Origin of the sequence: Pseudomonas sediminis, from assembly GCF_002741105.1 — a bacterium.
Lineage (GTDB): Bacteria > Pseudomonadota > Gammaproteobacteria > Pseudomonadales > Pseudomonadaceae > Aquipseudomonas > Aquipseudomonas sediminis.
Map to the genome: position 1 here is coordinate 57,672 of NZ_NIQU01000008.1, position 114,257 is coordinate 171,928.

104 protein-coding genes, 3 pseudogenes and 1 riboswitch (2 of these 108 cut by a window edge) are annotated in these 114,257 nt (G+C 61.8%); of the genes and pseudogenes, 51 read left to right on the plus strand and 56 right to left on the minus strand.

All coding sequences use genetic code 11. The features are described 5' to 3' along the window. The 4 genes from glmM to rlmE all read right to left on the minus strand — a co-directional run. Positions 1-1,159: the 5' portion of a phosphoglucosamine mutase gene (gene glmM, locus CDO35_RS18350; RefSeq protein ID WP_099526101.1), read on the minus strand. It extends 179 nt beyond the left edge of the window; only the first 1,159 of its 1,338 coding nucleotides appear in the window; the start codon lies at positions 1,157-1,159; the stop codon falls past the left edge of the window. Between the two features lie 13 nt (positions 1,160-1,172). After that, positions 1,173-2,024 carry a dihydropteroate synthase gene (gene folP / locus CDO35_RS18355; protein WP_099526102.1) on the minus strand — a complete coding sequence of 284 codons (852 nt, stop codon included), beginning with the start codon at positions 2,022-2,024 and terminating at the stop codon, positions 1,173-1,175. A gap of 8 nt (positions 2,025-2,032) precedes the next feature. Further along, complete coding sequence (ftsH, locus tag CDO35_RS18360) at positions 2,033-3,946, minus strand: ATP-dependent zinc metalloprotease FtsH (protein ID WP_099526103.1); 1,914 nt, start codon at positions 3,944-3,946, stop codon at positions 2,033-2,035. A gap of 171 nt (positions 3,947-4,117) precedes the next feature. After that, positions 4,118-4,741 (minus strand): 23S rRNA (uridine(2552)-2'-O)-methyltransferase RlmE, encoded by a 624-nt coding sequence (rlmE, locus tag CDO35_RS18365; protein WP_099526104.1) that lies wholly within the window; start codon positions 4,739-4,741, stop codon positions 4,118-4,120. A 90-nt stretch (positions 4,742-4,831) separates the two neighbouring features. Here rlmE and yhbY point away from each other — a divergent pair, with 90 nt between their 5' ends. Next, the gene (gene yhbY / locus CDO35_RS18370) at positions 4,832-5,143 is read left to right on the plus strand and encodes a ribosome assembly RNA-binding protein YhbY (protein WP_017675336.1); all 312 of its coding nucleotides are present in this window, start codon (positions 4,832-4,834) and stop codon (positions 5,141-5,143) included. A gap of 72 nt (positions 5,144-5,215) precedes the next feature. On the opposite strand, the gene CDO35_RS18375 is transcribed toward yhbY, so the two are convergent. The 8 genes from CDO35_RS18375 to grpE all read right to left on the minus strand — a co-directional run bounded on the left by CDO35_RS18375 (position 5,216) and on the right by grpE (position 15,396). After that, positions 5,216-5,656, minus strand: a complete 441-nt coding sequence (locus CDO35_RS18375; RefSeq protein WP_099526105.1) for a DUF4149 domain-containing protein — start codon at positions 5,654-5,656, stop codon at positions 5,216-5,218. Continuing rightward, positions 5,634-6,110, minus strand: coding sequence for a transcription elongation factor GreA (gene greA, locus CDO35_RS18380; protein WP_099526106.1), 477 nt, complete (start codon positions 6,108-6,110; stop codon positions 5,634-5,636). Before greA ends, CDO35_RS18375 begins: the two co-directional genes overlap by 23 nt. After that, entirely contained in the window at positions 6,107-9,328 is a 3,222-nt protein-coding gene (gene carB / locus CDO35_RS18385) for a carbamoyl-phosphate synthase large subunit (RefSeq protein WP_099526107.1), read from the minus strand. The genes greA and carB overlap by 4 nt, the downstream gene beginning before the upstream one ends. A 29-nt stretch (positions 9,329-9,357) precedes the next feature. Further along, the gene (gene carA / locus CDO35_RS18390; RefSeq protein ID WP_099526108.1) at positions 9,358-10,506 is read right to left on the minus strand and encodes a glutamine-hydrolyzing carbamoyl-phosphate synthase small subunit; all 1,149 of its coding nucleotides are present in this window, start codon (positions 10,504-10,506) and stop codon (positions 9,358-9,360) included. A 190-nt stretch (positions 10,507-10,696) separates the two neighbouring features. Next, on the minus strand, positions 10,697-11,500 hold the full coding sequence (gene dapB, locus CDO35_RS18395) for a 4-hydroxy-tetrahydrodipicolinate reductase (RefSeq protein WP_099526109.1): 804 nt from the start codon (positions 11,498-11,500) through the stop codon (positions 10,697-10,699). A gap of 47 nt (positions 11,501-11,547) precedes the next feature. Next, positions 11,548-12,675, minus strand: coding sequence for a molecular chaperone DnaJ (dnaJ, locus tag CDO35_RS18400; protein WP_092377437.1), 1,128 nt, complete (start codon positions 12,673-12,675; stop codon positions 11,548-11,550). 135 nt (positions 12,676-12,810) lie between these two features. After that, complete coding sequence (gene dnaK / locus CDO35_RS18405; protein ID WP_099526110.1) at positions 12,811-14,727, minus strand: molecular chaperone DnaK; 1,917 nt, start codon at positions 14,725-14,727, stop codon at positions 12,811-12,813. A gap of 99 nt (positions 14,728-14,826) precedes the next feature. After that, complete coding sequence (gene grpE / locus CDO35_RS18410) at positions 14,827-15,396, minus strand: nucleotide exchange factor GrpE (RefSeq protein WP_099526111.1); 570 nt, start codon at positions 15,394-15,396, stop codon at positions 14,827-14,829. A 158-nt stretch (positions 15,397-15,554) separates the two neighbouring features. On the opposite strand from grpE, the gene recN reads away from it, so the two are divergent. Continuing rightward, on the plus strand, positions 15,555-17,231 hold the full coding sequence (gene recN / locus CDO35_RS18415) for a DNA repair protein RecN (RefSeq protein ID WP_099526112.1): 1,677 nt from the start codon (positions 15,555-15,557) through the stop codon (positions 17,229-17,231). Between the two features lie 105 nt (positions 17,232-17,336). On the opposite strand, the gene fur is transcribed toward recN, so the two are convergent. Beyond that, positions 17,337-17,741: a ferric iron uptake transcriptional regulator gene (gene fur, locus CDO35_RS18420; RefSeq protein ID WP_003240531.1), complete on the minus strand. Its 405-nt coding sequence runs from the start codon at positions 17,739-17,741 to the stop codon at positions 17,337-17,339. A 94-nt stretch (positions 17,742-17,835) separates the two neighbouring features. Between fur and CDO35_RS18425 the strand changes: the two genes are divergently transcribed. Continuing rightward, complete coding sequence (locus tag CDO35_RS18425) at positions 17,836-18,354, plus strand: outer membrane protein assembly factor BamE (RefSeq protein WP_099526113.1); 519 nt, start codon at positions 17,836-17,838, stop codon at positions 18,352-18,354. Positions 18,355-18,433: 79 nt separating this feature from the next. Here CDO35_RS18425 and CDO35_RS18430 read toward each other — a convergent pair whose 3' ends face one another. The 3 genes from CDO35_RS18430 to CDO35_RS18440 are packed head-to-tail and all read right to left on the minus strand — an operon-like array spanning position 18,434 to position 20,585. Continuing rightward, a complete protein-coding gene (locus CDO35_RS18430) occupies positions 18,434-18,754 on the minus strand; it encodes an RnfH family protein (RefSeq protein WP_099526114.1) in 321 nt (106 codons plus the stop codon). After that, positions 18,747-19,181, minus strand: coding sequence for a type II toxin-antitoxin system RatA family toxin (locus CDO35_RS18435; protein WP_055987035.1), 435 nt, complete (start codon positions 19,179-19,181; stop codon positions 18,747-18,749). The genes CDO35_RS18430 and CDO35_RS18435 overlap by 8 nt, the downstream gene beginning before the upstream one ends. Beyond that, a complete protein-coding gene (locus CDO35_RS18440) occupies positions 19,182-20,585 on the minus strand; it encodes a sodium-dependent transporter (protein ID WP_099526115.1) in 1,404 nt (467 codons plus the stop codon). It lies immediately after the preceding gene. Positions 20,586-20,712: 127 nt separating this feature from the next. Here CDO35_RS18440 and smpB point away from each other — a divergent pair, with 127 nt between their 5' ends. Continuing rightward, positions 20,713-21,195: an SsrA-binding protein SmpB gene (gene smpB / locus CDO35_RS18445; RefSeq protein WP_099526116.1), complete on the plus strand. Its 483-nt coding sequence runs from the start codon at positions 20,713-20,715 to the stop codon at positions 21,193-21,195. A gap of 56 nt (positions 21,196-21,251) precedes the next feature. Here the strand turns inward: smpB and CDO35_RS18450 are convergent, their stop codons facing one another. Next, complete coding sequence (locus tag CDO35_RS18450) at positions 21,252-22,019, minus strand: FCD domain-containing protein (RefSeq protein ID WP_099526117.1); 768 nt, start codon at positions 22,017-22,019, stop codon at positions 21,252-21,254. 295 nt (positions 22,020-22,314) lie between these two features. Here CDO35_RS18450 and CDO35_RS18455 point away from each other — a divergent pair, with 295 nt between their 5' ends. From CDO35_RS18455 to dld, 3 genes are all read left to right on the plus strand, one after another. Then, positions 22,315-24,009, plus strand: a complete 1,695-nt coding sequence (locus tag CDO35_RS18455) for an L-lactate permease (RefSeq protein ID WP_099526118.1) — start codon at positions 22,315-22,317, stop codon at positions 24,007-24,009. Between the two features lie 82 nt (positions 24,010-24,091). Continuing rightward, positions 24,092-25,231: an FMN-dependent L-lactate dehydrogenase LldD gene (gene lldD, locus CDO35_RS18460; protein ID WP_099526119.1), complete on the plus strand. Its 1,140-nt coding sequence runs from the start codon at positions 24,092-24,094 to the stop codon at positions 25,229-25,231. A 4-nt stretch (positions 25,232-25,235) separates the two neighbouring features. Continuing rightward, positions 25,236-26,954, plus strand: coding sequence for a D-lactate dehydrogenase (gene dld, locus CDO35_RS18465; RefSeq protein ID WP_099526120.1), 1,719 nt, complete (start codon positions 25,236-25,238; stop codon positions 26,952-26,954). A gap of 199 nt (positions 26,955-27,153) precedes the next feature. Here dld and clpB read toward each other — a convergent pair whose 3' ends face one another. The 4 genes from clpB to CDO35_RS18485 form a co-directional block, all read right to left on the minus strand. Further along, positions 27,154-29,718, minus strand: a complete 2,565-nt coding sequence (clpB, locus tag CDO35_RS18470; protein ID WP_099526121.1) for an ATP-dependent chaperone ClpB — start codon at positions 29,716-29,718, stop codon at positions 27,154-27,156. A gap of 118 nt (positions 29,719-29,836) precedes the next feature. Next, a complete protein-coding gene (locus CDO35_RS18475; protein WP_099526122.1) occupies positions 29,837-30,574 on the minus strand; it encodes a nitroreductase family protein in 738 nt (245 codons plus the stop codon). A gap of 134 nt (positions 30,575-30,708) precedes the next feature. Beyond that, positions 30,709-31,194 carry a glutathione peroxidase gene (locus CDO35_RS18480; RefSeq protein ID WP_099526123.1) on the minus strand — a complete coding sequence of 162 codons (486 nt, stop codon included), beginning with the start codon at positions 31,192-31,194 and terminating at the stop codon, positions 30,709-30,711. A gap of 178 nt (positions 31,195-31,372) precedes the next feature. Continuing rightward, complete coding sequence (locus CDO35_RS18485; RefSeq protein ID WP_099526124.1) at positions 31,373-31,858, minus strand: FKBP-type peptidyl-prolyl cis-trans isomerase; 486 nt, start codon at positions 31,856-31,858, stop codon at positions 31,373-31,375. Between the two features lie 11 nt (positions 31,859-31,869). Here CDO35_RS18485 and CDO35_RS18490 point away from each other — a divergent pair, with 11 nt between their 5' ends. The 4 genes from CDO35_RS18490 (at position 31,870) to CDO35_RS18505 (ending at position 36,574) form a co-directional block, all read left to right on the plus strand. Further along, complete coding sequence (locus CDO35_RS18490) at positions 31,870-32,154, plus strand: DUF3565 domain-containing protein (RefSeq protein ID WP_099526125.1); 285 nt, start codon at positions 31,870-31,872, stop codon at positions 32,152-32,154. After that, entirely contained in the window at positions 32,155-33,339 is a 1,185-nt protein-coding gene (locus tag CDO35_RS18495) for an acetate kinase (RefSeq protein WP_099526126.1), read from the plus strand. It abuts the gene before it with no gap. Positions 33,340-33,348: 9 nt separating this feature from the next. Further along, positions 33,349-35,442, plus strand: coding sequence for a phosphate acetyltransferase (pta, locus tag CDO35_RS18500; protein ID WP_099526127.1), 2,094 nt, complete (start codon positions 33,349-33,351; stop codon positions 35,440-35,442). Positions 35,443-35,677: 235 nt separating this feature from the next. After that, positions 35,678-36,574 carry an acyltransferase gene (locus CDO35_RS18505; RefSeq protein WP_099526128.1) on the plus strand — a complete coding sequence of 299 codons (897 nt, stop codon included), beginning with the start codon at positions 35,678-35,680 and terminating at the stop codon, positions 36,572-36,574. A gap of 60 nt (positions 36,575-36,634) precedes the next feature. On the opposite strand, the gene CDO35_RS18510 is transcribed toward CDO35_RS18505, so the two are convergent. The 6 genes from CDO35_RS18510 to CDO35_RS18535 all read right to left on the minus strand — a co-directional run bounded on the left by CDO35_RS18510 (position 36,635) and on the right by CDO35_RS18535 (position 45,997). Next, a complete protein-coding gene (locus CDO35_RS18510; RefSeq protein ID WP_099526129.1) occupies positions 36,635-38,785 on the minus strand; it encodes a putative bifunctional diguanylate cyclase/phosphodiesterase in 2,151 nt (716 codons plus the stop codon). Between the two features lie 45 nt (positions 38,786-38,830). Then, positions 38,831-42,547, minus strand: coding sequence for a response regulator (locus tag CDO35_RS18515; RefSeq protein WP_099526130.1), 3,717 nt, complete (start codon positions 42,545-42,547; stop codon positions 38,831-38,833). Between the two features lie 246 nt (positions 42,548-42,793). Beyond that, positions 42,794-43,450, minus strand: coding sequence for a YiaD family glycine zipper/OmpA-like lipoprotein (locus tag CDO35_RS18520; RefSeq protein ID WP_099526131.1), 657 nt, complete (start codon positions 43,448-43,450; stop codon positions 42,794-42,796). 144 nt (positions 43,451-43,594) lie between these two features. Beyond that, positions 43,595-44,263 (minus strand): YiaD family glycine zipper/OmpA-like lipoprotein, encoded by a 669-nt coding sequence (locus tag CDO35_RS18525; RefSeq protein WP_099526132.1) that lies wholly within the window; start codon positions 44,261-44,263, stop codon positions 43,595-43,597. Between the two features lie 64 nt (positions 44,264-44,327). Continuing rightward, positions 44,328-44,975, minus strand: a complete 648-nt coding sequence (locus CDO35_RS18530) for an MBL fold metallo-hydrolase (protein WP_099526133.1) — start codon at positions 44,973-44,975, stop codon at positions 44,328-44,330. Then, positions 44,975-45,997, minus strand: a complete 1,023-nt coding sequence (locus CDO35_RS18535; protein WP_099526134.1) for an AraC family transcriptional regulator — start codon at positions 45,995-45,997, stop codon at positions 44,975-44,977. Before CDO35_RS18535 ends, CDO35_RS18530 begins: the two co-directional genes overlap by 1 nt. 213 nt (positions 45,998-46,210) lie before the next feature. Here CDO35_RS18535 and CDO35_RS18540 point away from each other — a divergent pair, with 213 nt between their 5' ends. Continuing rightward, positions 46,211-47,056 (plus strand): metal-dependent hydrolase, encoded by an 846-nt coding sequence (locus CDO35_RS18540; protein WP_099526135.1) that lies wholly within the window; start codon positions 46,211-46,213, stop codon positions 47,054-47,056. A 96-nt stretch (positions 47,057-47,152) separates the two neighbouring features. Here the strand turns inward: CDO35_RS18540 and CDO35_RS18545 are convergent. The 5 genes and pseudogenes from CDO35_RS18545 to CDO35_RS18565 all read right to left on the minus strand — a co-directional run. Beyond that, positions 47,153-47,332: pseudogene (locus CDO35_RS18545) on the minus strand (alpha/beta fold hydrolase); the annotation flags it as partial. A gap of 134 nt (positions 47,333-47,466) precedes the next feature. Next, a complete protein-coding gene (locus CDO35_RS18550) occupies positions 47,467-50,208 on the minus strand; it encodes a winged helix-turn-helix domain-containing protein (protein ID WP_099526136.1) in 2,742 nt (913 codons plus the stop codon). Positions 50,209-50,358: 150 nt separating this feature from the next. After that, positions 50,359-51,726, minus strand: coding sequence for a DUF1329 domain-containing protein (locus CDO35_RS18555; protein WP_099526251.1), 1,368 nt, complete (start codon positions 51,724-51,726; stop codon positions 50,359-50,361). Positions 51,727-51,758: 32 nt separating this feature from the next. Then, positions 51,759-53,696, minus strand: coding sequence for a DUF1302 domain-containing protein (locus CDO35_RS18560; RefSeq protein ID WP_099526137.1), 1,938 nt, complete (start codon positions 53,694-53,696; stop codon positions 51,759-51,761). A gap of 217 nt (positions 53,697-53,913) precedes the next feature. Beyond that, on the minus strand, positions 53,914-55,596 hold the full coding sequence (locus tag CDO35_RS18565; protein ID WP_099526138.1) for a fatty acid--CoA ligase: 1,683 nt from the start codon (positions 55,594-55,596) through the stop codon (positions 53,914-53,916). Between the two features lie 190 nt (positions 55,597-55,786). On the opposite strand from CDO35_RS18565, the gene CDO35_RS18570 reads away from it, so the two are divergent. After that, positions 55,787-56,962, plus strand: a complete 1,176-nt coding sequence (locus tag CDO35_RS18570) for a thiolase family protein (RefSeq protein WP_099526139.1) — start codon at positions 55,787-55,789, stop codon at positions 56,960-56,962. A gap of 45 nt (positions 56,963-57,007) precedes the next feature. Here the strand turns inward: CDO35_RS18570 and CDO35_RS18575 are convergent, their stop codons facing one another. After that, on the minus strand, positions 57,008-57,637 hold the full coding sequence (locus tag CDO35_RS18575; protein WP_099526140.1) for a LysE family translocator: 630 nt from the start codon (positions 57,635-57,637) through the stop codon (positions 57,008-57,010). 79 nt (positions 57,638-57,716) lie between these two features. Between CDO35_RS18575 and CDO35_RS18580 the strand changes: the two genes are divergently transcribed. From CDO35_RS18580 to CDO35_RS18595, 4 genes are all read left to right on the plus strand, one after another. Then, the gene (locus CDO35_RS18580; protein WP_099526141.1) at positions 57,717-58,682 is read left to right on the plus strand and encodes a 2-hydroxyacid dehydrogenase; all 966 of its coding nucleotides are present in this window, start codon (positions 57,717-57,719) and stop codon (positions 58,680-58,682) included. A gap of 174 nt (positions 58,683-58,856) precedes the next feature. Next, a complete protein-coding gene (locus CDO35_RS18585; RefSeq protein ID WP_099526142.1) occupies positions 58,857-59,852 on the plus strand; it encodes a class I SAM-dependent methyltransferase in 996 nt (331 codons plus the stop codon). Between the two features lie 36 nt (positions 59,853-59,888). Then, positions 59,889-60,009, plus strand: a riboswitch (yybP-ykoY riboswitch). A 93-nt stretch (positions 60,010-60,102) separates the two neighbouring features. Continuing rightward, positions 60,103-60,684 carry a TMEM165/GDT1 family protein gene (locus CDO35_RS18590; protein WP_166432426.1) on the plus strand — a complete coding sequence of 194 codons (582 nt, stop codon included), beginning with the start codon at positions 60,103-60,105 and terminating at the stop codon, positions 60,682-60,684. Positions 60,685-60,794: 110 nt separating this feature from the next. Further along, positions 60,795-61,238 carry a ketosteroid isomerase-related protein gene (locus tag CDO35_RS18595; protein WP_092377492.1) on the plus strand — a complete coding sequence of 148 codons (444 nt, stop codon included), beginning with the start codon at positions 60,795-60,797 and terminating at the stop codon, positions 61,236-61,238. Positions 61,239-61,293: 55 nt separating this feature from the next. Here CDO35_RS18595 and CDO35_RS18600 read toward each other — a convergent pair whose 3' ends face one another. Then, positions 61,294-62,115 carry a M48 family metallopeptidase gene (locus CDO35_RS18600; protein ID WP_099526144.1) on the minus strand — a complete coding sequence of 274 codons (822 nt, stop codon included), beginning with the start codon at positions 62,113-62,115 and terminating at the stop codon, positions 61,294-61,296. A gap of 1,287 nt (positions 62,116-63,402) precedes the next feature. Between CDO35_RS18600 and CDO35_RS23320 the strand changes: the two are divergent. Both CDO35_RS23320 and CDO35_RS23325 read left to right on the plus strand, forming a co-directional pair. Beyond that, positions 63,403-63,603 (plus strand): annotated as a pseudogene (locus tag CDO35_RS23320) (HAMP domain-containing protein); the annotation flags it as partial. Positions 63,604-63,618: 15 nt separating this feature from the next. Beyond that, a complete protein-coding gene (locus tag CDO35_RS23325; RefSeq protein ID WP_425048546.1) occupies positions 63,619-64,461 on the plus strand; it encodes a methyl-accepting chemotaxis protein in 843 nt (280 codons plus the stop codon). 83 nt (positions 64,462-64,544) lie between these two features. Here CDO35_RS23325 and CDO35_RS18610 read toward each other — a convergent pair whose 3' ends face one another. From CDO35_RS18610 to CDO35_RS18620, 3 genes are read right to left on the minus strand one after another with little or no spacing between them, the layout of a single operon-like run. Continuing rightward, positions 64,545-65,162 (minus strand): SOS response-associated peptidase, encoded by a 618-nt coding sequence (locus tag CDO35_RS18610; protein ID WP_099526146.1) that lies wholly within the window; start codon positions 65,160-65,162, stop codon positions 64,545-64,547. Between the two features lie 27 nt (positions 65,163-65,189). Continuing rightward, positions 65,190-65,450: a putative signal transducing protein gene (locus CDO35_RS18615; RefSeq protein WP_092377504.1), complete on the minus strand. Its 261-nt coding sequence runs from the start codon at positions 65,448-65,450 to the stop codon at positions 65,190-65,192. After that, positions 65,450-65,632 (minus strand): CPXCG motif-containing cysteine-rich protein, encoded by a 183-nt coding sequence (locus CDO35_RS18620; RefSeq protein ID WP_092377507.1) that lies wholly within the window; start codon positions 65,630-65,632, stop codon positions 65,450-65,452. Before CDO35_RS18620 ends, CDO35_RS18615 begins: the two co-directional genes overlap by 1 nt. A gap of 98 nt (positions 65,633-65,730) precedes the next feature. Between CDO35_RS18620 and CDO35_RS18625 the strand changes: the two genes are divergently transcribed. Further along, positions 65,731-66,894: a 1-acyl-sn-glycerol-3-phosphate acyltransferase gene (locus CDO35_RS18625; RefSeq protein ID WP_099526147.1), complete on the plus strand. Its 1,164-nt coding sequence runs from the start codon at positions 65,731-65,733 to the stop codon at positions 66,892-66,894. 65 nt (positions 66,895-66,959) lie between these two features. Here the strand turns inward: CDO35_RS18625 and CDO35_RS18630 are convergent, their stop codons facing one another. Continuing rightward, positions 66,960-67,235 (minus strand): hypothetical protein, encoded by a 276-nt coding sequence (locus tag CDO35_RS18630; protein WP_099526148.1) that lies wholly within the window; start codon positions 67,233-67,235, stop codon positions 66,960-66,962. A gap of 274 nt (positions 67,236-67,509) precedes the next feature. Between CDO35_RS18630 and CDO35_RS18635 the strand changes: the two genes are divergently transcribed. Next, positions 67,510-67,716: a hypothetical protein gene (locus CDO35_RS18635; protein ID WP_099526149.1), complete on the plus strand. Its 207-nt coding sequence runs from the start codon at positions 67,510-67,512 to the stop codon at positions 67,714-67,716. A 62-nt stretch (positions 67,717-67,778) separates the two neighbouring features. Here CDO35_RS18635 and CDO35_RS18640 read toward each other — a convergent pair whose 3' ends face one another. Further along, positions 67,779-68,363: a YajG family lipoprotein gene (locus tag CDO35_RS18640; RefSeq protein WP_099526150.1), complete on the minus strand. Its 585-nt coding sequence runs from the start codon at positions 68,361-68,363 to the stop codon at positions 67,779-67,781. A 165-nt stretch (positions 68,364-68,528) separates the two neighbouring features. Here CDO35_RS18640 and CDO35_RS18645 point away from each other — a divergent pair, with 165 nt between their 5' ends. After that, a complete protein-coding gene (locus CDO35_RS18645; RefSeq protein ID WP_099526151.1) occupies positions 68,529-68,759 on the plus strand; it encodes a hypothetical protein in 231 nt (76 codons plus the stop codon). Between the two features lie 463 nt (positions 68,760-69,222). Then, on the plus strand, positions 69,223-70,722 hold the full coding sequence (mqo, locus tag CDO35_RS18650; RefSeq protein WP_099526152.1) for a malate dehydrogenase (quinone): 1,500 nt from the start codon (positions 69,223-69,225) through the stop codon (positions 70,720-70,722). A 60-nt stretch (positions 70,723-70,782) separates the two neighbouring features. On the opposite strand, the gene CDO35_RS18655 is transcribed toward mqo, so the two are convergent. The 5 genes from CDO35_RS18655 to rplU form a co-directional block, all read right to left on the minus strand. Further along, entirely contained in the window at positions 70,783-71,244 is a 462-nt protein-coding gene (locus tag CDO35_RS18655) for a CreA family protein (protein WP_099526153.1), read from the minus strand. An 18-nt stretch (positions 71,245-71,262) separates the two neighbouring features. Beyond that, positions 71,263-72,381, minus strand: a complete 1,119-nt coding sequence (proB, locus tag CDO35_RS18660; RefSeq protein WP_099526154.1) for a glutamate 5-kinase — start codon at positions 72,379-72,381, stop codon at positions 71,263-71,265. Between the two features lie 81 nt (positions 72,382-72,462). Then, complete coding sequence (gene cgtA, locus CDO35_RS18665) at positions 72,463-73,683, minus strand: Obg family GTPase CgtA (protein WP_099526155.1); 1,221 nt, start codon at positions 73,681-73,683, stop codon at positions 72,463-72,465. 166 nt (positions 73,684-73,849) lie between these two features. Beyond that, complete coding sequence (gene rpmA, locus CDO35_RS18670; protein ID WP_004424545.1) at positions 73,850-74,107, minus strand: 50S ribosomal protein L27; 258 nt, start codon at positions 74,105-74,107, stop codon at positions 73,850-73,852. A 36-nt stretch (positions 74,108-74,143) separates the two neighbouring features. Next, positions 74,144-74,455 carry a 50S ribosomal protein L21 gene (gene rplU, locus CDO35_RS18675; RefSeq protein ID WP_004424548.1) on the minus strand — a complete coding sequence of 104 codons (312 nt, stop codon included), beginning with the start codon at positions 74,453-74,455 and terminating at the stop codon, positions 74,144-74,146. A 247-nt stretch (positions 74,456-74,702) separates the two neighbouring features. On the opposite strand from rplU, the gene CDO35_RS18680 reads away from it, so the two are divergent. Then, positions 74,703-75,671 (plus strand): polyprenyl synthetase family protein, encoded by a 969-nt coding sequence (locus tag CDO35_RS18680; protein ID WP_099526156.1) that lies wholly within the window; start codon positions 74,703-74,705, stop codon positions 75,669-75,671. A 308-nt stretch (positions 75,672-75,979) separates the two neighbouring features. Here CDO35_RS18680 and CDO35_RS18685 read toward each other — a convergent pair whose 3' ends face one another. Further along, complete coding sequence (locus CDO35_RS18685; protein ID WP_099526157.1) at positions 75,980-76,738, minus strand: SDR family oxidoreductase; 759 nt, start codon at positions 76,736-76,738, stop codon at positions 75,980-75,982. A gap of 253 nt (positions 76,739-76,991) precedes the next feature. Between CDO35_RS18685 and CDO35_RS18690 the strand changes: the two genes are divergently transcribed. The 6 genes from CDO35_RS18690 to CDO35_RS18715 all read left to right on the plus strand — a co-directional run bounded on the left by CDO35_RS18690 (position 76,992) and on the right by CDO35_RS18715 (position 82,030). Beyond that, entirely contained in the window at positions 76,992-77,726 is a 735-nt protein-coding gene (locus tag CDO35_RS18690) for a HugZ family pyridoxamine 5'-phosphate oxidase (RefSeq protein ID WP_099526158.1), read from the plus strand. Between the two features lie 64 nt (positions 77,727-77,790). Next, on the plus strand, positions 77,791-78,240 hold the full coding sequence (locus tag CDO35_RS18695) for an FxsA family protein (RefSeq protein WP_036999047.1): 450 nt from the start codon (positions 77,791-77,793) through the stop codon (positions 78,238-78,240). 293 nt (positions 78,241-78,533) lie between these two features. Continuing rightward, entirely contained in the window at positions 78,534-78,827 is a 294-nt protein-coding gene (locus CDO35_RS18700; protein WP_017675400.1) for a co-chaperone GroES, read from the plus strand. Between the two features lie 48 nt (positions 78,828-78,875). Then, positions 78,876-80,522, plus strand: a complete 1,647-nt coding sequence (groL, locus tag CDO35_RS18705) for a chaperonin GroEL (protein WP_099526159.1) — start codon at positions 78,876-78,878, stop codon at positions 80,520-80,522. Between the two features lie 208 nt (positions 80,523-80,730). Further along, positions 80,731-81,435 (plus strand): lipopolysaccharide kinase InaA family protein, encoded by a 705-nt coding sequence (locus CDO35_RS18710; RefSeq protein WP_099526160.1) that lies wholly within the window; start codon positions 80,731-80,733, stop codon positions 81,433-81,435. A 358-nt stretch (positions 81,436-81,793) separates the two neighbouring features. Then, positions 81,794-82,030 (plus strand): hypothetical protein, encoded by a 237-nt coding sequence (locus CDO35_RS18715; RefSeq protein WP_099526161.1) that lies wholly within the window; start codon positions 81,794-81,796, stop codon positions 82,028-82,030. Here the strand turns inward: CDO35_RS18715 and CDO35_RS18720 are convergent, their stop codons facing one another. Beyond that, on the minus strand, positions 82,031-82,759 hold the full coding sequence (locus tag CDO35_RS18720) for a lysozyme inhibitor LprI family protein (RefSeq protein ID WP_099526162.1): 729 nt from the start codon (positions 82,757-82,759) through the stop codon (positions 82,031-82,033). A gap of 256 nt (positions 82,760-83,015) precedes the next feature. Here CDO35_RS18720 and CDO35_RS18725 point away from each other — a divergent pair, with 256 nt between their 5' ends. The 4 genes and pseudogenes from CDO35_RS18725 to CDO35_RS18740 all read left to right on the plus strand — a co-directional run bounded on the left by CDO35_RS18725 (position 83,016) and on the right by CDO35_RS18740 (position 86,719). Beyond that, positions 83,016-83,747: a carbonic anhydrase gene (locus tag CDO35_RS18725; protein WP_279432789.1), complete on the plus strand. Its 732-nt coding sequence runs from the start codon at positions 83,016-83,018 to the stop codon at positions 83,745-83,747. Positions 83,748-83,831: 84 nt separating this feature from the next. After that, the gene (locus CDO35_RS18730; protein ID WP_099526163.1) at positions 83,832-85,343 is read left to right on the plus strand and encodes a SulP family inorganic anion transporter; all 1,512 of its coding nucleotides are present in this window, start codon (positions 83,832-83,834) and stop codon (positions 85,341-85,343) included. A 121-nt stretch (positions 85,344-85,464) separates the two neighbouring features. After that, positions 85,465-85,590 (plus strand): annotated as a pseudogene (locus CDO35_RS23115) (NYN domain-containing protein); the annotation flags it as partial. 70 nt (positions 85,591-85,660) lie between these two features. Next, on the plus strand, positions 85,661-86,719 hold the full coding sequence (locus CDO35_RS18740) for a hypothetical protein (protein WP_099526164.1): 1,059 nt from the start codon (positions 85,661-85,663) through the stop codon (positions 86,717-86,719). An 829-nt stretch (positions 86,720-87,548) separates the two neighbouring features. On the opposite strand, the gene CDO35_RS18745 is transcribed toward CDO35_RS18740, so the two are convergent. Next, positions 87,549-88,376, minus strand: a complete 828-nt coding sequence (locus CDO35_RS18745; RefSeq protein WP_099526165.1) for an arylamine N-acetyltransferase family protein — start codon at positions 88,374-88,376, stop codon at positions 87,549-87,551. Between the two features lie 174 nt (positions 88,377-88,550). On the opposite strand from CDO35_RS18745, the gene CDO35_RS18750 reads away from it, so the two are divergent. Then, complete coding sequence (locus CDO35_RS18750) at positions 88,551-88,757, plus strand: hypothetical protein (protein ID WP_243699107.1); 207 nt, start codon at positions 88,551-88,553, stop codon at positions 88,755-88,757. A gap of 120 nt (positions 88,758-88,877) precedes the next feature. Here CDO35_RS18750 and CDO35_RS18755 read toward each other — a convergent pair whose 3' ends face one another. Both CDO35_RS18755 and aptA read right to left on the minus strand, forming a co-directional pair. Then, positions 88,878-90,374: a CoA-acylating methylmalonate-semialdehyde dehydrogenase gene (locus CDO35_RS18755; protein ID WP_099526167.1), complete on the minus strand. Its 1,497-nt coding sequence runs from the start codon at positions 90,372-90,374 to the stop codon at positions 88,878-88,880. A gap of 82 nt (positions 90,375-90,456) precedes the next feature. Further along, on the minus strand, positions 90,457-91,794 hold the full coding sequence (gene aptA / locus CDO35_RS18760) for an omega-aminotransferase AptA (RefSeq protein ID WP_099526168.1): 1,338 nt from the start codon (positions 91,792-91,794) through the stop codon (positions 90,457-90,459). A 182-nt stretch (positions 91,795-91,976) separates the two neighbouring features. Here aptA and CDO35_RS18765 point away from each other — a divergent pair, with 182 nt between their 5' ends. From CDO35_RS18765 to CDO35_RS18840, 16 genes are all read left to right on the plus strand, one after another. Continuing rightward, complete coding sequence (locus CDO35_RS18765) at positions 91,977-92,894, plus strand: LysR family transcriptional regulator (protein WP_099526169.1); 918 nt, start codon at positions 91,977-91,979, stop codon at positions 92,892-92,894. 235 nt (positions 92,895-93,129) lie between these two features. Beyond that, entirely contained in the window at positions 93,130-95,127 is a 1,998-nt protein-coding gene (locus CDO35_RS18770) for a methyl-accepting chemotaxis protein (RefSeq protein ID WP_099526170.1), read from the plus strand. Between the two features lie 152 nt (positions 95,128-95,279). Beyond that, complete coding sequence (locus tag CDO35_RS18775) at positions 95,280-95,942, plus strand: TetR/AcrR family transcriptional regulator (protein ID WP_099526171.1); 663 nt, start codon at positions 95,280-95,282, stop codon at positions 95,940-95,942. Further along, entirely contained in the window at positions 95,942-96,526 is a 585-nt protein-coding gene (locus CDO35_RS18780) for an IMPACT family protein (RefSeq protein WP_099526172.1), read from the plus strand. Before CDO35_RS18775 ends, CDO35_RS18780 begins: the two co-directional genes overlap by 1 nt. Further along, positions 96,523-97,089 carry a DUF922 domain-containing protein gene (locus CDO35_RS18785; RefSeq protein WP_099526173.1) on the plus strand — a complete coding sequence of 189 codons (567 nt, stop codon included), beginning with the start codon at positions 96,523-96,525 and terminating at the stop codon, positions 97,087-97,089. Before CDO35_RS18780 ends, CDO35_RS18785 begins: the two co-directional genes overlap by 4 nt. Before the next feature lie 45 nt (positions 97,090-97,134). Next, entirely contained in the window at positions 97,135-97,821 is a 687-nt protein-coding gene (locus CDO35_RS18790) for an SDR family oxidoreductase (RefSeq protein ID WP_099526174.1), read from the plus strand. 65 nt (positions 97,822-97,886) lie between these two features. After that, complete coding sequence (locus CDO35_RS18795; RefSeq protein ID WP_099526175.1) at positions 97,887-98,321, plus strand: GNAT family N-acetyltransferase; 435 nt, start codon at positions 97,887-97,889, stop codon at positions 98,319-98,321. 177 nt (positions 98,322-98,498) lie between these two features. Beyond that, positions 98,499-99,059, plus strand: a complete 561-nt coding sequence (locus CDO35_RS18800; protein WP_099526176.1) for a DUF4234 domain-containing protein — start codon at positions 98,499-98,501, stop codon at positions 99,057-99,059. 374 nt (positions 99,060-99,433) lie between these two features. Next, positions 99,434-100,981, plus strand: a complete 1,548-nt coding sequence (locus CDO35_RS18805) for an ABC transporter ATP-binding protein (protein WP_099526177.1) — start codon at positions 99,434-99,436, stop codon at positions 100,979-100,981. 11 nt (positions 100,982-100,992) lie between these two features. Further along, positions 100,993-102,090, plus strand: a complete 1,098-nt coding sequence (locus CDO35_RS18810) for an ABC transporter permease (protein WP_099526178.1) — start codon at positions 100,993-100,995, stop codon at positions 102,088-102,090. Positions 102,091-102,170: 80 nt separating this feature from the next. Next, a complete protein-coding gene (locus CDO35_RS18815; protein WP_099526179.1) occupies positions 102,171-103,097 on the plus strand; it encodes an ABC transporter permease in 927 nt (308 codons plus the stop codon). Positions 103,098-103,241: 144 nt separating this feature from the next. Then, the gene (locus CDO35_RS18820) at positions 103,242-103,691 is read left to right on the plus strand and encodes an REP-associated tyrosine transposase (protein WP_099526180.1); all 450 of its coding nucleotides are present in this window, start codon (positions 103,242-103,244) and stop codon (positions 103,689-103,691) included. Positions 103,692-103,905: 214 nt separating this feature from the next. Next, the gene (locus tag CDO35_RS18825) at positions 103,906-105,261 is read left to right on the plus strand and encodes an 8-oxoguanine deaminase (RefSeq protein WP_099526181.1); all 1,356 of its coding nucleotides are present in this window, start codon (positions 103,906-103,908) and stop codon (positions 105,259-105,261) included. A 287-nt stretch (positions 105,262-105,548) separates the two neighbouring features. Further along, positions 105,549-106,631 (plus strand): BMP family ABC transporter substrate-binding protein, encoded by a 1,083-nt coding sequence (locus CDO35_RS18830; protein WP_075749625.1) that lies wholly within the window; start codon positions 105,549-105,551, stop codon positions 106,629-106,631. Between the two features lie 200 nt (positions 106,632-106,831). Beyond that, positions 106,832-107,791 (plus strand): 2-oxoglutarate and iron-dependent oxygenase domain-containing protein, encoded by a 960-nt coding sequence (locus tag CDO35_RS18835; RefSeq protein ID WP_099526182.1) that lies wholly within the window; start codon positions 106,832-106,834, stop codon positions 107,789-107,791. 325 nt (positions 107,792-108,116) lie between these two features. Further along, positions 108,117-109,064 (plus strand): adenosine deaminase, encoded by a 948-nt coding sequence (locus CDO35_RS18840; RefSeq protein WP_099526183.1) that lies wholly within the window; start codon positions 108,117-108,119, stop codon positions 109,062-109,064. 75 nt (positions 109,065-109,139) lie between these two features. On the opposite strand, the gene CDO35_RS18845 is transcribed toward CDO35_RS18840, so the two are convergent. From CDO35_RS18845 to CDO35_RS18875, 7 genes are all read right to left on the minus strand, one after another. Next, on the minus strand, positions 109,140-109,676 hold the full coding sequence (locus tag CDO35_RS18845) for a cytochrome b/b6 domain-containing protein (RefSeq protein ID WP_099526184.1): 537 nt from the start codon (positions 109,674-109,676) through the stop codon (positions 109,140-109,142). Then, complete coding sequence (locus tag CDO35_RS18850) at positions 109,676-109,942, minus strand: PepSY domain-containing protein (RefSeq protein WP_099526185.1); 267 nt, start codon at positions 109,940-109,942, stop codon at positions 109,676-109,678. The genes CDO35_RS18845 and CDO35_RS18850 overlap by 1 nt, the downstream gene beginning before the upstream one ends. A 243-nt stretch (positions 109,943-110,185) precedes the next feature. Then, positions 110,186-112,300, minus strand: coding sequence for a TonB-dependent copper receptor (locus tag CDO35_RS18855; protein ID WP_099526186.1), 2,115 nt, complete (start codon positions 112,298-112,300; stop codon positions 110,186-110,188). Positions 112,301-112,371: 71 nt separating this feature from the next. After that, positions 112,372-112,755 carry a DUF2946 domain-containing protein gene (locus tag CDO35_RS18860; RefSeq protein ID WP_099526187.1) on the minus strand — a complete coding sequence of 128 codons (384 nt, stop codon included), beginning with the start codon at positions 112,753-112,755 and terminating at the stop codon, positions 112,372-112,374. A gap of 76 nt (positions 112,756-112,831) precedes the next feature. Further along, positions 112,832-113,122, minus strand: a complete 291-nt coding sequence (locus CDO35_RS18865) for a c-type cytochrome (protein WP_099526188.1) — start codon at positions 113,120-113,122, stop codon at positions 112,832-112,834. 288 nt (positions 113,123-113,410) lie between these two features. Then, a complete protein-coding gene (locus CDO35_RS18870; RefSeq protein ID WP_243699108.1) occupies positions 113,411-113,959 on the minus strand; it encodes a putative natural product biosynthesis protein in 549 nt (182 codons plus the stop codon). Positions 113,960-114,034: 75 nt separating this feature from the next. Then, on the minus strand, positions 114,035-114,257 hold the 3' portion of the coding sequence (locus CDO35_RS18875; RefSeq protein WP_158233728.1) for a DUF2946 domain-containing protein. Its footprint extends 143 nt past the window's final position; 223 of the gene's 366 nt are visible here — the last part of the coding sequence; its start codon lies beyond the right edge, outside the window; its stop codon occupies positions 114,035-114,037.

Genomic DNA, 114,257 nt, shown 5'->3' on the forward strand with positions numbered 1-114,257 from the left:
GATGCTCGAGCGGGTCGAGCGCACCGGAAAACCGCACATTGACCAATATCTGCGGGCATTTTTTCAGATCGCTGCGCGCCTCGACCAGACTCTGGCCACGACGCTTGAGCGCCATCAGCACCTGCAGAGCGGCAATGATCGCATCGCCGGTGGTGGTGTGCTGGAAGCACACCAGGTGCCCAGAGTTCTCGCCCCCAAGTTGCCAGTTGCGCGCCAGCAATTCAGCGATCACATAGCGATCGCCCACATTGGCGCGAACGAATGGGATGTTCAGATCTGCCAGAGCCAGCTCCAGCCCCAGATTGCTCATCAACGTGCCGACCACACCGCCACGCAGACGATCACGTTCCTGCAGGTCTCGCGCAATGATGAACAACAGCTCGTCACCGTCGACCACCGCGCCATACTGATCGACCATCAGCACGCGATCAGCATCGCCATCGAAGGCAATACCCAGGTCCGCCTGCTGCGCGACCACTTCAGCCTGCAACGCAGCGATGTGCGTGGAGCCACAAGCATCATTGATATTGAGCCCATCAGGCTGAGCCGAAATGACCCGAACCTCTGCACCCAGCTCGCGGAATACACTCGGCGCCACCTTGTAGGCAGCACCATGAGCGCAATCGAGGACGATCTTCAGCCCCTTGAAGCTGGTGCCGCTGGGCACGCTGCCCTTGCAGAACTCGATATAGCGCCCCGAAGCGTCGTTGATTCGCGAAGCCTTGCCGATCCCGGCAGACTCGACCACGGTCATCGGCTGGTCGAGTAACTCTTCGATCATCAGCTCGACATCATCCGGAAGCTTGGTGCCTTCGCTGGAAAAGAATTTGATGCCGTTATCGTCATGCGGATTGTGCGAAGCACTAATGACGATACCGGCATCAGCCTGGAAAGTACGTGTCAGGTAGGCGATGGCCGGCGTCGGCATCGGCCCGAGCAGTTGCACGTCAGCCCCTGCAGCAGCGAGCCCCGCTTCAAGGGCAGACTCGAACATGTAGCCAGAAATACGCGTGTCCTTGCCGATCAGAATGCGGCACTTACCCTGCTTGCGAAACGCCATGCCAGCGGCCCAGCCGAGCTTGAGCATGAAATCCGGAGTAATGGGAAACTGGCCAACGCGGCCACGAATACCGTCGGTGCCGAAGTATTTTCTAGTCATAACGCTTTCCTTGTTATTGCGCCGCTTCAACCGCAGCGATCATGCGCACCACATCCACCGTTTCGGCGACATCGTGCACACGCAAAATATATGCGCCCTTGGTCAATGCCAGGGCCGCCAATGCCAAACTACCGTACAGACGATCGCCAACCTCGTGACCGAGCACCTTACCGATCATGCTCTTGCGCGAAACACCAACCAGCAAGGGCCGCCCCAATGCAGAGAGTTCGCCCATGCGCTTGAACAGGGCGAGATTGTGCTCCAGGGTCTTGGCAAAACCAAAGCCCGGATCGAGCAGGATCCGCTCGGCGGGAATACCGGCCGTCGCGCAGGCGGCCATGCGCTCGACGAGAAAGTCATGCACCTCCGAGACGATGTCCGAATACTGCGGATCATCCTGCATGTTGCCGGGCTCGCCGCGCATATGCATCAGACAAACCGGAAGACCGGTATCTGCCGCCGCATCAAGAGCACCATCACGCTGCAGCGAGCGCACATCATTGATCAGCCCCGCGCCCAGCCTTGCCGTCTCCCGCATGACTGCAGGCGTCGAGGTATCCACGGAAATGATAACGTCGAGCTCACGGGCGATGGCTTCGACAACTGGCGCAACCCGCTCCAGCTCCTCGGTAGGCGAAACGCTTCGCGCCCCAGGACGGGTGGACTCACCACCGATATCGATCAGCGTCGCACCTGCGGCGACCATCTGCTGGGCATGACGCAGTGCGGCGTCGCGCGCCGTAAAACGCCCACCGTCGGAAAAAGAATCAGGAGTGACATTGAGGATGCCCATCACCTGCGGACGGGACAAATCAAGAAGCCGGCTACCACAGGGTAGCCGGCTCGGGTGTTGCGCTTGAGACATATGAAACCTTAGTGCTCGGCCGCCGGCCCACCAATGGGCTTTTCAGAGCGGTCTGGCTCGTCGACTTTGGTCTGCGGAGCACCAGAGTCGTCACCACCACCCCAGCCGCGCGGCTCACGGGGCTCGCGACCATTCATGATGTCATCGATCTGCTCAGCGTCGATGGTTTCATATTTCATCAACGCTTCGGCCATGGCATCGAGCTTGTCACGGTTCTCTACCAGCAGCTTCTTGGCCGTGTCGTAGCATTCATCGATGATACGGCGCACTTCCTCGTCGATCTGCTTGGCAGTCTCACCGGAAACATTGCTGGCCTGGCTGCCCATGCTACGCCCCAGGAAGACTTCACCTTCCTCCTCCGCATACATCAGCGGGCCCAGCTTCTCGGACAGGCCCCACTTGGTGACCATATTCTTGGCCAGTTGGGTGGCGCGCATGATGTCGTTCGAAGCGCCCGTGGTGACACCATCGAAGCCCAAGGTCATCTCTTCGGCGATACGGCCACCGAACAGCGAGCAGATCTGGCTGATCAAGGCGCGCTTGCTGAGGCTGTAACGATCTTCTTCCGGCAGGAACATGGTCACACCCAAGGCACGACCGCGCGGAATGATGGAAACCTTGTAGACAGGATCATGCTCGGGAACCAGACGACCGACGATGGCGTGCCCCGCCTCGTGGAACGCAGTATTGAGCTTCTCCTTGTCGGACATGACCATGGTCTTGCGCTCTGCGCCCATCATGATCTTGTCCTTGGCCAGCTCGAACTCCTTCATTTCTACCAGGCGCTTACCGGCACGAGCAGCGAACAGAGAAGCTTCGTTGACCAGGTTGGCCAGATCAGCACCGGAGAAGCCCGGAGTACCGCGCGCAATGACCGCCGGATTGACGTCATCGCCCATTGGCACTTTGCGCATGTGCACTTTCAGAATCTGCTCGCGACCACGGATATCAGGCAGGCCAACGACCACCTGACGGTCAAAGCGCCCAGGACGCAGCAGCGCAGGGTCGAGAACGTCCGGACGGTTGGTAGCGGCGATAACGATAATGCCGTCGTTCATTTCGAAGCCGTCCATCTCCACCAGCAGTTGGTTGAGAGTCTGCTCGCGCTCGTCGTGACCGCCGCCCATGCCGGCGCCACGGTGGCGACCAACAGCGTCGATCTCGTCGATGAAGATGATGCAAGGGGCGTGTTTCTTGGCCTGATCGAACATGTCGCGAACGCGGGAGGCACCCACACCCACGAACATCTCGACGAAGTCGGAACCGGAAATGGTGAAGAACGGCACTTTCGCTTCGCCGGCCACGGCCTTGGCCAGCAAGGTTTTACCGGTACCCGGCGAGCCGACCATCAGCACGCCGCGCGGGATACGACCGCCCAGACGCTGGAACTTGCCCGGATCGCGGAGGAATTCCACCAACTCGCTGACTTCTTCCTTGGCCTCGTCGCAACCAGCAACGTCAGCAAAGGTGGTCTTGACCTGATCCTCGGAGAGCAGGCGCGCCTTGGACTTCCCAAAGCTCATCGGCCCGCCTTTGCCGCCGGCCCCGCCTTGCATCTGACGCATGAAGAACATGAATACGGCGATGATCACCAGAATCGGGAAGCTTGCCACCAGCAGTTGAGTCCAGATGCTCTGCTGCTCAGGCTGCTTGCCTTCGATGACCACGTTGTTATCGATCAGGTCGCCAATCAGGCCACCATCCTGGATCGCCGGGCGAATGGTCTTGAAGCCTTCGCCATCGGTACGCTTACCAGTGATCACATAGCCGTCGACGGTGACGCGCTCGACGCGCCCTTCCTTCACCTGCTCGATGAATTGCGAGTAGCTCAGGGTCTGCGGCTCGCTCGGACTGGAGAAGTTGTTCATCACGGTGACCAGCACCGCCGCGATGATCAGCCACAGGATCAGATTCTTTGCCATGTCGTTCAATTAGCTACCCTCTGAAGCAGGCCTCGTGGCGAAGCGGGCTTCCCATGACGACCAATGATATACCGACTAACTTACACCAAACGCCCGCGTCCCGCAGGCGCCGTCTGTAACCCTTTATGAGGTTTCTGCCACTGAGACCGACATGGTCGATACCAGTTTCAATCACACCCCGCGAAAGCCACGCGCCAGCAGATATTGTTCACGGGAGCGATCACGCGAGGACAGCGGCTTGCGCATCTGCACCTTGTCGAACGTCTCACGCACCTGCTTGTGATAAGCGTCGAAACCTTCGCCCTGGAAGATCTTGATCAGAAAATCACCGCCCGGGCGCAATACACGCCCGGCCAGATCCAGCGCCAGCTCGCACAGATACATGGCGCGCGCCTGATCGGCGGTTCTTACCCCACTCATATTGGGGGCCATATCGGAAATAACAAGGTCCACCGGATTTTCACCGATGGCCTCGAGAATCTGCGCGAAGACCGCGTCATCGGTGAAGTCACCCTGAATGAAAGTGACATCGGGAATGCTGTCCATCTCCAGGATGTCGGAAGCGATCAGCCGTCCTTTGTCACCGATCACCCGACTGGTGACCTGCGACCAACCGCCCGGTGCCGCGCCGAGATCGACCACGGTCATGCCTGGGCGCAGGATGCGATCCTTCTCCTGGATTTCCAGCAACTTGTAGCTGGCGCGCGAGCGATAGCCGTCCTTCTGCGCCATCTTCACGTAAGGATCGTCAAAATGTTCTTTCAGCCAACGCTGGCTGGTCTTGGAACGTGCCACTGAAACCTCTGACTCAACGGGTCATGAATAACTGCGCGGGCTCGGGTAAGATAGGCGCCGTTTTCCAGACCGAATTAGGTACTAACGATTATGCCGCTCACTCAAGAGCAGAAGAAACAATTCAAATCTATCGGCCACCACCTGAAACCTGTATTGATCGTGGCTGACAATGGTTTGACCGAGGGCGTACTGGCCGAGCTGGACCGCGCCCTGAACGATCACGAGCTGATCAAGGTACAGCTGCGCCTCACCGAACGCGAGGATCGCCAGGCCGCCATTGTAGCCCTGTGCGAGAGCGGACGCGCTGAACTGGTCCAGTCGATTGGCAAGGTCGCCCTGCTCTATCGCAAGAACCCCAAGCCGAATCGCAACCTGTCCAACGTCATTCGTTACCAGGGTTGAGGCGCTTCCATCGCGATCACGGGCAAGCACGGCGTGCCCTGATCGCGAATGAATTCGCGCCTGAACGCGTCGTTAGCGCCTGACCGGCGCCCCAGGCACGGGCTGCAGCACCAGCAACAGCCCACAAAATGCCATCACCAGATAGCTGAAGCGCAACCAGTACTCGACCTCAGGCCAGTACTGCAACACAGCAAAGTAGCTCAGGGCCATGGCCGCAACGGTCAGCAGCAGTTGCCCACGCATATCCCGCAACAGACTCGACAGACCCTCACTGCGCAGCAAGGCAAAAGCCTGCAGCGCAACGCATACCGCTGTCAGACCGACCAGCAGCGGCACCAGCCGCGTGGCTATCTCCTGCACCAGCAGCGGCGCCAGGCCAACCTGACCGATAGCCGGCAGGATGACAAATTGCAGCAACCACAAACCGCCAACCCAAAGGGTCTGGGCCAGCTGCCAACTGACGGCAGCGGCCCGCGACGGTTGTTGCGGTTTAGATATGACGGACTTCGACAATCTCGTACTCGATCAGGCCGCTGGGGGTCTGCACCGCCACCACATCACCCTCGCTCTTGCCGATCAGGGCACGAGCGATAGGTGAGCCGACGGAGATCTTGCGCTGCTTGATGTCGGCTTCGTCTTCACCAACGATCTGGTAGGTCACGCTTTCGTCGGTCTCGACGTTGGCGATTTCCACCGTGGTACCGAATATCACCTTGCCGGTGTGCTCGATGCTGGTGACGTCGATGATCACTGCGTTCTGCAGACGGCCTTCGATATCACGCACACGCGCCTCGACCATGCCCTGCTGCTCGCGCGCGGCATGGTATTCGGCGTTTTCCTTGAGATCGCCCAGCTCGCGGGCTTCACCGATGTCCTGGCTGAGTTTCGGACGCACCACCTTGGTCAGGTGCGCCAGCTCTTCTTCCAGGGCGCGAGCGCCCTGGACGGTCATGGGGTACTTGTTCATGCCTTGATTCCTGCATGCAGATCCTGCAGCCGGCGCACGGTCTTCTCGGGACCGAACTTGAGCGCCTCACAGACCGCCTGCCCCGCCGCGATGGTGGTGGTGCAGTAGATCTTGTGCTGCAGAGCGTTACGACGGATCGAGTAGGAGTCAGCGATGGACTGACGCCCCTCGGTGGTATTGATGATCAGGGTTACTTCGTCGTTCTTGATCATGTCGACCACGTGCGGACGACCCTCGGTCACCTTGTTAACGCGGCGCACCGGCAGACCGGCAGCCTCGATCACCTTGGCCGTGCCAGCGGTAGCGACCACCTCGAAGCCCAGCGCGACCAGATCACGTGCGACCTGAACAGCTTCCGGCTTGTCGTCCTCGCGCACGCTGATGAAGGCGCAACCGGAGTTCGGCAGGATCTCGCTGGCACCCAACTGCGCCTTGGCGAAGGCCTCACCGAAGCTGTCGCCGACGCCCATCACCTCACCGGTGGACTTCATCTCTGGGCCAAGGATCGGGTCGACACCCGGGAACTTGGCGAAGGGGAACACCGCTTCTTTGACGCTGAAGAACGGCGGGATGATTTCCTTGGTGTAACCCACCTCGGCCAGGGTCTTGCCGGCCATGACGCGCGCGGCCACCTTGGCCAGCGATTCGCCGACGCACTTGGAAACGAACGGCACGGTACGCGAGGCACGCGGGTTCACTTCGATGACGTAGATGTCTTCGCCCTGCACAGCCATCTGCACGTTCATCAGGCCGATCACACCGAGCTCCAGGGCCATTTTCTTGACCTGCTCGCGGATCTCGTCCTGGATATGTGCCGGCAGCGAGTAAGGCGGCAGCGAGCAGGCGGAGTCACCGGAGTGCACACCGGCCTGTTCGATGTGCTGCATGATCGCGCCGATGACCACGGTTTCGCCGTCGCTGACCGCATCCACGTCCACTTCGATGGCGCAGTTGAGGAAGCGATCCAGCAGCACCGGGCTGTCGTTGGACACTTTCACCGCTTCGCGCATGTAGCGCTTGAGTTCTTCTTCCTGGTAGACGATTTCCATCGCCCGGCCGCCCAGTACGTAGGACGGACGCACCACCATCGGGTAACCGATGTTCTTCGACAGGGCCAGGGCCTCGTCTTCGCTGCGCGCAGTAGCGTTGGCCGGCTGACGCAGGTTCAGGCGCTGCACCATCTGCTGGAAACGCTCGCGGTCTTCGGCGCGGTCGATGGCCTCGGGGCTGGTGCCGATGATCGGTACGCCCGCTTCTTCCAGGGCGCGGCAGATCTTCAGCGGAGTCTGACCGCCATACTGGACGATCACGCCTTTCGGCTGTTCGACGCGGACGATTTCCAGTACGTCTTCCAGGGTCACCGGCTCGAAGTACAGGCGATCAGAGGTGTCGTAGTCGGTGGAAACGGTTTCTGGGTTGCAGTTGACCATGATGGTCTCGAAACCGTCTTCACGCATGGCCAGCGCCGCGTGCACGCAGCAGTAGTCGAACTCGATGCCCTGGCCGATACGGTTAGGACCGCCGCCGAGGATCATGATCTTGTCGCGACCACTCGGGTTGGCCTCGCACTCTTCCTCGTAGGTGGAGTACATGTAGGCGGTGTCGGTGGCGAATTCGGCGGCGCAAGTATCGACGCGCTTGTACACCGGCAGCACTTTCAGCTTGTGGCGGTGAGCACGCAGGCTCTTCTCGGAAACGCCCAGCAACTTGGCCAGACGCGCATCGGAGAAGCCCTTGCGCTTGAGTTTGAACATCAGATCGTAGTCGATAGCCGACAGACCGAGAGTCTGCACGGTGGCTTCGTCCTTGATCAGATCTTCGATCTGCACCAGGAACCACTCGTCGATACGGGTCAGCTCGAACACTTCGGCGACGGTCTTGCCGGCACGGAAGGCATCGGCCACGTACCAGATGCGGTCAGCGCTGGGCACGGTCAGCTCGCGACGCAGGGTGCTCTCAGCTTCCGGGTCATTCAGATCGAGCTTCGGATCGAAGCCGGCAACGCCGACTTCCAGGCCGCGCAGGGCTTTCTGCATCGACTCCTGGAAGGTACGGCCGATGGCCATGACCTCACCCACGGACTTCATCTGGGTGGTCAGGCGAGCGTCGGCCTTGGGGAATTTCTCGAAGGCGAAGCGCGGAACCTTGGTCACCACGTAGTCGATGGCCGGTTCGAAGGAGGCCGGGGTACGACCGCCGGTGATGTCGTTGCTCAGCTCGTCGAGGGTGTAACCGACAGCCAGCTTGGCAGCGATCTTGGCGATCGGGAAGCCGGTGGCCTTGGAGGCCAGTGCCGAGCTGCGCGATACACGCGGGTTCATTTCGATCACGACCATGCGACCAGTGTTCGGGCAGATGCCGAACTGCACGTTGGAGCCGCCGGTTTCAACGCCGATCTCACGCAGCACCGCCAGAGAGGCGTTGCGCATGATCTGGTATTCCTTGTCGGTCAGGGTCTGCGCCGGCGCGACGGTGATCGAGTCGCCGGTGTGCACGCCCATCGGGTCGAAGTTCTCGATGGAGCAGACGATGATGCAGTTGTCCTTCTTGTCGCGGACCACCTCCATCTCGTACTCCTTCCAGCCGATCAGCGATTCGTCGATCAGCAGCTCGTTGGTCGGCGACAGATCCAGACCACGGGCGCAGATTTCCTCGAACTCTTCACGGTTGTAGGCGATGCCGCCGCCGGTACCACCCATGGTGAAGCTGGGGCGAATGATGCAGGGGAAACCCACCATCTCCAGCACGCCATAGGCTTCTTCCATGCTGTGGGCGATGCCTGAGCGCGGGCAGGCCAGGCCGATGTCCTTCATCGCCCGGTCGAAGCGCGAGCGGTCTTCGGCCTTGTCGATGGTGTCGGCGTTGGCACCGATCATCTCAACGCCGAACTTCTCCAGCACGCCGTGACGCTCCAGATCCAGCGCGCAGTTCAGCGCGGTCTGGCCGCCCATGGTCGGCAGCAGTGCGTCCGGACGCTCCTTCTCGATGATCTTGGCCACGGTGGCCCACTTGATCGGCTCAATGTAGGTGGCGTCGGCCATCGACGGGTCGGTCATGATGGTGGCCGGGTTGGAGTTCACCAGAATGACGCGGAAACCCTCTTCCTTCAGCGCCTTGCACGCCTGGGCGCCGGAGTAGTCGAACTCACAGGCCTGGCCGATGACGATGGGGCCGGCGCCGAGGATCAGGATGCTTTTGATGTCTGTACGTTTTGGCATGGTCTTCTCGAATTCTCTGCTCGGCGGGCTTAGCGGCGTTTGGCCATCTCATTGATGAAACGGTCGAACAGCGGCGCAACGTCGTGCGGGCCTGGGCTGGCTTCCGGGTGCCCCTGGAAGCTGAAGGCGGCCTTGTCGGTACGTTCGATGCCCTGCAGGGTGCCATCGAACAGCGACTTATGGATCGGCCGCACATTGCTCGGCAGGCTGCTCTCATCCACGGCGAAACCGTGGTTCTGGCTGGTGATCATCACCACGCCGCTATCGAGATCCTGTACCGGGTGGTTGGCACCGTGGTGGCCATGGCCCATTTTCAGGGTCTTGGCGCCGGACGCCAGGGCCAGCAACTGGTGGCCGAGGCAGATGCCGAATACCGGGATATCGGTTTCCAGGACTTCCTTGATCGCCTGGATCGCGTAGTCGCACGGCTCGGGATCGCCAGGGCCGTTGGACAGGAACACGCCATCAGGATTGAGCGCCAGCACGTCGCTGGCCGGAGTTTGCGCCGGCACCACGGTCAGGCGGCAGCCACGCTCGACCAGCATGCGCAGGATGTTCAGCTTCACGCCGTAATCATAGGCGACCACGTGGTAAGGCAGCTCGCTGGCCGGAATTTCCGGATGGCTGTCGTCCTTCAGGTTCCAGGTGCTTTCACGCCACTCGTAGCGCTCGGTGCAGCTAACCACCTTGGCCAGGTCCATGCCTTTGAGGCCCGGGAAGCTGCGCGCCAGCTCCAGTGCTTTCTCTTCGGTGGCATCGTCGCCGACCAGAATGCAGCCGTTTTGCGAACCTTTTTCGCGCAGGATGCGGGTCAGGCGACGCGTATCGATACCGGCGATGGCGACGGTGCCGTTGGCTTTCAGGTATTCGTCCAGCGGTTGCTTGTCGCGCCAGTTGCTGGAGATCAGCGGCAGGTCACGAATAATCAGGCCAGCGGCCCATACGCGATTGGACTCGGCATCTTCCGGCGTGGTGCCGGTGTTGCCGATGTGCGGATAAGTCAGGGTAACGATCTGCTGGGCATAGGATGGATCGGTAAGGATTTCCTGATAGCCGGTCATGGCGGTGTTGAACACCACCTCTCCAATCGTCTGGCCATCGGCCCCGATGGAATCGCCGCGAAAAATGCTGCCGTCAGCAAGAGCCAAAATGGCAGGTTTGGGGGCTGGCTTAGTCAAGAAGACCTCCGTCTCGATCAAGGCTTGAAGCAAACGCAGGTTGTAAAAAAGCGGGATGACGTGTGAAGGTCATCCCGCTTTTTTATTTGAGCCATTCTGCGTAACTTTTAGTGGACACACTAAAACAGGAAGCTTACAGGAAAACCCTTTTTCGGTCCACCCGATAAGATGCCTCAGTCACACATTCGCATCAACGCAGGCCCAACACGTCCTGCATGTCGTACAGCGCCGGCGAACGCTGCTGCAGCCACAGCGCAGAACGCACTGCGCCCTTGGCGAAAGTCATGCGGCTGGAGGCCTTGTGCGTGATCTCCACGCGCTCGCCGTCGGCGGCGAACAACACGGTGTGATCACCCACCACATCACCGGCACGCACGGTGGCGAAACCAATGGTTTCACGCTCACGCGCACCGGTCTGACCTTCACGGCCGTAGACGGCGACCTTCTGCAGATCACGCCCCAATGCATCGGCAACCACTTCGCCCATGCGCAGCGCGGTGCCGGACGGCGCATCGACCTTGTGCCGGTGGTGGGCTTCGATGATCTCGATATCCACGTCATCACCCAACACGCGAGCTGCGGTATCGAGCAGTTTCAGGCACAGATTGACGCCGACACTGAAGTTGGCGGCGAAAACGATAGGGATCTGCTTGGCCGCTTCGCTGAGCTGCTGCTTCTCTTCTGGCGTGAAGCCCGTGGTGCCGATGACCATGGCCTTGCCCGCCTGGCGGCAGACTTCCAGGTTCTTCAGCGTCACCGACGGGTGAGTGAAGTCGATCAGCACATCGAAATCATCGACCACGGCGCTCAGGTCGCCTGCCAGGGTTACCCCGATCTTGCCCAAGCCGACCAGTTCACCAGCATCTGCACCGATCAGGCTGCTGTCGGCACGGTCGATGGCGGCACTGAGCTTGGCACCCTCGGCCTGACTGACGGCCTCGATCAGGGTCTTGCCCATACGCCCGGCGGCGCCCATCACTGCAATACGTTGCATACATCAGCTCCAAGCTGTCGCCCCGGCATCACCGGGGCGCGTTGCGATTAAACGTCGCCGAAGAAGCGCTTCACGCCTTCGAACCAGCCACTGGCCTTGGGCGAGTGGGAATCGTCACCCTGCAGCGACTTGCGGAACTCCTCGAGCAGCTCGCGCTGACGCTTGTTCAGGTTGACCGGCGTTTCCACCGCCACCCGGCACATCAGATCACCAGCCGCACCACCACGAACAGGTGCCACGCCCTTGCCGCGCAAGCGGAACAGCTTGCCAGTCTGGGTACCTTCGGGGATCTTCAGCTTGACCCGACCATCGAGGGTCGGCACTTCCAGCTCGCCACCCAGTGCCGCATCGGCAAAGCTGATCGGTACTTCGCAGTACAGATGCTTGCCATCACGCTGGAAGATCGCATGTTCACGGACGTTGACCACCACATACAGGTCACCGGCCGGGCCGCCATGGGTACCGGCCTCGCCCTCGCCAGACAGGCGAATGCGGTCACCGGTATCGACACCTGGCGGCACTTTGACCGACAGGGTCTTGCTCTCTTCCACGCGCCCCTGGCCATGACAGCTGCCGCAAGGGTCGGTGATCATCTTGCCGCTGCCATGGCAGCGCGGGCAGGTCTGCTGTACGGAGAAGAAACCCTGCTGCATGCGCACCTGACCGATACCACCGCACGTGGTACAGGTCACCGGGCTGGTGCCCTTCTTGGCACCCGAGCCATCGCAGGTCTTGCAACCGACCAGGGTCGGCACGCGGATGGTCACGGTGGTACCGCGTACCGCTTCCTCCAGATCCAGCTCGAGGGTGTAGCGCAGATCCGAGCCGCGCTGAGCACCGCCACGCGAACCGCCGCGAGCACCGCCGAAGAAGTCGCTGAACACATCCCCGAAGATATCGGAGAAGTTGGCGCCGCCGAAACCAGCGCCACCACCGCCACCCATCTGCGGGTCGACCCCGGCGTGGCCGTATTGGTCGTAAGCCGAACGCTTGGCCGCATCAGAAAGTACTTCGTAGGCCTCGTTGGCCTCCTTGAATTTCTCTTCGGCGTCTTTGTCGTCCGGGTTGCGGTCCGGGTGATACTTCATCGCCAGGCGCCGATAGGCCTTCTTCAGCTCGGCTTCGCTAGCGCCGCGCTCGACCCCCAGGATCTCGTAATAGTCACGTTTTGCCATAGTTGTGCTGCACTCTCAGATTCGTGAGCTCCAGATACGCCGACGCGGGAGAAGGCTCCCGCGCGGCGAATCCTGCCCGTCGCGAGCGACGGTGGAGCGTAAAGAAGAGGCGGCCTGCCGAGCAGGCCGCGTCCCTTACTTGTTCTCCTTGACCTCTTCGAACTCAGCGTCGACCACGTCGTCACCTGCATCCTTGGCGTCGCCAGCGTCAGCCTGGGCGGCACCACCCTGCGGCTGCTCGGCGTACATCTTCTGCGCCAGCGGCGTGGTGGCCTCGGACAGGGCGTTCATCTTGGCTTCGATGGCCTCCTTGTCGTCGCCTTTTACAGCCACTTCCAGTTCGCCAATGGCTTTCTCGATGGCCGCCTTCTCGTCGGCAGTGGCCTTGTCGCCTGCTTCGGTGAGCATCTTGCGGGTGGCGTGCACCAGCTGATCACCCTGGTTACGCGCGGTGGCCAGCTCCTCGAACTTGCGGTCTTCCTCGGCGTTGGCCTCGGCGTCACGCACCATACGCTCGATTTCGTCATCGGACAGACCGGAGTTGGCCTTGATCACGATGGACTGCTGCTTGCCAGTGGCCTTGTCCTTAGCGGACACGTGCAGGATGCCGTTGGCATCGATATCGAAGGTCACTTCGATTTGCGGCACGCCACGCGGAGCCGGCGGAATCTCGGCCAGGTCGAACTTGCCCAGCGACTTGTTCTGCGCGGCCTGCTTACGCTCACCCTGCAGGACGTGAATGGTCACGGCGCTCTGGTTGTCATCGGCAGTGGAGAACACCTGCGACTTCTTGGTCGGGATGGTGGTGTTCTTCTCGATCAGCGCAGTCATCACGCCACCCATGGTTTCGATACCCAGGGTCAGCGGGGATACGTCCAGCAGCAGTACGTCCTTGACGTCACCAGCCAGAACGGCGCCCTGAATGGCTGCGCCCATGGCAACAGCTTCGTCCGGGTTGACGTCCTTGCGCGGTTCCTTGCCGAAGAACTCGGTCACCAGCTTCTGCACCAGCGGCATGCGGGTCTGACCACCGACCAGAATCACATCGTTGATAGAACCAACGTCGACACCAGCATCTTTCAGCGCGATACGGCAAGGCTCGATGGTGCGCTGCACCAGATCCTCGACCAGCGACTCCAGCTTGGAGCGGGAGATCTTCACGTTCAGGTGCTTCGGACCGGTGGCATCTGCAGTGATGTACGGCAGGTTGACGTCGGTCTGCTGGCTCGAGGACAGCTCGATCTTGGCTTTCTCGGCGGCTTCCTTCAGGCGCTGCATGGCCAGCGGGTCACCCTTGAGGTTCATGCCGGTTTCTTTCTTGAATTCGTCGACGAGGTAATCGATCAGACGAATGTCGAAGTCCTCACCACCGAGGAAGGTGTCGCCATTGGTAGCCAACACTTCGAACTGGTGCTCGCCATCGACTTCAGCGATCTCGATCACCGACACGTCGAAGGTACCGCCACCCAGGTCATAGACGATCACGGTGTGGTCGCCCTTGGCCTTGTCCATACCGTAGGCCAGCGCGGCCGCAGTCGGCTCGTTGATGATGCGCTTGACGTCCAGACCAGCGATGCGACCAGCATCCTTGGTGGCCTGACGCTGGCTGTCGTTGAAGTAAGCCGGGACGGTGATTACCGCCTCGGTGACTGCTTCGCCGAGATAGTCTTCGGCGGTCTTCTTCATCTTCTTGAGAATTTCAGCCGAGATTTGCGGCGGCGCCATCTTCTGGCCGTTCACTTCGACCCAGGCGTCACCGTTGTCCGCCTTGGCGATCTTGTACGGCACCATCTGAATGTCTTTCTGCACGACTTCTTCGTCGAAACGACGACCGATCAGACGCTTCACCGCATACAGGGTGTTGTGCGGATTGGTCACAGCCTGACGCTTGGCCGACTGACCGACGAGGATTTCACCGTCATTGGCATAAGCAATGATGGACGGCGTGGTACGAGCGCCTTCGGCGTTCTCGATTACCTTGACGTTGCCGTTTTCCAGAATGGAGACGCAGGAGTTGGTGGTCCCCAGGTCGATACCGATAATTTTGCCCATGAATGTTCTCCCGAAACTTTGATTTTTCCGTCGCCTCGTTTCTCAGGCGCCGGCAGCACTAAAACGCTTGACTTAAAAATGGGGTCGTTACAGCTGATTTCAAGCCTGCTCGTCGATACTCGGCGGCGGCGTGGTTGGCGCCTTGCTGACCACGACCATGGCCGGGCGCAGCAGGCGACCGTTAAGCAGATAGCCCTTCTGGAACACCTTGAGCACCGAATTCGGCTCGGTATGAATGCTCTCTTCCATGGCCATGGCCTGGTGGTGCTCCGGGTTGAACGGCGCGCCGTGCGGGTCGATGGCTTCCAGGTTGTAGCGAGCCAGCGTGTCGTGGAACAACTTGAGGGTCAGTTGCATGCCTTCACGCACGGCCTTGATCGATACATCGTCAGGGCTGGACAGCTCCAGGCCACGCTCCAGGCTGTCGATTACCGGCAGCAGGTCGCCGGCGAATTTTTCCAGCGCAAACTTGTGCGCCTTTTCCACATCCTGCTCTGCGCGGCGACGCACGTTCTGCAGGTCGGCAGCCATGCGCAGCGACTGATCCTGCGCAGCGGCCAGTTGCTCTTCCAGCGTTTGCACGCGAGCAGCCAGGTCGTCACTCGGCGCTACAGCTTCCGCTGCCTGCGCTTCGGGATTCTGCGTATCCAGGGTCTGTTCGTCAGCCATGCCTTTCTCCTCTCGAAAAAACTGGCGCGATACCGGCTCGCGCTCCTGCCGCCTATATGGAGTCAATTCCACAGCTTTCAAGGGGCGATAGACGAGGATTGCCAGGAAAAGAAAAAACACTGTATAAATAACCAGACATCAATTCGGGAGCGTTCGCCATGCTGGTGCACCTGTCCATTCACAACTACGCCATCGTTGACCATTTGGACCTTGAGCTGGATGCCGGCATGAGCGCCATCAGCGGCGAGACCGGTGCCGGCAAGTCGATCATGCTCGACGCCCTCGGCCTGTGCCTGGGCGATCGTGCCGACAGCGGCGTGGTGCGCCCAGGCAGTGACAAGGCGGACATTCTCGCCAGCTTCGATCTGGCGGACATTCCCGAAGCCCGCACCTGGCTTGCCGAGCGCGACCTGGACAACGACGGCCCGTGCATCCTGCGCCGGGTGATTACCGCCGAGGGCCGCTCGCGCGGCTATATCAATGGCAGCCCCTGCCCGCAGGCCGATCTCAAGGCCCTTGGCGAACTGATCATCGATATCCACAGCCAGCACGAACATCAGTCGCTGCTCAAGACCGACACCCATCGCCGCCTGCTCGACGAATACGCCGGCAGCCAGGACCTCGCGCGCCAGGTGCAACTCGCAGCGCAACGTTGGAAGCAGACGCGCAACGAACTTGAGCGCATCTCCAGCCAGAGCGACGAGCAGCGCGCTCGCCACCAGTTGCTCAGCTACCAGCTCGAAGAACTGGAAAACCTCGCCCTCGGCGAGAACGAGCTGGAGCAACTGGAACAGGAGCACAAGGCGCTGAGCAATGCTGAAGCGCTGCTCGCTGCCTGTCGCCAGGTACTGGATTTGTGCAGCGAAAGCGATGCCGGCAACGTGCTGTCGGCGCTAACCGCCAGCCTCAACCGCTTGGGCGCCTTTGGCGGTCAGGGCGGCACCTTGAACGAAGCCAGCAACTTGTTGGCCAGTGCGCAGATCCAGGTGGAGGAAGCCGTCGGCGAATTGAACCGCTTCCTCGACCACTTCGACGCCGACCCCGAGCGCCAGCAGTTTCTCGAAGAGCGCCTAGACACCATCTACACCCTGGCCCGCAAGCACCGTATTCAACCAGCCGAACTGGCCGCTTTGCAGCAGCAGTTGTTCGATGAGCTCGAAGGCCTGAATGCCGACGATCAGGCCAGCGAACGCCTGGCCGAGGAGCTGGCGGCTTATGAGCGCCACTACCAGGAAAAAGCAGCCGAGCTCAGCACACTGCGCAGCAATGCTGCCGAGCGCCTGGCCGCAGCCGTAGAGCAGGAAATGCAGGCTCTGGGCATGCCCGGCGGTCGCTTCAATATTCAACTCCAAGCCATGAGCAGCGAAGAACCACACGCAAGCGGCCTGGAGACAGTGGAATTTCTGGTCAGCGCCAACCCTGGTCAGCCGCTACGCGGCCTGGCCAAGGTGGCATCTGGCGGTGAACTGTCACGCATCAGCCTGGCGATTCAGGTGATAACCGCACAGACCTCGCGCGTACCGACCCTGGTATTCGACGAAGTGGACGTCGGTATCGGCGGCCCAACCGCAGAAGTGGTCGGCCAGCTGTTACGCCGCCTCGGCGAACGCGGGCAAGTGCTGTGCGTCACCCACTTGCCGCAAGTCGCCGCGCAGGGCCATCAACATCTGTTCGTGCACAAACGCCGCGGCGAAGACGCCACCTCTACCGCAGTGAGCAAGCTGGACGAGAGCGGCCGCGTCGAAGAGATCGCTCGCATGCTCGGTGGCGTCGACCTGACCGAGGAATCCCTGGCTCATGCGCGCAAGATGGTCACCAGCGCCCAGGCGGCGTGAGACACGCTTAGCGCGGACGCAATCCGGAAGCCCTCGGATTACAACCGGACCATGGCAAAGCAAAAAGGCGACCCGAGGGTCGCCTTTTTGATTGCCGCAGAAGAATCAGCTCTTCTTGCGCACGTACAGCACCAGGTTGTGGTCAACCAGCTCGAAACCGTGCTCCTTGACGATCTCTTTCTGGCGCTTCTCGATCTCGGCGTCGAAGAATTCGATCACTTCGCCGGAGTCGACGCAGACCATATGGTCGTGATGGCCGCTATCAGCCAGCTCGAATACGGCATGGCCGCCATCGAAGTTGTGACGCACCACCAGGCCAGCGGCCTCGAACTGAGTCAGAACGCGGTATACGGTGGCTAGGCCAACGTCTTCACCGGCCTCCATCAGCGCTTTGTAGACATCTTCCGCGCTCATGTGGCGGTGCTCGGCGTTATCCAGCATTTGCAGGATTTTGACTCGTGGCAGAGTCACCTTCAGTCCAGCTTTGCGCAGTTCGTTATTTTCAACCATGGTCTGCTTTCTCATGGATGCTGCTTCGCAGCACCCTTCAATACGGGTATGATCCGGGGTTCAAGTTGCCCAAGATAGTGGAAGTCACCCTCCGATGCAAAAAACCAAGCTCTTGCTGACCAGCCTGTCGCTGACCGGGCTCTTCGCACTCGCCGGTTGTTCATTCCCCGGGGTTTACAAGATCGACATTCAACAGGGCAATGTCGTGACACAGGACATGATAGACCAGCTGCGCCCGGGAATGACCCGACGCCAAGTGCGGTTTATCATGGGTAACCCGCTGATCACCGACACCTTCCATGCCGATCGCTGGGATTATCTGTACAGCATCCAGCCTGGCGGCCGTCAGCGCCTGCAGGAACGCGTCAGCCTGGTGTTCGACGGCAGCGACCAGCTGGTTGGCCTGGCCGGCGACTTCATGCCCGGCGTAAGCCGTGACCAGGCGATTATGGGCGAAGGCGGCGACACCAGCAGTGCCCAGCCGCAAGCCAAACCACAGGATGAAACGCCGCCAGCGCCCGGCTCGTTGCTGGAGCAGATCCAGCGCGAGGTGGATCAGGTCGAAACCGTCCCGGTGCCGACGCCTGAGCCGCTGGACACCAATCCGCAGTAATACGCGGACACTAAAAAGCCCGGAGCGAATCCGGGCTTTTTCGCATCTGGCGCCTGGCTAGCCTATCGACTAGTCATCATCACGCCAGTTCTTCGCCCTCTTCCCTGGCCTTGGCTTTGGCCGCACGCTGCTTGCGTACTTCCTTCGGGTCGGCGATCAGCGGCCGATAGATCTCGACGCGCTCGCCTTCCTCCAGCACTCGCTCTTCCGGTTTGCCTACCGCCTTGCCAAAAATGCCCAGCGGCGCCTGGCTCAGATCCAGTTCCGGAAAGAACTGCTGCATACCAGAACGCAGTGCGGCCTCGCGCACCGTGGTGCCGGCCGGTACGGACAAGCGCAGCAGCTTCTGCCGCTCGGCAAGGGCGTAGACCACCTCAATGGCAATACTGGGCTTATCCATACAACTGCTTGGCTCGCTGGCAGAAGGCATCGACCATGGTATTGGCCGCCTGATTGAACAGCGGCCCCAGCGTGGCACGCACCAGCGGCCCGGCGTAGTCGAAGGTCAGGTCCAGGCTGATCTTGCAGGCCTTGTCACCCAGCGCCTTGAACTCCCAGACGCCATGGAGACTGGTGAAAGGTCCTTCCTGCAGATTCATTTCGATACGCTGCCCTGGCTGCAGCACATTGCGCGTGACGAAGCGCTGACCGATGCTGCCTTTGGCCACTTCGAGGCTGGCCAGCATGTGCGTCTCGCTGACCTCCAGTACCTCACTGGCGCGGCACCAGGGCAGAAACTGCGGGTAACCGGCAACATCGTTGACGAGATCAAACAGTGCCTGCGCCGGATAAGGCAGTAACGCCGAGCGCTGGATTCGAGTAGCCATTTACTTGCTCAGCTCCGCGATGAAAACGATCAGGACGCCGATTGGCGCCACGACGCGAATCAGCCAGAGGGCCAGATTGAACAGCAGCGGGCTTCTGATGGACAGCTCGTCACGCACAGCGTCACGGCTCAACACCCAACCGGCGAACATGGCGAAAGCCAGACCGCCCAGCGGCAGCAGAATACGGCTGGTGAGGTAATCGATGCTGTCGAAGAAGGTCTTGCCGCCTTCGGCGCCCCACTGCAGCAGATGGAAACCATCCTCGGCGAAAACGAAGAACTTGGCCTCAGCCCAGAGGTTGAACGACAGCACCGTACCCATCCCCACCAGCCAGCACAGCAGCGCCAGTGCGGCGGTTACCTGCGCGCGGCTGCGCCCGGTTTTCTCGACGAAGTAGGCCACGGCCGGCTCCAGCATGGAGATTGAGGAGCTCCATGCGGCAACGGCCACCAGTACGAAGAAGATCAGCCCCATTACCTGGCCGAAGGCGATATTGCCGAAGGCAATCGGCAGGGTGACGAACATCAGCCCCGGGCCACCTCCCGGCTCCAGGCCAGCGGCAAAGACGATGGGGAACAGCGCCAGACCCGCCGTCAACGCCACCAGGGTATCGAGCACGCCAACGGTCAGTACCGTAGCGCCGATCGAAGCCTTCTTCGGCATGTAGGCGCCGTAGACCATGATCGAGCCGACACCCACGCTCAGGGTAAAGAACGCATGGCCCATGGCAGCGAGGATGCCGTCCTGCACCTTGCTCGGATCGAAATGAAAGAGGAAATCGAAACCTTCGCGGAAATGTCCGGTGGTGAAGCTGTACCCCAGCAGCACCAGCAGCAGCACGAACAGCAGCGGCATCATGATGCGCAGGCTGCGCTCCAGGCCTGCTACCACTCCCTTGGCGATGACGAACGCAGTGATCAGCATGAACAGGCTGTGCCACAGGGTCAGGCGCCACGGGTCGGAGGTCAGACCGCCGAACGCCGCACCTGCGCCATCGGCGCTGATACCGGTGAAGTCGCCACGCCCCATACCGATGATGTAATCCAGCGACCAACCAGCCACCACACTGTAGAAGGACAGAATCAGTAGCGCGGCGACCATCCCCATCAGCGCAGCCAGCGACCAGTGCTTCGAGGCTCCAGCTTCGATCGCCAGGCTCTTCATCGCATTGACCGGGCTCTGCCGGCCGCGGCGACCGATCATGGTTTCTGCCAGCATGATCGGCACACCCACCAGGGCAATGCAGAACAGATACATGACGACGAACGCACCGCCGCCATAGACCCCTGTCATATAGGGGAATTTCCAGATATTGCCGAGACCGACTGCCGAGCCGGTCGCCGCCAGGATGAATACCCAGCGACTGGCCCAGGCACCGTGAATCGAAACTTTGTCGCTCGCCATTACGGCCAAGACCCCATACTGCGGGAAAAAAGATCGCACATTGTCGGAGATTAGCGGCATGGGCTCAAGTTTGGCTCGGTAACGCCCCATGGCGCAGGCGCGGACGACTCCCTATAATGCGCGCCCTATGGCTAAGCAAAAGAAACATCCTCAAGGCACCATCGCGCTGAACAAAAAGGCGCTGCATGACTATTTCATCGAACACAAGTTCGAGGCCGGCTTGGTGCTGTCCGGCTGGGAAGTGAAGAGCCTGCGTGCCGGCAAAGCACAGCTGGTCGACAGCTACGTGCTGCTCAAGGACGATGAAGCCTGGCTGATGGGTTGCCACATCGCGCCCCTGAAAACCGCCAGCACCCATGTCATCGCCGACCCGACCCGCACGCGCAAGCTGCTGCTGAACAAGCGCGAGCTGGAAAAGCTGTTCGGCTCAGTACAGCAGAAGGGCTATACCGCCGTGGCACTGTCGCTTTACTGGAAGCAGCATCTGGTCAAATGCGAAATTGCCCTGGCCAAGGGCAAGAAGGACTTCGACAAGCGCCACACCGAGAAGGAACGTGACGCCGACCGCGAAGTTCAGCGCGCGATGCGCAGCAAGGGCAAGGAAGACTGAACATCCTCCCCACTTCGTAGCCCGGGTGATGATTGATCGCCTGGGCTCGTTGTTTCTTAAAGGCCTAGCCGGCGCTGCGCACGCGCCACACGCTGGGCTTCCAGCTGCACTTCCGAGAGCACTTCCTGCACATAGTCGATGTGCTGGTTGGAAAGCTCACGAGCATCCTCCGCACGACCTTCGATGATCGCCTGATACAACGCGCGGTGCTGCCCGATCAGCATGTCGCGGGTCTCCTCACGCTGGGCATACATGCCGCCGATGTTGGTCACCACGTTGCGCTTGAGCAAGTCGAACAGACCACGGATGGTGTGCAGCAGCACCGCGTTATGACTGGCCTCGGCAATCGCCAGGTGAAAGCGCGCATCGGCCGCCCCTTCCTCGGCACGAGTCACCTTGCCGACTCGCGCGTAGCAATCCTGCAAGGCTTCGAACGCTTCGGTGAGGCGCTGCCGGTCGATATCGGTGGCGCGCCTGGCCGCGTAGTAGGCGCAGGAGCCTTCCAGCGTATGGCGGAATTCCAGCAGGTCACGCTGGGCATCTTCCTTGTGCTCCAGCAGTTGCAGTAGCGGGTCGCTGAAGGTCGAGCCGAGCGACTCAGCGACATAGTTACCGCCACCCTGGCGACTGATCAGCAGCCCCTTGGCTGCCAACTTCTGGATCGCTTCACGCAGGGACGGACGAGACACGCCGAACTGCTCGGCCAGCGCACGCTCTGCGGGCAGCCTCTCACCGGCACGCAAAGTGCCTTCGAGAATCATGGTTTCCAGTTGCGCGACGATGTCATCGGAGAGACGACGCTGCCGCACCTGACCTACTTCCATCACCCACATCTCCATTGGTTTGACCAGGCCGAAGACCTCAGGAGGCAAGCCTATAGCGCGCCCTTTCGCTGAACAAGCAGGCACTCTACGACCAAAGTCTTAGCCACTCGATTTGACAGTCAATTGAGCAACTTTTAACCTGACCTCGCTTCATTGTAAATTGGTATTACCAATTTAACCAACAAGAACAACAAACCATCGAGGTCACGCCATGACAGCCCTACGCGCTGCAAGCCTGTTCGATCACGCCTCATCCCTGCCGCGCCCGCTGCGCGCTCGTGTGGAGTAAGACCCAATGTCCAACGGAATTCTCGCCCTGCTGGCGTTCTCGCCGATTCTGCTTGCCGCCGTTCTGCTGATCGGCCTGCGCTGGCCGGCCAAACACGCCATGCCTCTGGTCTACCTGGTGACTGCCGCCGTCGGTCTGTTCGCCTGGGACATGACCCTCAATCGTGTCCTGGCCTCCACCCTGCAAGGCTTGTTGATCACTCTCGGCCTGCTGTGGATCATTTTCGGCGCCATCCTGCTGCTCAATACCCTCAAGCACTCTGGCGGCATAACCGCCATCCGTGCCGGCTTCACCACCATCAGTCCTGACCGCCGCATCCAGGCCATCATCATCGCCTGGTTGTTCGGCTGCTTCATCGAGGGCGCCTCGGGCTTCGGTACGCCAGCCGCCATCGCTGCCCCGCTGCTGGTTGCCATCGGTTTTCCGGCCATGGCCGCCGTGTTGATGGGCATGCTGGTACAAAGCACGCCGGTCTCCTTCGGCGCCGTCGGTACGCCGATCATCGTCGGCCTCAATACCGGCCTGGACACTGCCACCATCGGTGCGCAGCTGGTCGAGCAGGGTTCGTCCTGGGCGCAGTTCCTGCAGTTGATCACCAGTGAAGTGGCAATCATCCATGCCACCGTCGGTGTGGTCATGCCGGTCATCATGGCAATGATGCTGACCCGTTTCTTCGGTCAGGAGAAAAGCTGGAAAGCCGGTCTGGAAGTGCTGCCGTTCGCGATTTTCGCCGGGCTGGCCTTCGTCGTGCCGTACGTTTTCACCGGCGTCTTTCTCGGCCCGGAATTCCCATCGCTGCTGGGCGGCCTGATCGGCCTGGCCATCGTCACCAGCGCCGCCCGCTTCGGCTTCCTGGTGCCGAAAAAGACCTGGGACTTCGCCCCGGCGGACAAATGGCCGAGCGAATGGCTGGGCACCGTCGAGATGAAGCTGGACGAACTGACCGCCAAACCGATGAGCGCACTGCGCGCCTGGCTGCCCTATGTGCTGGTCGGCGCACTGCTGGTGATCAGCCGTGTGTTCCCGGAAGTAGGCAACGCGCTGAAGGCCGTGGTGGTGAACTTCCCCGACCTGCTCGGCGAAGCCGGTGTCAGCGCCAACTTCCAACCCCTGTACCTACCGGGCGGCATACTGGTCGCCGTGGTTCTGGCCACGTTCTTCCTGCATGGCATGAAGGCGCGTGACCTGGGCAAGGCGGTGAAAGAGTCATCCAGCGTATTGCTCAGCGCCGGTTTCGTGCTGCTGTTCACCGTGCCGATGGTGCGTATCCTGATCAACTCCGGCGTGAATGGTGCAGAACTGGCCAGCATGCCGATCCTCATGGCCCGCTGGGTGGCCGACAGCGTTGGCGGCATCTATCCACTACTGGCCCCGAGCATCGGTGCCCTGGGCGCCTTCATCGCTGGTTCCAACACCGTCAGCAACATGATGTTCAGCCAGTTCCAATTCGGCGTGGCCAGCAGCCTGGGTATTTCCAGCGCGCTGATCGTCGCGGTGCAGGCCGTAGGTGCCGCCGCCGGCAACATGGTGGCGATCCATAACGTGGTCGCAGCCTCGGCTACCGTTGGCCTGCTCGGCCGCGAAGGCAGTACCCTGCGCAAGACCATCTGGCCGACGCTGTACTACCTGCTGTTCACCGGCATCATCGCGATGGTCGCGATCTACGTACTGGGCGTCAGCGATCCGCTGATGACTCACTGATCGACTGGTAGTGAGCGCCCCGACATCGTCGGGGCATTTGCCATCAGGCTACGCTTCTCTTTTTCAGCAACAGGATGAGCCCATGATCATTTCTGCCTCGACCGACTACCGCGCTGCCGCTCAACGCAAGCTGCCGCCCTTCCTGTTCCACTACGCCGATGGCGGCGCTTACGCCGAGCACACGCTGCGCCGCAATGTCGCCGATCTGTCGGACATCGAACTGCGCCAGCGCGTGCTGAAGAACATGTCCGAACTGGACCTTTCCACCGAGCTGTTCGGCGAGAAGATGTCGATGCCGGTCGGCCTGGCTCCGGTTGGCCTGACCGGCATGTTCGCTCGCCGTGGCGAGGTGCAGGCAGCCAAGGCGGCAGCGGCCAAGGGCATTCCCTTCACCCTGTCCACCGTGTCGGTGTGCCCGATCGAGGAAGTGGCACCGGCCATCGACCGACCGATGTGGTTCCAGCTCTATGTACTGAAAGACCGCGGCTTCATGAAGAACGCCCTGGAGCGCGCCAAAGCCGCCGGCTGCTCGACACTGGTATTCACCGTCGACATGCCCGTGCCCGGCGCACGCTACCGTGACGCCCATTCCGGCATGAGCGGCCCGAACGCCGCACTGCGCCGCATGCTGCAAGCGATGACTCACCCGCAGTGGGCCTGGGACGTCGGTCTGATGGGCAAACCGCATGACCTGGGCAATATCTCCGCTTACCGCGGCAACCCGACTGGCCTGGCCGACTACATCGGCTGGCTGGGCGCCAACTTCGATCCGTCGATCTCCTGGAAGGACCTGGAATGGATCCGTGACTTCTGGGACGGCCCGATGGTGATCAAGGGCATTCTCGACCCGGAAGACGCCCGCGATGCGGTCACTTTCGGCGCCGACGGCATCATCGTTTCCAACCATGGCGGTCGTCAGCTCGACGGCGTGCTGTCCAGCGCCCGCGCCTTGCCGGCCATCGCCGATGCGGTCAAGGGTGACCTGAAAATCCTCGCCGACTCCGGTATCCGCACCGGCCTCGACGTGGTGCGCATGATCGCCCAGGGCGCCGACACCGTGCTGCTCGGCCGCGCCTTCCTCTATGCCCTGGCCGCTGCCGGTGGTGCCGGCGTGAGCAACCTGCTCGACCTGATCGAGAAGGAAATGCGCGTTGCCATGGTGCTGACTGGCGCCAAGTCCATCGCCGAAATCACCTCGGACCTGCTGGTCAAGGAGCGCTGATGCCATGAATACTGCAGCCGCCACTCCCGTCAGCCGTGACGCCCTGCTGGCGCAGATGCGCCAGATCGTCGGCAATAGCCACGTGCTGACCGACGAACAAAGCACGCGGCGCTTCCGCAAGGGCCACCGCACCGGTGAGGGCAACGTCCTGGCCGTGGTACGCCCCGCTTCGCTGCTGGAGCAGTGGCGCATCCTGCAGGCGGCAGTGGCGGCCGACCGTATCGTCATCATGCAGGCAGCCAATACCGGCCTGACCGGAGGCTCGACCCCGGATGGCGCTGACTACGACCGCGAGATCGTGCTGATCAGCACCCTGCGCATCACCGGGGTACAACTGATCAACGATGGTCAGCAGGTGGTGTGCCTACCGGGCGCGACCCTGGATCGCCTGGAACAGGCCTTGGCGCCACTGAATCGCGAACCGCATTCGGTGATCGGCTCGTCCTGCATCGGCGCCTCGGTACTTGGCGGTATCTGCAACAACTCCGGCGGCGCCCTGGTGCGTCGCGGCCCGGCCTACACCGAGCTGGCGCTGTATGCGCAGGTGAAAGATGACGGCGCGCTGGAGCTGGTCAACCATCTGGGCATCGAGCTGGGCAACGATCCGGAGGAAATCCTCACCCGCCTGCAGAACGGCGACTACACGCCGCAGCAGGTACGCAACGAGGACACTGCCAAGGCCTCTGATGCACGCTACGGCGAGCACGTGCGCGACGTCGATGCCGACACACCGGCGCGCTTCAATGCTGACCCGTCGCGCCTGTTCGAAGCCTCCGGTTCGGCAGGCAAGCTGTGCCTGTTCGCCGTGCGTCTGGACACCTTCCCGAAAGAGCCGAGCACGGTGTTCTACATCGGCAGCAACGACCCGCACGACCTGACCGAAGTGCGCCGCCACCTGCTGGCCAAGCTGCCGCGCCTGCCGATTGCCGGGGAATACATCCACCGCACGGCATTCGACATCGGCGAGAAGTACGGCAAGGACACCTTCCTGGTGATCGACAAATTCGGCACGTCCAAGGTGCCGGCCGCCTTCGCCATGAAGAGCCGCGTGGACGGTTTCTTCGAGCGCTTCGGCCTGCGTGGCGTGACCGACAAGGTGATCCAGGCCCTGATGAACCTGCTGCCCAGCCACCTACCGCAACGCATGCGCGAGTACCGTGACCGTTTCGAGCATCACCTGCTGGTGCGCGTTTCCAACGACACGCTGGAACAGACCCGCAGCTTCCTGACCGAGTATTTCACTGGCAGTGACAGCGGTGCCTATTTCGAGTGCGATGCCGATGAGGGGCGCAAAGCCTTCCTGCACCGCTTCGCCGTGGCCGGCGCCGCGATCCGCTACCGCGAGTCGCACCGCAGCAGTGTCGAGGACATCCTCGCCCTGGACATCGCCCTGCGCCGCAACGACCGCGACTGGGTCGAGACGCTACCGCAGGAGATGGAAGAGCAGATCATCCACAAGCTCTACTACGGGCACTTCTTCTGCCATGTGTTCCACCAGGACTATATCGTCAAGAAAGGCGTCGACCCGATCGCCATGGAACACCGCATGTGGAAGCTGCTGGACGCTCGCCAAGCCGAGTACCCGGCCGAGCACAACGTTGGCCATCTGTACGTGGCCAAGCCGGCGCTGGCCGGTTTCTACCGCGAACTCGACCCGACCAACACCTTCAACCCTGGCATCGGCCATACCTCGAAGAAGAAGCATTGGGGTGGTTGTTGCTAGGACGCTGAACCTTTACGTAGGAGCGGCTTCAGCAGCGAACGAGGAAAATCGCGGCTGAAGCCGCTCCTACGCGAAACACGCAGCAACGTAGCCCGGATGCAATCCGGGAAAACCTGACGCCGACTCCCCGGATTTCATCCGGGCTACAAAAGCAAAGGCCCGCCAAATTGGCGGGCCTTTGTGTTGACGCGGCAAACGATCAGGCGAACACGATTTCTTCGTCATCGACCTTGGCATGCACTACCGCCCCCGGGGCGAAATCGCCAGAGAGTATCTGCTGCGCCAGCGGGTTCTCGATCCAGCGCTGGATCGCCCGTTTCAGCGGACGCGCACCATACACCGGGTCGTAGCCGACCGCGATCAGCTTGTCGAGCGCCTCCGGCGTGAGCTCCAGGCTAAGCTCGCGCTCGGCCAGACGGCCACGCAGACGCTGCAACTGGATCTCGGCGATGCCGGCGATCTGCTCGCGGCCCAGCGGTTCGAACACCACCACTTCGTCGATACGGTTGATGAACTCGGGACGGAAGTGGCTGCTCACCGCATCCATCACCGCCGCGCGCTGCGCTTCCTTGTCGCCGACCAACTCCTGAATCTGCGCCGAGCCGAGGTTGGAGGTCATCACGATCACCGTGTTCTTGAAGTCCACGGTGCGGCCATGGCTGTCGGTCAGGCGACCGTCTTCCAGTACCTGCAGCAGCACGTTGAACACATCCGGGTGCGCCTTCTCGACTTCGTCCATCAGCACCACCGAATAGGGTTTGCGGCGCACGGCCTCGGTCAGATAACCGCCCTCTTCGTAACCCACGTAGCCGGGCGGTGCACCAATCAGCCGGGCAACGCTGTGCTTCTCCATGAACTCGGACATATCGATGCGTACCAGCGCCTCTTCGGTGTCGAAGAGGAACTCGGCCAGCGCCTTGCACAGCTCGGTCTTGCCCACCCCGGTCGGGCCGAGGAAGAGGAACGAGCCGCTCGGACGGTTGGGGTCGGCCAGCCCAGCGCGCGAACGGCGCACGGCGTTGGAGACAGCGACCACCGCCTCGTCCTGGCCGATAACGCGCTGGTGCAGCAAACCCTCCATCTTCAGTAGCTTCTCGCGCTCACCTTCGAGCATCTTGCTCACCGGAATGCCCGTCCACTTGGACACGACCTCGGCGATCTCCTCGTCGGTGACCTTGCTGCGCAACAACTGGTTCTCAGCCTTGCCATGCTGGTCGACCATCTGCAGGCTGCGCTCCAGATCCGGAATGATGCCGTACTGCAGTTCGGCCATACGCTGCAGGTCGGACTTACGCCGCGCTGCCTCGAGATCGGCCTTGGCCTGCTCGATCTTCTGCTGGATCTGCGCCGAACCCTGCACCTCGGCCTTCTCCGACTTCCAGATTTCATCCAGGTCGGCGTATTCCTTCTCCAGCCGGGTGATGTCTTCCTTGAGCTTTTCAAGGCGCTTGAGCGCTGCGTCGTCGTCTTCCTTCTTCAGCGCCTCGCGCTCGATCTTCAGCTGGATCAGGCGACGATCCAGGCGATCCAGCTCCTCCGGCTTGGAGTCGATCTCCATGCGGATGCGGCTGGCTGCTTCGTCGATCAGATCGATGGCCTTGTCCGGCAATTGGCGGTCGGTGATGTAGCGATGGCTGAGCTTGGCCGCGGCGATGATCGCGCCGTCGGTGATGGTCACACCGTGGTGCACCTCGTAGCGCTCTTTCAGGCCACGCAGGATGGCGATGGTGTCTTCCTCGCTCGGCTCATCCACCAGTACCTTCTGGAAGCGACGCTCCAGCGCGGCATCCTTCTCGATGAACTGGCGGTACTCGTCCAGTGTGGTCGCGCCGACGCAGTGCAGCTCCCCACGAGCCAGGGCCGGCTTGAGCATGTTGCCGGCGTCCATGGCGCCCTCGGCCTTGCCGGCGCCGACCATGGTGTGCAGCTCGTCGATGAAAAGGATGATGCGCCCTTCCTGCTTGCCCAGTTCGTTGAGCACCGCCTTGAGGCGCTCCTCGAACTCGCCGCGGAACTTGGCGCCGGCGATCAGCGAGCCCATGTCCAGCGACAGCAGGCGCTTGTCCTTCAGGCCATCCGGCACTTCGCCATTGATGATGCGCTGGGCCAGGCCTTCGGCGATGGCGGTCTTGCCCACACCGGGTTCGCCGATCAGTACCGGGTTGTTCTTGGTCCGGCGCTGCAGGACCTGGATAGTGCGGCGGATCTCGTCGTCGCGGCCGATCACCGGGTCGAGCTTGCCTTCTTCGGCGCGCTTGGTCAGGTCGACGGTGTACTTGTCCAGCGCCTGCCGCGATTCCTCGACATTGGGGTCGTTGACGGCCTGGCCGCCGCGCAGGTTGGCGATGGCATTTTCCAGGGCCTTCTTCGATACACCCTGGCCGAGCAGCAGCTTGCCTAGTTTGCTGCTCTCGTCCATGGCAGCGAGCAGCACCAGCTCGCTGGAAATGAACTGGTCGCCCTTCTGCTGGGCCAGGCGGTCGGCCTGATTGAGCAGACGTGCCAGGTCCTGCGACAGGTTGATGTCGCCCGTGGGGTTCTGCAGCTTGCCAAGTTGATCCAGTTCACGGGTCAGGCCCTGACGCAGGCTGTTGATGTCGAAGCCGACCTGCATCAGCAGCGGCTTGATCGAACCGCCCTGTTGCTCGAGCAGCGCCTGCATCAAGTGCAGCGGCTCGATGGCGGCATGATCCATGCCCACCGCCAGGGATTGGGCATCGGAGAGTGCAAGTTGCAGCTTGCTGGTCAAACGATCGATACGCATAAATATCCTTCCTCCAGAGTGGCGAGCCGGGACAACATCCCCGAAAAAAGAAACTCGCCGAATGCAGACTAGATAAGGACGATTACGCCGTATTCAAGATGTGGCGACTTGATCCAGATCAGCGCCAGGTGACGTGCTGTTCCAGCGGAAAGCGAAAGCGCGGGTTGTACACACCCTTCTCGCCCTGACGCCCCACCGCCAGCAGCATGATGGGGATGGCCTGGCGCGGTATATCCAGCACACGACGCAAACGCGGCTCGTCGAAGCCCTCCATCGGGCAGGTGGCGTAGCCGTGACTCTGGAAAGCGAGCATCAGATTTTCTGCCGCCAGCGCCGTCGACTTAACCGCCCACAGGCGCATATCAGCCTTGCTGTTGGGCTTGCGCATCAGCGGTTTGCGTAACCCCATCAGCCGCACCAGTTGGCGCTTGAACAGGCCGAGTAGGCCCAGCGGCCCCTGGTTGTACTGAAACGGCGCGGTCTTGCTGTAGAAACGACGGATGCGCGCCGGTACCTCGGCCTCTGGCCAGTAATCGATGACGTTGCGGCAGGCCTGACGCCAGGTGTCCGGGCGCGCCAGCACGGCAATAATCAAGGGCGCACGTGCAGCGTTCTGGCTCATGCAGACCGGGTGCAGCTGCGCCAGCAGCGCCGGGTCGCGAATCACCTGGAAACTCCAGGGCTGCAGGTTGCAGGAGTTCGGCGCCAGCACGGCCAGTTCCAGGCAATCGCGGATCACCGCGTCCGGCACCAGTTCAGGGGTGAAACGGCGCACCGCACGGCGACTTTCGATCAGTGCACGCAACTCGCCCGGTGAGGCCATGGCAGGTGGTTGCTCGTTGGGAAAGTTGGTCATGGGCGCACTCCTCGGCATCTCGGCCGATTAAGCAAGCGGATGACGATGAGAACAAGGGTGCAAGGGGAAATGGCCGGGAATTTGGCCGATTAGCCTCACCTGCGCCCAGGATAGCGAGCGCAGGCGTTGCTACTTCACAGGCCCAAGGCTTTTTCGATGGCCTGGATCAAGGCCGGATCGTCCGGCGTGGTACGCGGTGAGAAACGCGCCAGCACACGGCCGTCCTGGCCGACCAGAAACTTCTCGAAGTTCCAGGTGATATCACCGGGAAATTCGGCACCCTCACCAGCCAGCAGGCGATAGAGCGGGTGACGAGCAGGGCCGTTGACCTCCAGCTTGCTGCCCAGCGGAAAGCTCACGCCGTAGTTGAGGCTGCAGAACGAACGAATCTCGTCCTCGCTGCCTGGCTCCTGGCCGGCGAACTGGTTGCACGGCACACCAAGCACGGTGAAACCGTTGTCCTTGTACTGTTGATAGAGTTTTTCCAGCCCGGCGTATTGAGGGGTCAGGCCGCATTTGGAGGCGACGTTGACCACTAGCACTACTTGGCCCTTGTAGGGCGCCAACGGCAGTTCCTGGCCGTCCAGCGCACGCAGATTGAGATCGTGAAAAGCACTCATGACGAACTTCCTCAGCGAATTCAGTGCAGCGGGCGCACGGCCCGGTAAATCCTCGAAGCGGCTGCAAGCGCACAGACCGCCATGCATGAAAAAGGCGCCCTGAGGCGCCTTTATCGCAAGCTTGAGCTTAGCAGCGGTTGCTCCACTAGGAACGACCGCAAGTCGCCTGACAGGCAACTTAGTGGTGGTGACCACCTTCGCCATGGATGTGACCGTGAGCCACTTCTTCTTCGCTGGCGTCACGTACGGCCACGACCTTGACCTTGAAGTTCAGGCGCTGGCCGGCCAGCGGGTGGTTGCCGTCGACAGTCACGTCGTCGCCGTCGATATCGCGGATGGTAACGATCTGCATGCTGCCGTCCGGGCCCGAAGCGTGGAACTGCATACCCACTTCCAGGGTGTCGACGCCTTCGAACATGGCACGGCTCAGGGTCGCGACCAGCTCGGCGCTGTATTCACCGTAGGCTTCTTCCGGCTCGACGGAAACGTCCAGCTCATCGCCAACCTGCTTGCCAACCAGGGCCTTCTCGAGACCGGCGATGATATTGCCAGCACCATGCAGATAGACCAGCGGCGCACCGCCAGTGGAGCTGTCGATCACCTCGCCGGCATCGTTGGTCAGGGTATAGTCGATGGAGACGGCCTTGTTGGCGGCGATCAGCATGGGGAGACCTTTTGCGAAAGATAAATGAACGGGCAAGTTTAACCAACGCCAGCCTGGATTGCGACCCGAGCCCGGACAAACGGGCCGTACGGATCGTTGATTTTCGTCAGGACGAGCACGGTGACTGGGTGGCAGTCTTATCCTGTGGCCATACTCAGCATGTACGCCACCGACCACCCTGGCAGAATCGGCCCTGGGTACTCGATCCAGAGCAACGCCAAGTCAGACTGGGAAGCCACTTCCCCTGTGGCTGGTGCGCCATGGATCGGTCGCACGATGAATCCAAGGAAGCTTAAATGTCTGCACGCAACATTCTGGTGATCAACTGCGGCAGCTCGTCGATCAAGTTCGCCCTGGTCAACGAAGCGCAGGAAACCTTCATGCTCAGCGGCCTGGCCGAGCGTCTTGGCAGCCCCGAAGCGGTACTGCACTGGCAACAAGGCGACAAAAAGGACAGCCTGGTTCTGCCGGGCGCCGACCACCGCCTGGCCCTGTCTCATCTTCTACCCGTGGTACAGCAGGCCGCAGCCGGTGAGCTAAACGGCATCGGTCACCGCGTGGTGCATGGCGGCGAGCACTTTTCCGGCGCCTCTCGTCTGGACGCTGCCAGCCTGCAGGCCATCCGCCAGGTCGCGCCATTGGCTCCCCTGCACAACCCGGCCAATGTGCAAGGCATCGAGGCGGCGATGAAGCTGTTCCCGGACCTGGTGCAGGTGGCGGTGTTCGACACCGCCTTTCACCAGAGTCTGCCCGAGCACGCCTATCGCTACGCGGTGCCGCACGCGCTCTACGCCGAACACGGCGTACGCCGCTATGGCTTCCACGGCACCAGTCATCGCTATGTGAGTCGCAAGGCTGCACAGATGAGCGACCTGGCGTACGACGCCAGCAGTTGGCTGGTGGCGCACCTGGGCAATGGCAGCTCCACCTGCGCCGTGGAAAACGGCCACAGCCGCGATACCAGCATGGGCCTGACGCCGCTGGAAGGCCTGGTGATGGGTACTCGCAGCGGCGATGTCGATCCCAACCTGCACGGCCACCTGGCCCGCACCCTGGGCTGGAGCCTGGAGCGGATCGACAGCATGCTCAACAAGGACAGCGGCCTGCTCGGTCTATCCGGCCTGTCCAACGACATGCGCACGCTGGAGCAGGCCCGCGAACAGGGCCACGCCGGCGCTGCCCTGGCCATCGAGGTGTTCTGCTACCGCCTGGCCAAATCGCTGGCGGCGATGAGCTGCGCGCTGCGCCGTCTCGACGGCCTGATCTTCACTGGCGGTATCGGCGAGAACTCCGCGCTGATCCGCAGCAAGACCCTGGACCATCTCGGCCTGCTTGGGCTGCAGCTGGACGCCCAGGCCAATGCCCGCTGCGTGCGCGGCGTCGCCGGCGCCATTCACGCCGATGGTCATCCGCGCGTGCTGGTGGTACCGACCAACGAAGAGCGGCAGATCGCCCTCGACACTCTTGCCCTGCTCGACTGAGGCTATTTCATGCATACCTTCTTCATCGCCCCCACCGGTTTCGGTGTCGGCCTTACCTCCATCAGCCTCGGCCTGGTCGGCGCGCTGGAGCGCAGCGGTCTCAAGGTTGGCTTCTTCAAGCCCATCGCCCAACCGCATGCCGGCGACCTCGGCCCGGAGCGTTCCAGTGAGCTGATCGCCCGCACCCATGGCCTGAATTCGCCCAAGCCGCTGCCGCTCAGCCATGTCGAACGCATGCTCGGCGACGGCCAGCTGGACGAACTGCTGGAAGAGATCATCAGCCTCTATCAGCAGGCGGCAGTCGACAAGGACGTGGTCATCGTCGAAGGCATGGTGCCGACGCGCCACGCCAGCTACGCCGCTCGGGTCAACCTGCACCTGGCCAAGAGCCTGGATGCCGACGTGATTCTGGTCAGCGCCCCGGAAGACGAGAACCTCACCGAGCTGTCCGATCGCATCGAGATCCAGGCCCAGCAGTTCGGCGGCCCCAAAGATCCCAAGGTGCTCGGCGTGATCCTCAACAAGGTGCGCAGCGACAACGGCATCGCAGCCTTCACCGAACGACTGCAGGAGCTTTCGCCCCTGCTCAAGACCGAGAGCTTCCGCCTGCTCGGCTGTATTCCCTGGCAGGACGAACTGAACGCGCCGCGCACCAAGGACATCGCCGAGTTGCTCGGCGCACGCATCCTCAACGCTGGCGACTATGAGCAGCGACGCATGCTGAAGATCGTGCTCTGCGCGCGCGCTGTCGCCAACAGTGTGCAACTGCTCAAGCCCGGTACCTTAGTGGTGACGCCGGGTGATCGCGACGACATCATCCTTTCCGCCAGCCTGGCTGCGATGAATGGCGTGCCGCTGGCAGGCCTGTTGCTGTGCAGCGATTTCGCCCCCGACCCACGCATCATGGAACTGTGCCAGGGCGCCCTGGCCAGCGGCCTGCCGGTGATGACGGTGAGCACCGGTTCCTACGACACCGCCACCAATCTCAACCGCCTTAACAAGGAAATCCCCCTGGATGACCGCGAGCGCGCGGAGAAGGTCTCCAACTTCATCGCAGGGCATATCGACCACGACTGGTTGAGCGCCCGTTGCGGCACCCCGCGCGAGCTGCGCCTATCGCCACCGGCCTTTCGTTACCAACTGGTGCAACGAGCCAAGGCCGCCGCCAAACGTATCGTCCTGCCTGAGGGTAGCGAGCCACGCACGGTGCAGGCAGCCGCCATCTGCCAGGCACGCGGCATCGCCCGCTGCGTACTGCTGGCCAAGCCGGAAGACGTGCACGCCGTGGCCCGTGCGCAAGGTATCGAGCTGCCGGAAGGCCTTGAGATTCTCGACCCGGACCTGATTCGCGGTCGCTACATCGAGCCGATGGTCGAGCTGCGCAAGGGCAAGGGCCTCAATGCGCCCATGGCAGAAGCGCAGCTGGAAGACACCGTGGTACTCGGCACCATGATGCTCGCCCTGAACGAGGTCGACGGTCTGGTTTCCGGCGCCATCCACACCACCGCCAACACCATTCGCCCGGCCCTACAGCTGATCAAGACCGCACCGGGCTACAACCTGGTGTCCTCGGTGTTCTTCATGCTGCTGCCGGACCAGGTGCTGGTCTATGGCGACTGTGCAGTGAACCCGGACCCGAACGCCGAGCAGCTCGCCGAGATCGCTCTGCAGAGCGCCAACTCGGCGCAGGCTTTTGGCATCCCGCCGCGCGTTGCCATGCTCAGCTACTCCACCGGTGATTCCGGCAGCGGCGAAGAAGTGGAAAAAGTGCGCGTAGCCACCCGCCTGGCCCGCGAGAAACGCCCGGACCTGCTGCTCGACGGCCCGCTGCAGTACGACGCGGCGGCCATCGAGAGCGTCGGCCGGCAGAAGGCGCCGAACAGCCCGGTGGCCGGCCGCGCCACGGTGTTCGTGTTCCCCGATCTGAACACCGGCAATACCACCTACAAGGCCGTGCAGCGCAGCGCCGACTGCATCAGCGTCGGCCCGATGCTACAGGGCCTGCGCAAGCCGGTGAACGACCTGTCGCGCGGTGCACTGGTCGACGACATCGTTTACACCATCGCGCTAACGGCCATTCAGGCGGCGGATCTACCAAGCTAGAGAGGCCACAGGATGCGCCGTGCGCACCGGCCGAAACAGCCGGTGCGCACCGAGCGAACAAAACCTGATGGTCATCACTGGCACTTGCAGGTCAGTGCACAACCGTTACCCTTGGCGCCGAACCAGCTCGCTGCACGGAACGCCGCAGCTCTTTCGACTGATACGGGGCGCAGAGAAAGCCCCTTTCTCAGGCTGCCCGCAGGGCGTGCAGCCTGCTTACGGAGGCGTTTGCCCGATGCTGCACTTTCTTCCCGCGCCGCTGCGTGGCCTGATCGCGAGCCTGCTGTTGGCTCTCAACACCCTGTTCTGGTGCTGGCCGCTGTTCTTCGTCGCTCTGCTCAAACTGCTGCTGCCATTCGCGCCGATCCAGCGTGCACTGCGCTTCGTCATGCACGGGATCGCCGAAAGCTGGATCGGCGTCAACAAATTCTGGATGCGCCTGGTTGGCCACATCGAATGGAACGTCCAGGGCCTGGAGCGCTTCGATACTCGTCACTCCTACCTGGTCACCAGCAACCACCAGAGCTGGGCGGATATCCTGGTGCTGCAGTACCTGCTCAACCGACGTATGCCGCTGCTGAAGTTCTTCCTCAAACAGGAGCTGATCTGGGTGCCGGTGATCGGCCTATGCTGGTGGGCGCTGGAGTTTCCCTTCATGAAGCGCTTCAACAAGGAATACCTGGCCAAGTATCCGGAAAAGCGTGGCCAGGACCTGGCCACCACGCGCAAAGCCTGCGCGCGTTACAAGACCAACCCCGTGGCGGTGTTCAACTTCCTCGAGGGCACCCGCCTGACCCCGGCCAAGCATGCGCAGCAGCAGTCGCCGTTCAAGCACCTGCTCAAGCCCAAGGCAGGCGGCATCGCCTTCGTGCTCGACGCCATGGGTGAACAGCTTCACGCCATCGTCAACGTCACCATCCACTACCCGCATGGCGTACCAGGCTTCTGGGACTTGCTCTGTGGGCGCCTGGATGCGGTGCAGGTGTTTTTCAAGCAGGTGGATATTCCGCGCGAATTCATCGGCCGTAACTACGACCAGGACAACGACTATCGCCTGGCCTTCCAGCAGTGGGTCAATCGCCTCTGGGAGGAGAAGGACGCCGAGCTCGCCAGCTTGCATCGTTCGGCGTAGCCCAGGCCCTAGAGGGCGCTGCGCCCCGCCCCGGCTTCGCGCCCCATCTGATGCGCGGGCTCACTGATCAGGGGACGGCAAGGGCAACTTGCTCCAATCCAGCAGCGCCGGCATCTGCATCGCGCTGCTGGCCGGCACGCCCGGCGCCACCAGAAAGCCCTGCATGATGCTGCAATGGTGTTGCGTCAACCATTCACGTTGGGCCTGGGTTTCGACGCCTTCGGCGATGACCTCCAGGCCCAGGTGGTGGCCAAGATCGATGATGGTGCTGACCACCGCAGCGTCACGTGGTGAGTCGAGCATGTTGGAGACGAACAGACGGTCGATCTTCAGCGTATCGAGCTCGAAGTGACGCAGATACGCCAATGATGAATAGCCGGTGCCGAAATCATCGATGGCAATCTTCACCCCCAGCTCGCGCAGATGGCGCAGTTGCGCCTGCGTCAGCTCCAGATCCTGCATCAGCGCACTCTCAGTGACCTCCACTTCCAACTGGCTGGGCTTCAGACCGTGAGCGTCGAGCACACGCTGCAGGTCGGTCACCAGTTGCGGCATGCCGAACTGTACCGGGCTGACGTTGAGGCTGAGCACCATGTCCTCACCGAACCGTTGCTTGAACACGGCCAATTGCCTGGCACCCTCACGGAAGATCCATTCGCCGAGACGGTTGATCAGGCGGGTTTCTTCGAGCAGCGGAATGAACACGTTCGGCGCCACGGTGCCTGCGACACGATGCTGCCAGCGTAGCAAGGCTTCAAAGCCGCGCAGGCGTCCGCTATCCAGATGGAACTGCGGCTGATAAACCAGTACGAAGTCATCGTTCTCGATGGCGTGACGCAGGCTTTCTTCGAGCATCAGCCGCGAACGCGCACGTCCGTTCATCTCTGGTGAGAAGAAGCGGTATTGCTGGCGACCGGCGCGCTTAGCTTCATACATCGCCATGTCGGCGGAACGCAGCAGGCCCTCCACGCTCTGTCCGCATTCAGGAAAGCAGGCGATGCCAACGCTGGCGCCGAGGGTGAAGTCCACACCGTCGAGGGTATGGCGCACCGAGACCAGCTCGATCAGCTTCTCAGCGACCTTGGCGGCGTCCTCGGGGTGGCCGAGGTTGTCCAGCAGCGCGGTGAATTCGTCACCACCGATGCGCGCCAGGCTGTCATAGGGACGCAAGCAGGCCTTGAGCTGCTCACCGACACGGCGCAGCAACTGATCGCCGACATCATGGCCGAGCGAGTCATTGATGCGCTTGAAACCGTCCAGGTCCAGGTACAGCACCGCGACCCGCTGACCGCTGCGCTCGATACGCGCCAACGCCGATTCCAGTGCCTGATGAAAGCCACGGCGATTGAGCAGGCCGGTCAACGCGTCAGTGACCGCCTGCGACTCCAGTTGCGCGTGCAGATTACGCACCACCGACATATCCAGCGCGATCAGCACCATCGCACGTTGCGGCCGCGGCAGTGGTGAGCAGGACAGCGCCACGGGCAGGCAACCGCCCTTGAACGTGCGCAACATCGCTTCGTGCACGCGATAGGTCGCCTCGCGTTTAAAGTGCAGGTAGAACTCGGACTGCTGCCAGCCGCCTTCACTGGCTGGATTCTTGAGAAACGACAGCAGATCGACGCCCTCAAGATCAGCCACCTCGCCATCGAGCATCTGCGCCATCGCGGGGTTGGCGAACTGGATGCGACCATCCTCGCCGACCACCAGAATACCCTCGGCGGCATTGGCCAGCACCGAGGCGTTGAATGCCCTGGCGCGCTCAAGCTGCTGGGAAAGTGTCTGCAATTCACAGCGATTGTGCTCGTGCTCCAGCAGGCTCTGAATCTTATGGCGCAACACACTGGGGTCGAAGGGCTTGAGCATGAAGTCCACGGCACCAGTGCTATAACCACGCAATACGGCATCGTGGGTCTGCGCGATGGCGGATACGAAGATGATTGGCGTCAATCGCGTCCGCGGGTTGCCACGCATCAGACGGGCGACTTCGAAGCCGTCCATACCCGGCATCTGCACATCGAGCAGCACCAGCCCGACATCTTCTTCGAGCAGACAGCGCAGGGCCTCTTCACCGGAGCTGGCGCAACGCAGCAGCCACTCGCCATCCTCGAGCAGCGCCTGCATGGCCTCGAGGTTCTCCATACGGTCATCCACCACCAACAGAACCTGCTTGGCGGGTACAGCGGCGTTCTTACTCTGCGCCTGGGCCATCGTCACTCCCCTGTCCATCTGCCCTTGCACCACTTACTCCTGCCATCAGGTTAGCCCATCGCCAGGCAAAGACATGGTCGGCATACCCAGCCAGCGCTCCAACAATGCCAGCAGCTCGTCGCGTTTGATCGGCTTGGCCATGTAGTCATCCGCGCCTGCGGTGATGCACTTCTCGCGGTCACCCTTCATGGCATGAGCGGTAAGCGCGATGATCGGGATGACGCATCCATGCTCCTGCTTGAGCAGGCGCGTGGCGGTATAGCCGTCCATGTTGGGCATGGCCATATCCATCAGGATCAAGTCGAACGGGTCACGCTGGTAAGTGGCAATGGCCTCGATGCCGTCCTTGGCGGAACTGACGCGCAGCCCCACTTCATCCAGCAACGCCGTCAGCGCGTAGACGTTACGCACATCGTCATCCACCAGCAGGATGCGTTTTCCCTGCAACGGATTGAGCCTTGCCTGGGCCGGTTGCGGCGCACGCACGTCACCGAGAAAGCCCTGTACCGCCTGGCATAGCGCATCGGTGTCATCACCATGCTTGCGCACCACCACGGCGCTGTAGCGGCGCAGGCGCTGCAGGGTCTGTTGCGTGACGTCCACACCGGTATTGATCACCACGCGCGTGCCCTGCAACGTGCGCATCTGGTTGAGGTTGTCGAGCAGAGCGAAACCATCCTGATCCGGCAGGTCGAGATCGATCACCAGCGCGCAGAACTGCCCCTGCGCATAAGCCTCGCGCGCCTGCTCGCCATCGGCGCAGGCGACGACCTGGAAGCCCAGCTCCTTCAGTTGCTCGCGGTAGTGCTCGCGCTCTACCTCGACATCCTCCACCAACAGCAATGCCTGCTCGTGTTGTTCACCGTGCTGCAACTCGATGAACACCTGCTCCAGTTCATCACGGCCAATGGGTTTGACCAGATAGCGAGTGCCATCATCGTTCCAACCCACCGGTTGCGGGACACAGGAGATGATGTGCACCGGCGTATGCCGATGGTTCGGCTGGGCGCGCAGACGACGGAACAGCTGCCAGCCACTCAGATCAGGCAGCAGGATGTCGAGTATCACCGCGTTGAACGATTCCTGCTGCAACAGCCCCAATGCCTGCAGACCAGTACGGCAGTGCACGCTGGAAAACCCATGGGCGTGAGCCTCCTCGGCGATCACCGCAGCAAAATTGGCATCGTCCTCGATGATCAACAGCGGCGGGCCGTCACCTGCACGCTGCGGCCCCTCCACCGGCGCCTCGAGGCTGAGTGGTCCAGCCTGCACCGGCAACCTGACGGTGAAGGTAGACCCCTGCCCCGGCGCACTTTGCAGGCTGATATCGCCATCCAGAGCCAACACCAGCTGACGGGTGATGGCCAGCCCCAGCCCGGTACCGCCGAAACGCCGACTGGTGGAGCCGTCGATCTGTTGAAAGGCTTGGAACACCTGTTCGTGTTGCGCAGGGTCGATACCGATACCGGTGTCACGCACGCTGAAGCTCAGCAACTCGCGCTCATCATCTTGGCGCCCCTGGCTGCCGACGGTCAGGGTGACCTCGCCCTGATCGGTGAACTTCAGCGCGTTGGACAGCAGATTGCGCAGTATCTGATGCAGTCGCACGCGGTCGCTGTGAATGACGCGTGGTACCCCGGCCTCCAGCTGGGTGTGCAGACGCAAGCCCTTGAGCTCGGCCATCGGCCGCAGGCTGGCATCGAGTTCCACCAGCACGTCCTGCATGTTGATCGGCTCGAGCTTGAGCTGCATGCGCCCCGACTCAACCTTGGCCAGGTCGAGTACATCGTTGATCAGTTGCAGCAGATCGCTGCCAGCGCGGTGCACGATATCAGCATGTTTGCTCTGCTTCTCGGTCAGATTTCCCGCCAGGTTCTGCCGCAGCTGGTCACTGAGAATGAGGATACTGTTGAGCGGCGTGCGCAGCTCATGGGACATATTGGCGAGAAACTCGGATTTATAGCGGTTAGCCAACAACAGTTGCTCGGCCTGCTCACGCAGTTTCTGCTCGGCAGCCTTGCGCTCGCTGATGTCGATGATCACCGCCTGCACCAGGTTCTCGTCGCCACTGCGAATCGGCGACAACCCCACCTCCAGCGGGATCAGCCGCCCCTCACGATGCTGACCGAACAGTTCACGATTGCTGCCCATGCGGCGCTGCTCGGGCATCGCCTGATAGCCCCGACGCATTGCTACATGGCTGCCACGCTGCGCGTCAGGCAGCAACATTTCCACCGGTTCGCCGAGCAGCATCTGACGCTCGTAGCCGAACAGCAGCTCGGTCTGCCGATTGACCATGGCAATGCGTCCCAGGCCATCGACCAGCACGATGGCATTGGGCGAGGCCTCGACCACCAGCCGGAAACGCTCCTCGGCCACCTTGCGCGCACGCAGGTCCACCAGGTTGATCAGGTAGCTGCTGCCTTCGTGCAGCAGATTTAGGCTGATGCTGACCGGAATCGACTCGCCGCGCAGCGTCCGCACCATGCGCTCGTCACTCTCGGCCAACTGCGCCTGCAAGTCTTTCGGTGACTCGATGTTGGGCAGGACGCGCAGCACGGTCTCACCCGGCAAGGCATTGAGCGGACAATCGAACAGCTCGGCGGCGCTGCGATTGGCCATCTCGATACGGCCCTTGTCGTCGCACAGCAGGGTCGCGACCGGCAGACGCTCGACCAACAGACGGAAGCGTTCTTCTCGCTCACTCAGGGCCACGGCGGCCCGCTCACTGATCTGCAGTTTGCGCTCGCGCTGATAGAGAAAACCGCCGACCAGAATTGACAGAAGCAGTGTCGCCGCCAAACCAGCCCAGAGTCCGAGCGTACCGGTACGATCGACCAGACCGCGCTCGTACTCGGGTGTGCCGATGACCTCCAAGTCCCAGGTACGGCCGTACAGCGGCAACTCCATGTGCTTCTGAAAACGCGGCTTCCAGCCGTTAGCATGGGTTTCGCCGCCCAGCAACTGAGCATCCGATGCCTGCAGATCCCTCAGCAGAATGTCGAAACGCCGTGCCTGACCGCCCAGGATGCCCTCGATCAGATCGTGGCTACGAAACGCGCCATGCACTGTTCCCAGCAGCGCAGCGCGACGCTGCTCAACCGTATTGAGTGGCACGCCAGGACGAAAGACCGGAAGAAACAGCAGCACACCCTGCTGCACGTTGACATCGATTTCCTGGCGTAACACCACCGGCCCACTCAGGCTGGCATCACCGCTTTCAAGGCTGCGCTCGATGGCCTGATGGCGGATCGCCTCGCTGAGCATGTCAAAACCGAGTACGCGCCGGTTACGCCAATCCAGAGGACTGACGTAATCAATAGGCAAGTAGTACTCGCGCTCCCCCTCGGGAAACACCTGATAATCGAGGCGCTCATCCGCTTTCAGCTCGGCTCGAAAATCGCCCAACTGCGCGTGACTCAGGTAGCGCGACCAGGCGACGGCCTGTATCCCCGGATAACGATCCTGCAATTGCAGCTGATCCAGCGCCCGCTCCCACTCGATGGGAGAAACCCGGTCACTCCCGGTCATCAGCCCCGAAACGCCACGCAGGACCATTTCATAAGCCTGCATGCGCGCCATCACTCGCTGACCAATATCCTGCGCTTCAAGCGCAAAGCGATGCTGACTGTCTTCCCGCTCACGTTCCTGCAGGGTATTCCACTGCCAATAAATCAACCCACCCAGCCCGATAAACAGGCCAAATGCAGCCAGCAGCGGTGTCCAGGGCCTTGGCGGCCGCTCGACAGCTCTGTCGTCCATTCGCGCTCCTTCGGTCATCCAGAACCAACGCGCACGGGGCATCCGCGCGCGGACATCACAGAACCACAGCAAGCATTCTAGTCAGGTTTTGAATGAGTGGCCTTTGGCCACAAAGGACACGACGGGCGGTCACGAAGGTTGTCGGAAACGCCCTCTAGCGCCTCGCAGAAAGACGTCAGTAACAGCGCTTGTCAATCGACATGAAAAAGCCTCCCAGAGGGAGGCTTCGTTCAACGCAATGCGACCTTAGAGCGGACGCAGGTTGATCTCGACGCGACGGTTCTGCGCCCGGCCAGCATCGGTGGAGTTGCTGGCAATCGGTTGGCTCGGGCCAGCACCGTAGGCAGAGATGCGCTGCCCCGGCACGCCGTTGGCAGTCAGGTAGTTGGCCACGCTTTGTGCACGACGCTGCGACAGGCTCTGATTGAGTTCCTGCGAACCGGTGCTGTCGGTATGGCCGACGATGTTCACGCCGTTCTTGTTGAACTCCTTGAACACCAGCACCAGCGAGTTGAGCGTCGGGTAGAAGCTGCTGGAGATGTCCGCCGAGTTACTACCGAAGGTGATGTTGCCCGGCATGATCAATTTCAGGTCATCGCCGTTGCGTTGCACCTGCACGCCAGTGCCCTGCAGCGTCTGACGCAGTTTGGCTTCCTGGGTGTCGACGTAATAGCCATAACCACCACCAGCCGCGCCACCGACTGCCGCACCGATCAGCGCACCTTTGCCGCGATCTTTCTTGCTCGAGGTCGCAGCACCGATGACCGCGCCGGTAGCCGCGCCGATACCACCGTAGATACCAGCTTTGCCAGCCTGGCTTTCGCCGGTGTAAGGGTTGGTGGTGCAGCCAGCCAGCATGGCCATGAGCGCAGTTGCTGCGATCAGATTACGTCTGGTCTTCATAGGGATTCCTTAGGATTTCTTCTGGTATCGGGCAGACATGCCACAGTCTTCGAGCCGCCAAGGCACGGTGAAGTTCCGCCCTAGCTTATCAGCCCGGGCGCACCGGGACTGCGATCCAGAGCAGTTCTGCCCGGTACACGCGCGTTACTGCACGCCCGGCAACGGTCGCAATGTCACCTCGACACGACGGTTCTGCGCACGACCATCTGCCGTGGCGTTGCTCGCTACCGGCTGGTCCGGCCCCATGCCACGGGTGCTCAGACGGCTAGGGTCGACACCCTGAGCCAGCAGGTAGTCGGCCACGCTTTGCGCACGGCGCTGCGACAACGCCATGTTGTGACTTTGCGAGCCAGTGCTGTCGGTATGACCGACGACCTCGATGCTGTTCTGGTTGTACTGGCGGAAGGAGTTGGCCAGGTTATTCAGTGGCTGGTAGAAGTTGCTGGCGATCTGCGCCGAGTCGGTAGCGAAGGTAATGTTGCCGGGCATGATCAGTTGGATCACATCGCCCTGACGCTGCACCTCCACCCCGGTGCCTTGCATGCTGCGACGCAGCTCTTCTTCCTGCTTGTCGGCGTAGTAGCCGTAACCTGCCGCAGCGGCGCCGGCTACAGCAGCACCGATCAGCGCGCCCTTACCACGGTTGTCATGGTTGATCAGTGCACCGGCAGCCGCGCCAGCCAGCGCGCCAATGCCGCCATAAGTGGCGGTGCGGTTGGAGCTCGGTGCGCTCTGATCATAAGGATTCTGCGAGGCGCAACCGCCAAGCAGCAGCGCAGAGGTGCAAAGGGCAATAACGGGCAGGCGGAACATGAAGTCGTCTCCATGAACGGTGGGTGATGGCTCTTTGAGTCATCACGCCGCCATTAGTGCCCGGTCACGCGCGAATAAAGGGGTTCTCGCGCATCTCATCGCCCAGCCGAGTGTCCGGGCCATGACCGGTAACCACGGTAGCATCCTCATCGAGGCTATACAGGCGCTGCTTGATCGAACGTTCGATAGTGGCGTAATCACCGCCCCACAGATCGGTACGGCCGATACCGCGACGGAACAGGGTGTCACCGGCGATCAGTAGCTTAGCGCCCTCGAACCAGAAGCTCATTGATCCTGGCGTGTGACCCGGCGTATGCAGCGCCACACCGCAACCGCAGGCCAGCTCCTCGTCATCAGCCAGCCACTTGTCCGGCGCAGGCACGGGCGTGTAAGGCACACCGAACATGCTGCACTGCATCTCCAGGTTGTCCCAGAGGAACTGGTCCTCCTTGTGCAGGTGCAAGGTCGCGCCAGTCTTCTCCTTCATCTGTCCCGAGGCGAGAAAGTGATCGAGGTGAGCGTGCGTGTGGATGATGCTCACCACCATCAGGCCGTGAGCTTCCAGACGCGCCATGATCAGATCGGGATTACCGCCCGGATCGACCACGATAGCCTTTTTCGTGAGCGGATCGCCGATGATCGTGCAGTTGCACTGCAAAGGCCCGACAGGGAAGGTTTCGCGGATCAGGGCGGGGCGTTCGGCGTTGGTCATCAGGAGGCCTCGTTACGGTAATCGCCGGGCAGTTTACCGGTCCATTTACGAAATGCACGGCGGAAGTTGGACGGGTCGCTAAAGCCCAGCAGATAGGCGATTTCATACAACGGCAAATGTGTGGTGCTCAGGTATTGCAGAGCCAGGCGCTTGCGGACTTCGTCGAGCACCTGCTGGTAGCTGGTGCCCATCTGGGCCAGATGTCGACGTAGGCTACGACCACTGGTATGCAGGGCGCTCGCAGCGCTTTCCAGATCGGGAAACTCGCCTGGGCGGGCCAACAGCAGACGGCGCAAGCGGGTCAGCAGGCCGTCCTGCACATCGAGGCTGGCCAGCAGCGCTTCGCACTGTTGCTCGCACATCTGCACCGTGGCCGGATTGGCCAGGGCCATGGGCCGTTGCAGGTAATGCCGGGGTAAACGCAGCCAATGACAGGGCTGCTCGAACTGCGCGGCCACACCGAATACCTCGGCATAGCGCTCGGCGTAGTCTGGTGCTGGATGAGCAAAACCGACGGCCAAGCCCTGCAACTCTTCTCCCAGAAGAAAGCGGGCAATGGTGTGGATGCTGGTCAGCAGGCCTTCGGCGGTAAAGCGCGATTGCGGCCCCATGGGGAAAGACTCGACGGCGCGTAATTCCATGTCCTCGCCACGCTCCACCAGTTCCAGCTCGAAGGACAGACCGAGCACGCGGTAATACTTCAGGGCGAACTGCAGCGCCTTACCCAGACTGGCGCTGGACAGCACCGCATAACCCAGGATGCCGTGGGTAGAGACGTTCAGGCGCTGTCCCAATACCAGGCCGAGCGCCGGTTCGCCGCAGCGCTCCAGTGCGGCCTGGGTCAGTTGATGAAAGTCGATAAAGGACAGCCGGCCATTGGGGCTGCCAAGCACCTCAGGACGCACCCGTGCTGCGGCGAACAGCTCGGCACGCGCCAGGCCGAGCTCTTCGGCCAGCGCCAGGAGTGCTTCGGCATAGGCCACAGGCACCAGTTCGGTAGTGAAGTTGAGGGTGTGTTTCATGAGGTCGTTGTTCTGTTGGCCGGCCGCAAATGACCGCCCTGATCACCAACCTTAACTCAGCGAATCCCTGCTCGCCGCTCCACGGCCACCCCAACTTTTTACTGGAATTGCACAATGGCCAGATATGACTGCCACCTTGGCTGTTACGAACCTGTGCTTAGCGGTGCATGGCGCCCATAGTGGGAACCAGTCAAATAGCGAAATGGAGCTCTCATGGCCAGTACCACACCGGAAGGATTGCAGATTCGTCCCAGGCACATGGACTTCGATCTGCCCAACCCGTTGCCGCGTCACTGGAACGGCGGCGACGCCTTCAAGACTCATTTGTTCGATGCCATGTCGGTGTTGTTTCCCGATGGCGAGCGCTTCTTCATCGACTCGGTGCGCCAGTTCCGCGACCGTATCGACGACCCACTGCTCAAGGAGCAGATTCGCGGCTTCATCGGCCAGGAAGGCCATCACAGCCGCGAGCATCTCGAGTACAGCCAGCGCCTGCGCGAGCTGGGCTACAACGTCGAACGCATGGAGAAACGTGCCCGCGCACGCATTCGCTACACGCAGAAGAAATTTTCGCCGCAGCGGCAGTTGGCCGCGACCGCAGCACTTGAACACATCACCGCGATCATGGCCGATGGCCTGCTGAGAAATGACGCCTATATGGTGGGTGCCCATCCGACTCTGGCTCGCCTGTGGCGTTGGCACGCACTGGAGGAAACCGAGCATAAAGCGGTGGCCTTCGATGTTTACAACCAGGTGTGTGGCAGCCGCAAGTTGCTGCGCCGAGCGATGATCATGGGCACCTTCTTCTTCGTGCTCGATACCACGAGAGGCCTCGCGCACATGCTCAAGGTCGACGGCCTGCTGTGGAACTGGCGCGTATGGCGCGACGGCGTCCGCTGGATGTGGGGCAAGGAAGGCGTGTTCCGCCCGCTGATCGGCACTTACCTGGATTTCTTCAAGGACGGTTTCCACCCCTGGGAACACAACAACCTGGAACTGCTGCACGCCGCCCGCGAGGAGTTTGATGGTGCCTCGTTGATTCAGGCCGGAGCCGCCTGAAACGCAGCGCAGCCCCGCCACGCAATACAAACAAGCCCGGAATCTGTCCGGGCCTGTTCGTGCCCCGGGTTTTCACTGAGCCTTTGCTGGCTCCGCTCAGCTCAGTAGAAATTTCATTGCATAGGCTGCGCTCTGCTGGGGAATTTCCTCCATGGGGATATGCCCGACGCCCGGATAGACCTTGACCTGAATACCCGGCAAATCGTGCTGCCACAGCGGCACATGCTTGGGTGAAATCCAGCGATCACGCTCACCGCACATCAGCAGTGTGGCAGCGATCATCAACAGCACCTTGCGCATCGGATAGCCGGCCGGTTCTATCGGCACCAGCTTGCCGCCCCGCTGCTGCTGCGTCAGGGCGAAGGTCCAGCCTGCTAGATGCGTTCCAGGCTTTTCCTGTGAGGCACATATCAGCGCAATAGGCCGAGGCCCTTGGCCCGCGCTACCGCCTGAGTACGCCGCTCGACACCAAGCTTGCTGTTGATGTGACGGGCGTGGGTCTTGACCGTGTGCAGGGAGATAAACAGACGCTCGCTGATCTGCTGATTGGAGCAGCCGCGCGCGATCAACTGCAGCACCGCCAACTCGCGGCCACTGAGTTTTTCCGCCAGGGCGCTCTCCTCCGCGACCACCTCCTCGTCCGAATCCCGACTGCCCGGCAACTGGGCAAGTAACGCGTCGCGCAGCGGACAGGCCGGTCGCCCCTGCAGGCGCTCTCGTAGCCACCGCGGCTGATGCTGCAACAGCTCGATGAAAGGTAACAGTGCACCGCCCTGAGCGAGATCCAGGCAACTGTCGAGCTGCTGCTGTGCCTCCCGCTCTCGCCCGGTTTGCTTCAGTAGCTGGGCGAGCTGGGCCTGCGCCACCAGGCCAACCAACTGACCACCCAGCCCCTGTGCACGCTGTTGCAACGCACGCAGACGGCGCTCCGCATGCTCCAGCTCGCCCTGCAGGCGCTCCAGAGCAGCCTGCTGTAGATCGATATGCAACGCCAACTGCGGGTGAAACTCTGGCGCCAGTGCCCGCCCCTGATCACCATAGGTTTCCGCCAACTGCGGTAGCCAGGCAGCGGCCAGCTCGACCTGCCCCTGACGCAACCACAGCTCGCACTTCATCAGCGTAATCATCGCCAAGTAATAAATCGCTGGCACATCCCAGACGTGCATCAAGCGCTCGGCCTCACCGAGCAGTGCGAATGCCTCGGCAGGCCGTCCATCACGTCCGTCCAGGCTGGCCAGCACGCAATAGCCGATTAGCGCCCCAACGTCGCGGCAGGCTCGCGCTTCGGCAATTCCCGCCCGCAAGCGCTCCACGGCCTGAGGCTGCAAGCGCAGACTAAGCAGATAACCTTCATAAATCGTCAATCGCGCTCGCACCGAGTAACTACGCTGTGCAGGCAAACGCTGCACCAGCAGCAACCCCTGATGCACTTCCTCCTGCGCGCGCAGCACCTCGCCACGGGATTGCAGTACGCGGGCGCGCTCGTAGTGGGCCAGTGCCTCGAGCAGAGGATTGTCGATGCGCTGCGCCAACTCCAGCGCGTCGCGGTTCAACCCACGCGCACGCCACAGATCGCCACGCACCATGGCCAGATTGGACAACGCCGACAAGCACATGAAGTGCGGGCCATAACGCTCCACCGGTAAACCGGCCAAGGCCTCGCTACATTGCTGCTCGGCACGTGTACCATCGCCACGACCACGGGCGATGACCCCGTCGAGCGCCTGCCACTGCGCCAGCAGGCTGCGCTGGGCGGAAGGCTCGGCTGCTGGAAGGAAGCGTGCGAGTTGATCAAGCAGCTCTTGGGCGGCGTCCAGCTGGCAGGCCAGCGCCAGTGCCCAGCCATAGAGCATGATCAGCCGCGGTGTGCTGGCCAGCAGGTCATCCGGCAGATTGGTTTTCCAGCGCAGCAGCATGGCGATGTTCTGCTCCGCCAGCATCTGCTCCTCGGACAGGTTCTGTACCAGGCTGGCAGCGACATCGGCCTGCCCAGCGAGCAGTGCTTGCTCGATGGCGGCATCCAGCATGCCTTGCGCAGCGAACCAGCGACAGGCACGCAGGTGAGCACCGCTGTGAGAACGGCTCAGACCGTCAGCAGTCCGTGCATTGAGCAGATCGGAAAACAGGTGGTGATAGCGAAACCAATGCCCCTGCTCATCCAGCGGCACCAGAAAAACCTGGTTGGCCTGCAACTGACGGATGATCGCGGCGCTGTCGTGGCTGTCACGCACCGCGTCGCACAGCTCGGCACAGAAGCGCTCCATGCAGGCGGTTTCGTAGAGAAACTGCTGCACCTCGGCGGGCTGCCGCTCGATGACCTCTTCAAGGAGGTATTCACGGATCAGCCCTTCTCCTCCATGCAGTTGCAGTCCCTCGCCAGCTTCGGCCAGTTCTTCGACAGCCAACAGCCACAGGCGTAAACCGGCAATCCACCCTTCGCTGCGCTGCAGAATCCCGGTGACCTGCTGCTTTTCCAGGTGCGCGCCCTGACTTGCCAGCAGAGCATCCAACTCCGCGGCGGTCAGCCGCAGGTCCTGCTCGCTGAGTTCGAGCAACTGTCGCGACAGGCGCAGACGCGCCAGGTGCCAATCCGGCCGCTGACGGCTGGTGACCAACAGCAGCACGCCGGGTGGTAAGTGGTTGAGGAAGAATTGCAGGCAACGATCCAGCACCGGCCCCTGCGCCAGATGGTAGTCGTCCAGCACCAGTAACAGCGGCTGACCATCATCGAGTTGCTGAGTCAGCTCATCGAGCAAGCCGTCGAGCCACTGCTCGAACGCGAAGGGCTGGTGACGCTGGCGCATCTTCAGCAGCCCGAGCGCCTCCTCCCCCAAACCGGGGTAGAACTGCTGCAGCCCCTGTAACAGGCGCTCAAGGAAGCGCCCCGGATCATGATCACGCTCACTCAGCCCGAGCCATAGACTGTGCCAGTGATCGGGTAGTCGCTCGCAGAACTCGATGGCCAGTGAGCTTTTGCCAAAGCCTGCTGGCGCACTGACCAGCAGCAAGCGCCCTTGCAAGCCCTCTTCGAGACGATCGCATAACCTGGGGCGCGGCATATGTCCTGCCGGCAGCGGCGGACGATAGAAACGCGCCTCCACCGGTGTAGCCGGCGTGTAGGGAAAACCTGGCGAGCGGGAGAGATCTGTCATCGGCCTATTCTTGGAAGTCTTCTATCTGCATCGGCGGGCTCGATCTGATCCCAGCCTAGCGACTTGCAATGGCCATTTGAAGCGCCCGCTACAGTCCGTAACGAAAAAGCCGGCACAAGGCCGGCTTCGTCGTGTTGCTTGAGACAGGTTTTAGCGAACGCCAGCCTGACGCAGAGCGGCCGGGGTGTAATCGCTGCCAGCGGCCTTGTAGTTGAAGTCGTAGGCTTGCTTCTCCTCGTTCTTCATACCCAGGGCCAGGTAGCGACCGGACAGCAGGTCGTACAGGGTTTCCACGGTGTACCAAGGCACTTGCTTGTCGTAGTAGTACTGGGCATGCGCCTCGGCTACGCGCCACAGGGTGCCACGGCCGTCGTAGTGATCGATCAGAGCGGCTTGCCAGGTGTCCTCGTCGATGTAGAAGTCACGCTTGGCATAGATGTGGCGCTCACCCGATTTCAGGGTCGCGGTCACGTGCCATACACGGTGCAGCTCGTAACGAGTCAGGTCCTGGTTGATGTGGCCAGCCTTGATGATGTCGGAGTACTTCAGGCTGGGCGAATCGAGCTTGTAGGCGTTGTAGGGGATATAGATCTCCTTCTTGCCTTCCAGTTTCCAGTCGTAACGATCCGGCGCACCGTTGTACATGTCGAAGTTGTCGGAGGTACGCAGACCGTCAGCGGCGGTACCCGGACCATCGTAGGACACCTGCGGAGCACGACGCACGCGACGCTGACCGGCGTTGTACAGCCACGCCAGACGCGGCTCCTTCACCTGGTTGAGAGTTTCGTGAACCAGCAGCACGTTACCAGCCAGACGAGACGGAGCAGTTACGCGCTGTTTGAAGTAGAACAGTACGTTGCTTTCCTTACTCGCATCGAAGTCGGTCAGAGCATCACGGAAGGTGAACTCGTCCTGGAAGTAAACCAGCGAGTAGGAACCGTTCGGCTGCGGAGTCGCCTGGGTCACCAGACGACGCACGCTGCCACCGCGGTAGCGGGTGATGTGGTTCCAGATCGCTTCAAGACCGTTCTGCGGAATCGGGAAAGGGTTGGCGGTCTGGAAGTTTTCCAGGCCGTTACCGCCCTCCACCATCTTGGTGTTCACAGCGTTCTGCTTGGTCGCCTCCAGCACCGCAGCCGGCAGACTAGCCGAGCGGTGAGTTGGGTAGACCGGCATCTTGTAGCTTTCCGGATAGCGTTTGAACATCGCCAGCTGACCGGGGGTCAGCTTGTCCTTGTACTGGTCGACGTTCTGCGCAGTGATGGTGAACAGGGGCTGCTCGCTGGCGAACGGATCGGCCAGGAAGCCTCGCGGATCGACCGCGCCGGCGTTGGCTGGCAGACCACCGGTCCAGGCAGGGATCGAGCCATCGGCATTGCCTGCCATTTCGGCACCAACCGGAGTCAGGGTACTGCCCAGCTTCGCAGCTTCGTCAGGCGACACTGCCGCCATCACGCCGGTAGCCAGCAGAGACAGGGTCAGGACACCGCTTTGCCACAGTTTTTTTGTTGTTTTCATTTGCATCATGATTCCTCGAAATTCCTGACCGCTTAGAAGTTCATACCGAAGCTGAGCGCAACGAAGTCGCGGTCAACGGAGGTGTTGTACTTGCCGTCGAAGAAGCTGGTATAGGACAGATCTGCGGTGTAGGTGTTCTGGTATTCAGCATTGAGCCCGAGGCTTACAGCCTTGGCGTCCTCGGTGAACATACCATTGGGACCGTATCCTTCGACGTCATGAGACCAAGCAACACTCGGACGCAGGTTCACACCGGCAAAGACGTTCGGGTAATCCCAAATAGCACGAACTCGGTACCCCCAAGATGTAGATGTTACGAAACCATCATCCTCGCAGTACTTGCTGACGTTCTTTCCGTTGCGATTGTTACCAACGGTAGAAACATTGAGGCCTTGGCAAGTTGGGAACACACCAACGCCAGAGACTGCATAGTTACCCGGAAGAGGGCCTGGGCCGTAAATTGGATCTCGCCCGTAGCGGACCTCGCTGGAGTCCTCGAGCCCACCGACATGAACGATACCCAGTTCTCCAACCAAAGTGAGACGACTCGCGCCCATTACCTGATCAAAGAAATGGGTGAAGGTCGTCTGGAACTGGGTAATTTCTTTGCGGCGATAGCCATTCAGATCCTGACCTGGCACACCATTTAGCAGCGACACATTACCTACGCCAGCACCAGCGAAGGTAGCGGCAGCAGGGTTAAATGCACTGTTGGCGAGTGGTTTGATGCCTGCATAGAGAATATCAGTTGAGTTGAGCTGCACAGGTGCGTTCGGGCGATAGCTCAATTCACCACTCCAAGCTGTACCAGTCGGCAGTGTAGTGGCAAAGCTAATGCCATAGAGACGTATATCCTCTGGATATTCCATAAAATAACTAGAATTACCAGCGACACGCAGGGGAGCGAGGGCAGCCAAAGCTCCAAGAGTAGTGGCATTATAAACAGACGCCTGAGCGCCAGTAGCACTGAAAATAGGCGCACGGCTATGGTAGTTCATCGCATAGAAACCGAATTCGGTATCCAGCGGCTCGAATAAGTAGCGGAAAGCTAAACCCCACTGCCCACTATCACGCGCATCACGATCTCCAGACCGCGGTACAATCACCCCCTCGCTACTGAACTGCACCCCCTGCGCTTCGAGGACTGGAGCACCGGCGCCACCAGATGCAGCCTGTACTTCGCTTCGGGTACGCAGAACCGCTAGATTGTTGTCACAGCCATCTGCCACGATATCCGGCTGGGCGAAGAAAGTACCGCAATTGTCTACGACGGTTTGATCCCACTCGAGCTGGTAGAACGCCTCCATTGACAAGTTATCGGTCAGGCTCTGCGAGACAAAAAACATATTGACCGGTATCAGGCCCTCTTTGATTTCTGCGCCTGGGCGGCGGAAGGCGGCAACATCAATGGGGTTCACAGCGTTAATGCTATTACCTATGAAAGTGCTTTCGCCCCAGTTAACTACCTGTTTCCCAAGACGCACAGAGCCTGGCTGATTGCCAATCGCATAGTTGTGGTAGATGAAAGCATCGAGAATCTCACCCCCCGAAGACTGTGCACCCTCTTTGCGGTTGCTATCGCTGATATCTTTGAACGGGCGACTTTCATCCTTCAATTCGAAGTCATACCAGTATTTGCCACGAACGAACACGCCAGTATCACCATAGCGCAGTTCAAGATCGTGGACGCCTTTGAAGATCTTGGAGAAGGTCTCGCCGCGCTTAAAGTTCAACTTGGAGTCGTCAGAAGTCTGAGAAAGACCACGACCACCATTGTTGAAACCGATCAGGTCCTTGTCGGCACTCTCAGTAGACCAACTGGCACCAACAGACAGCGCCGAGTCGAACTGCCCTTCGATCTCACCGATATTGAAAGTGACGCCGAATGCCGGAGCGGCAAGGGTGGAAGCGAGGCTGACGGCCAGCGGCAGTTTTGCCAGGCGCCAGTAGGGTTTTGTTTTTGTTGTCATCGACGCTACTCCATGTGTTTTTTGTTATGGATGCTTTGACTATAGCCAGCGGGTGGTACTGCTTGATCCCTCGAAAGTGTGATTTGCAGCCTCCAGGCACTCTGGCTCGCAGGTTTCAGGCCCCGCCCCTAGCCAAGCATGGACGGGAAACAGCAATTAGCAAGCCAAACGCTTGTTTGACTGAGCGGTCACTTTCACCGCCCAGTCAATGCGCACCTCACAGCGTAGACAGGAACGCGCTGCCCGCCTCCTGCCAGTGGGCGATTTCGACGCGAATGCGCTTCTTGTCCAGTTTGCCGACACTGGTCTTGGGAATTTCAGTAACAAGGGCGATCTGCGTGGGAATCGCCCACTTGTTGATGTGACCTTGCTCGACGAAGGGCTTGAGATGCTCTTTCAAGCCTTTGGCATCCAGCCCCTGCTCTTCGCGCAGTACCAGCAGCGCAAACGGGCGCTCGCCCCACTGCGGGTCAGGCACACCCACTACCGCTACCTCACGCACCGTCGGATGCCGACTGATCAGGTCCTCTAGCTCCAGCGAGGAAATCCATTCGCCACCGGTCTTGATCACATCCTTGATGCGGTCACGGATTTCGATGAAGCCCATACCGTCGATGGTCGCCACATCGCCAGTGTGCAGCCAACCATGTGCCCAAAGTTCTTCGCCCTTCTCAGGCTCACGGAAATAGCCCTGGGTCAGCCAGGGCGCGCGCAGCACCAGCTCGCCCTGGGATTCGCCATCGCTCGGCAGCAATTTGCCGTCGGCATCCATGATCGCCGCCTCCACCAGCGGCACCGGGATACCCGCTTTGATCCGGTAAGTGGTACGTTCGTCCTCGCTACCGGCGCGCAGCTCTTCATTGAGATAAGCACAGGAAATCAGCGGGCAGGTCTCGGACATGCCATAGGCCGCAGTCAGCTGGATGCCCCGCGCCTTGGCCGCCTCGTAGAGGGAACGATTGAGCGCACTACCGCCGATGATCATCTTCATACCGCCGAAATCATGGCCCTGCGCACCCGGCGCGCTCAGCACCATCTGCAGGATGGTCGGGACGCAGTGGGAGAAGTTGACCTTCTCTTCCTTGATCAGGCGGCAGAGCATGTCCGGTTCATAGCGACCGGGGTACACCTGCTTGACCCCGAGCATGGTGGCCACGTACGGCACACCCCAGGCATGCACGTGGAACATCGGCGTGATCGGCATGTAGACATCGTCGTTGCCCAGCAGGCGGATGCTGTCGAGTCCGCCCATGGTGGTCGCCATGGACATGGTGTGCAGCACCAGTTGCCGATGGGTGAAGTACACGCCCTTGGGGTTGCCGGTGGTGCCGGTGGTATAGAAGGTGGTGGCCACCGAATTCTCGTCGAAATCGGCGAAGTCGTAGTGCGGGCTGGCGGCTGCCAGCAGGCTCTCGTACTCGCCGACGAGGTTCGGCAGCTCGGCGTTCTTGTCCTCGCCATCGGTAAGCAGCAGGGTCTTGTCGACGGTGGTCAGTTGCCCGGCAATGCCGTTGTAAAGCGGCACGAACTCGCTGTTGACCAGCACGAAACGATCTTCTGCATGGTTCATGGTGTAGAGGATTTGATCCGGCGACAGGCGGATGTTGATGGTGTGCAGCACCGCGCCGAGCATCGGGATAGCGAACATGCATTCGAGGTAGCGGTGACTGTCCCAATCCATCACCGCCACGGTATCACCGGCCTTGACCCCTGCCTCGCTGAGTACGTTGGCCAACCGTGCGACACGCTCGTTGAAGGTCGCGTAGCTGTAGCGCAGCTTGTCGCGATAGACGATTTCGCGGGTCTTCTCGTAGCGACTACCGGACAGCAGCAGGCGCTTGATCAGCAGCGGATAGGCATGAGCGTTTTCAGCGGGGGGGGTCAGTCGGGTCTGCAGCATGAAATCACCTTGAGGCACGCTAGGAATAGGTATGCAGCGACTCTAGAGCGGCTCGCGCAGCGCTCAATCAGCCCAAAGAATGATTTGCCACGTGACTCTATGTCCGCTTTTGGTCACAGGTTAGAATCGAGCTAACCAGCCAGTCCTTAAAAAGGCGGCACAGAGCCACTCTTTCGTTCGAGGTAACAGCATGTCCGATATCGTCATCGTCAGCGGCGCACGTACCCCCATGGGTGGTTTTCAAGGCAGCCTGGCCAGCGTGCCTGCCGTCGAGCTGGGCGCGGCCGCCATTCGTGAAGCGGTCAAGCGCGCCGGTATCGAGCCAACCGACGTACAGGAAGTGATCATGGGCTGCGTACTTCCAGCCGGCCTCAAACAAGGGCCGGCACGCCAGGCCTCGCTCAATGCAGGCCTGCCTGCAGCCATTGGCTCCACCACCATCAACAAGCTGTGCGGCTCAGGCATGAAGGCCGTGATGATGGCCTTCGACTCGCTGAAAGCCGGCAGCAACCAGGTAATGGTCGCCGGCGGCATGGAAAGCATGTCCAACGCGCCCTATGTACTGGAGAAAGCACGCACGGGCCTGCGCATGGGGCATGGCGAGATCAAGGATCATATGTTCCTCGACGGCCTGGAGGACGCGCGCACTGGACGCCTGATGGGCTCTTTCGCTCAGGAGACCGCCGATAAGTACGGCATTACCCGTGAGGAAATGGACGCCTATGCCATCGAATCGCTGCGACGCGCGCAGGCGGCGATCAAGGACGGCTCGCTGGACGCGGAGATCGTTCCGATCACCGTCACCTCGCGCAAGGGCGAGGTGGTGGTCAAGGATGACGAGCAACCACTGACGGCCAACCTGGACAAGATCCCGACACTCAAGCCTGCCTTCAAGAAGGACGGCACCATCACTGCGGCCAACGCCAGTTCGATCTCCGACGGCGCCAGCGCACTGCTGCTGATGACAGCCGATGAAGCGGCCAAGCGCGGTCTCAAACCAGTTGCCAAGGTGGTTGCCCACGCGACCCAAAGCCAGGACCCGAGCGAGTTCACCCTGGCGCCCATCGGCGCGATGAGCAACCTGCTGAAGAAGACCGGCTGGAGCAAGGATGAGATCGACCTGTTCGAGATCAATGAAGCCTTCGCCATGGTGACCATGCTGGCCATGCGCGAGCACGGCCTGGACCATGCAAAGGTCAACGTGTTCGGCGGCGCCTGTGCCCAGGGCCACCCGGTGGGTTCCACCGGCTCGCGGATCATCCTCACCCTGATCAACGCCCTGCAGAAGAAAGGTGGCAAGCGCGGCGTCGCCTCGCTGTGCATCGGCGGCGGCGAAGCAACAGCGGTGGCCATCGAACTGCTGTAACTCGCCCCATCAGCAAAGAGCCCCGCAATTGCGGGGCTCTTTCGTTTAGCGCATCTCGGTCAGCGCCAGCTTCACGCCAATCCCCACCAGCACCGCCCCCATCAGTCTGTCGAACCAGTGCCCCATGCGGGCAAAGCCGGCGCGCACGCGTTGCTGGCTGAACAGCCAGGCCACCAGGCAGAACCAAAATGCGGTTGCCAGGGCCAGATAAAGGCCGTAACCGGCCTGCACCGCCACCGGCGTATGCGGATTGATCACCACGGTGAACAGGGAAAGGAAGAACAGCGTCGCCTTGGGGTTGAGCCCATTGGTAATGAACCCGGTGACGAACGCGCCACGGCCGCTGCGCTCGCCGGCGGCCAGGCTCAGCTCGGCACTGGCCGAATCGGCCGGGCGCGCGCGCAGCGCCTTGATGCCGATGTACAGCAGGTAAGCCGCTGCCAGCCATTTCAGCGCGTTGAACAGGACGATGGACTGCGACACGATCAGGCCGATACCCAGCAACGAATAGGTAACGTGCACCAGAATGCCGGTACCTACGCCAAAGGCGGTGAACAGCCCGGCGCGGCGACCGTAGCCGACGCTCTCCCGCACGACGATGGCGAAATCCGGCCCCGGGCTGGCCACCGCCAGCAGATGAATCAGGGCAACGGTGAGAAATTCACTCCAGTACATGGCGGCTCCGCATCGACAGTGAAGGTCTGGTAGGCTCGCCAATCTACTCCTGCGACCCTCCTGCGAAAAGGTACAGCTGATGAGCAAAAGTCCCCGCGCCGTCTTCCTCGATCACGCCTCTCTCGACCTTGGCGACCTCGACATGCAACCGCTGCATCAGGCCTTCGCCGAGCTGACCCTGCACGCGCACACGCGTCCGGATCAGGTCGCCGAACGCCTGCAAGGCGCCCAGGTCGCCATCAGCAATAAGGTGCCGCTGGACGCAGCCACCTTCGCCGCCTGCCCCGAGCTGAAGCTGGTGCTGGTGGCGGCCACCGGCACCAATAACGTCGACCTCAAAGCCGCCAGCGCCCACGGCGTGACCGTCTGCAATTGCCAGGGCTACGGCACGCCATCCGTTGCGCAGCACACCCTGATGCTGTTGCTGGCCCTGGCCACGCGACTGCCCGACTACCAGCGCGATATCGCCGCAGGCCGCTGGCAACAAGCCAGCCAGTTCTGCCTGCTAGACCACCCCATCGTCGAGCTCGAAGGCAAGACCCTGGGCATGCTCGGCCATGGCGAACTGGGCGGCGCCGTTGCCCGTCTGGCTGAAGCCTTCGGCATGCGCGTGCTACTCGGTCAACTGCCGGGCCGGCCCGCGCGCGCCGATCGCCTTCCTCTGAACGAACTGCTGCCACAGGTCGATGCCCTGACCTTGCACTGCCCACTCAACGAGCAGACGCGCAACATGATCGGTGCCGAAGAGCTGGCACTGATGAAGCCGCGCGCATTTCTGATCAACACCGCACGCGGCGGCCTGGTCGACGAACAGGCGCTGGCCGATGCTCTGCGCAGCGGCCATCTCGGCGGCGCGGCAACCGATGTACTGCTGCAGGAGCCGCCCAAGGACGGCAACCCGCTACTGGCCGCAGACATTCCGCGCCTGATCATCACCCCACACAGCGCCTGGGGTAGTCAGGAAGCACGCCAGCGCATCGTCGGCCAGATGATCGATAACGCAGTCGGCTTCTTCGCCGGTGCACCGTTGCGAGTCGTCGGGTAACAGGCCATTGAAAAACGTAGGCGAGGCAGGCAAGACAAGGCAAAAGCGGCCGAAAAAGCACAGTTTAGTGTTCTAAATGAGCATTTTGAGGCCGCTTTTAACGAAGTATTGTCAACGTAGGTAGTTTTTCAACGGCCTGTTAAGCTGCGCAGCTTTTTTAGGCAGGACCCCACCATGGATGCGCGAAGCGAAGTTCTCCTGCGTCAGGCAGAGCTATTCAGTGGCGAGCTGTTGCTGGCCGGCCTGCCGGCTGACGACCTGCTTGGTGCCCTGCCTCAGGCACGTGGCTGGAACTGGCATGCCGGCGATCAGGCACTGCTCACCGCGCGCTTTGCCGGCCGCAGCCACTTCGACACACATATGCCGGAAGGCGACTACCGTGCTGCCGTGCTGTTCCTGCCCAAGTCGCGCGAGCTGAGCGACTACCTGCTGCAAGCGCTTGCCTCGCGCCTGGCCGGCAAGCCGCTGTACTTGGTCGGCGAAAAACGTGGCGGTATCGAGCGCGCATCAAAGCAGTTGGCAGCCTATGGCAAGCCACGCAAGCTCGACAGCGCACGGCATTGCCAACTCTGGTGCGTCGAGGTAGAGCAGGCGCCGCCCGTCCCCGACCTGCATGCCCTGACACAGAGTTATCCACTGCAGTTGGCCGACGGTGCGCTGGAGATCGTTACTCTGCCCGGCGTCTTCGCCCATGGCAGGCTTGATCGGGGTAGCGCGCTGCTGCTCGAGCATCTGGATGAACTGCCCAACGGCCACATGCTGGACTTCGGCTGCGGTGCTGGCGTGCTCGGCGCCGTGCTCAAACGGCGTTATCCAGACAGCGAGCTGAGCCTGCTGGATGTCGACGCCTTCGCCCTGGAGAGCAGCCGCCTGACTCTGGCTCGCAATGGCCTGACGGCCAACCTGATCGCCGGCAGCGGAATCGAGTCGGCGCCAGGAGGATTGAGCGCCATCGTCAGCAACCCGCCGTTCCATCAAGGCGTGCACACCGACTACCAAGCCAGTGAGAACCTGCTGAGCCAGGCAGCCCGCCACTTGATAAAAGGTGGCGAACTGCGTCTGGTGGCCAACAGCTTCCTCAAATACCCGCCACTGATCGAACGTCATCTGGGCCCGTGCCGCACCCTGGCAGAGGCCGATGGCTTTCGCATCTACAGCGCCCGGCGCTGATTGGGGTTGCTCCCAACGCAGCGCTTGGGCACAATTGCGCCCGTCCTAGGGGAGTAGTCTCCCGCGAGCGCCCTGCTCGCCCGGTATACGTCAACACACTTGCTCCACAGAGCATGGCGTATACGACCCAAGGCCTACATAGAGAGGCCTGCGGTTTGACAAGACCTATGACACGCACAACCTATACCCGGGGCGGGAAGGTCGTACGTGTCATAAGCCGTGTCGACCCGCCCCTTTAGGAAACCTGATGCTGGAATCGCTGTTCGTCCCCACCCTGATCGTTGCCCTCGCCGAAATCGGCGACAAGACCCAGTTGCTCGCACTGCTGCTGGCCGCCCGTTTTCGCAAGCCGTGGCCGATCATCTGGGGCATCGTCGTCGCCACCCTGGCCAACCACTTCGCCGCTGGCGCCGTGGGTAACTGGGTTGCCGGTTTCTTCTCACCCGCCACCCTGAGCTGGATTCTCGCGGCCAGCTTCGTCGCCGTAGCGGCCTGGACCCTGGTGCCGGACAAACTGGACGACGACGAGGAATCCGGCCTGAAGAAATACGGTCCCTTCCTCACCACCCTGATCGCCTTCTTCCTCGCCGAGATGGGCGACAAAACTCAGGTCGCGACCGTGATGCTGGCGGCGCAGTATCCGCACTTCATCCTGGTGGTTATCGGGACCACACTGGGCATGCTGCTGGCCAACGTACCGGTGGTACTGGCGGGCAACTTCGCAGCCGAGCGCCTGCCATTGACGCTGATTCGCCGCCTCGCGGCCTGTGCCTTCGCCACCCTGGCAATCTATGCCGGCTATCAGGCAATGAAACTCAGCGGCCTGATATGACGAATCACTGACGTCAACGGACTGGCATTTCGGCCAATCCCAGCCCCCTACCGCCTGCTGCTAAAGTGCGTGCCACGTCACGTCATACGGTATGCAGTCGGGAGGGCGGCATGTCATTGGATGATCGCAAGAAGGTGGTGTGCCAGCACATCGACCTGACCTGGAACAAGGGGCGCCTGGCCCTGGCCGAACAGCTGCACAGCCGCGACTTTCTCTACAAGAGCTCGTTCATGGGGCGCCCACTCGACAGTGCCGGCTTCGCCCGGATGGTGCAGGATATCCGCTACGCCATGCCGGACCTGCAGATCGTGGTCGAGGAGTGCGTCGCAGAAGGCTACAAGGTGGTGACCTGGAGCACGCTGATCGGCACCATTCAGAAACCCGCGCTGGGCTATCCACCCAGTGACAAGGTGCTGAGCATCTCGGCCATGGCCTTCTGGACACTGACGCCCAGCAATGAGATTCAGGAGATCTGCACCATGTTCGACATGGAAAGCTTCCGCGCCCAGCTGGGCCTGCAACCCCGCCCCTTCGCCGAAACGGCACTACCCTGAAACGCAAACGGCGCGCCGTGAACCATCACGCCGCGCCGTTTTTTCGTGCCCGAACTTAGCGCCCGGCCTTGGCCTGCTCGTACAGCGGCATCACCTTGGGAATCGCCGCCTGCAGCGAAGCGATACGGCTGCTGGAGGACGGGTGAGTGCTCATGAACTCGGGCGGCGCACCACCACCGGCGGCCTCCATCTTCTGCCACAGACTGATGGCCGCATTCGGGTCATAACCCGCGCGAGCAGCCAGTTCGAGACCAATCAGATCAGCCTCGTTCTCGTTACCGCGGCTGTTGGGTAGCGTCAGGCTGTACTGCACTACGGTATCGGCCAAGGCCATGCCGCTCTCGCCAAGACCGAGCAAAGCGCCGGCACCCTGCTTGGCGACCTGAATGCCATAGGCCTTGGACATCGCCTCACGGCTGTGTTCGCGCAGGGCATGCGCCATCTCGTGGCCCATGATCGCGGCGATTTCATCATCGCTGAGCTTCAGTTGCTCGATGATCCCGCTATAGAAAATGATCTTGCCGCCCGGGCCACAGTTGGCGTTGAGCTCGGGACTCTTGATCAGGTTGACCTCCCATTGCCAGTTGGCGGCATCCGGGCGAAAACGCGGCGCCTGCGGAATCAGGCGATTGGCAACGGTCTGCAGACGCTTGGCATTGTTGCTGGTCTTGTCCAGCACGCCCTTGCTCGATGCCTCGCTTAGCGTCTGCTGATAGGACTGCGCGTACATCTGATTGACTTCATCAGCTGACAACATGCTGAACATGTACTGCTTGCGCTCTACGCCAACCGCACCACCACTGGTGGTATTGACGGCCTGACAACCTGCCAGCAGCACGGCCGCCGCCAGGCCACTCAGATATAGAACCTTGCTCATCGAGCTACCTCCTTGAATCGGACGCCCTATGCTAGGCCGCCCCCGCAGCACGAGCAACCGCGTTACTTGCGCGATAGCCGTACGCCATCTTTGCTGAATACGACACCAGCCTGTTCGTCACCACCAGCCCATTAAGGTTTTCATCTGTCACTGCCGATAATTTGTGACAGGCGCGCTCTGCGCTCGGGAGCTCTCATGAAGTTCAAGTCGATCCAGTTTTCCGTGGCATTCCTTGCTGGCGCCAGCGTGCTCGCGGTCGTTGTGGCTCTGGTGCTCTACGCCCTGTTCGCCAGTGGCCGAACCCAGAATCTGGTGCAGGAACGCACGCAGAAGCTACTGGAACAAGTCATCGAGCAACGCCTGTCTGCGTTGGCGCAAGCCCAGGTCAGCGAAATCCAGCGTGAACTGGAAGCTCCCCTGCAGATAACCGCCGACCTGGCACGCGTCAACGCCATGCTCGGCACGACCGATGCCAACGGCAGCCCGATGCTCAGCATCAGCCGCGAAGAACTGGCCAACCTGGTGCATGAAACCACGGCGCAGAACCCTAAATTACTTGGCAGTTACCTGGGCTGGGAGCCGAACGCCTTCGATGCCAGCGACGACATCTATGCCGGCAGCAAAGAAAACGGCTACGACGGCACCGGCCGCTTCCTGCCCTGGTGGTATCGCAATGCCGACGGCAGCCTGGGCATCGACTCTATCGGCTCGACCGAAAGCGAAGAACTGCTGCCAACCGGCGTACGCGCGGGCGAATATTACCTTTGCCCCAAAGAACGCAAGCGCCCCTGCGTGATCGATCCGGCCCCCTATGATGTCGGCGGCAAGATGACCATGCTCGCCTCCTTCACCTCGCCGATTCTGGTCAATGGAGAATTTCGCGGCATCGCCGGTGCCGACCTTGCGGTGAATTTCATTCAGGAGTTGCTGGTAAAGGCTGACGTCCAGCTCTATGACGGTGCCGGCGAGATGGCGCTGATCGCCAGCAACGGGCGCCTGGTCGCCTCGACCAAGGCACCGGACAAACTTGGTGAGCCGGCCACCGCCCTGCTCGACGCCAACGAATTGAGCAACTTGGGTACGCTGCAGCCCGGGCAGGTGCTGTACTCCATCGATGCCAAGGAAGACCCTGAGCACAGCCATATCGAACTGTTCCTCAGCTTCAACATCGGCCAGAGCGACACCCGCTGGGTGCTGATGCTGGTGCTGCCGCTCAAAGCGGTGATGGCCGATCTGCACCAGCTACAGGGCGATCTGGCGACGCAGCGCGACGCCGACACCCTGGGCATGACCCTGGTCGGCCTGCTGATCGCCGGGCTGGGCCTGTTGGTGATCTGGTTCGTCGGTTACGGCATCGCCCGCCCGCTGCGGCAGATGGTCGGCATGCTCGACGATATCGCCAAAGGCGATGGCGACCTCACGGTGCGCCTGCAGGTTGATCGCAAGGATGAACTCGGACAGATCGCCGCCGGCTTCAACGCTTTCCTGGCCAAACTGCAAACCATGATCGGCGCCGTGGTGACCTCGGTGCAGCAGGTCAGCGACTCCTCCGAGCACACTGCCGACATTGCCATCCGCACCAACCAGGGCGTGCAGAAACAGCTGGCAGAGATCGAACTGGTGGCTACCGCCGTTCATGAGATGACCGCCACCGCGCAGGACGTCGCGCGCAACGCCACCCACGCCGCCGAAGCCGCCAACCACGCCGACCGCGCGGCCAACCAGGGCAAACAGGTGGTACAGGAAACCTCGGCCGCCATCGCAGCCCTGGCCAGCGAAATCGGCCACGCCGTGGGCGTGGTACAGAACCTGGCCAAGGACAGCGAGAACATCAACGCCATCCTCGTCGCCATTCGTGCCATTGCCGAGCAGACCAACCTGCTGGCGCTCAACGCGGCCATCGAGGCAGCTCGCGCCGGCGAACAAGGCCGCGGCTTCGCCGTGGTCGCCGATGAAGTGCGCAACCTGGCGCAGAAGACCCAGCAGGCCACCGAAGAAATCCAGACCATGATCCAGCAGTTGCAGCAAGGCACGCGCGAGGTGGTCAAGGTGATGGAGCAGAGCCAGAGCAAGACCGACGACAGCGTGGAACACGCCAACCAGGCCGCTCAATCGCTGGAGTCCATCACCCAGGCAGTGTCGGTGATCAACGACATGAACACGCAGATCGCCAGCGCAGCCGAGGAGCAGAGTGCGGTGGCCGAAGACATCAACCGCAACGTCACCAATATCGGCCAGGTCGCCAACGAGGTAGCGGGCGGCGCTGACGAAGCCAGTCAGGCCAGTGCTCAACTGACCAAGCTGGCCGAACAGCAGCGCAGGCTGATCAATCAGTTCAAGGTCTGAGGGACTGCATCAGATAGGGTGCACCGCACGCACAGGCTCTTGGTCAGCTGCGGTGCACCGGCCCCTCGACACCCTGAGCAGGCTCAAGCCGGCGTCAGGCACTCCGGCGCATCCAGCTTCGGGTCGTTGACCAGCGTCGCCAGCGCGCGCTCACGCAGCGCGACCTGCGGCTTGTCCAGCAGCGCCGCCAACTGTTCGGGCGACGTTTCGTTGCTCAGCCACAGCGCCTGTTCATGCTCGTCGAGAATCAACGGGCGCCGTAGCGTGGCCGCTTCCTGGGTGATCAGCGCAACGCTCAGGTACTCCTGCCCACCAACCGGATAAAGCTCCCACAAGGCCGCGAAATACATCAGCGGCTCACCGTTGCTCATCCAGTACGGCCGCTTGCGCACGCCCCCACGCCACTCATAGAAGCCGTTGGCCGGCAGCAGTGCGCGGCGCTGGCGAAAGGGCTCACGGAACATCGGCTGCTCGGCCAGGGTTTCAGCACGCGCATGCGCCGGAGTCTTGGACAGGTCCTTGAGCCAGGCGGGCGTCAGCCCCCAGCGCGCCGCAGCCGCCTGCGCCCCTCCCTCGCCCGCACGCAGCATCAGCACCTGGCCGTTGGGCGCCAGGTTCCAGTGCGGCTTCTGGTCAGTGGGAAAACCGGGCAACGCGGCAAAAGCGGGCGACCAGCGGAACAGGGCATAACGTCCACACATGAAACGACTCGACAGGCAGGGGGCGCGTCAACAGAGCAACACGCCCTGAAAGGACTCTGGCTCATCGCCAGGCACAGGTTGCGCCGCATTGTACTCAGCGATCAGCGTACGCGCCCGTTCAGCGTGAGGATCAGCGACGACCAAACCGAGCAGGCCGCATGCCGGCAACTCACCCACCGCACCGACCAGATGCTGACCGAGCAAATGCGCCTCGACACCTTCACTGGCCAGCATGTCCACCAGCATCTGCCCTTCCAGAAGGTTTTCCGGTTCGTAGATTCGTTGCATCAATCGTTCTCCGCACGAACGTCCAACTCCCACTCGGTGCCATCCGTACGCAGCTCGAACTCGATCGGCCGGCAGCACACCGGACAGTCTTCGATGTAAGACTGGTCCCCAGCCGACAGATCCAGCAGCGCTTCGGCCGGCTCACCGCAATAGGGGCAATAATACGACTCGCTTTCCAGCATCGCGGCCTCCTTGTGACTTGGCGTTATAATCGCCGGTCTACTGCTCACCCTGTTAAGCAGACACCATTCCAACCTTAGCCGTTCTAGAACAAGAGAGCATGATGGGCGCATTCGATGCCATCCGACCCTATGCCGATGCAGAAGTGCGCCCCGTACTGGCGCGCCTGCTCGCCGACCCGGCGTTTCTCGGTACCCTCACCCGTTTTCGCTTTCCGCGCCTGGCCGGGCCCTTGGGCTGGCTGCTCAAGCCGCTGATCGCCGCACGCCTGCGCAGCGAGTTCGCCAGCATCGAGTCGGTCGCTGGCCTGCAGGAAAAGATCGAGCCCTACATCGACCGTACCATCGAGCATGCCAGTGATGGCATCAGCTACTCCGGCCTGGAGCACCTGCAGCCCGGCAAGCCTTACCTGTATCTGGCCAACCACCGCGATATCGTCATGGACCCGGCCTTCGTCAACTACGCCGTCTACCATGCAGGTCTGCAGACGCCACGTATCGCCATCGGCGACAACCTGTTGCAGCGCCCCTTCGTCAGCGACCTGATGCGCCTGAACAAGAGTTTCATCGTGCACCGCTCGATCAGCGGGCGACGCGAGAAGCTGGCGGCTTATCAATTGCTCTCAGCCTATATCAACCACTCGATCCGCGAAGATGGCGAGTCGATCTGGATCGCCCAGGCCGAAGGGCGCGCCAAGGACGGTGACGACCGTACCGATTCGGCCATCCTCAAGATGTTCCATATGAGCCGCAAGGATGAGCCATTCGCAGACGTGATCGAGTCGCTGAACCTGATCCCGGTGTCGATCAGCTACGAGTACGACCCCTGTGACCTGGCCAAGGCTCGCGAGCTCTGTGTGCGTGCCGCCACGGGCAGCTACACCAAGGCGCCGGGCGAAGACGACGCCAGCATCGCCCTGGGCATCACCGGCTATAAAGGCCGCGTGCACCTACACTTCAGCCCGCCTGTCGCCGGTCTGGAGGACACCAAGCAGCTTGCCCAGGAGATGGATCGTCACATTCTCGGCCAGTATCGCCTCTTCCCTGTGCACTACCTGGCCTACGCAATGTGGGAAGGCCGCGAGGCCGAGCTGAACGTGCCGGCAGCAAGCGATGTATTCGATGCCGCGGAACTGGCCAAGGCCGAAGCGCAGTGGAACAAGCGCCTGGCCGCCTGCAGCGCCGAGGAAAAACCGTTCCTGATCCTGCAGTACGCCAACCCGGTGCGAAACCAGTATCGGATCAAGGCAGGCCTGCCCCTGTAAGGCAGCCATCGCCACAAACGAAAACGGCAGCCCGATAGCTGCCGTTTTCATTTATCGCTCAAGCGTCAAAGCCGCGTACTGAACCAGGACAGCACCAGGGCTGCACCCAGGCAAATGCCACCGAAGCGATAGAAGAAGCGGTTGATCCGCAGCGTACGCTCGTCCTGAACCTCGGCTTCATCCAGCTCGCCTTGCGCCAGCACTCGCGCTACGCCGCGCTGCTCGCGCAAGTGAGTCATCAGGCACAGCCAGGCGCCCGCCAACGCGAAGAACAATGCCAGCGAATTGACCGCCCCGGCCGGATGGGCGAGGAACAGTGACCACAACATCTGCAGCGACATGCAACACCTCGAGAACAGCATGGTGCAGCAACCTCGCCACCGCACCAGAATGGGGATTTTGGCCGAGAAGCGGTGCGTCTCGACCCTCGAAAAGTCGTCGCGCAGTGTACTGAAATACCTCTTTTATAAGGTTCGTTTCCGACGAACGCGGTCCGCTATCCCGAAATCGTCTGAAAACTGTCATATGCCTGGCCTAGGGTTTGTATCTCCAAGAGTGACCAAACAGTCACGACTGTTGCTGGAGCCAAACCTCAATGTCCCTGGAGGACCTGCCATGCTCAATTCTCAACCGCTGGACCGCGATTACCTGATCGACTCACTGGATGAAGTGGACGCCGTGGTCGACGAGCTTTCTTTCAACGTGCAGGACCAGCACTGGCTGGTGTACTGCGCCCTTGGCGGCTATGAGCATTACGACCTGCCGGATATCGACAACCGTACCGGCATGAGCCTGCCGGAGTTCTACGCCGAAGCAGCATGAAGACCCAGGACAAATGAAAACGCCCCGCAATGCGGGGCGTTTTTTTATAACGATGCGCCGAATTACTGCAGCAGTACCTGGCCGATGGTCGGGTCCTTGAACGCACGAGTCAGCGCGTCGCTGAGCACGTCACCCACCAGCTTACTATTGGTCTGCTGGTTCGGTGCGGTACCGAAACGCTGGTTCAGCGAGGCACCGTAACGGCCAGTATAGCGGCGGCTGCCACCTTGCACGTCGGCACGGATCGAGGCCGAGATATCCGCCTCGGTGACGTACATGCCCTCTTTGGGCGACTGATACTTCAGTTCCGCCAGGGTGATGGTCAGCTGTGGTGCGTTATAAGCATTGGGCGACGGTGTAAAACCGAGCAGACGCACAGCCGCTTCGGCCTCAGCCTGCAGCTTGGGCAGCACATAATCGGGGTTGACACTGATGGAGCTGGTCTCTGGATACAGGCCCCCGCGGGTGCCAAGCACCGGCGAAGGACGGCCGTCGACCACACGCACCACCACCGGCTGGCCCTGGCCGACTGGTGTCAGCGAACTGGTCAGCTTGGGTTGCGGGGTGAGTTGCTGAGGGCTGAGGGCGCAACCGGCCAGAGTCAGGCTGGCGGCAGCAAGCAAGGCGATCAACGCACGGTGCAGCATGCTCATCTCTCCGAGTGAGGTAAAAGTGGCCGGCAGTATAACCAGCGCGGCCTGAGGCCGACAGTAGCGCTGCATAGGACCGCTGGCAGATCGCTGCGGTTCCTGTCATCAGCCTGTCACCGCGCGCTGGCATAAAGTACCTGTCACCACGCTGGAGCCTTCGCCATGCTGTTGCGCCGCCTGTTAAGCCCCGCTCGGCCGATGCGCCATTTCGCCCTGATCGATGATCGTGGCGTTTGCTGTGCGCTGCGGCAAATGCAGGAACACCCGATCCAGGCAGGATGGGTGGAAATTCGCGAGCCGAGCATCTCCTGGCTGGGCGCCCCACTGCCCGCCGGTGCCCGGCTCACCCCGGTCGCCACACACGCATCAACAGCCCGCCCGTTGGCGGCCTGACCGGTGAAAGAATAAAAGTCACGCAGGGGCTCAATTTCCCCTCATTCACCGTTATAATCACGCCCCGATTATAAGGACGTCTCCTGATCGGGCCGAACGACCTCGCCGATGCAACGTCATCGCCCCGCCCCAGAGAGTCGCCCACTTCGAGCTGCCGCTTCCGGCCAGCCGCTTTCAGCCCATATGCAGAGCAGTTATGCAGCCATGCATTGCATGATTTGCACGGGCAAAAGCGCGCCGAGGCAGTCGAGCTTTTGAGGTTCACCGCTCCAAAAGAGCGTGAAAAAGACGGTTTTTACAAACTTCACAAGAGTGTGGCGAACAGATGAACAGTTTTGCGTCCGCAAATCCCAGCCTTGACCCTCCCCGCCGAACGACAGGGCATCACGCCTGAGTCTGCCGGTATCGCCCTGAAAGGCCGAACGGCCGTCTATCTGGTGCAGTTTTTCTTGGAGAGAGGTTAATGGCGCACAACGATTCCCAAAGCGTAGATGTGGTGCTGGTTGGTGCCGGCATCATGAGCGCGACCCTGGGCGTACTGCTCAAGGAACTCAACCCCGGCATCACCCTGGAAGTGGTGGAGCTGCGCGAGTCCGGCGCAGTGGAAAGCTCCAACCCCTGGAACAACGCCGGCACCGGTCACGCGGCCCTGTGCGAGCTGAACTACACCCCGGAAGGCGCTGACGGCAGCATCGACATCAAGAAGTCGGTGAACATCAACGCCCAATTCGAGGAGTCCAAGCAGTTCTGGGCCTACCTGATCGAAAAAGGCGCGATCAACTCGCCGAAGACCTTCATCAACCCGGTCCCGCACATGAGCTTCGTGCGCGGCAACAGCGGTATCGCCTTCCTCAAGAAGCGTTTCGAGGCCCTGCGCCAGCACCACGCCTTCACCGAGATGGAGTACACCGAAGATCGTGCCACCATCGCCGAGTGGGCGCCGCTGCTGATCCCGGGCCGCGACAGTGGCGAGCCGCTGGCGATGACCCGCGTGCAAGCCGGTACCGACGTCAACTTCGGCGCGGTCACCGAACAGATGCTCGCCTACCTGACCACCCAACCCAACGCCAAGGTCACCTGCAACCAGAAGGTCACCGACCTCAAGCGCGACGGTGACGGCTGGCTGGTGGACATCAAGGACACCCGCTCCGGCGCCACGCGCAAGCTCAAGAGCAAGTTCGTCTTCCTTGGAGCTGGCGGCGGCGCACTGCCACTGCTGCAACTGTCCGGCATCCCCGAAGGCAAAGGCTTTGGCGGCTTCCCGGTGAGTGGTCAGTGGCTGCGTTGCGACAACCCTGAGATCGTCAAGCAGCACCAGGCCAAGGTCTACAGCCAGGCTGCCGTCGGCTCACCGCCGATGTCCGTGCCGCACCTCGACACTCGCGTAGTGGACGGCAAGAAATCCCTGCTGTTCGGCCCTTACGCCGGCTTCACCACCAAGTTCCTCAAGTACGGTTCATTCCTCGACCTGCCGCTGTCGGTACGCCCCAACAACCTCGGCCCGATGCTGGCGGTGGCGCGCGACAACCTGGATCTGACCCGTTACCTGATCAAGGAAGTGATGCAGTCCGAAGAGCAGCGTCTGAACACCCTGCGCGGCTTCTACCCGGAAGCCAAGGCCGAGGACTGGCGTCTGGAAGTGGCCGGCCAGCGCGTGCAGATCATCAAGAAGGACGCCAAGAACGGTGGCATCCTGCAGTTCGGCACCGAACTGGTGGCAGCTGCAGACGGCACCATCGCTGCCCTGCTCGGCGCCTCGCCGGGCGCTTCGGTGACCGTGTCGATCATGCTCGACCTGATCCGTCGCTGCTTCCCCGAGCAAGCCAAGAGCGAAGGCTGGCGCACCAAGCTGGATGAGATCTTCCCGGCCATGGCCGAGGTTCTGTCTCACGACGCCGAGCGCTATCGCCAGGTACAGACGCAATCGAACCAGCGCCTGCAGCTCGATACACCCAGCGCCTGATCGTCACGCACAAAAAACCGCCCTTCGGGGCGGTTTTTTATGGGCGTTGCTCAGCTCAGGTTACTGCTGACCCCAGGGCAGGATCGGAATGGCCGTCACCGCATTCTGCGGGCTGCCCTCGATCACTCGGTCGCTGTAGACCAGATACACCAGCGTGTTGCGCTTGGCGTCGAAGAAACGCACCACCTGCATGGTCTTGAACACCAGCGAGGTGCGCTCCTTGAACACCTCTTCGCCGTCCTTGAGCTTGCCCTTGAAGGCAATGGGACCGACCTGGCGGCAGGCGATGGAGGCCTCGGCGCGATCCTCGGCCAGGCCCAAGCCACCCTTCACGCCGCCTGTCTTGGCGCGCGACAAGTAGCAGGTCACACCGTCGACCTTGGGGTCATCGAAAGCTTCGACGACGATCTTGTCGTTCGGCCCGACCCATTTGAACACCGTCGACACCTCACCGATGGTTTCGGCCAGTGCCAGGCCAGGTAGCACCAGCAGGCTCAGCACACATCCCTTGAACAAGTTCATCGCCCTCTCCTTTCGCGTTCAAACCAGGATGAGATTATCCCGGTGCACCAACTCCGGCTCATCGACATAGCCCAGCAGCTTCTCGATGGCATCGGACGGCTGGCCGATGATCTTCTGCGCCTCCAGCGCACTGTAGTTGACCAGGCCACGGGCAATCTCGCGGCCGTCAGGCGATACGCAGACCACCATCTCGCCGCGACGGAAACTGCCCTGCACCGCCTTCACACCCACCGGCAGCAGGCTCTTGCGATCCTGGCTCAACGCCTTCACCGCACCAGCATCCAGCACCAGGGTACCGCGCGTTTGCAGGTGGCCGGCCAGCCATTGCTTACGCGCCGCCAGCAAGCCGCGCTCGGGAGCCAGCAGCGTGCCCAAGCGCTCGCCGCCCTTGAGGCGGGCCAGCACCTGCTCGATGGCGCCGCCGACGATAACGGTATGCGCGCCGGAGCGCGCAGCCAGACGCGATGCACGCAGCTTGGTCTGCATGCCACCACGACCCAGTGCGCCACCGACACCACCGGCCACTGCATCCAGCGCCGGGTCATCCGCCCGGGCCTCGTGAATCAACTTGGCATCGGGATTGTGCCGCGGGTCGGCGTCGAACATACCGTCGCGATCGGTGAGGATAACCAGCAGATCGGCTTCGACCAGGTTGGCCACCAAGGCGGCCAAAGTGTCGTTGTCGCCAAAGCGAATCTCGTCAGTGACCACCGTGTCGTTCTCGTTGATCACCGGCACCACGTCGAGATCGACCAGAGTGCGCAAGGTGCTGCGCGCGTTCAGGTAGCGTTTGCGGTCGGACAGATCATCGTGCGTCAGGAGAATCTGCGCAGTACGGCGGCCGTGCTCGGCAAAACTGGATTCCCAGGCCTGCACCAGCACCATCTGACCGATCGCGGCGGCAGCCTGCAGCTCGTGCATCGCACTAGGTCGGCTGGTCCAGCCCAGACGGCTCATACCGGCCGCCACAGCGCCGGAGGACACCAGCACCAGCTCCACGCCCTGCTCACGCAGCGCGACCATCTGCTTGACCCACACCGCCATGGCCGCACGATCCAGGCCACGCCCGTCAGCGGTCAGCAGCGCACTGCCGATCTTCACCACCCAGCGCCGCGCGCCGGTCACCTTGTCACGCATGATCTTCCAACCTTAGCCAGAAAATGATGGGGTCCACCCCACCTACAAAAACGCCGCAATTAAGCGGCGTTGGAAACTTGCTTAATCCCGGACGTAAATAATTTCCGGGCCATCGTCGTCTTCTTCGTCAAGGAAGTCATCGTCCTCGTCGATATCGTCGACACTGCGCACACCGGATTTACGCAGCGCGCGCTGATCGTCCAGCGCCTGCAGACGGGCACGCGCCTCGTCTTCGATGCGCTGATCCAGCTCGGCCAGCTCTTCGGCGAATACCGGGTCTTCAGCGATGCGCTCGGCACGTACTTCCAGGTAATGCATGATGTCGCGGCTGATGCGCTCGGTGCCGTCGCGGCTGATGGCCGAGACCACATAAACCGGCCCCTGCCAGTTCAGGCGGGCAACGATATCGGCCTTGCGCGCCTCGCGCTCGTCTTCGGGCACCTGATCCATCTTGTTCAGCACCAGCCAGCGATCACGCTCGGCCAGCGCCGGGCTGAAGCGGCCCAGCTCGTCGATGATCACCTGCGCAGCCTCGGCCGGATCGCTCTCGTCCAGCGGCGCCATGTCCACCAGGTGCAGCAACAGGCGGGTACGCGCCAGGTGCTTGAGGAAGCGAATGCCCAGGCCAGCACCGTCGGAGGCGCCTTCGATCAGCCCCGGAATGTCGGCGACGACGAAGCTCTTGAAGCGGTCGACACTGACCACACCCAGGTTCGGCACCAGGGTGGTGAAGGGGTAGTCGGCGACCTTCGGCTTGGCGGCGGAAACTGCGCGAATGAAGGTGCTCTTGCCGGCATTGGGCAGGCCGAGCAGGCCGACATCGGCCAGCACTTTCAGCTCGAGCTTGAGATCACGCGACTCGCCCGGCTTGCCTGGCGTGGTCTGGCGCGGCGCACGGTTGGTGCTGGACTTGAAGCGGGTGTTGCCCAGGCCGTGCCAGCCGCCTTGGGCGACCATCAAGCGTTGACCGGCCTTGACCAGGTCACCAATCACTTCCTGGGTGGCCACGTCGATCACCGTGGTGCCGATCGGCACCGGCAGGATCAGATCCTCGCCCTTGGCCCCGGTGCAATCGGTGCTGCCGCCCTTCTCGCCATTCTGCGCATTGAATTTGCGCGTATAGCGGTAATCGATCAGGGTGTTGAGGTTGGCATCGGCCTCGAGGAATACCGAGCCGCCGTCGCCACCATCGCCGCCGTTGGGGCCGCCCTTCTCGATGAATTTCTCGCGACGGAAGGCCATCATGCCGTTACCGCCGTCACCGGCTTTTACAAAAATCGAAACTTCGTCGACAAATTTCATGAATACGCCTCCCGCAAGCGCTGCGGGTCAACAGAACAACGTAAAGGCCCTTGCCGGATGACCCCACGCAAACAGCGTGGCGTTATGGGTGATCGGGCAAGAACCCAAGGATACAGAAACAAAAAAGCCCCGTCCTACGGACAGGGCTTTTCCAGCGCGTAGGCGATTAGGCCTGAACGACGCTCACGTAGCGACGGCCGAAAGCGCCCTTCACTTCGAACTTGACCACGCCTTCGACTTTAGCGAAGAGGGTGTGGTCTTTGCCCATGCCCACGCCGAAACCGGCATGGAACTCGGTGCCGCGCTGACGAACGATGATGTTGCCGGCCTTGATGACCTGACCACCGTACATTTTCACGCCAAGGCGTTTACTTTCGGAATCGCGGCCGTTACGGGTAGAACCGCCAGCTTTTTTGTGTGCCATGAGTCAATACTCCTATAAAGGATCGGGGCCGACGAATCAGGCCTGGATACCGGTGATTTTGATCTCAGTGAACCACTGACGGTGGCCCTGACGCTTCATGTGGTGCTTACGACGGCGGAACTTGATGATGCGCACTTTATCGTGACGGCCTTGCGACACGACTTCGGCAACCACTTTAGCGCCGTCTACGACCGGAGCGCCGATCTGAACGTCGTCGCCATTGCCGATCAGCAGAACGCGATCGAAAGTCACGGCTTCGCCGGTGGCGACTTCGAGTTTCTCGATCTTGAGGAATTCGCCTTCGGTGACTTTGTATTGCTTGCCACCAGTAACAATTACTGCGTACATGGTAAATCTCCGTTGATCCTGCTCACCCAGCGCTTTAGAAAAGTCGTTATTGGCTGGCATGGCTGCTTGGGGCCGGAAGTGACACCCTTGCAATTGCGTAAGGCAGGGAAATACCCAGGGGGAAAGTTCAGGGTGGGCGATTGTACGCAAGCGCTGAACGCTTCGCAAGGGGCGCCCGTGCTTACCTTGACAGCCCCTACCCCGCCACCTAGCATGCCGCGCAACCTCAAAGGAGCACCAGTCGCCGATGCAACCCCAGGCTTTCTACCGCGTGGTAGCGGACGATTTCACCGCCGTCGATGGCATCATTCGCCAACAGGTGGTTTCCCGCGTGCCGCTGGTGGAAAAGATCGGCGACTATATCATCTCCGCTGGCGGCAAGCGCCTGCGCCCATTGCTGGTGCTGCTCAGCGGTCGCGCCCTGGGTTACCAGGCAGACGATCTGCGCCTGCTGGCCGCCACCATCGAATTCCTGCACACCGCCACCCTGCTGCATGACGACGTGGTCGACATGTCCGACATGCGCCGCGGCCGCAGCACCGCCAACGCCCAATGGGGCAACGCACCAAGCGTACTGGTGGGCGACTTCCTTTATTCACGCTCGTTCGAAATGATGGTCGAGCTCGGCTCCATGCCCGTGATGAAGATTCTCTCCCACGCCACCCGCGTGATCGCCGAAGGCGAAGTGCTGCAGCTGTCGAAGGTGCGCGACGCTAGCACCACCGAAGAGACCTATATGGAAGTCATCCGCGGCAAGACCGCGATGCTGTTCGAAGCTTCGACTCACGCCGCTGCCGCCCTGGCCGAAGCCAACGAGGCACAGCGCGAGGCCTTGCGTACCTTCGGCGACCACCTGGGTATCGCCTTCCAGCTGGTCGACGACCTGCTCGACTACAAGGGCGATGCAGCCGAACTGGGCAAGAACGTCGGTGACGATCTCGCCGAGGGTAAGCCGACCCTGCCACTGATCTACACCATGCGCGAAGGCACCGAAGAACAGGCTGCTCTGGTACGCCGCGCGATTCAGAAAGGTGGCATCGAAGACCTGGAAAGCATCCGCGCCGCCGTGGATGCCGCCGGCGCCCTGGAGTACACCGCACAACTCGCGCGCGACTACGCCGAACGCGCCATTGCCTGCCTGGAAGTGCTGCCGGCCGGCGAATATCGCGATGCACTGATCGAGCTGAGCCGTTTCGCCGTCGCTCGTACGCATTAAGACCAGCGGTGCGCACGCCGCACCCTACGGAAAGTCGCGCGCATCATGCCCGTAGGGTGTCGCGGGGCCGCCTAGGCCGTGCGCACCAGCTGACAGAAGCGAAAACGCCCCGAACCAGTCGGGGCGTTTTTCGTTCAGGCCTGGCGGATTAGCAGGCCGTTGAAAAACGTAGGCGAGGCAGCCAGTGCAAGGCAAAAACAGGCGAAAAAGCGCAGTTTACGAGTTGTAAATGAGCATTTTGATCGGACTCGCGCACGAGCCTGTTTTTAACGCAGCAATGGCAACGCAGGTAGTTTTTCAACAGCCTGTTACAGACGCAGGCCGCCGTCCAGCTCGAGAATACGACCGGTGTAGTAGTCGTTTTCCAGAATGTAGGCCACCGAGTGGGCGATCTCGGCCGGCTTGCCCATGCGCTTGAGCGGAATACCCGAGGTCATCTTCTCCAGGGCTTCCGGCTTCATGCTGCCGGTCATCTCGGTCTCGATGAAGCCCGGCGCCACGCCTGCGACACGAATGCCATAACGCGCCAGCTCCTTGGCCCAGACCACGGTGTCGGCAGCGACACCCGCCTTGGCAGCCGAGTAGTTGGCCTGGCCCATGTTGCCCGCGCGGGAAATGGAGGAGATGTTGACGATCGCACCCTCGCTCTTCAGCTCGATCATCTTCGCCGCTACTTCGCGCGTGCAGAGGAACACGCCGGTCAGGTTGACATCGATCACCGCCTGCCACTGCGCCAGGCTCATCTTGGTCATTTCACCATCCTTCACGCGGATGGTCAGGCCATCACGCAGGATGCCGGCATTGTTGACCAGGCCGTTGATGGCGCCGAAGTCATCGGCAACCTGGGCGACCATATGGGTCACCTGCTCTTCATCGGCAACGTTGCACAGATAGGCACGGGCGTCACCGCCGGCAGCCTTGCAAGCGGCCACGGCTTCGTCGAGCTTTTCCGCGTTCAGATCGACCAGCGCCAGCTTGGCGCCCTTGGCCGCCAGGTACTCACCCATGGCGCGGCCCAGCCCCTGGCAACCGCCAGTGATGATGATGACTTTGTCTTTCAGTTGCATCGCTTTATCCCCTCAAGGTGCAGCATTTACCGACCCCGCTGATGCCCGCTAACCGCTATGCTAGGGCGTCTGTCCGTTTCTTGGGAGTCGGTTCACGGCCTTGCGAGCTAGAGTGATGCAAGGCAAAAACAGGCGAGGAAGCGCAGTTTACGAGTTGTAAATGAGCATTCCGAGCCTGTTTTTAACGCAGTAGCGCCGACGCGCAGCTGGCTGTGAACAGGTTCCCACGGATTCTTTGCGAGGAGTCATTAAGGTGAGCGTGAAAGCCGGCAAGCATGCACGAGAATTGCTGCTCAAGGAATACCGTGGCGTGCTCAGCACCCACTCCAAGGCCATGCCGGGTTTCCCTTTTGGATCGGTGGTGCCCTACTGCCTGGACGCCGAGGGCCGGCCGCTGATCCTGATCAGCCGTATCGCCCAGCACACCCATAACCTCGGGCAGGACGCCAAATGTTCGCTATTGGTCGGCGAACGTGGCGCAGAGGATGTGCAGGCGGTCGGCCGCCTCACTTTGCTCGCCGAAGCACGACAGTTGCATGACGAGAGTGAAATCGAAGCGGCCGCACAGCGTTATTACCGCTTTTTCCCTCAGTCGCGCGACTACCACCGGGCGCATGATTTCGATTTCTGGCGGCTGGAGCCGGTGCGCTGGCGCTTCATCGGCGGCTTCGGGGCCATTCACTGGCTCGACCAGGTAACCCTGGCCAACCCCTTTGCGACGGACGGCAGCGAAACGAGCATGGTCGAGCACATGAACGAAGACCATGCCAAGGCCATTGCACATTACGTCGAACTGGCCGGCCTGCCCCAGCACGAAGCCGCGCAGATGGTCGGTGTCGACCAGGAAGGCTTCCACCTGCGCATTGGCCAGAGCCTTTACTGGCTAGCCTTTCCAACATCCTGCAACAACCCGGGGCAGGTACGCGAAGCCCTGGTGATGCTGGCTCGCGCCGAGAGCTGGCCGACCAGTGGTGCGCCTTCAGCTTGAATTCAGGCCATCACCCCATACTTAACTCCTACTGGAAGCCCACTTCCGCCAAGGACCCACTGAAATGCGCGCCTTTTTGTTTCTCTTCCTGCTGTTCCCGATCATCGAGCTGGCCCTGCTGATCAAGGTTGGCAGCGCCATTGGCGTGCTGCCCACCCTGCTGCTGATCATAGGCACCGCGATTCTCGGCAGCGTGCTGCTGCGCGTCGCCGGGGTGGCCACTGCCTGGCGCGCCCGTGAAAAACTCTCGCGTGGCGAGCTGCCCGAGCAGGAAATGCTCGAAGGCCTGTTGATCGCCGTCGGTGGTGGCCTGCTGCTGTTGCCGGGCTTCATCAGCGACATCTTCGGCGTGCTCTGCCTGATTCCGTTCACCCGTCGCCTTTTGGTTGGCAAGATTCGCCGCCGTGCCGAGGAGCAGGCCCTGCGTCAGCGCGCCTTCTTCGATGACCAGGCCGCCCGTTCCGGACAGACCCGCCCCAACGTGCTCGAAGGCGAGTACGAGCGCCGCGACTGATCCCTACAGTTCTGTAGGAGCCGGCTTGCCGGCGATCCCTCTCTGGCTGATCGCCGGCAAGCCGGCTCCTACACACGTTCGCCCCTCTCTGCAGCGCAAAAAATTTCACCCCCGCCCCTTGAAATGCCCTTGCCCGCCCACATGTAGCAGTCACCGCAAGGTGCCTGCCCCTGAGGCAGTCCAACTTTCGCGGTGCGCCCAGCGTGCCGCGCCCGGCCTCGCCGGATTTTACAAACCCGCCGACCAATCAAGAGTCGGCAAGTTGGCCATTCAATTGTTAGGAGAGATCGACAATGAAGCTTCGTCCTCTGCATGACCGCGTCGTGATCCGTCGCAGCGAAGAAGAGACCAAAACCGCAGGCGGCATCGTGCTGCCGGGCTCGGCCGCCGAGAAGCCGAACCAGGGTGAAGTCGTTGCCGTCGGTACCGGTAAGGTTCTGGATAACGGCGAAGTCCGTCCGCTGGCCGTCAAGGTCGGTGACAAGGTGGTATTCGGCCCGTACTCCGGCAGCAACACCGTCAAAGTCGACGGCGAAGACCTGCTGGTAATGGGCGAGAACGAAATCCTCGCTGTCGTCGAAGCCTGATTCCCACGAATCTCCGTTTAACCTTCAAGAATTTGAGGACTGATCAACATGGCTGCTAAAGAAGTCAAGTTTGGCGATTCCGCCCGCAAGAAAATGCTCGTTGGCGTCAACGTACTGGCCGACGCCGTCAAAGCCACCCTCGGCCCGAAAGGCCGTAACGTGGTTCTGGCCAAATCCTTCGGTGCCCCGACCATCACCAAAGACGGTGTGTCGGTTGCCAAGGAAATCGAACTGAAAGACGCCTTCGAAAACATGGGCGCCCAGCTGGTCAAGGACGTAGCGTCCAAGGCCAACGACGCAGCCGGTGACGGCACCACCACCGCTACCGTTCTGGCTCAAGCCATCGTCAACGAAGGCCTGAAGTCCGTCGCTGCCGGCATGAACCCGATGGACCTGAAGCGCGGCATCGACAAGGCGACCACCGCCATCGTTGCTCAGCTGAAAGACCTGGCCAAGCCGTGCGCTGACTCCAAGGCCATCGCCCAGGTAGGCACCATCTCCGCTAACTCCGACAGCTCCATCGGTGACATCATCGCCGAAGCCATGGACAAGGTCGGTAAAGAAGGCGTCATCACCGTTGAAGAAGGCTCGGGCCTGGAAAACGAACTGTCCGTCGTAGAAGGCATGCAGTTCGACCGCGGCTACCTGTCTCCCTACTTCATCAACAAGCCGGACACCATGGTTGCCGAGCTGGAAGGCCCGCTGCTGCTGCTGGTCGACAAGAAGATCTCCAACATCCGCGAACTGCTGCCGGTTCTGGAAGCCGTTGCCAAGGCTGGCCGTCCGCTGCTGATCGTGGCTGAAGACGTCGAAGGCGAAGCGCTGGCTACCCTGGTCGTCAACAACATGCGCGGCATCGTCAAAGTAGCAGCCGTCAAGGCTCCGGGCTTCGGCGACCGCCGCAAGGCCATGCTGCAGGACATCGCCATCCTGACCGGCGGTACCGTCATCTCCGAAGAAGTTGGCCTGTCCCTGGAAAGCGCCACTCTGGAGCACCTGGGTAACGCCAAGCGCGTCGTGCTGAACAAGGACAACACCACCATCATCGATGGTGCTGGTGCCCAGGTCGACATCGAAGCCCGCGTTGCGCAGATCCGCAAGCAGGTCGAAGAAACCTCTTCCGACTACGACAAAGAGAAGCTGCAAGAGCGTCTGGCCAAGCTGGCTGGCGGTGTTGCCGTGATCAAGGTTGGCGCTGCCACCGAAGTCGAGATGAAAGAGAAGAAAGCCCGCGTTGAAGACGCCCTGCACGCTACCCGCGCAGCCGTCGAAGAAGGCGTGGTACCTGGCGGCGGTGTAGCCCTGGTACGTGCCCTGCAGGCCATCGACGGCCTGAAAGGCGACAACGAAGACCAGAACGTCGGTATCGCTCTGCTGCGTCGCGCTGTTGAAGCGCCGCTGCGTCAGATCGTTGCCAACGCCGGCGGCGAGCCGAGCGTAGTGGTCGACAAGGTCAAGCAGGGTTCGGGCAACTTCGGCTTCAACGCCGCGACCGACACCTACGGCGACATGATCGAGATGGGTATTCTCGATCCGGCCAAGGTCACCCGTTCGGCGCTGCAAGCTGCTGCTTCCATCGGCGGCCTGATGATCACCACCGAGGCCATGGTTGCCGAAGCGGCTGACGACAAGGCTCCGGCCATGCCTGATATGGGTGGCATGGGCGGTATGGGTGGCATGGGCGGCATGATGTAAGCCGACCGGCTCCCACGCAGCACAAAGAACCCCGCGCCCGTCGCGGGGTTTTTTATTGCTCGCGAAGCAGTCAGACCGATCGGAAGTTTACGGACATTTCCTGTGGACTCAGGAACGTTGTTTGCTTATGTTTTGTTACAAGCCTGAACAACGTAGTACGCGTTCACGAGACGAGCACTGCGCAAACCTCCAATAGAAGAAGAAAAACATGGCCCTTTGCAGTACGAGCGAAATTCCCCAGCAGGCATTCCAACACTGGTGGCAACAGCAAGGTGATTGGGTCGAAGAGCCCAACGTTCGTCGCGGCGGCGAAAGTGGTGTGCAGCGCCTGCTGGATGAGACCGGCGTGCTCTACGCCAAGAAACAGATCGGCCATATCTACCGCAGCCTGCTGCACCCGCAGGGGCGCCCCACCGTTCTGCGCGAACGCAAAGCCCTGCAGGCCCTGCCCTCTCTGGGCGTGATGGTGCCGCGGATGATCTATTGCGGTATCGATTATGACCAGCAGCAAGGCTGGCGCGGCCTGCTGGTAACCGAGGCATTGGAAGGCTTCGAGAACATCGAGCTCTGGTACGCCCAAGGGGGGCGTGAAGCGTGCGGTGAGGCAGTGCATGCCCAGTTGCTGCAACTGGTTGGTGCAACCCTGGCGCGCATGCACCTGGGACGCTGGCAGCACGGCTGCCTCTACGCCAAACACATCTTCGTGCGCATCGACGGCGAAACGCCGCAGGTGGCCCTGCTGGACCTGGAAAAAAGCCGTCGCCGCCTGACCCGCCTCCAGGCCGCTCAGCACGACCTGCCGCAACTACGACGCCATAGCCCCTGGTCCGACGCCGACTGGCAACAACTGCTGCAGGGCTATCGCCAGATATTCGCCGATGGCGCCAAAGGTCTCGGCACAGCTATTGCCTGAGTAAACGACTGCCGGCCCAGTGCCGGCAGTGCTTTATCCGCAACACCTCGTTCCATCCGCATTACCCCCACCAGGAAGTGGCTCTACCTCGCACCTTTTCGCCAGGTAACGAGAAAGTCTGCAGGCAACTGCAACTGCCAAGGCCGGCTGTTACACGGCGCCGTGACCGGCACCTAAGGTTACGTTAAGACGTTACCTGCACCATTGTTGAACCAACCGACCAGGCCCGAGTCCCAGCACAGCCCCGGCTGATGCCAGCTACACGCTAAGACCGTTCGTCGCATGAGACGACGACAAGGCAATGGGTGATCTAGGTTTAGCGAACAGCGTTTGGCAGCGCTTTCAAGGGGTTAGCAAAATGAAATTAGAAATAGCACGAGGTTTGTTCCTTGGCCTCGCACTCAGCGTAACGGCAATCGCCGCCGCAGCCTGGCAGGAGCCCGGCCCACGCGTACTGGAAGCGCAAGCCTGCACCGCTGTGGAACCCTGTCCAACCGCGCCTTTGCGCAAGCAGGTACAGCCCGCAGCCAACCCGGACGCCAACCTGCTGGTGCTGATGTTCGGCCTCAGCGGCGCGATGAAGGGCGAGCACTGATCAACTCTGATCACCACGCACCACGGCCAATTGGCGGGCGCGGTCGAGCGTCAGGCGCACCATGCAGTCGTAGCTGAATTCGCCGAACACCGAATAGGGCTGGTCCTCGCCATAGGGTTTGCATTCGGCATCACGCATCGCGATCCAGTTACGCTGCGCCTGACGCAGTGCCGTACCCGCCTCGTCCGATAGCTGCCTCTGGCGCTCGCGGTAAGCCGCATTGAGCAGCGCATCGGCATCGCCCAACACCAACGCACTGATCCCGCCCAGCGCCATCACGTTCTGCGGCAACGCCAGAGGCATCTCGGCGTTCCAGTTGTAGAAGCCATTGGTCTCGACCCGCAAACGTGCCGTGGGCCGGCTGTAAAAGTCGTCGTGATGCGGCTGCAGCTGGGTGCGATAGACCAGCTCCAGATAGATCGGGTCACTGGCACGTTCCGGTTTGGCCAGCAACGTCTGGTAGATCGGCTGCTGAGGACCGCTGCCCTCGTCGATGCTCACCTCCAAACAACTGTTCGGCGCCAGGCGTTCTCCCGGCTCTCTGGCCACCGGACATTTGCTGACGATGGACTCCTGATCGGTACCGAAAGCCTCGTCCAGCACGCGCACCAGCAGACGCACTTCCGGTGCCTGTGAGAAATCGGCGTGAACGACGGTGGCAGTGAGCGTACCTTCTGCGGCCGCAACCAGCGGCGACAGGCACAGAGCGAGCAACACGGGCATGCGCATGGATAACCTTCCCTGGCGATGAAAACCAGTCGGCATGATGCTTAGCACCGCGCTGCCTGACAAGCAGGTGGCCATGAAGGCGAGCAGTGGTTCTCGCAGCGCATCGGGCGACTGGCCAATAGTGGCGTTTTAGAGCCTCTCGTTCAGTTTTGATTAAGTAAGAATCTTTATCGTTGCCCCGGAAGTGACCAACCGGTCACAGGCGTTTGGCTGGCAGTCGAGAACGTCACCGACGGACATCACAGGAGATGCAACGATGAACTCAACCGCTTCCCGAACCGGCAAGACCCTGCACCCCGTTGCCAAGGACCAAGCCCAGGCCGCCCTGCACCAGCTGGTGCAGGGCTTTCGCCGTTTTCGCCAGGAGGTCTACCCGCAGCAGCAGGCGCTGTTCAAGCGTCTGGCCTCGGCGCAGTCACCCAGCGCGATGTTCATCACCTGCGCCGACTCGCGCATCGTGCCGGAGCTGATCACCCAGAGCGACCCTGGCACCCTGTTCGTCACCCGCAACGTGGGTAACGTGGTGCCGCCCTACGGGCAGATGAACGGTGGCGTTTCCACCGCCATCGAATACGCCGTGCTGGCGCTCGGCGTGCAGCACATCATCGTCTGCGGCCATTCCGACTGTGGTGCGATGAAGGCCGTGCTCAATCCGGCCAGCCTCGACAGCATGCCCACGGTACGCGCCTGGCTGCGCCATGCCGAGGTGGCGCGCAGCGTGGTGGCGGACAACTGCAACTGCGGCAGCGCCCATGAAACCCTCGGCGTGCTGACCGAGGAGAACGTGGTAGCCCAGCTCGACCACCTGCGCACTCACCCCTCCGTCGCCGCCCGTCTGGCCAGCGGCCAACTGCACATCCATGGCTGGGTCTACGACATAGACAGTGGCGGCATTCGTGCCTACGACGCCGCTTCGGGCAACTTCCTTGCGCTCGATGGCGACGAGCAGCCCTGCGCCACCCCGCAACCGCGCTACGCCAGCGCCTGATCCACCCATTTCCCTGAGCCTGCGCCGACTGATGGCGCGGGCACGGGCTGCTTTTGCCCGTAGATCGGGCCAGGAGAGATATTCATGACTGTATTTCGCACACTGCCACGGGACGCGCTGGCGTCCGTGGTGGTCTTTCTCGTCGCCCTGCCACTGTGCATGGGCATCGCCATCGCCTCCGGCATGCCGCCGGCCAAGGGACTGATCACCGGCATCATCGGCGGTCTGGTGGTCGGTTTCATCGCCGGCGCGCCACTACAGGTGAGCGGCCCGGCTGCCGGCCTCGCCGTGCTGGTGTTCGAGCTGGTGCGTACTCACGGCATGGCTGCGCTAGGCCCGGTGTTGCTGCTGGCCGGACTGATCCAGCTGGTCGCCGGCACCTTGCGCCTGGGCGGCTGGTTTCGCGTCACCGCGCCGGCGGTGGTCTACGGCATGCTCGCCGGCATCGGCATCCTCATCGTGTTGTCGCAGGTGCACGTGATGATCGATGCCGCGCCCAAGGCCTCCGGCCTGGACAACCTGCTGGCCTTCCCCGGCGCCGTGGGTGATGCGCTGACCCTGCTCGGCAGCAACGCCATGATCGCCGGTGCAGTGGGCCTCGGCACCATCGCCAGCATCTGGCTGTGGGAGCGTTTTCGCCCAGCGCCACTGCGCTTTCTGCCCGGCGCACTGGTCGGCGTGACGCTCGCCACTCTGGCCAGCCTGTGGCTGACACTGCCGGTCAAGCGCGTCGAACTGCCGGCCGATCTCGGCGATGCCATCGACTGGATCACCCCGCAGGGCTTGGCCAGCCTGGCCGATCCACAACTGCTGATCGCGGCGCTAGCCCTGGCCTTTATTGCCAGCGCCGAGACGCTGCTGTCTGCCGCCGCTGTCGACCGCATGCACGATGGCCCGCGTGCGCGCTTCAACCGCGAACTGTCCGCCCAGGGCATCGGCAACATGCTTTGCGGTGCGGTCGGCGCCCTGCCGATGACCGGGGTGATCGTACGCAGCTCGGCCAACGTCCAGGCCGGTGCTCGCGGCCGCGCCTCGACCATCCTCCACGGTGCCTGGCTACTGGCCCTGGTCGCTCTGCTGCCGGTCGTACTGCAGAGCATCCCGGTGGCCAGCCTCGGCGCGGTGCTGGTGTACACCGGCTGCAAACTGGTCGACCCCAAGGCCATGCGCAACCTCGGCCAATACGGCCGTGCCCCGGTGTTCATCTATATCGCCACCGCATTGTGCATCGTCTTCACCGACCTGCTGACCGGCGTGCTGGTGGGCTTTGGCCTGACGTTACTGAAGCTGGTGTGGAGCGCCTCGCGCCTGCGCGCAAAACTGGTGCCCACCGGCCCGAACAGCGCCGAGTTGCGCATGAGCGGCGCCGCCACCTTCCTGCGCGTGCCACAACTGGCCAAGCTGCTGGCCAGCGTCGAGCCCGGCACACGCCTGCACCTGAGCCTGGCGCGGGTCAGCTATATCGACCATGCCTGCATGGAACTGCTGGAAGACTGGGGCCGCTCCGCTCGCGCTCAGGGTGGCGGGCTGGAGATCGTCGAAGGGGCGGCTTTGAAACGCCGAGTAGAGGGCAGACAGCGCACCGCGCTGGCCTGATTGCACCACGGCTCACTCACCCAGGTCGGTGAATGAGCCAGGTCAATGGATCGACTGACGGACTATGGCGCAACGCCATTATTCGCAGTAATGTCGATCCATCGCCCAGCAAGGACGCACCATGGCCAGCAAACCCAATACCGCCCGCCAGCATAAGCACTTCGCTGTTTTGATCGACGCGGACAACGCCCCCGCCGCCATCGTCGAAGGTCTTTTCGAAGAAATTGCCAAGTACGGCGAGAAATCCTAATGCTAATACCCCCCCGGCCACTTACTGTTCGAAGTAATTAATTACTGACGTCATATATGGTATTCACATGCATACAAATCCAGATCAAGAACTGGAATTCCGCCTAGGAAAAAAGAAAATCCTCGTAAGAAAAAAAGAAACATCAGAGCACTATTTCAACTGCGAATACCTTTGCGAATCATCACTCGAACTCGACTTTGAAGATATTAAAACCCTAACACCCAAAGAACTCCACGAAAACCTTTACATATCCACATTTTTCTCCAACGACACATTTAAGCCAGCAAACTTTTTCGAAATAGGAAAAAAACACGAAAAAACCAACGCCAGAATAGGCCTAAGCTTCAACATATCAAACTGGGATTACGACATATCCCCACTAAAATTCATAAGAACTTACTCAGAAGAATTAGAGAAATCCCTAACCATCACAAATAGCTCCGACAAAATTGATGACGGCTGGTTTTACATTGACATTCAAATTACACCCTCAATTCTCGAAAACTTAACAATATCAGAAAATATCTCCAATATATCGAAAGTCCTCAAGAGCACACAAGAAAGAGTTTTACATAGCCTTGCACTAAACGGAATTTGCGCGCAATTCAATTTCCCAGCACCTTACAGGCATGCCTACTCGCAGTATCTTATATATTTTGGACAGTTCCTTGAAGATTTAGGGATTGAGGCTGACGTGTCACTGAAATCTGAAGAGGGAACAACGACCTTACAGATATCCCCTCACAGCAAAACCCAAGCAATACGCGAGATACATTTCGCCCTAACCGCTTTTTTGGATCTACCTGACAGCGCCTCGAGAGGCCTGATCACCCCCCGAGACGGATGGTTAGCAGAAGCAAAATTCCTGCAACTAAACGCAGCCATTGAACATCTCAACTCACAACTAAAGCTGCAACAAGCTATATCCAACGCTCACGCAGCAAACATCCAGATGCTGAAACAATATATTGAAAAAGCAAAACACCCCATCGAAAGCAGCAACCATATCGAACCATTCGCAGGATTTAAAATAACCAAATACAAAGGCAGCTTTTTTGAAATAGACATTCCAAAACTTGCAAAGAGATTAAAATTCAACCTAACTAGAACCACCCCTAACGAATAAACTAAAAATATAGGATGGACAGCGCGACGACGCTTTTCGCCCTTACGGCGAGTGACTTTCTCTTTGCTCGCGCGAAAGAGAAAGTAACCAAAAAGAAAGCGCGCCCGACATCCGGGTTTCGCTTCGCGAAACTTCCCTCGCTCCGGCGCTGCTCCGAGGGTCGTCACGGTGGGCCATCCCTGGCCCATCGTTCCTCGTTTGGCATCCCTGCCAAACGCCCCTCTACGCAGCACCTCCAATCGGCCTCCTGACGGGATCAAGGATCGCGGCGCCTACCAAAGCTGCGGAATCAACTACGGAAAAGCCGCGGACTACATCCGGCCTACGGCTTGGATTCTGGTAACCCTGCAGAGAACGATCAAACGCAGCCAAACGCCCCTTCAGGAGGCCGAACGGAATCGTTGTGTAGAGGGTTGAGCGGCATGGATGCCGCGAGAGCCGCGATGGGCCAGGGATGGCCCTCCGCGGCGTACCCTCGGAGCAACGATGGAGTAAGGGAAGTCGAGCGCAGCGAGACCCGGATGGCGGGGCACAGACCTTTTGGTTCCTTTTGGGGCGTTTGCCAAAAGGGACTCGCCGTAAGGGCGAAACCGTAATTTCAGACAACAAATTTGCGGCGTCGGAGTGCAGGGCTCAAATAAGAGCAAGAGCGCCCTCTCCCCTACCCCCCTCTCCCGCAAGCGGGAGAGGGGAACTGATCGTGATCCTTCGGCGATATCAGCTGGCTTCCCAGACTTTCGCGGCTGAAGCCGCTCCTACAGATTTGGGTGCCTCGGGTCGCGGCTAAAGCCCCTCCTACAAGATCGTGGCGATACCAGCGGCCTTGCCTTCACGTCCCCGCAATCAACCGCTCGATGATCTGCCGTAGCTCAGGGTGCTCCGGCATCTGAATCCCAAACTCCTCACGTAACACCCCCAGCACCTCATCGACACTCTGCAACTGCACCCGCTCACTCGCCTGCCCCAGGCGGTGAATGGCGAAGCTGCCATTGTTCAGCGTCTTGCGCAGGCCTGGCCCTGTACGCGCGGCGATCATCTGGCCGAGGAAGGGCGAATCCGGGTGGGTGCACACGTACCAGTTACCCACCACATAATCGATATCCGCCACCTGCTGCAGATCGAACACGTACATCGCCCGCCAGCTACCGGCGACCAATGCGCGCAGGGTGTAGGTGCCATCCACCAGCGTCAGACGATAGGGCTCATGCGGTGTGGCCTGTTCGGCCTCGCTGTCGAGCAGCAAGGGACCGGTCGGCACCATGCCGCCGAAGCCAACGTCGCTGATATAGCGCACACCATCGATGGTCACCAGCACCAGCATATGGGTGCGCGCCGGCAAGGCATCCTCCGGGCCACCCATGACCACGCGGCCGGTCAGCCCGCGCGCGTCGAAGCCCAGCGCCTGTAACAGCAGCAGGTACAGGCGGTTGAGTTCGAAACAGTAACCGCCACGGCCCTGGTGAAGCAGTTTGTCCTGAATCGCGGCGGGTTCTACCTCCACCGGCACACGCAGCATGCTGGCCAGGGTTTCGAAGGGGAACTCGGCAGTGTGCCGCGCCTGCAGCTCACGCAGGGTGTCGAGGGTCGCTGGCGGCGCCGACGAGTAACCCAGGCGCCCGAGGTAGGTGTGTAGATCCAGCATGAATGGCTCGGTCATCGTGCATCTCCATTTCTACTGCTGGCTGTTTTACCAGAGGTCGGGGATAGGAGATATGCAACGAATCGCATGGCGTGCTCGAGTCAGCGCTTGCGGTTTGCGGCAGCCGGCACACACAAATCGACAGAAATGCGCCAATCTATTGTTCATCGCACGAGCTTGCCCGAGGACTCCATGATGCATCTGCGCCGTTTCTGCACTGTTTCCCTGTTACTCATCTTGAGCGGTTGCGGCGCCGGTGAGACGGCCGCCACGGCGACGCTCCAGGCTGAGCAGGCCAAACAGGCTCAGCAGCAAATGGAGCAGCTCAAGCAGCAGATTGACCAGGCCAACGCGGCGAACACCCAGCGCCTACAGGAGGCCATCGATCAGGCGCAGTGAATGGCGTCTCCTGGGCGGTATTTCCATCCAGCGGAGCGCTGCTTGCAACGAGCAACGCGCCGCCTGACAACAAAAAGGCCGATCAAGTGATCGGCCTTTTCGTTCAGAGCATCAGCTCACTCAGCCATTGCTGGGGAAGGCGAACTGCGCCGCTTCGTGGCTCTTGCGTGCCGGCCAGCGCTGGGTGATGGCCTTCTTGCGGGTGTAGAAGCGCACGCCATCCGGGCCGTAAGCATGCAGGTCGCCGAACAGCGAACGCTTCCAGCCGCCGAAGCTGTGGTAAGCAACCGGTACCGGCAGCGGTACGTTGACGCCGACCATGCCGACTTCGATCTCGTCGCAGAACAGGCGCGCGGCTTCACCGTCGCGGGTGAAGATGCAGGTGCCGTTGCCGTACTCGTGATCGTTGATCAGTTGCATGGCTTCTTCCAGGCTGCCGACGCGGACGATGCACAACACCGGGCCGAAGATTTCGTCGGTGTAGATGGTCATCTCCGGTGTCACCTTGTCGAACAGGGTACCGCCGACGAAGTAACCGTTCTCGTTGCCAGCGACCACCAGATCACGGCCGTCGACCACCAGCTTGGCGCCCTGCTCGACCCCGGCGTCGATGTAGCCCTTGACCTTGTCGCGCGCAGCGGCGGTGACCAGCGGGCCCATGTCCAGGCCGCAGGAGGTACCGGCACCGATTTTCAGTGCCTGGATCTGCGGGACGATCTTCTCGACCAGCGCATCGGCGATCTGGTCGCCCACGCACACGGCCACGGAGATGGCCATGCAGCGCTCGCCGCAGGAGCCGTAGGCCGCGCCCATCAGTGCGCTGACGGCGTTGTCCAGGTCGGCATCGGGCATCAACACTGCGTGGTTCTTGGCGCCGCCGAGAGCCTGCACGCGCTTGCCGCGCTTGGTGCCTTCGCTATAGATGTATTCGGCGATCGGGGTCGAGCCGACGAAGCTCAGGGCCTTGACCTCGGGCGCTTCGATCAGCGCATCGACCGCGTCCTTGTCGCCGTTGACCACGTTCAGCACGCCCTTGGGCAGGCCGGCCTGGTTCAGCAGTTCGGCGATGAACAGGGTGGAACTCGGGTCACGCTCGGACGGCTTCAAGATGAAGCAGTTGCCGCAGACGATGGCCAGCGGGTACATCCACAGCGGCACCATGGCCGGGAAGTTGAACGGGGTAATGCCTGCCACGACACCAATGGGTTGCAGATCGGTCCAGGCGTCGATGTTCGGGCCGACGTTGCGGCTGTATTCGCCCTTGAGAATTTCCGGAGCGGCGCAGGCGAACTCGACGTTCTCGATGCCGCGCTTGAGTTCACCGACGGCGTCTTCGATGGTCTTGCCATGCTCGGCGCTGATCAGCGCAGCGATTTCGTTCTCGTTCTGCTCCAGCAGTTGCTTGAAGCGGAACATGATCTGTGCACGCTTGGCCGGCGGGGTGTTGCGCCAGGCCGGGAAGGCAGCCTTGGCGGCGTCGATGGCCAGTTGCATGGTGGCGCGATCAGCCAGGCCGACGGCGCTGGTGGAGTCGCCGGTGGACGGGTTGTACACCGGGGCGCTGCGACCGTTGCCGGCAACGCGTTCGCCGTTGATCAGGTGCGGGATGTGGCTCATGGGGATCTCCAAAGTCAGGTTGGTGGGAGGGGCTTCAGCCGCGACTGAATGAGCGTTGCGGCCAAAGCTCCTCCCACAGGAATCAATCGAGTTTGTTCAGTACATCGCCGACGGCATTGAAGACGCGGTCGAGGTCTTCGATCTTGGCGTTGAAGGTTGGGCCGAACTGCAGGGTATCGCCACCGAAGCGCACGTAGAAACCGGCCTTCCAAAGAGCCATGCCGGCCTCGAACGGACGGATGACGGCGTCACCATCACGCGGGGCAATCTGCAGAGCGCCAGCCAGGCCGCAGTTGCGGATATCGATGATGTGCTTGGTGCCCTTCAGGCCATGCAGCGCGGCCTCGAACTTCGGCGCCAGCTCGGCGGACTGCTGGATCAGGTTCTCGCGCTTGAGCAGCTCCAGCGTCGCCAGACCGGCGGCACAGGCCACCGGGTGCGCCGAGTAGGTGTAGCCATGGGTGAACTCGATCATGTGCTCCGGCGACGGCTGCTGCATGAAGGTGTTGTAGATCTCGCTGCTGGCGATCACCGCACCCAGCGGGATGGCGCCGTTGGTGATCTGCTTGGCGACGTTCATCAGGTCCGGGGTCACGCCGAAGAACTCCGCGCCGCTCCACTTGCCCATGCGGCCGAAGCCGGTGATGACTTCGTCGAAGATCAGCAGGATGTTGTGCTGGGTGCAGATTTCGCGCAGGCGCTGCAGGTAGCCCACCGGCGGCACGATGGCACCGGCCGAGCCGGACATCGGCTCGACGATCACCGCGGCGATGTTGGAAGCGTCGTGCAGCTCGATCAGCTTGAGCAGTTCATTGGCCAGTTCCACGCCGCCAGTTTCGGCCATTCCCTTGGTGAAGGCCATGCCCGGCTGCAGGGTGTGCGGCAGGTGGTCGGCGTCCATCAGTTGGCCGTACATCTTGCGGTTGCCACCGATGCCGCCAAGAGCAGTGCCAGCGATATTGACGCCGTGGTAGCCACGGGCACGACCGATGAAGCGGGTCTTGGAGGCCTGGCCTTTGAGGCGCCAGTAGGCCTTGGCCATCTTCACCGCGGTGTCGGCGCACTCGGAGCCGGAGCCGGTGAAGAACACGTGGTTGAGGTCGCCCGGCATCAGGTCGGCGACCTGCTCGGCCAGCTTGAACGACAGTGGGTGGCCGTACTGGAAGCCCGGCGAATAGTCGAGGGTGCCGAGCTGCTTGGCCACGGCCTCCTGGATTTCCTTGCGCGAGTGGCCGGCACCGCAGGTCCACAGACCGGACAGGCTGTCGTAGACCTTGCGGCCCTGGTCGTCGGTCAGCCAGCTGCCTTCGGCGCCGACAATCAGACGCGGGTCGCGCTGGAAGTTACGGTTGGCGGAGAACGGCATCCAGTGCGCATCCAGCTTGAGCTGGCTGGGGGTTGCGGTCTGCGGCATGTTCATCGGAGGAGCCTCGAGCTGGCGGCGTTTGGGAGATTTGTAGTCCGACAAGCCATATAGGCACCATGCGAATCGCGGCTAAAGCCGCTCCTACAAAAACCTGTCTGTTGCCAGCAAAGGTGCCACGGGCATAGAGTCAGTAAAACAGTACTCTTCTTATCTTCAGTTCAAGGCCTACTAAACAAATGAGCAGCCGCCGTCCCGATCCGCTGGCCCAGGTCAGCGACTTTGAAATCCGCCTGCTCAAACTGTTTCGCAGCGTGGTGGAATGCGGCGGTTTTTCCGCAGCCGAAAGCGCCCTGGGCATCGGCCGCTCGGCCATCAGCCAGCAGATGAGCGACCTAGAGCAACGCCTCGGCCTGCGTCTATGCCAGCGCGGCCGCGCCGGTTTCGCCCTGACCGAGGAAGGCCGCGAGGTGTACCAAAGCACCCTGCAACTGCTGGCGGCGCTGGAAAGCTTTCGCACCGAGGTCAACGGCCTGCACCAGCACCTGCGTGGCGAGCTGAACATCGGCCTGACCGACAACCTGGTGACCATCCCGCACATGCGCATCACCAACGCCCTGGCGCGCCTCAAGGTGCAGGGGCCGGACGTGCGCATCAATATCCGCATGACGCCGCCGTCAGAGGTGGAACAGGGCGTGATCGACGGCCGCTTGCATATCGGCGTGGTACCGCAGGTCGGCGCCCTCTCCGGCCTGGAATACCAGGCGCTGTACGACGAGCGCTCGCTGCTCTACTGCGCGGTCGGCCACCCGCTGTTCTATGTCGATGACCAGCAGCTTGAAGACCAACGCCTCAACGCTCAGGAGGCCATCGCCCCGACCTTCCGCGTGCCCCCCGAGGTGCAGAGCCACTACCAGGCGCTGAACTGCACGGCCAGCGCCTCGGACCGCGAAGGCATGGCCTTCCTTATTCTCACCGGGCGCTATATCGGCTACCTGCCCGACCACTATGCCCAGGCCTGGGTACAACAGGGCCGCCTGCGCGCGCTGAAGGCCAGCAGCCGCTTCTACGACATCAACCTGGCAGCGGTCACGCGCAAGGGGCGTCGCGCGCACCTGGTGCTGGAGAGCTTTCTCGAGGCCCTGGCTGAGGCCTGATCGCGCACCATAAAAGCGCTCGAGCACCAATAACGGGCAACCCTTTAATCCCGGTGACGCGCGAACAACCCAGTCGAAACCAGACTTCCCGGTGCAGAACGCCGATATCATGTCGCCATATTAATGACGGCAAGTTTCTTGCTGGCAAATCGCCAGGGCGATGATCGCACTGCGCTTACTCCCTTCGCATGGCCGGCCACTCGGCTGTCGTTATTCCTGGTTCTCGAGGCTCATGATGTTCTTCTTCAAACCGGTTCTGGCGTTGATGAACCGCGCGCGTTACGCCCACAAATTCCTGCTGATCTTCACTGTGTTCATGCTGCCCTACTGCTGGCTATCGGTGAGCAAGCTGCTCGACGTCAACGCCACGCTGGAGCAGTCGCAGCACGAGCTACAAGGCCTGCAGACCATCGAGCACTACCTGCCGGTGTATCGCCAGGCGCTGGAGCAGGCCGGCATGCACGTGATCGGCTATGCGCGTAACAAGGACGACGCCAAGCAGGAAATCGAGCGCCGCAGCCAGAGCTTCGTCGCGGCCATCGCTGAACTCAATGCCAGCCTCGATAGCGGCGTGTTCGCTGACATGAAGCTCGCCGAAAGCGACCCCGGCTTCAGCATGGACAGGAAACTGTCGACACAGGGCCTGAGCTCGCAAATGATCGAGCACGTCAGCTCGGTGCACGACCTGAGCGCCAACATGCGCGAGATCGCCGCCATGTCCAAGCTCAGCCAGGACAGCAATCCACGCATCTACCGCAACATCGACCTGCTGCTCAACCAGCTGCTGCCGCTGTACGAAGTGCTGACCCAGACCCGCACCTACGCCGGCTACATGACTGCCTACGGTTTCCTCGAATCCTCGTCGCGTTCGGCCATCACCAACCAGCTCAGCACCCTGCAACGCTACGCCGGCGGCATCGAGGCCAAGGGCAACGCCGAGGCCCAGCAGTTGATGACGAGCGCCGCGCGTGATGCTGCCGAGCAATACAAGCGCGAGATCGTCGACACCTATACCCAGAGCGGCTACTTCGACCAGAACGCGGTGGAACACTGGCTGCAGCGCTACGAATCCTATGCGCCGCAGGCAGCCGAGCTGGACAAGGCCGCGAGCCTGCTGCTGCAGGAAACCACGCGCCTGCTGCAGGCTCGCACCGACGCCAACCTGCGCGAACTGGTGCTGTGGGCTGGCACCCTGCTGGTGGTGATCGCCTTGCTGGTGTACCTGTTCGTCGGTTTCTACCTGTCAGTGCGCGGCGCCATTCGCGACCTGACCAATGCCACCCGACGCATGGCCGAAGGTGACCTGCGCCAGAGCGTGAAGACCGCCGCGCGTGACGAGCTGGGCGATCTGGCCCAGGACTTCAACGAGATGCAGACGCGCATGAGCGAGCTGATCGCGCAGGTCGCACGCTTCTCCGAAACCACCCTGGACAAGGCGCAGAGCGTCAGCGATAGCGCCTCCACCAGCCAGCGCAGCGTCGAGCGCCAGGCCAACGAACTGGAGCTGATCGCCACCTCGATGAGCGAGCTGGTCAGCAACGTTCAGGAGGTTAGCCAGAACTCCCACGTCACCGCCGACAAGGCCAATACCGCGGGCGAGAAATGCCGCGAAGGCCGCGTGCAGGTCGACCATGCGGTGTCACGTATCAACCAGCTGTTCAGCGAGATGGACGATTCCATCGGTGCCATCACCTCGGTGGAGAAGGAAAGCGAGGAGATCGCCAAGGCCGTCGACCTGATCAAGAGCGTCGCCGAGCAGACCAACCTGCTCGCCCTCAACGCCGCCATCGAGGCCGCCCGTGCTGGCGAACAGGGCCGCGGCTTTGCCGTGGTCGCCGACGAAGTACGCAGCCTGGCCATTCGCTCCCACGAGCTCACCGGCGAGATCGACCAGACCATCGGTCGCCTGCGCCAGCAAGTCGGCAGCGCGGTGAAGACCATTCGTGGCAGCCACCAGAGCGCGGCGCAGAGCGTCGAGCAGATCACCCTGACGGCGAACATCTTCGAGCAGATCACCGGCAGCATGGATCAGATCATCGACCACAACATCCAGATCGCCTCGGCCGCCGAGCAGCAGGCTGCGGTGGTTCAGGGCGTCGAGCAGAACACCCTGGAGATCAAGAGCCTCAGCGACAGTAACGCCCATGAAGCGCAGAGCACGGTGAACGTCAGCGACGAGCTGACCGGCATGACCCGCAACCTGCACGGCCTGATTGCCAACTTCAAGGTATGACCCGCGTGGCCGTAAGCGAGACCCGCTCACGGCCAGCCTGGGGTGACGCAGCCGACGCAAACGGGCTTTTTCACGCCGTAATGCTTGTCACCCAGGCGGCGCTGGGGTATCTGTGCAAACGCCCCGCTCCCTGATCAGTTCGGAATCACCCCATGACCTTCGAAGTCCCCGCCCACAGCTCCAACGGCAAACCCGCCGGGCGTATCCGCCAGAAGAACGAAGAAGCCATCATCAAGGCTGCCGAGGAGGAGTTCGCCCGGCACGGCTTCAAGGGCACCAGCATGAACACCATCGCGCAGAACGTGGGCCTGCCCAAGGCCAACCTGCACTACTACTTCAACAACAAGCTGGGGCTGTACCTGGCGGTGCTGAGCAATATCCTCGAGCTGTGGGACAGCACCTTCAACAACCTCACGGTCGACGACGATCCGGCCGAGGCGCTGGAGCTTTACATCCGCGCCAAGATGGAATTCTCCCGGCGCCAGCCGAAGGCTTCGCGCATCTTCGCCATGGAAGTGATCAGCGGTGGCGACTGCCTGTCGCAGTACTTCAACCAGAACTACCTGGACTGGTTCCGTGGCCGTACCGCCGTGTTCGAAGGTTGGATCGCCGCCGGCAAGATGGACCCGGTCGATCCGATCCACCTGATTTTCCTGCTGTGGAGCAGCACCCAGCACTATGCGGACTTCGCCTCGCAGATCTGCCGCGTGAAGCAGAGCTCGCGCCTGACCAAGCAGGACTTCGAGCAAGCCTCCGATCAACTGGTGCAGATCATCCTCAAGGGCTGCGGCCTGACGCCTGCTGCCAAAGCCTGATGGCCTTCACCCTGCTCGGCCCTTGTGAATACCGCGAGGAGATTCGCAAGAGCCGCTTCATCGCCCTCGCCGCACCGATTGCCAGCGCGGCCGACGCGCAAGCCTTCATCGACAGCCACAGCGACCTGGCGGCATCGCACAACTGCTGGGCGTGGAAGGTCGGCAATCAGTACCGCTTCAACGACGACGGCGAACCGGGCGGCACCGCGGGCAGGCCGATCCTCGCGGCCATCGAAGGGCAGGACTGCGATCAGGTCGTGGTGCTGGTGATTCGCTGGTACGGCGGCATCCAGCTCGGCACCGGCGGCCTGGCCCGCGCCTACGGCGGCAGCGCGGCGAAATGCCTGCAGGCCGGCGAGCGCAGCGAACTGGTGCTGCGCCAATCCTTCACTTGTCATTTACAGTTCGCCGAGCTGCCCGTGTTCAAGGCGCGTCTGAACGAGTTCGACAGCCTGATCGAGCGCGAGGATTACGACGCCACCGGCGCGCTCCTGCACCTGGCAGTAGTGCCGGCCGAACATGCGGCGCTGGAGCGTTTGCTGGGTGATATCAGCCGCGGCCGCGAAAACCTGAGGGCGCCATGAAGCGGACGACTACTGCACTGCTGCCGCTGCTATGGCTGGCCCTGCCGGCCCAGGCTGAAGTCCAGGAGCAGCTGCAGGAGCAGTACTACGACCTGCAGGTGGCGTCCGGCGAGTCCCTCAGCCGCGCCATCGACCAGGCCTCGCCGATTCGCCAGAACGGTCAGATTTACCACGCCTACACCCGCTGGAAGGTGCAGTGGAATTTCTGGTGGCGCGAGCAACGCGACGGTCGCTGCCAGATCGATCTCACCCGCACCCAGTTGCACGCCACCATCACCCTGCCCCGCCTTGGCGGCGGCGATGCGCAGCAGCGCCAGCGTTTTGAGCAGTACCTGAACGCACTGCGCGAGCATGAACTGGGCCATTACCGCATCGGCCAGGCTGCCGCCGCCGAGATCGACGCCGCCCTGCTGCAAACGCCCGAATACTCCAGTTGCGCCGAGCTGCAACAACAGGCCAATCAGCGCGCCAATGCCATCCTGCAGCGACATGCCGAGCAGGAGCGGCAGTACGACCGGCAAACCGGACACGGCCGCAGCCAGGGCGCCTGGCTGACGGAATAAGTGCGCTATCCTGATTCACCGTTCTCATCTCTCATGGAGCCTGACATGACTGCCCCTCGATCCATCCTGATCATCGGTGCCTCACGCGGCCTCGGCCTTGGTCTGGCCGGTGAATTCGCCGCCCAGGGCTGGGCCGTGACCGCCACCGTGCGCAGCGCCGCGCAACAAGCACCGCTGCAGGCACTGCCCGGCGTGCGTGTCGAGCAACTGGAGATGACCGATCCGGACAGCCTCGCGCAACTGGCTGACCGCCTGAGCGGTCAGTCATTCGACGTCATCTTCGTCAACGCCGGCGTCGCCGGTCCCGACCACCACAGCACCGCTCAGGCCACTGCCGAGGAAATGGGTCAGCTGTTCCTGACCAACGCTGTCGCCCCGCTACGCGTGGCCGAACGCCTGCTGCCGCAGCTGGCCGCCGAGCATGGGTTGATCGTGTTCATGAGCTCGATCCTCGGTAGCATCGAGACCGGTGCCGGCCTGGGCATGCCGCTGTACGGCGCCAGCAAGGCCGCGCTCAACCACCTCGTGCAGTGCTTCGTACGCACTCAGGACAACCCAAAACTCGGCGTAGTGCTGATGCATCCGGGCTGGGTACGCACCGACATGGGCGGCGCCGACGCGCCGCTGGATATCGACAGCAGTTGCAAGGGCATGGTCCGTCAGGTCAGCGCCGCCGTCGGCCAACCCGGCCTGCGCTATCTCGACTTCGAGGGCAACCCGCTGCCCTGGTAAGCGTCAGTGCTGGATATCGGCCTGCCACCAGGCAGGCCGTGCAATTGTGTTGGAGAAGAATAACGATGGAAGTAAGCATCGGTAATGACCCAGCGTTGATCCGCCTGGCTCAAGGTATCCGCTATCAGGTCTTCACATGTGAGCAACGGATTCCTGCGGAGCTGGACCTTGATGGACTGGACGAAGAGTCCTTCCATGCGCTGGCAACTGAACGGGGTGAGCCAATTGCCACTGCCCGCCTGACACTTAAAGAGGACAGGTCTTCTACCCTGGCCAGGGTGGCGGTCAGTCAGGCTTATCGGAGCGCGGGAGTTGCGTCGGCCGTTGTCCAGGCGTTGATACAGCATGCGCAAGAGATAGGCGCCACCTCCATTGAACTTCATGCTCACAGCCACCTGAAAGGCTATTACGAGAAATTCGGGTTTGAGTTCATCAAGGAAGTTGAAATCGTGGGCGAACATCAGCTCATTGAAATGCGACGCCAACTCGCACGCGCATAGCGACATAAGGCGATAGCTCCCAGGCACCAGTGTGAAGGCCATGCCGCCTCTCTAACGGTCCGGATAGGCTGTCGCCATTTCGCCCCAGCGTGCACAACCAGAGAATCCGTATACTCTGCGTGCTTCAAACTCTCGCTGGATGCGAGCCTCCCACCACCGTCAATCGGAACCAGGTCAATGGACAACCTGTATCAGCCTCCCAAAGCCGAACTGCTGGACGAACAATCGCCCTCCCGTAACGCCTTCTTCGTCACCTCAGAGAACAAACTCTACCTGCTGAATTTCGCCACCTTCGGCCTGTACTCCCTCTACTGGTTCTACAAGCAGTGGGACAGTCAGCGCGCCACGATGCTGCCGAAACACATCATGCCGGCGGCACGTTCGCTCTTTCAGATTTTTTACACCCACTCGCTATGCCGCCTGATCAGCGAGCATCAGCAGCGTCAGGGGCTGGGATCTTGGGATTATTCGGGCACTGCCTGGCTCTATGTCCTGTTGCTCTTCGTCACCAATGGCCTGTCACGCGTGGATATCCAGAACAGCGTTCTTGATCTGCTGCTATTGCTCGGCTGCGTGATGGCGCCAGCCTTTCCTCTGGCGCAGATCCAGCGACAAGCCAACCAGGCCAGCGGTGATGAGGATGGGCAGAGCAATGCACGGATCAGCGGCCAGAACCTGCTGTTCATCATTCCCTGCGCCTTGCTGTGGATACTGGCTGTGATGGGCTTTTTTATCTGACGCTCGAATACAGGCAGCGCAGTTGTAGGGTGGATTGAACGCAGTTAAAACCCTCATGACCACACAACTTGGGTATCGCGGAGCTGAATCCAGGTGACCTCCGCCAGAAGGTCGCCAATCTGGAACGTCGAGGCTTTGGGGTTACGAATCGCGGCTAAGGCCGCTCCTACACGAGTCTCACCCATAACGTCGTAGCCGCTATAACCGCGAGCGCGCAAATAAGGTGCGCCTTTCGCTCCGCAAGCAGAGGCTGGCACCAATAGTGGGCGCTAAAACACTCGTAGCAGTGGGCGAACCTCGTGCCAGCGCATTTTCTGACCCCTTGGCCAAGTTTTTGCTTTAACCCCGCTCAGTTATCTCCATGAGCGCTTTCCATGTCTGCCTCACCCGACTCCCCACACCTGCAGCTGACCGCCATCAGCAAGCAGTACCCCGGCTGCCTGGCCAACGACCGTATCGACCTGACCATCGCCCCAGGCGAAATCCGCGCCCTGCTGGGCGAGAACGGCGCCGGCAAGAGCACGCTGATGAAGATCATCTACGGCGTCACTCAACCCAGCAGCGGCGAGATTCGCTGGCAGGGTCAGGCCTTGAAGATGCGTGATCCGGCCATGGCGCGTGGTCTAGGCATCGGCATGGTGTTCCAGCATTTCTCGCTGTTCGAGACGCTGACCGTGGCCGAGAACATCGCCCTGGCCATGGGCGCCGAGGCCGGTACGCCCAAGCAGCTTGAGCCGAAGATTCGCGAGGTATCGCAGCGCTACGGCATGGCGCTGGAGCCGACGCGCCTGGTGCACAGCCTGTCCATCGGCGAACGGCAGCGGGTGGAGATCGTCCGTTGCCTGATGCAGGACATCAAACTGCTGATCCTCGACGAACCGACCTCGGTACTCACCCCGCAGGAGGCCGACGAGCTGTTCGTCACCCTGCGCCGTTTGGCCGCCGAGGGCTGCAGCATCCTCTTCATCAGCCATAAGCTCGGCGAGGTACGGGCGCTGTGCCAGAGCGCCACGGTACTGCGCGGCGGGCGGGTGTCCGGCCATTGCGTGCCGGCAGAATGCAGCGACCTGGAGTTGGCGCGGCTGATGGTCGGCGACGCCGAGGGACTGGAAAGCAGTTATCCGAAAGTCAGCGGCGGCCTGCCACGGCTGCGCGTCGATGACCTCAGTTGGCACAACCCCGACCCGTTCGGTTGTTCGCTGGAACGCATTCGCCTGGAGGTGCGTAGCGGCGAGATCGTCGGTATCGCCGGGGTCGCCGGCAATGGCCAGGACGAACTGCTCGCGTTGCTCAGCGGCGAAACCCGCCTGCCCCGTGGCGAACGCGAGCGAGTCAGCCTGGATGCTGCGCCAGTGGCCAATCTGCATCCCGATGCGCGGCGCGCTCTGGGCCTGGCCTTCGTGCCCGCCGAGCGCCTCGGCCATGGCGCGGTGCCGGAGATGAGCCTGGTGGACAACGCCCTGCTCACTGCGTTCGGCCAGGGCCTGGTCAAGGGCAGCCTGGTGCAGCGCGGCAAGGTGCGCGCGCTGGCCGAGCAGATCATCCAGCGCTTCGCGGTGAAGACGCCGGATGCCGACACCGCTGCACGCAGCCTGTCCGGCGGCAATCTGCAGAAATTCATCCTCGGCCGCGAGATTCTGCAGAACCCGAAACTACTGGTGGCCGCACACCCGACCTGGGGCGTGGACGTTGGCGCGGCCGCCGCCATCCACCGCGCGCTGATCGCCCTGCGCGATGCCGGCGCGGCGATCCTGGTGATCTCCGAAGACCTCGACGAGCTGTTCCAGATCAGCGACCGCATCGGTGCGCTGTGCAGCGGACGCCTTTCGCCGCTGGCCGAGACAGCGCAGGTGTCCACCGTGGAAGTCGGCCGCTGGATGGCCGGTGAGTTCGATCAACCCGCCGCTGCTGCGGCCTGCTGACGGAGCCCGTCATGCTGTTATCCCTGGAACCGCGCGGCCAGGAGTCGCGCCCCATGCTCTGGCTGTCGCCGCTGCTGGCCGCCGTACTGACGCTGGTGAGCGGCATGCTGCTGTTCACTCTGCTCGGCCATGATCCGCTGGAAACCCTGCACACCCTGCTGATCGCCCCGGTCAGCGACTGGTACGGCGTGTCCGAACTGCTGGTCAAGGCGCTGCCGATCCTGCTCTGCGCCCTGGGCCTGGCGGTCGCCTACCAGGCGCGCATCTGGAACATCGGCGCCGAAGGCCAACTGCTGATCGGCGCCCTGGCCGGCAGCGCCATGGCCCTGCAACTGATCGACTGGGAAAGCCGCTGGGCGCTGGCCTGGGTGGTGCTCGCGGGCACCTGCGCAGGCGCGGCTTGGGCCGGGCTGACCGCCTGGCTGCGCACGCAGTTCAACGCCAACGAAATCCTTACCAGCATCATGCTCAACTACATCGCGCTGAACCTGCTGCTGTTCTTCGTGCATGGGCCGCTGAAAGACCCGGCTGGTTTCAACTTCCCTGAGTCGGCCATGTTCGGCGATTCCAGCCGCCTGCCGCTGGTCAGCGAGGACGGGCGCCTGCACGGCGGCCTGTACCTGGCGCTGCTGGCTCTGGTGGCGGTGTGGGTGCTGCTGCACAAGAGCTTTCTCGGCTTCCAGATCAAGGTGCTCGGCCTGGACAAGCGCGCCGCCGGCTTCGTCGGCTTTCGCGAGAAGCGTTTGGTGTGGTTCGCCCTGCTGGTCAGCGGCGCACTGGCCGGCATGGCCGGCGTCGGCGAAGTGGCCGGGCCGATTGGCCAACTGGTACCACAGGTCTCGCCCGGCTACGGCTATGCGGCGATCACCGTGGCCTTTCTCGGCCGTCTCAATCCACTCGGCATTCTGTTTGCCAGCCTGTTGATGGCGCTGCTGTACCTGGGCGGCGAGAACGCGCAGATGAACCTCAATCTGCCGCAGGCGATCACCCAGCTGTTCCAGGGGATGATGCTGTTCTACCTGCTGGCCTGTGACGTGCTGATCCTCTACCGGCCACGGCTGAAGTGGAAATGGGCGAAGCGCGAGCGCCTCGCTGAAGCGACCACCTGACTGTGGGAGGGGCTTTAGCCGCGACAAAAGCTCGCCGCTGAAGCGCCTCCCACAAAGAGCATGAATGCAAAGGAATCCCCATGGATCTCGATCTGTTGACCAATATCTTCTACGCCATGGTGCGTACCGGCACGCCGCTGCTGCTGGTGGCGCTGGGTGAGCTGGTGTGCGAGAAGAGCGGCGTGCTCAACCTCGGCCAGGAAGGCATGATGCTGTTCGGCGCGGTGATCGGTTTCATCGTCGCCTTCAGCACCGGCAGCCTGTGGCTGGGCGTGTTGCTGGCGATTGCCGCCGGCATGCTGCTGTCAATGCTGTTCGCCGCTGTGGCGCTGGGCTTCAATGCCAACCAGGTAGCCACCGGCCTGGCCCTGACCATCTTCGGCGTCGGCCTGTCCACCTTCGTCGGCGCGGCGTGGGTCGGCAAGCCGCTGAGCGGTTTCGAGCCCATCGTCATCCCGCTGCTGTCCGACATCCCGCTGATCGGGCGCATGCTGTTCGCCCAGGACGTGCTGATCTACCTGTCCTTCGCCCTCTTTGCGCTGGTGGCCTGGGTGCTGCTGAAAAGCCGCATCGGCCTGATCATCCAGGCTGTTGGCGAGAACCCGGACGCCGCCAGTGCCATGGGCCTGCCGGTGCTGCGCGTGCGTACCCTGGCGGTGCTATTCGGCGGCGCCATGGCTGGTCTGGCGGGCGGCTACCTGTCGCTGGCCTACACGCCGATGTGGGCGGAAAACATGACCGCCGGCCGCGGCTGGATCGCTCTGGCCCTGGTGGTGTTCGCCAGTTGGCGCGTATTCCGTGTGCTGCTCGGCGCCTACCTGTTCGGCCTGGCCAGCATCCTCCACCTGGTGGCGCAGGGCATCGGCCTGTCGATCCCGTCGAACCTGCTGGCCATGCTGCCCTACGTCGCCACCATCGTGGTGCTGGTGCTGCTCTCGCGTGATGCGATCAAGACCCGGCTGTATGCGCCGGTGTCGCTGGGCCAGCCTTGGCAGCCGGGGCATTGATGCTCAACCGTTACTAGTCGCGGCTGAAGCCCCTCCCACAAAAGCCCGCCTACAGGTGTCATATCGCACTGTGGGAGGGGCTTTAGCCGCGACAAGCTTTTTTCGGCTATACCTTCAGCCACACCCCAATCGGGAGGCTAAGGAATGCCCCACTCAGCCAGTTTGCGTGCTGGCCGTTTCTCGGAAACACAACGCATCTATCTACTCACCGCTACGACCGAAAACCGCGAAACGCTGTTTTCGGATCTCACTGTTGGTCGGCTCGTCGTTGCAGAACTCAAAGCCGCCCAGCAGGACGGCCTGGCCGAATCACTGGCCTGGGTGCTCATGCCGGATCACCTTCACTGGCTGATTGCACTGCAGCAAGGCTCGATCAGCGACCTGATGCGGCGTGTCAAGGGACGCAGTGCCAAGCGAATTAACGCGTTGGTTGGTTGTCAGGGAAAGCTCTGGCAGGATGGTTTTCATGACCGAGCGCTGCGCCGGGAAGAGGATGTTCTGCCCGCCGCACGTTACATCGTCGCCAATCCCCTGAGGGCTGGCTTAGTCAACCGGGTGGGCGATTATCCATTGTGGGATTCGGTGTGGCTCTGAGCTTGGGAGAGTCGCGGCTGAAGCCCCTCCCACAAAAGCCGATCTCACAGACAAGTGCCATTCTTGTGGGAGCGGCTTCAGCCGCGACAGGCTTGTTGCCCCTGACTTCAGAGTCAGCTATCTTCGCCGCACGTCATTTCCGACGCACCTGGATCAGCAGACAGGGTCAACACTGAGCTGGCTTACCTGACATCAACCTCAGAGGAGCCTGCTCATGGCAGCTACCCGTATCTGGATCAAGAACCCCCTCGCCATATTCACCGCCAACGACCTGGACGCTTCCGGTGGTCTGGTGATCGAGGATGGCCGCATCGCTGAAGTGCTCGGCGCTGGTCAGCAACCTGCCACTCCCTGTCAGCAAGTGTTCGATGCCCGCGAGCACGTGGTGCTGCCGGGCCTGATCAACACCCACCATCACTTCTACCAGACCCTCACCCGCGCATGGGCGCCGGTGGTCAACCAGCCGCTGTTCCCCTGGCTGAAGACGCTCTATCCGGTCTGGGCACGCCTCACTCCCGAGAAGCTCGCCCTGGCCAGCAAGGTGGCGCTGGCCGAACTACTGCTGTCCGGCTGCAGCACGGCTGCCGATCATCATTACCTGTTCCCCGGCGGCCTGGAGAACGCGATCGATGTGCAGGTCGAAGCGGTACGCGAACTGGGCATGCGCGCCATGCTCACGCGCGGTTCGATGAGCCTGGGCGAAGCGGACGGCGGGCTGCCGCCACAGCAAACGGTGCAGCAGGGTGAGGTGATCCTGGCGGACAGCCAGCGCCTGATCGGCCAGTACCACGAGCGCGGCGACGGGGCGCAAATCCAGATCGCCCTGGCGCCCTGCTCGCCCTTCTCGGTGACTCAGGAAATCATGCGCCAGAGCGCCGAACTGGCCGAGGAGCTGGACGTGCGCCTCCATACCCACCTGGCCGAAACCCTCGACGAGGAAGACTTCTGCCTGCAGCGCTTTGGCCTGCGCACTGTGGATTATCTGGACAGCGTCGGCTGGCTCGGCCCGCGCACCTGGCTGGCCCATGGCATCCATTTCAACCCCGACGAAATCGCCCGCCTGGGCGCTGCCGGCACCGGCATCTGTCATTGCCCCAGCTCCAACATGCGCCTGGCTTCGGGCATCTGCCCCAGCGTCGAGCTGGAAGCCGCCGGCGCGCCGCTGGGCCTGGGCGTCGATGGCTCGGCCTCCAACGATGCCTCGAACATGATCCTCGAAGCGCGCCAGGCGCTGTATATCCAGCGCCTGCGCTACGGCGCCGAGCAGATCACCCCGCAGCGCGTGCTTGGCTGGGCCAGCAAGGGCTCGGCAAAACTGCTGGGGCGCAGCGATATCGGTGAGCTGGCGGTGGGCAAGCAGGCCGACCTGGCGCTGTTCAAGCTCGATGAGCTGCGCTTCTCCGGCAGCCACGATCCGCTTTCGGCGCTACTGCTGTGCGGCGCCGACCGCGCCGACCGGATGATGATCGGCGGTACCTGGCGCGTTATCGATGGGCAGATCGAAGGGCTTGATATGGCGCAGTTGATCGCCGATCACCGCCAGGCGGCGCGTGAGCTGATCGCCGGCTGACATCAGCTAACCGCCTGAGTCGCGGCTAAAGCCCCTCCCACAAGAACAGCACCAACCTGTGGGAGGGGCTTCAGCCGCGACCGTCGTTTCATCAATGCGAGCCCAGTACCTACGCACCACAACACGGCACTTCACAACACCACGCACCAATCCAGCTCCAGCATCGAGCCAGGCCAACAGCCAGAACGGCAGCAACGCCGCTATCTGTCTTGTTGGTCAGCTTTTTGCAGTCATGGGATCAGCCAACCAACGGCCATCCCAATACCAAGACTGGAGCTGCACCCACCATGTTCGAGAAGAGCAAAAAACCGCTGCTGCGCACCCTCGTCGCCGCCCTGGGCTTTGGCGCCATGCTCAGCGCCTCCGCCGCCGATCCGCTGAAGGTCGGCTTCGTCTACATCGGCCCCATCGGCGACCACGGCTGGACTTACCAGCACGAACAAGGCCGGCAGATGCTGATCAAGGAAATGGGCGACAAGGTCACCACCAGCTTCGTCGAGAACGTGCCGGAAGGTGCCGACGCCGAGCGGGTGATCCGCAACATGGCCAAGGGCGGTTTCGACCTGATCTTCACCACCTCCTTCGGCTATATGAACCCGACGATCAAGGTGGCCAAACAATTCCCCAAGGTGACTTTCGAACACGCCACTGGCTATAAGCAGGACAAGAACGTCGGCACTTACCTGTCGCGCTCCTATGAGGGGCGCTACGTTGGCGGCTTCCTCGCGGCGAAGATGACCAAGACCAAAAAAGTCGGCTACATCGCCTCCTTCCCGATCCCCGAGGTGATCCGCGACATCAACGCCATCCAGCTGGCGCTGGACAAGTACAACCCGGGCACCGAGATCAAGGTGGTGTGGGTCAACACCTGGTTCGATCCGGGCAAGGAGTCCGACGCCGCCAACGCGCTGATCGACCAGGGTGTGGACGTGATGTTCCAGCACACCGATAGCCCGGCGCCGATCCAGACCGCCGAGCGCCGTGGCATCTACTCCGTCGGCTACGCCTCGGACATGGCTCACTTCGGACCCAAGGCCGTGCTCACCTCCATCGTCAACGACTGGGGCCCGCATTACGTCAAATCCACCCAGGCGGTGATCGACGGCACCTGGCAGCCACAGGACTTCTGGGGTGGCCTGGCCGAAGACACCATCGAACTGCCGATCAGCGATCTGGTGCCGGCTGACGTGAAGAGCGAGGCCGAGCAGATCATCGCCGACATTCGCAGCGGCGCGTTCCACCCCTTCACCGGCCCGATCAAGGATCAAAGTGGCGCGGTGCGCATCGCCGAGGGCGTGAGCGCGACGAACGCCGAGCTGGCCTCGATGAACTACTACGTGGAAAACGTGAAGGCCGAAATGCCGAAGTAATTGGCTGGCGGGTTGCACCCGCCCTACGGACTGAAGCCGCTCCCACACCTGTAGGAGCGGCTTCAGCCGCGATAATTTGGAAATCACCGATGCCGTCCCTGCTTATCTCAGCAGAACCGCATCACCGTGGCACCGACCTTTGGTGCCACGCATCGCTGCCCTGGGTACGAGAAGACTCGCAGCAACATCCCGGAGCTTTTATGAACAGCCTGCCCATCATCGACATCGCCCCGCTATACGCCGACGACCCTTCGGCCTGGCCTGCGGTCGCCGAGCAGATCGACCACGCCTGCCGCGAATGGGGTTTCTTCTACATCACCGGACATCCGATCAGCGCCGAACGCATCGACGCACTGCTGAGCGCAGCGAAGACCTTCTTCGCCCAGCCAGCCGAAGAAAAACTCAGGATCGACATCACCCAGACCACTCACCACCGCGGTTATGGAGCAATTGCCACCGAGCAGCTCGACCCGAGCAAACCGAGCGATCTGAAGGAAACCTTCGACATGGGTTTCCACATGCCCGCCGATCACCCCGAGGTGCTGGCCGGCAAACCCTTGCGTGGGCCGAACCGTCACCCGGAGATGCCCGGCTGGACCGAGCTGATGGAGCAGCATTACGCCGATATGCAGGACCTGGCCAAGACCCTGCTGCGCGCCATGGCCATGGCTCTGGAGATCGAGCACGACTTCTTCGACGCGCGCTTCCATGAGCCTATCAGCGTGCTGCGCATGATCCACTACCCGCCGCGCCACACCGCCACCAGCAGTGACCAGCAAGGCGCCGGCGCGCACACCGATTACGGCTGCATTACCTTGCTCTACCAGGACGATGCCGGCGGCCTGCAAGTGCGTGCACGCGATGGCGAGTGGATCGACGCGCCGCCGATATCCGGCAGCTTCGTGGTCAACATCGGCGACATGATGGCGCGCTGGAGCAACGACCGTTACACGTCGACGCCGCATCGGGTAATCAGCCCACAGGGGGTGGATCGCTACTCCATGCCGTTCTTCGCCGAACCTCATCCCGACACGCTGATCGACTGCCTGCCGAACTGCTCCAGCGCGGATGATCCGGCCAAGTACATACCGGTGACCAGCGCCGAGTACCTGCTGTCGAGGTTCGCCGATACCTATGCCTATCGGCGCGAGGAGGCATAGCAGGCTGTTGAAAAACTACCTGCGTTGCCATTGCTGCGTTAAAAACAGGCTCAAAATGCTCATTTACAGCTCGTAAACTGCGCTTTTTCGCCTGTTTTTGCCTTGCACTGGCGGCCTCGCCTACGTTTTTCAACGGCCTGATAGGGCTGATTGCCGCGTAGGGTGGATGACGCTTTTTTCATCCACCGCTTCAGCATCGTAGCCTGCACATCGGTGGACATGAAAAGCGATGTCCACCCTACGCAGCCGGCCAGGTGGCACAGCATGATCCTGTCCCAGCAGTTAAACTTTGCTGCTACCCAAGCCTGACAACGAGAACCCGACCATGCCCGAATGGCTGAATGCCCTGCCCAAGGCTGAACTACACCTGCATCTGGAGGGTTCGCTGGAGCCCGAGCTGTTGTTCGCCCTGGCCGAACGCAACCAGATCGCCCTGCCCTGGGCCGATGTCGAGACCCTGCGCGCGGCCTACGCCTTCAACAACCTGCAGGAATTTCTCGACCTGTATTACGCCGGTGCCAACGTGCTGCGCACCGAACAGGATTTCTACGACCTGACCTGGGCCTACCTGCAACGCTGCAAGGTGCAGAACGTCATCCACGTCGAACCCTTCTTCGACCCGCAAACCCACACCGACCGTGGCATTCCCTTCGAGGTGGTGCTGCGCGGCATTCAGCAGGCGCTGGTCGACGGCGAGAAACAGCTGGGCATCAGCCACGGCCTGATCCTCAGCTTCCTGCGCCATCTGCCTGAAGAAGAGGCGTTCAAGACCCTGGAACAGGCCATGCCGTTTCGCGAGGCCTTTATCGGCGTCGGCCTCGACAGCTCGGAAAAGGGCTTCCCGCCCCGTCTGTTCGAGCGCGTCTTCGCCAAGGCACGCAGCGAAGGTCTGCACGCGGTGGCGCACGCTGGCGAGGAAGGCCCGCCCGAGTACATCTGGGAAGCGCTGGATCTACTCAAGATCAAGCGCATCGACCACGGCGTGCGCGCCATCGAGGACGAGCGCCTGATGCAGCGCATCATCGACGAACAGATCCCGCTGACCGTCTGCCCGCTGTCGAACATCAAGCTCTGCGTGTTCGAACACATGGGCCAACACAACATCCTCGAGATGCTCGAACGCGGCGTGAAGGTGACGGTGAACTCCGATGATCCGGCCTACTTCGGCGGCTACGTCGGCGAGAACTTCGCCGCCCTGCACGAACACCTGGGCATGACCGAGGCACAGGCCAAACGCCTGGCGCAGAACAGCCTGGACGCGCGCCTGGCCTGAGCAAGAATATCGCCGCTAAAGCGCCTCCCACAATACCCACGCTTCGTGGGAGGGGCTTTAGCCGCGACTGTACACTCAGTGCTCCGAGAGCTTGCGCCGCTTGCCAGTCACCATCGACAGCGGCAGGTTTTCGCGCAGCCGATAGCTCTCGAACAAGGCGGCGGCGATATGCAGGCCGACCAACGCCATCAGGCCGTTGGCACAGAATTCGTGGATTTCCAGCGGCAGATCCGCGCCCCAGAAATAATCGACCTCCTCCATCAGAAAGCCGGTCACACCCAGGCCGAGCATCAACGTCATCATCAAGATCATCACCAACGCGCCCAGCGGCGAATGCCCCAGGCGGTGATACGGCTGCCCGGAAACCAGCGCACGCAGGTGCTCGCGCAAACGCGCACGGCTCGGCCAGAAATCCGCCCAGCGCGCCGCCGGCGTACCGACGAAACCCCACACCAGGCGGATCGCCAGCCAGACCACCGCGTAGTAGCCGAACCAGCGATGCCAGTTCTCACCCTCTTCGGTGAAGAAGTAGTTGGCCAGGAAAGCGCCGGCCAGGGACCAGTGGAACAAGCGCACCACTGGGTCCCATAGGCGCACGGTCGCGGCGCTCATCAGCTTTCCACATTGCTCTTGACGGCATCACCACTGACCGGGTCGAAGTAGATTTCGACCTTCTTGCCGTCCTTGTTGTGGCCGTAGATTTCGTAGCAGTTGCCGCCAGTGACCTTGAACTTCTTGATCTCGTAGCCCTGGGCTTTCAGGTCGGCCTGGAACTTGTCTTGATCCTGCCACTGCGCCTTGTCGGCGGTGGTGCATTGGGTAGCAGCGAAGGTCAGCGGGCTGGCCAGAACCAGCGACAGCAGAAGCAGTTTGCGCATGATGTAGTCCTCTCGGGTGCAGGGGAAGGTGTGTCTGCGGGTACTACTCTCGCGCTCGAACCTTAAGGCTCTATTAGCGCACGCAAAATCGTAGCCCGGATGCAATCCGGGAAAGGTGGGTGCCGTGCCCGGCCAAGCGTAGGAGCCCGCTTGCGGGCGATCCGCTTTGTACAAGCGCCAATCGCCCGCAAGCGGGCTCCTACGAGCGGATCGCTACGGTTCGTGCTCTGGGCTAGCGAAGGCTCAGAAGTCGAAATCGACCTTGGCCCAAAGGGTACGACCCGGCTCGTCGATACGGGTCTCGGCCGGGAAGCCAAAGCCCGCGTCGCCAGCCAGGTTGAGGTGCTCGGCGTAGTTCTTGTCGAGCAGGTTATCCACACCAGCGCTGAGCTTGACCTGCTTGCTCACGCGGTAGGCACCGTTGAGCGAGAGCACGCCGAAACCGGCGCTGTCACCGAAGTCCTGCCCCACCACGTTGCCACGCCCTTCGGCGATGCGCCCCTGGCCATCGACCACACGCCACAGGGCGCCGACGCTCCAGTCGTCGCGCTGGTAGGTCAGGCCCAGTCGCGCTTCCAGTGGCGGCATCTGCGGCAGCGCTTCACCGTCACTGCTGTTCTTGCCCCAGGCATAGGCCAGGGTCGCGTCGGCCTTCCAGTTGGAATCGAATGCATAGGCCACGCCCAGCTCGCCACCCATGATGCGCGCGTCGACGTTGTCGGCCTGCGTGCTCATGCCACGGTAGTCGAACAGGATGTAGTCGCGGATCTGCCCGACGTAAGCCGAGGCCCAGGCCTGCAGCTTGTCGTCCTGGTACTGGATGCCGATATCGAGCTGAGTGGTCTTCTCCGGCTTGATGCCATCGAAGGCGTTGTCCGCGCCGACTGGGCCATTGAGACCGGCGGAGAACAGCTCCCAGTAATCGGGGAAACGCTGCACGTGGCCGATGCCGGCATAGACGGTGGTCGGCGAGCCGGACAGGTCGTGCTCGTAGCGCACGAAACCGCTGGGCAAGGTATCGGCACGGGTCTCGCCCGCCGTCGGGTTGGGCGTGGTCATGCCCATCATGTCGCTGAAGTTCTGCCGGTAGTCCTTGGCCGAAGCGCGATCCAGGCGTGCGCCGGAGATCAGTCGATCACCCTCGGCCAGGCGCCAGGTGGCTTCGGCGAACACGCCGTAGTTGTGCATCAGCGCGTCCTTGTCCCAGGGGAAGCGATCAGCGTCGACATAGGGCATGCCCATCATGCCGCCGCTGGAGCTGCGCTGGCGGTGTTCGCTGCGCTGCGCATCGACGCCGGTGATCAGCTCGACGTCGTCCCACTTCCAGGTCGCGGCCAGGCGTGCACCGAGGGTGCGACGGTCGACCTGCGCCGCCATCGGCCCGGCCATCATGCTGCTTGGGTCCGGCACGCGCAGACGGAAGTTGTCCATGATGTGGTCGGCGTAGTTGTAGTAGACCTTGGCCTCGACCTTATCCAGCACGCCACCGAGGTTGCTGCGTTCGATACGCAGGCCGAGGCTTTCGCGCTTGAACTGGGTGCCGTCCATGCCACGGCCGCCATAACGCGCTTCGCCATCGCCACGACCGGCGCTGAGTTCGATCAGGGTATCGGCATCCGGCGTCCAGCCCAGGGCCACGTCGCCGTTCCACTTGTCCCAGCGCGAGGCGATGGTGTCGCCGTCACCGTTGTCGTAATCGTCCGACTGCGAGCGGTTGCCCATCACCCGCAGGTAGCCCTGCTCGCTGCCCACGGCGCCATCGATCAAGCGGTCGAAGCGACCATTGGAGCCCGCCAGCACACTGGCATGCAGGCGCGCGCCCAGTTCGCCGAAATGTTCCGGCTCGCGGTCGAAACGCACCACCCCAGCCGAAGCGCCCGGCCCCCAGATCACGGTTTGCGGACCCTTGGTGACGGTCAGTAAATCGAAGGTTTCCGGCGCGATGTAAGAACTGGGCGCGTCCATCCGACCGGGGCAGGCGCCGATCATCTGCCCGCCATCGGTGAGCAGCAGCAGGCGCGAGCCAAACAGGCCGCGCAATACTGGATCGCTGTTACTGCCACCGCTGCGAATCGCGGAGAAACCGGGAATGGTCTTGAGGTAGTCGGCCGCATCGCTGGCCGGCACCGGCTGGCGTGGGTCCTTGGGGTCGGCCACCACGGTCAGCGGCGAGCTTTGCTGGATTGCCGTGATCACCGTGGGCGGCAGTTCGTGCACATGCTCCTCGGCAGCCTGCAAGGCCGTAATGGAACACAGGCCGCAGGCGACGGCGAAGGCATGGCGCCAGCGCAGGTTGCGGGTGGACAGGGCGAAACGGGACGAAGCGGAGCCGTGGCCCCGGATAGCGAAAACGGACATGCGAATACCTGAAAGTTGGCAGCTTTTATTAGGTGTCGGGCTCGGCTGAGCCCTGGCTGGACGACCAGACTTCAGGTACGCGGAGAGGCTCTGGGGTTGAGCGATGGCCACTGAAAGCGGCTACGTGATGCGGGGCTGACGCGCGATAGCGGACGTATCGTTTCGCTGGCCAGCAGGCCGAACAACCCGAAGAAGGCTGCCAGGATGATGGCGCTGAAGCTGGAGCTCATGGCGCAACCGCCACTGCCGAACAACCCCAACGGCACGACACCGGAGCCGTCGAGATCGGCCCCGGCGCCGAAATTGCCGTCGAAGGAGCAGTACTGCGCATCCAGCCCACTGAGCTGCATCCCCGCCATCTGCCCATGACTGATCGCGCAGGCGAGCGCTGCGAACAGGACACTGAAATACAGCATCCAGGCAATCAGTGGTCGGTGCTGGCGGGATGACTTCATGGGCAGTAACTGTAGCAGTCGTGCGAGCCTCGTCGATCTGCGACTCAGCGCCGCATAAACCTGGGTGGCGGGAGGGTTACTTGGCCATCCAGGTAATCACGGCCTGGTAGTCCTCAGCCGAGCAATCCATGCACAGGCCGCGCGGTGGCATGGCGTTGAAGCCCTCAGTGACATGCTTGACCAGCGTCTCCATGCCCTGTGCCTTACGCGCTTCCCAAGCCGCGGCATCGCCTTTCTTCGGCGCGGTGGGTAGCTGGCCGTTGTGGCACATGCCACAGGAACGGTTGAACACGGCCTCAGGGTCCTGCGCGGCATTGGCCGCAGCTGCCAGGCCGAGGGTAAAGGCAAGCAGAGCGAGTTTGTTCATGGTTCAAGCCTCATCGGTTGCTACTGTTGTTCTTGTCAGCGACGGTCTCGTGCGCCAGGCGCAAAAAAGCGGGCCCTCCCTTGCGGGAGAGCCGGCCACCGAACACCGTCGATAAAGTGGACTTCGGGCTTAATCGTGGATGCCCAGACAAGACATATTCCAACCCGAAGTCCGCACATGCTATGGGGCTATCCCTGCCCTCTCAACTGCGACAAGCCGCCACAGAGCGCCCAGGAAACCCGTGCTCATGGCGCCCTACGACAGGTGTGGCGGTTTGTCGCAGAATTATCATTCCGGTATGCGCAACCAACGGCGGAAACCGCCCACGCCAGAGCGGCTCAACGGTGACCAGGCAAAGTCGTAACGGGCCGGCGGCAGCACCTGAATGTCTTCGTCCTGGGCGGCATCCTGGTTCTTCCAATCGACCAATGTCAGCGGGCGCGCACTGCAGGCGAGCAGGATGCCCTGAGCGGAACTGGCATCGCTGGTCACCCAGCGCGCCGCAGCAGCCGAGAGCAGGCTCTCCACTTGCTCGGAGGTGACCCGCGGCGCGTATTCCGAGAGCAGCAGCCAGCGGCAAACGCTGATATGAAAAGTCCAGTCCTGCGCGGGCTGGCGACGATAGGCCCAGATCATGAAGCTGCGAAACAGCTCCACGCCTTCAGGCGGGTCGAGTTTGAGCAGCGACGGGCACAGGTCGTACAGCAGGTGCCAATACGGCAGCAGCTTGGCATCCAGCGCGATGAACGAGCGCGCGTTACTCGGGTAGTCGGGAAACAAGGTTTCGCCGATGGCACGGCGCACCGGCGGCATCGCCTTGAGTCGATATGAACGCATGGGTTCATGCTCCTGATCCGGTTCAGCCTCGGCACTGCGAGGCACAAGAAGCTCGGCGAGCTTCGTTCGCGGTGATCAGGCAATAACAGGTGGCGCTCGTGACTGCGATGCGGGGAAACGCAATTGCAGTATGGGCTGACGCCGCAATAGCGGCGGTACAGCCTGTACCACGGAGATGTCGAAACGGCCCCAGTCCTGGCAGCCCAGCGCAGGGCTGTTGATGAGCAGTGAGCAGTAGGCGCAGGCATCCAGCGAAAAACGCTGCGGTGCATCGACCGGCGCGCTGCTGCTCTTCTCG

Coding starts and splice junctions, on each gene's coding strand:
- CDO35_RS18845 (WP_099526184.1), bottom strand. CDS start 109,676: ATGAGCGCCGCGACCGTGCGCCTATGGGACCCAGTGGTGCGCTTGTTC.
- CDO35_RS18520 (WP_099526131.1), bottom strand. CDS start 43,450: ATGAAGACCAGACGTAATCTGATCGCAGCAACTGCGCTCATGGCCATG.
- CDO35_RS18610 (WP_099526146.1), bottom strand. CDS start 65,162: ATGTGTGGACGTTATGCCCTGTTCCGCTGGTCGCCCGCTTTTGCCGCG.
- CDO35_RS18455 (WP_099526118.1), top strand. CDS start 22,315: ATGTCCAACGGAATTCTCGCCCTGCTGGCGTTCTCGCCGATTCTGCTT.
- dapB (WP_099526109.1), bottom strand. CDS start 11,500: ATGCAACGTATTGCAGTGATGGGCGCCGCCGGGCGTATGGGCAAGACC.
- CDO35_RS18655 (WP_099526153.1), bottom strand. CDS start 71,244: ATGAACTTGTTCAAGGGATGTGTGCTGAGCCTGCTGGTGCTACCTGGC.
- mqo (WP_099526152.1), top strand. CDS start 69,223: ATGGCGCACAACGATTCCCAAAGCGTAGATGTGGTGCTGGTTGGTGCC.
- CDO35_RS18740 (WP_099526164.1), top strand. CDS start 85,661: ATGCATACAAATCCAGATCAAGAACTGGAATTCCGCCTAGGAAAAAAG.
- CDO35_RS18560 (WP_099526137.1), bottom strand. CDS start 53,696: ATGACAACAAAAACAAAACCCTACTGGCGCCTGGCAAAACTGCCGCTG.
- groL (WP_099526159.1), top strand. CDS start 78,876: ATGGCTGCTAAAGAAGTCAAGTTTGGCGATTCCGCCCGCAAGAAAATG.
- CDO35_RS18810 (WP_099526178.1), top strand. CDS start 100,993: ATGCTGTTATCCCTGGAACCGCGCGGCCAGGAGTCGCGCCCCATGCTC.
- CDO35_RS18595 (WP_092377492.1), top strand. CDS start 60,795: ATGTCATTGGATGATCGCAAGAAGGTGGTGTGCCAGCACATCGACCTG.
- CDO35_RS18580 (WP_099526141.1), top strand. CDS start 57,717: ATGAGCAAAAGTCCCCGCGCCGTCTTCCTCGATCACGCCTCTCTCGAC.
- CDO35_RS18425 (WP_099526113.1), top strand. CDS start 17,836: ATGCAAAAAACCAAGCTCTTGCTGACCAGCCTGTCGCTGACCGGGCTC.
- CDO35_RS18715 (WP_099526161.1), top strand. CDS start 81,794: ATGAAATTAGAAATAGCACGAGGTTTGTTCCTTGGCCTCGCACTCAGC.
- CDO35_RS18680 (WP_099526156.1), top strand. CDS start 74,703: ATGCAACCCCAGGCTTTCTACCGCGTGGTAGCGGACGATTTCACCGCC.
- CDO35_RS18770 (WP_099526170.1), top strand. CDS start 93,130: ATGTTCTTCTTCAAACCGGTTCTGGCGTTGATGAACCGCGCGCGTTAC.
- CDO35_RS18785 (WP_099526173.1), top strand. CDS start 96,523: ATGAAGCGGACGACTACTGCACTGCTGCCGCTGCTATGGCTGGCCCTG.
- CDO35_RS18620 (WP_092377507.1), bottom strand. CDS start 65,632: ATGCTGGAAAGCGAGTCGTATTATTGCCCCTATTGCGGTGAGCCGGCC.
- lldD (WP_099526119.1), top strand. CDS start 24,092: ATGATCATTTCTGCCTCGACCGACTACCGCGCTGCCGCTCAACGCAAG.
- CDO35_RS18720 (WP_099526162.1), bottom strand. CDS start 82,759: ATGCGCATGCCCGTGTTGCTCGCTCTGTGCCTGTCGCCGCTGGTTGCG.
- CDO35_RS18855 (WP_099526186.1), bottom strand. CDS start 112,300: ATGTCCGTTTTCGCTATCCGGGGCCACGGCTCCGCTTCGTCCCGTTTC.
- CDO35_RS18750 (WP_243699107.1), top strand. CDS start 88,551: ATGATGCATCTGCGCCGTTTCTGCACTGTTTCCCTGTTACTCATCTTG.
- proB (WP_099526154.1), bottom strand. CDS start 72,381: ATGCGTGACAAGGTGACCGGCGCGCGGCGCTGGGTGGTGAAGATCGGC.
- folP (WP_099526102.1), bottom strand. CDS start 2,024: ATGTCTCAAGCGCAACACCCGAGCCGGCTACCCTGTGGTAGCCGGCTT.
- CDO35_RS18640 (WP_099526150.1), bottom strand. CDS start 68,363: ATGCTGCACCGTGCGTTGATCGCCTTGCTTGCTGCCGCCAGCCTGACT.
- CDO35_RS18860 (WP_099526187.1), bottom strand. CDS start 112,755: ATGAAGTCATCCCGCCAGCACCGACCACTGATTGCCTGGATGCTGTAT.
- CDO35_RS18475 (WP_099526122.1), bottom strand. CDS start 30,574: ATGACCAACTTTCCCAACGAGCAACCACCTGCCATGGCCTCACCGGGC.
- CDO35_RS18495 (WP_099526126.1), top strand. CDS start 32,155: ATGTCTGCACGCAACATTCTGGTGATCAACTGCGGCAGCTCGTCGATC.
- CDO35_RS18795 (WP_099526175.1), top strand. CDS start 97,887: ATGGAAGTAAGCATCGGTAATGACCCAGCGTTGATCCGCCTGGCTCAA.
- CDO35_RS18815 (WP_099526179.1), top strand. CDS start 102,171: ATGGATCTCGATCTGTTGACCAATATCTTCTACGCCATGGTGCGTACC.
- dnaJ (WP_092377437.1), bottom strand. CDS start 12,675: ATGGCAAAACGTGACTATTACGAGATCCTGGGGGTCGAGCGCGGCGCT.
- carB (WP_099526107.1), bottom strand. CDS start 9,328: ATGCCAAAACGTACAGACATCAAAAGCATCCTGATCCTCGGCGCCGGC.
- CDO35_RS18450 (WP_099526117.1), bottom strand. CDS start 22,019: ATGGAAGTAGGTCAGGTGCGGCAGCGTCGTCTCTCCGATGACATCGTC.
- CDO35_RS18755 (WP_099526167.1), bottom strand. CDS start 90,374: ATGAGCCACATCCCGCACCTGATCAACGGCGAACGCGTTGCCGGCAAC.
- cgtA (WP_099526155.1), bottom strand. CDS start 73,683: ATGAAATTTGTCGACGAAGTTTCGATTTTTGTAAAAGCCGGTGACGGC.
- rplU (WP_004424548.1), bottom strand. CDS start 74,455: ATGTACGCAGTAATTGTTACTGGTGGCAAGCAATACAAAGTCACCGAA.
- CDO35_RS18575 (WP_099526140.1), bottom strand. CDS start 57,637: ATGTACTGGAGTGAATTTCTCACCGTTGCCCTGATTCATCTGCTGGCG.
- clpB (WP_099526121.1), bottom strand. CDS start 29,718: ATGCGTATCGATCGTTTGACCAGCAAGCTGCAACTTGCACTCTCCGAT.
- yhbY (WP_017675336.1), top strand. CDS start 4,832: ATGCCGCTCACTCAAGAGCAGAAGAAACAATTCAAATCTATCGGCCAC.
- CDO35_RS18565 (WP_099526138.1), bottom strand. CDS start 55,596: ATGCTGCAGACCCGACTGACCCCCCCCGCTGAAAACGCTCATGCCTAT.
- CDO35_RS18535 (WP_099526134.1), bottom strand. CDS start 45,997: ATGAAACACACCCTCAACTTCACTACCGAACTGGTGCCTGTGGCCTAT.
- rpmA (WP_004424545.1), bottom strand. CDS start 74,107: ATGGCACACAAAAAAGCTGGCGGTTCTACCCGTAACGGCCGCGATTCC.
- CDO35_RS18840 (WP_099526183.1), top strand. CDS start 108,117: ATGCCCGAATGGCTGAATGCCCTGCCCAAGGCTGAACTACACCTGCAT.
- CDO35_RS18700 (WP_017675400.1), top strand. CDS start 78,534: ATGAAGCTTCGTCCTCTGCATGACCGCGTCGTGATCCGTCGCAGCGAA.
- pta (WP_099526127.1), top strand. CDS start 33,349: ATGCATACCTTCTTCATCGCCCCCACCGGTTTCGGTGTCGGCCTTACC.
- CDO35_RS18790 (WP_099526174.1), top strand. CDS start 97,135: ATGACTGCCCCTCGATCCATCCTGATCATCGGTGCCTCACGCGGCCTC.
- CDO35_RS18745 (WP_099526165.1), bottom strand. CDS start 88,376: ATGACCGAGCCATTCATGCTGGATCTACACACCTACCTCGGGCGCCTG.
- grpE (WP_099526111.1), bottom strand. CDS start 15,396: ATGGCTGACGAACAGACCCTGGATACGCAGAATCCCGAAGCGCAGGCA.
- dnaK (WP_099526110.1), bottom strand. CDS start 14,727: ATGGGCAAAATTATCGGTATCGACCTGGGGACCACCAACTCCTGCGTC.
- CDO35_RS18765 (WP_099526169.1), top strand. CDS start 91,977: ATGAGCAGCCGCCGTCCCGATCCGCTGGCCCAGGTCAGCGACTTTGAA.
- CDO35_RS18725 (WP_279432789.1), top strand. CDS start 83,016: ATGAACTCAACCGCTTCCCGAACCGGCAAGACCCTGCACCCCGTTGCC.
- CDO35_RS18585 (WP_099526142.1), top strand. CDS start 58,857: ATGGATGCGCGAAGCGAAGTTCTCCTGCGTCAGGCAGAGCTATTCAGT.
- CDO35_RS18850 (WP_099526185.1), bottom strand. CDS start 109,942: ATGCGCAAACTGCTTCTGCTGTCGCTGGTTCTGGCCAGCCCGCTGACC.
- aptA (WP_099526168.1), bottom strand. CDS start 91,794: ATGAACATGCCGCAGACCGCAACCCCCAGCCAGCTCAAGCTGGATGCG.
- CDO35_RS18615 (WP_092377504.1), bottom strand. CDS start 65,450: ATGCAACGAATCTACGAACCGGAAAACCTTCTGGAAGGGCAGATGCTG.
- CDO35_RS18825 (WP_099526181.1), top strand. CDS start 103,906: ATGGCAGCTACCCGTATCTGGATCAAGAACCCCCTCGCCATATTCACC.
- CDO35_RS18430 (WP_099526114.1), bottom strand. CDS start 18,754: ATGGATAAGCCCAGTATTGCCATTGAGGTGGTCTACGCCCTTGCCGAG.
- CDO35_RS18540 (WP_099526135.1), top strand. CDS start 46,211: ATGGCCAGTACCACACCGGAAGGATTGCAGATTCGTCCCAGGCACATG.
- CDO35_RS18635 (WP_099526149.1), top strand. CDS start 67,510: ATGCTCAATTCTCAACCGCTGGACCGCGATTACCTGATCGACTCACTG.
- CDO35_RS18730 (WP_099526163.1), top strand. CDS start 83,832: ATGACTGTATTTCGCACACTGCCACGGGACGCGCTGGCGTCCGTGGTG.
- CDO35_RS18820 (WP_099526180.1), top strand. CDS start 103,242: ATGCCCCACTCAGCCAGTTTGCGTGCTGGCCGTTTCTCGGAAACACAA.
- CDO35_RS18515 (WP_099526130.1), bottom strand. CDS start 42,547: ATGGACGACAGAGCTGTCGAGCGGCCGCCAAGGCCCTGGACACCGCTG.
- CDO35_RS18550 (WP_099526136.1), bottom strand. CDS start 50,208: ATGACAGATCTCTCCCGCTCGCCAGGTTTTCCCTACACGCCGGCTACA.
- ftsH (WP_099526103.1), bottom strand. CDS start 3,946: ATGGCAAAGAATCTGATCCTGTGGCTGATCATCGCGGCGGTGCTGGTC.
- CDO35_RS18685 (WP_099526157.1), bottom strand. CDS start 76,738: ATGCAACTGAAAGACAAAGTCATCATCATCACTGGCGGTTGCCAGGGG.
- CDO35_RS18865 (WP_099526188.1), bottom strand. CDS start 113,122: ATGAACAAACTCGCTCTGCTTGCCTTTACCCTCGGCCTGGCAGCTGCG.
- CDO35_RS18530 (WP_099526133.1), bottom strand. CDS start 44,975: ATGACCAACGCCGAACGCCCCGCCCTGATCCGCGAAACCTTCCCTGTC.
- CDO35_RS18440 (WP_099526115.1), bottom strand. CDS start 20,585: ATGGCGAGCGACAAAGTTTCGATTCACGGTGCCTGGGCCAGTCGCTGG.
- CDO35_RS18630 (WP_099526148.1), bottom strand. CDS start 67,235: ATGTCGCTGCAGATGTTGTGGTCACTGTTCCTCGCCCATCCGGCCGGG.
- CDO35_RS18510 (WP_099526129.1), bottom strand. CDS start 38,785: ATGGCCCAGGCGCAGAGTAAGAACGCCGCTGTACCCGCCAAGCAGGTT.
- CDO35_RS18600 (WP_099526144.1), bottom strand. CDS start 62,115: ATGAGCAAGGTTCTATATCTGAGTGGCCTGGCGGCGGCCGTGCTGCTG.
- fur (WP_003240531.1), bottom strand. CDS start 17,741: ATGGTTGAAAATAACGAACTGCGCAAAGCTGGACTGAAGGTGACTCTG.
- recN (WP_099526112.1), top strand. CDS start 15,555: ATGCTGGTGCACCTGTCCATTCACAACTACGCCATCGTTGACCATTTG.
- CDO35_RS18625 (WP_099526147.1), top strand. CDS start 65,731: ATGATGGGCGCATTCGATGCCATCCGACCCTATGCCGATGCAGAAGTG.
- CDO35_RS18870 (WP_243699108.1), bottom strand. CDS start 113,959: ATGCGTTCATATCGACTCAAGGCGATGCCGCCGGTGCGCCGTGCCATC.
- CDO35_RS18835 (WP_099526182.1), top strand. CDS start 106,832: ATGAACAGCCTGCCCATCATCGACATCGCCCCGCTATACGCCGACGAC.
- CDO35_RS18570 (WP_099526139.1), top strand. CDS start 55,787: ATGTCCGATATCGTCATCGTCAGCGGCGCACGTACCCCCATGGGTGGT.
- CDO35_RS18505 (WP_099526128.1), top strand. CDS start 35,678: ATGCTGCACTTTCTTCCCGCGCCGCTGCGTGGCCTGATCGCGAGCCTG.
- CDO35_RS18775 (WP_099526171.1), top strand. CDS start 95,280: ATGACCTTCGAAGTCCCCGCCCACAGCTCCAACGGCAAACCCGCCGGG.
- CDO35_RS18645 (WP_099526151.1), top strand. CDS start 68,529: ATGCTGTTGCGCCGCCTGTTAAGCCCCGCTCGGCCGATGCGCCATTTC.
- CDO35_RS18555 (WP_099526251.1), bottom strand. CDS start 51,726: ATGAAAACAACAAAAAAACTGTGGCAAAGCGGTGTCCTGACCCTGTCT.
- CDO35_RS18800 (WP_099526176.1), top strand. CDS start 98,499: ATGGACAACCTGTATCAGCCTCCCAAAGCCGAACTGCTGGACGAACAA.
- CDO35_RS18780 (WP_099526172.1), top strand. CDS start 95,942: ATGGCCTTCACCCTGCTCGGCCCTTGTGAATACCGCGAGGAGATTCGC.
- smpB (WP_099526116.1), top strand. CDS start 20,713: ATGGCTAAGCAAAAGAAACATCCTCAAGGCACCATCGCGCTGAACAAA.
- dld (WP_099526120.1), top strand. CDS start 25,236: ATGAATACTGCAGCCGCCACTCCCGTCAGCCGTGACGCCCTGCTGGCG.
- CDO35_RS18710 (WP_099526160.1), top strand. CDS start 80,731: ATGGCCCTTTGCAGTACGAGCGAAATTCCCCAGCAGGCATTCCAACAC.
- CDO35_RS18695 (WP_036999047.1), top strand. CDS start 77,791: ATGCGCGCCTTTTTGTTTCTCTTCCTGCTGTTCCCGATCATCGAGCTG.
- CDO35_RS18435 (WP_055987035.1), bottom strand. CDS start 19,181: ATGGCTACTCGAATCCAGCGCTCGGCGTTACTGCCTTATCCGGCGCAG.
- greA (WP_099526106.1), bottom strand. CDS start 6,110: ATGAACAAGTACCCCATGACCGTCCAGGGCGCTCGCGCCCTGGAAGAA.
- CDO35_RS18480 (WP_099526123.1), bottom strand. CDS start 31,194: ATGAGTGCTTTTCACGATCTCAATCTGCGTGCGCTGGACGGCCAGGAA.
- CDO35_RS18525 (WP_099526132.1), bottom strand. CDS start 44,263: ATGTTCCGCCTGCCCGTTATTGCCCTTTGCACCTCTGCGCTGCTGCTT.
- CDO35_RS18805 (WP_099526177.1), top strand. CDS start 99,434: ATGTCTGCCTCACCCGACTCCCCACACCTGCAGCTGACCGCCATCAGC.
- CDO35_RS23325 (WP_425048546.1), top strand. CDS start 63,619: ATGATCGGCGCCGTGGTGACCTCGGTGCAGCAGGTCAGCGACTCCTCC.
- CDO35_RS18830 (WP_075749625.1), top strand. CDS start 105,549: ATGTTCGAGAAGAGCAAAAAACCGCTGCTGCGCACCCTCGTCGCCGCC.
- CDO35_RS18485 (WP_099526124.1), bottom strand. CDS start 31,858: ATGCTGATCGCCGCCAACAAGGCCGTCTCCATCGACTATACCCTGACC.